Genomic DNA, 113,266 nt, shown 5'->3' on the forward strand with positions numbered 1-113,266 from the left:
AGTATGAAGGCCCCCCGTAGCAGCTGCCGAGCGCAAGCGAGGCTGCGTCAGCGGTGTATCTGACACACCGCAACGCAGCCTCGCTTGCGCTCGGCAGCTGCTACGGGTTTACGCGGTGTTGGTATCTACTGGGAGTGGGGTGAGGGCACTCAGGCCTTCAAGGTCGCCATATCGATGACAAAGCGGTACTTCACATCACCGGCGATCATGCGGGTGTAGGCCTCGTTGATCTGGCGGATGTCGAGCATTTCGATGTCGCAGGTGATGCCATGCTCGGCGCAGAAATCCAGGACTTCCTGGGTTTCGGCAATGCCACCGATCAGCGAACCTGCCAGCACTTTACGTCCCAATACCAGTTTGGCGGCGTTGACCGGTGGGTCCACGGGCTCGATCAGGCCAACCAGGATGTGCACGCCATCAAAGCGTAATACGTCGAGGTAGGGGTTCAGGTCGTGCTGCACCGGGATGGTGTCGAGCAGGAAGTCGAAGCTGCCGGCGGCGGCTTGCATCTGTTCGGCATCGGTGGACACGATCACATGGTCGGCACCCTGGCGGCGGCCTTCTTCAGCCTTGCTCGCCGAGCGGGTGAACAGTGTCACTTCCGCGCCCATGGCCTTGGCGAACTTGATGCCCATGTGGCCCAGGCCACCCATGCCGAGAATCCCGACCTTGTCGCCAGCCTTGACGCCGTAGTGCTTGAGCGGCGAATAGGTGGTGATGCCTGCGCACAGGATCGGCGCGGCGCTGGCCAGGTCGAGCTTGGCCGGGATCTTCACCACGAAGTGCTCGCTGACCACGATGCTGTCGGAGTAACCGCCCATGGTGTTGCTGCCATCGACGCGGTCCGGGGTGGCGTAGGTCATGGTCGGGCCTTCGAGGCAATATTGCTCGAGGTCCGATTTGCACGCTTCGCAGTGGCGGCACGAATCGACCATGCAGCCGACGCCGACGAGGTCGCCGACTTTATGCGCGGTCACGCGGGCGCCGACGGCGGTGACCTTGCCGACGATCTCGTGGCCCGGCATCAGCGGGTACACGGCGATGCCCCATTCGTTGCGCGCCTGGTGGATGTCGGAGTGGCACACGCCGCAGTAGAGAATCTCGATGGCCACGTCATCGGCGCGCGGGCTGCGGCGTTCAAACGACATGGGGGCGAGGGGAGTGGTGGCCGACTGGGCGGCGTAACCGATGGCGGTATACATGGCGAAAACCTCGCAAAAGCAGGGACAGATGAGGCGGGCCATTTTCCGCGTCACCCCCTGATGCGGCCATGGCGATTGCTCCGAGTCTCATGCCTAAAGCTCCGGAGGAGCCGCTAAAAGCAGCAAGCTACAAGTCGCAAGCTATAAACTGCGTGCTCTCTTGCAGCTTGAGGCTTGAAGCTTGCTGATGCTCAGATCTGAAAACTCCCGAGAACTGCTTTTATGCTATTGACCCGCCATGTTGATGCCAACGCCACGCTGGTTGCCCTGATCGAGGGGCTGACGTCCCGCGACGGTTTCTCCCCGACCCATCTGCCGGGTGTGCAAGTACTGCGCGCCAGTTGCGACGTAGCGCGCGGCCCGCAGATCTACGAGCCGAGCCTGATGTTCGTGGCCCAAGGCAGCAAGGTCGCCTACCTGGGCCCGCGTACGCTGGAGTATGGCGCCGGGCACTACTTGATCCAGGCGATGCCGGTGCCGTTCGAGTGCGAGACGTTCGCCATGGCGCCCGGTGCGCCGCTGCTGGGGGTGACCGTGGGCATCGACCGCGTGGTGCTGGGTGAGTTGGTGATGGCCATGGGCATGCAGGCCGGTCCGCCGCCGACCGCGCAAACCCTGGAGTCGATGAGTTCGGTGGTCCTGGATGACGCCATGCGCGGCTGCGTGGAGCGACTGCTGCAGTGCCTGCACGATCCACTGGAAAGCCGGATCATGGGCCCGGCGCGGGTGCGGGAATTATTGTTCACCGCCTTGCGTGGCCCCCAGGCCGATGTGCTGCGCGCCTTGGTGGAACAGCAGGGGCAGTTTTCGCGGATCGCCACGTCGTTGAATCACCTGCATGCCCATTACGCCGAGCCGCTGAATATCGAGACGTTGGCGGGGTACGCGCATATGAGTGCGTCGACGTTTCACGAGCATTTCAAACGCTGCACGCTGTTGTCGCCGGTGCAGTACTTGAAGCGTTTGCGCTTGCTCAAGGCTCAGCAGTTGCTGCTGGTGGAGGGCATGGGCGTGGCGCAGGCGGCGCACAGCGTGGGGTACCAGAGTACGTCGCAGTTCAGTCGCGAGTACAAGCGCTACTTCGAGCGTAACCCTGGCGAAGAGCGGGCTGCCTAGTCATTTCAGGCAAGCCCCCTCCCACAGTTGACCGAGTTTGACTGCATAAAAAAGGCTCCCATTCGGGAGCCTCGCTTGGCTTACATATTCGGGTAAGTCGGCCCACCCGCACCTTCCGGTGTGACCCACGTGATGTTCTGCGAAGGGTCCTTGATGTCACAGGTCTTGCAGTGCACGCAGTTCTGGGCGTTGATCTGGAAGCGCTTCTCGCCGTCTTCCTGGGTGATCACTTCATACACGCCGGCCGGGCAGTAACGCTGTGCCGGTTCATCGTAGAGCGGCAGGTTGGTGCCGATCGGGATGCTTGGGTCTTTCAACTTCAAGTGGCACGGCTGCTCTTCTTCGTGGTTGGTACCGGAGATGAACACCGAGCTCAACTTGTCGAAGCTCAACTTGCCGTCGGGTTTCGGGTAGTCGATCTTCTTGCTGTCCTTGGCCAGCTTCAGGCAGGCGTAGTCCGGCTTGGTATCGTGCAGGGTGAACGGCATCTTGCCGCCGAGGATGTTCTGGTCGAACCAGTTGAAGCCGGCGCCGATGATCGGGCCGAACTTGTGCATCGCCGGGCCGAAGTTGCGGCTGGCGAACAGTTCTTCGTAGAGCCAGCTTGCCTTGAAGCTGTCGACATAGTTGGTCAGCTCATCGCCGCCTTCGGATTCGGCCAGCAGGCGTTCGGCCACGGCATCGGCAGCGAGCATGCCGGACTTCATCGCAGTGTGGCTGCCTTTGATCTTGGCCACGTTCATGGTGCCCAGGTCGCAGCCGATGAGCGCGCCGCCCTTGAACACCATCTTCGGCAACGAGTTGATACCGCCCTTGGCCAGGGCGCGTGCGCCGTAGCTGATGCGCTTGCCGCCTTCCAGGTACTGGGCCAGCACCGGGTGGTGCTTGAGGCGCTGGAACTCGTCGAACGGCGACAGGAAGGTGTTGCTGTAGGACAGGTCGACGATCAGGCCGACGACCACCTGGTTGTTTTCCAGGTGATAGAGGAACGAGCCACCGGTGTTCTCGTTGCTCATGATGTCCAGCGGCCAACCGGCGGTGTGCACCACCAGGCCTGGCTGATGCTTGGCCGGGTCGATTTCCCAGATTTCCTTGAGGCCGATGCCGTAGTGCTGGGCGTCGGCGTCGCTGTCCAGGTTGAAGCGCTGGATCAACTGCTTGCCGATATGCCCACGGCAGCCTTCGGCGAACAACGTGTACTTGCCACGCAGTTCCATGCCCGGGGTGTAGACGCCTTCTTTTGGCTGGCCTTCACGGTCGACGCCGAGGTCGCCGGTGATGATCCCGCGCACCACGCCGTTTTCATCGAACAGCGCTTCCTGGGCGGCGAAGCCTGGGTAGACTTCCACACCCAGGTTCTCGGCCTGCTGGGCCAGCCAGCGGCACAGGTTGCCCAGGGAGATGATGTAGTTGCCTTCGTTGTGCATGGTCTTGGGCACAAAGAAGTCTGGCACCTTGGTGGAGGTGTCGGCGCTGCGCAGCACATAGATGTCATCGCGCACCACGGGGGTGTTGAGCGGGGCGCCGAGTTCCTTCCAGTCCGGGAACAGTTCGTTCAGGGCACGGGGCTCGAACACGGCACCGGAGAGGATGTGTGCGCCCACTTCGGAGCCTTTCTCGACCACGCAGACGCTGATTTCCTTACCGGCTTCGGCGGCCTTCTGCTTCAGTCGGCAGGCGGCAGACAGGCCCGCCGGGCCAGCGCCGACGATGACCACGTCGAATTCCATGTATTCGCGTTCCACAGGCTATCTCCTACTCAAGGCTCAACAGGCTTTTTTTCTAATGGGTGGAGGTTCGGTGTCGTGTCCGTCATCGCCGTGCGCAACGGCAGGGGATGACCCACCTGTCTCTCTAGGTGGCGCATTATATATAGACCACTGTCAGCGTCCAATACAAACGTTTGTTTGAATTGCCCGCAGGCTAGGTAAATCAAAGCAACGCGGCTTATGACTGGCCATTTTGCCGTATTGACCAGAATAGGCGTTCCGGTCAATATACGGTCGGTTTTGCACAGACCGTAGGCAGACTGTAGGTTTCAAGAGCACGTCCAAAAGCACGGCAACGGCAAAACAGGTGACGCGCGTTTAATTGATGGCGCGCAGTTTACACGCCGCGATAAAGAATGACCTCCCAGTCACCACTGACGAACGGTCATCACTTCCCGTGAGCAAGGTCATTCGCCGCCGTTTTTGGAGGTGCCCTTGTGTGCCGATGAGCATCAACCGCCAGGTTCGCCTAGGCGACTTTCTTTTCACCGGAGAGTAACGAGGAATCCATGAAGGTTCTTGTAGCTGTCAAACGCGTTGTCGATTACAACGTGAAAGTTCGCGTCAAGGCGGACAATTCCGGCGTCGACCTTGCTAACGTCAAGATGTCGATGAACCCTTTCTGTGAAATCGCCGTGGAAGAAGCCGTACGCCTGAAAGAGAAAGGCGTGGCGACTGAAATCGTTGTGGTTTCCATCGGCCCGACCACTGCTCAAGAGCAGTTGCGTACCGCCCTGGCACTGGGTGCCGACCGCGCTATCCTGGTCGAGTCCGCTGAAGAGCTGACCTCCCTGGCCGTGGCCAAGTTGCTCAAGGCCGTTGTCGACAAGGAACAGCCTCAGCTGGTGATCCTCGGCAAACAGGCGATCGACAGCGACAACAACCAGACTGGCCAGATGCTGGCTGCACTGACCGGTTACGGCCAGGGCACCTTCGCTTCGAAAGTCGAAGTGAGCGGCGACAACGTTGCCGTGACCCGCGAAATCGACGGCGGCGCGCAGACGGTTTCCCTGAAACTGCCGGCCATCGTCACCACCGACCTGCGTTTGAACGAGCCGCGCTACGCGTCCCTGCCAAACATCATGAAAGCCAAGAAGAAGCCTCTCGAAGTGCTGTCTCCGGATGCTTTGGGCGTTTCCACCGCCTCCACCAACAAGACCGTCAAAGTTGAAGCGCCGGCTGCACGCAGCGCGGGCATCAAGGTCAAGTCGGTGGCTGAACTGGTCGAGAAACTGAAAAACGAAGCGAAGGTAATCTAATCATGACTATCTTGGTAATCGCAGAACACGACAATAAGGTGCTGGCCCCGGCCACCCTGAACACTGTTGCTGCTGCCGCTAAAATCGGTGGCGACATCCACGTACTGGTCGCCGGTCAAGGCGCTGGCGCCGTGGCTGAGGCTGCAGCCAAAGTGGCTGGCGTAAGCAAAGTACTGCTGGCCGACAACGCCGCTTACGCTCACCAACTGCCGGAAAACGTCGCCCCCCTGGTAGCAGAGCTGGGCGCTGGCTACAGCCACATCCTGGCTGCCGCCACTTCCAACGGCAAAAACATCCTGCCGCGCGTTGCCGCGCAGCTGGATGTTGACCAGATCTCCGAGATCATCTCGGTAGAAAGCGCCGACACCTTCAAGCGCCCGATCTATGCCGGTAACGCGATTGCCACCGTGCAATCGACCGCTGCCGTCAAAGTCATCACCGTGCGTGCCACCGGTTTCGACCCGGTTGCCGCTGAAGGTGGTTCGGCTGCCGTTGAAGCCGTTGTTGCTGCCCACGATGCTGGCACGTCCAGCTTTGTTGGCGAAGAGCTGGCCAAGTCGGATCGTCCTGAACTGACCGCTGCCAAGATCGTCGTTTCCGGCGGCCGTGGCATGCAGAACGGTGACAACTTCAAGCACCTGTACGCCCTGGCCGACAAGCTCGGCGCTGCGGTCGGCGCCTCCCGCGCGGCCGTCGACGCAGGCTTCGTACCCAACGACATGCAGGTCGGCCAGACCGGCAAGATCGTTGCGCCACAGCTGTACATCGCTGTCGGTATCTCCGGCGCGATCCAGCACTTGGCCGGTATGAAGGACTCCAAAGTGATCGTCGCGATCAACAAGGACGAAGAAGCACCGATCTTCCAGGTGGCCGATTACGGCCTGGTGGCGGACTTGTTCGAAGCCGTACCCGAGTTGGAGAAGCTGGTCTAATCCAGCCGCTTCACTTATAAAGAGCCCGGTCTAGTGACCGGGCTTTTTTTGGCCCGGGCTTTTTTGAACGCCGGAGAAACCGCCATGGAACTGCGCCCCTGGGCCGTACTGCTGGGACTTACGCTGCTGCCGAGCCTGGCCCAGGCAGCCGGCAAATGTGATCGCCTGGTGATCACCGGCAGCCCGGATGCACCGCCGCTGCTGTGGCGCGACCCCCAAGACCCGACGCACCTGATCGGCGCCACCGCCGATGTCTTGCAACAGGTAGCCAAGGAGCTTGGGTTGAAAATCGACCTGCTCTACGGCGGCAAGCGTTCCCTGGCCCTGGACGAAGTGCGCAGCGGGCGCATGGACATCCTCGCCGATGCACCGCTGAACCTTGGCGAGCTGGAAACCCTCGACTACATCCACCCCGCGCTGGTACAGCTCGATTATCTGGTCTGGACCCGCAAGGATTCGGCGCTGGCCTACTCCACGGCGGCGGACCTGCATGGCCACAAGGGTGCAGTGTCGGAACGTGCGCGCTTGAGCCGCGACTTTGAAACCTTCGCCGGCCAGCAACTGACCCTGCAACGCCTGCCCACGTTGACCCCGGCCTTCCAGAAACTGCTGCTGGGGGAAGTGGACTACGTGCTGGCCGGGCGTTACTCCGGCATGGCCATGGCCCAGACGTTAGGGATGAGCAATGACCTGGTGGCCCGCGACGTGCCCGTCGATCAGCCCGGCCTGTACCTGGCGATTTCCCACAACTCGGCCTGCAATGATCCGTGGCTGCGCGGACAGCTGGCCAAAAAGATGACAGAATTGCCCGGGTCTGGTGTGACGGAAGCCGCGCTGCAGCGCAATCTGGAGCGTTGGAAAGCGCAATTGCAACAACCCGTCGGCACCCCAACAAAGTAGGGATTTTCAGTGACTCTTCGACCTTTTTTCGCGGCCCTCGCCGTTGTCGCTCTGGCGGGATGTGCAGCCGATCCTGCGCCGAATGAACAAATTCGCCTCACCCAGCAAGCCCTGGAACAAGCCAACGCCGTGGGCGCCAGCACCGATGAATCACCCGAACTGAAAATGGCCGAAGACAAATTCGCCCAGGCCAAGGCCGACATGGCCGAGCAATCCTACAAGGACGCGCGCATGCAGGCCGAACAGGCCGAGCTGGATGCGCGCCTGGCCGAAGCCCAGGTGCTGACCCGCAAGAGCCAGGAACAACTGAACGTGCTCAATACCCGCATCACGCGCCTGCGCAAGCAATTGCAGCTGGGAGAAGCCCAATGAACCCGATGATCCGTGGTCTGGGCTGTGCCGTGCTGCTGGGCAGTGCGGCACTGGGCGGTTGTGCCAGCCACCCCAGTGGCGAACAGGCCTTGCAACAGGCGGGCAGCGACTTCCAGAAGGTCAAGGAAGACGCCAACGTGCTGCGTATCGCACCCAAGGACGTGATCCGCGCCGGTGAATCCCTGGCGCGGGCCGACCGCTTGTCCAGCTACTGGGGCAGCGGTGCCGACGTGGTGCATTACGCCTACCTGAGCCAGCGCTACAGTGCCATCGCCCGCGAACACACCGAGCAGACACTTAACGAAGAGCGTGCCGCCAAGCTCGAACTGGAACGCCAGCGCCTGCAATTGGCCCTGCGTGAAAGCAAGCTGATCAGCGTGCAGCAGCAGGGTAAATGGCTCGAAGAACAGATCGCCAGCCTGACCACCACTCAGACCGATCGTGGCCTGGTGATGACCCTGGGCGACGTGCTGTTCGATACCGGTGAAGCGGAGTTGAAAAACTCGGCGAACCGCACCGTATTGAAAATCGTGCAGTTCCTGCAACTGAACCCCAAGCGTGTGGTGCGCATCGAGGGGTACGCTGACAATACGGGTGGTCAGCAGGAAAACGTCAAACTGTCCCGTGATCGCGCGCAATCGGTGGCCGATGTGCTGGTGGACCTGGGAATCGACGAGAAACGCATCCAGGTTGAGGGCTACGGCGACCAGTACCCGGTGGAAGCCAACGCCTCCGAACGTGGCCGCGCGCAGAACCGTCGCGTAGAAATAGTGTTCTCCGACGAGAAAGGCCAACTGGGCGCCGCTCGCTGAAGCCTTGCGCAAATCAAAAGTGTGGGAGGGGGCATGCCCCCGATAGCGGTGGATCAGTCACTATTTTCGGCGACTGACACTCCGTCATCGGGAGCAAGCCCCCTCCCACATTGTTCTGTATACATCTGAGTATTCTCTCCACTCACCTTACAGTTTTTACTGTCACTCCCGCGCGCGCTCGACTATTGTGGCAACTGTCCCCGTACACTTCTAAACTGTGCTGGTATGTTTCACACAAAAATAAAATACCCGTGAAATCGAGTGCTGCGTCATGACCAATCTGTTGCTTTACCAACGTATCGCCCAGCAACTGGCTGAGGACATCCGTCGCGGTGTCTATCAACCTGGCGAGCGCGTGCCCTCGGTGCGCAAGATGAGCTCCCAGCTCAATGTCAGCCACGCTACGGTATTGCAGGCCTACGCCAACCTGGAAGACCAGGGGCTGATCCGGGCACGGCCGCAGTCCGGTTACTACGTGCACCAGACGCCGGCGCTCACCGCTCCGACGCCGGACATCGCGCGGGTCGAGCGCCCGGGGTTGGTCACCCGCAGCAGCATAATCCAGCAAGTATTGGGTGAGTCGCGCCGCGAAGGCGTGTTCCCCTTGGGCGCCGCCGTGCCGAGTGTCGACTACTTGCCGGTCCGGGCGCTGCACCAGCAACTGGCCAAGGTCACGCGCTTCCAGAGCCCACGCGCCTTCAGCTACATGTTCAGCCCCGGTTTCGAGCCGTTGCGCCGCCAGGTGGCGATTCGCATGCGTGACGCCGGCGTGGTGGTGGACCCCTCCGAAGTGGTGATCACCCACGGCTGTGTTGACGCCTTGCAGATGTCGCTGCGGGTGCTGACACGTCCCGGCGACTTGATCGCGGCTGAATCGCCGACCTATTACGGCTTGCTGCAACTGGCCGACCTGTTGGGCCTGAAGGTCATCGAGATCCCCAGCGACCCGTCCACCGGCATGAGCCTGGAAGCCCTGCAACTGGCCGCCAACCAATGGTCGATCAAGGCCCTGGTGTTGACCACGCGCCTGAGCAACCCCTTGGGCGGCACCATGCCCGAGGAACGGCAGAAACAGTTGCTGCGCCTTGCCTCGGATTTTGATATCCAGATTGTCGAAGACGATATTTACGGCGAACTGATGTTCGAACTCGGCCGCACCAAGGCTCTCAAGGCCTATGACCGCCTGGACCGGGTCATCTATTGCTCGAGCTTTTCCAAGACCTTGTCGCCGGGTGTGCGCATCGGCTGGATGATCGCCGGCAAGTACCAGCAGGAAATCCAGCGCCTGCAAATGTTCAGCACCCACTCGGCCTGCAGCGTCACCCAGATGGGCGTGGCAGCGTATCTGGAGAACGGCGGGTACGACCGGCACCTGCGTTACATCCGCCAGGAATACCGCAAGAATCTCAGCGCCTTCCAACTGGCGGTGCAGCAGTATTTCCCGGAAGGCACCCAGATGACTCGTCCGACGGGCGGCTTTATTTTGTGGGTCAGTTTGCCTGGGCGGGTCAATACCCAGGAACTGCACGTGCGCGCCCTGCAACAGGGCATCAGCATTGCGCCGGGCTTGATCTTCAGCAATACCGAGCAGTTCAACCACTGCATTCGCCTTAACTGCGGCACACCTTGGAACCGCGAAGCAGAGCGTGCGCTGATGACCCTGGGGATGCTGGCCAGCCAGCTATGCCAGGAAACCGCAGCCGGCTTTTGAGGCGCCGAAAAGGGGCAGCGCCGATAGCTGGCTGATCACCGCGCTTGTCATGCCGCGCACAACAAGCGAGCATATGGCCCTCTGCCGTTAATGCTGTAGGCAATATGACCTCGATTGTTCGCGCTGCTTTGGTGATTGGCCTGTTAAGCCTGTGTAACGTCGGCACAGCGCTGGCGGCGGCACCCGTGGCTGAAAACAAGCCCGCTGCCAATACCCAGCAGGATGCCCCGGCAAAAAAACCTTCCACCGCCAAGCAAGCCCCCGTCGCGAAGAAGCCAACCGCCACGGCGAAAAAACGTGCGTCGACGGCGAAAAAATCCAAGTCAGCCCAGGAAGTGGCACAGACCAAACTGCCACCGGCACAGTTGGATTTGTCCCTGCCTTCGGACATGGTCAGGCACCTGCAGCCCCTGGGTACCGTGCCCAAGCCCAAGAGCGTGCCGTTGTTGCCGCCGATGTTCGGTGAAAAGCCCACCGACAACAGTGCGTTCCAGATCAACGGCCGTTTGCTCAGCAATGAGATGAAGCTGCAATTGCGCAACGAAGAGCGCCGTGAAGTGGAAGGTGCCGCGTTGGAATTCGAGTTCAAGCAGTAAACTTTTTCCTACAAAGTGACGCAGGCCATCGACCATCTGTCGCAGACTGGTCGGTCACTTTTATTTTGTGCGAAATACCCCTGTTAACCCATTTTAAAACGGCTGTTTAAGGGCGTACCCTAGCCCGGCCGTCCCTATTGAGTCGTCGAGGACCTGCTGGTCATGAATTGCCGTGAAGGCTGTGGCGCCTGCTGCATCGCCCCCTCCATCAGTTCGCCCTTACCCGGTATGCCCAATGGTAAACCGGCGGGCGAACGCTGCCTGCACCTGTCGGTCGAACAGCTGTGCCAACTGTTCGGCCGACCGGAGCGCCCGGCGGTGTGCAGTGATTTCAAGGCGGATATCGATGTCTGCGGCACCGACCAGGCCGATGCGATCCGGTTGATCGGCTGGTGGGAGCAGATGACGGCGGCTTGAGGGGCTTTACTATCGGAACTTCAACAATAAGGAATACGACAATGGGTTCGCTGAAACGAATGGCTGTGCTGTGCGGTTTTACGCTGGTATTTGCTGCCACTGCCCAGGCTGAGGATTGGCAGGTTGCCAAGGATGAAGACGGTATCAAGGTGTCCCTGAGCGAAGTCGCCGGCTCCAAATACAAGGCGTATCGCGGTGTGACCGTGATCAAGGCGCCTGTCGCCAGGATCCAGGCCCTGCAGGAAGATGTGGCCGGTGCCTGCTCGTGGATTCATGAGTGCAAATCCCAGAAGCTGGTGGACAAGAAAGGCGATGAGGCCTGGACCTACACCCAGTTCAAGGCGCCTTTCCCGGTGACCGATCGTGATTCATACATCCATGTCACCACCACCAAGGACGCCGACGGCAGCGTAACCCGCAAGCTGCAGGGCGTGCCGACCTACAAGCCCGAAGAAAAAGGCTACGTGCGTGTCGCTCAGGTCGAGGGCTTCTGGAAACTGGTCCCTAAAGGCGCCAATGAGACCGAAGTCACCTACCAGGTACACACCGAGCCAGGCGGCAGTGTGCCGTCGTGGCTGGCCAACAAGTTCGTGGTGGAAGCGCCGTTCAACACCCTGAAAGCCTTGAAGGAACACGCTGAAAAATAACTGTGCTTGATCCGGTGCTTCCTGACTTGAGTGGAACGTTTGCCGAGCCCTCAAGGTCCAGATAGAGGTAAGCCCACACATGGGTTTTATCGAGGAGGCACCGATGCAAAAGTGGCAGATTACCTTCGTTGATGATCACGGCGTACAGTCCGTGGAGCAGTTCACCTGCGAGCACAAGCCCAGCCTCGAAGATGCGGCACACATGATCCGCAACAAGCTGGTGCCCGTGGCCGCCGAACTGGACCTCAACGACCTTGAGGGCCGCAAGCCCGAGCCAACGGTCAAGATCCTCAAAGACCAGAACAGTATTCAAATCCTCGACATCTCTCCCGCCGCCTGAACATTTCCTGTATGCCATTCAAGCACCTCTGGTGGAGGTGATAGCTTCGCGCTACTCTGCAAGTGAGATCAGCGAATGAATCGCTAAGGTCTGGTCTTGTCAGCTACATGCTTGTTTTCCCGTGGTGATGTTGTTGCCGTGGTACCCGCGCCGTCAGCGCGCGGGCTTTGGGAAGCACGGAAAGTCTATCCATCGGTTTGAGGAGGACGTTTCATGAGCACAGCCTATCAAGAAGACATCAGCACCAACGTTCTGCGCCGCATGAAAGAAGGCGGCTTCGACTTTTCACGGTTCCACCCCATTGAGTTCTACGCCATTTTCCCGGATGAGGAACGGGCGCGCAGGGCTGCGGGTGAATTTCGTGGCGAGTCCCTGAATGCCCAGGTCAGTGCGCGCGACGATGGCGCCTGGTACCTGGAACTGAGCAAGATCATGTTTGCAACCTACGATGGCATAGGAGACTTCGAGCAAGACTTTGAAGCGGTGGTCGAGCCGCTGGGCGGAATCATCGAAGGTTGGGGCGTCAAGCAGGAGGTGCGTGGGTTACCCATGTAGCGCCATTGTATGAGCAACACAGCGTATCGGCTGACCCTGGGGTCGGCCGATTTTGTATGTGCTGTGTGAAAATTTCCGGAACTACCGTTGCCCTTTCCCGCACAAAAAAAAAGCCACCCGAAAAGGGTGGCTGAAAGGGAAGACCGAAGGAGCCGGTCAGTACACGAGCTTCAAGGTACCGAGTGCGGGATGGGTAAGGCTGTAGGACGTGTCCTGTTCAGCGGATGGGGAGAATTATCCGCAGGCTTGCACGGGCAGTGAAATCAACTCTGACTATGCTGTTGATAGCCAAAGCTTGCATTGCCATGAAGCGTGCAGCAGTGCAGTGGGGATTCTGTGCACCAGGACGGTGCGATCAGGTCTTTGCTTATATTCAACCCACTGATTTTTAAGTGTTTATGCCGCTGGCACGGGCCTTGCGATGGTTCTTGCGTCCGGGTGACAAGGAGTACGGCATGATCCGCACTTATTACGACGAAATGTACGATGGGGCAGGGCAGGTTCGCCCTCACTACCGCGAGTTCGCCCGCTGGTTGGCCGACACCCCCGCTGAACTGCTGGCCCAGCGCCGGCGCGAAGCCGACTTGCTGTTTCACCGTGCCGGGATCACCTTCACGCTTTACGGCGACGAGCAGGGCACCGAGCGCCTGATTCCGTTCGACACCATCCCCCGCAGCATTCCCGCCAGCGAATGGCGGATGGTCGAGCGTGGCTGCATCCAGCGGGTCAAGGCGCTGAACATGTTTCTCGCCGACCTCTATCACGAACAACGCATCATCAAGGCCGGGATCATTCCGGCCGAACAGGTGCTGGCTAACGAGCAATACCAATTGGCGATGCAGGGGCTGAACCTGCACCGCGACCTGTATTCCCACATCTCCGGGGTCGACCTCGTACGCGACGGCGACGGCACCTACTACGTGCTGGAAGACAACCTGCGTACACCCAGCGGCGTGAGCTACATGCTCGAAGACCGCAAGATGATGATGCGCCTGTTCCCCGAGCTGTTCGCGGCCCAGCGCATCGCGCCGATCGATCATTACCCCAACCTGCTGCTCGATACCCTGAAAAGCGCCAGCCCCCTGGATAATCCCAGCGTGGTGGTACTGACCCCGGGGCGCTTCAACAGCGCGTTTTTCGAGCATGCATTTTTAGCCCGGGAAATGGGTGTGGAGTTGGTGGAAGGCGCGGACCTGTTCGTGCGCGATGACCGTGTGTTCATGCGCACCACCGACGGCCCCAAAGCCGTGGACGTGATCTACCGTCGCCTCGACGACGCATTCCTCGACCCGCTGGCCTTCAACCCGGACTCCATGCTCGGTGTGCCCGGCCTGCTGGCGGCGTACCGCTCGGGCAATGTGGTGCTGGCCAATGCCATCGGCACCGGGGTGGCGGATGACAAGTCGGTGTACCCCTTCGTCACCGAGATGATCCGTTTTTACCTGGATGAAGAACCGATCCTGCAGAACGTTCCCACCTTCCAGTGCCGTAAGCCCGACGAATTGTCCCACGTGCTGGCCAACCTGCCGGACCTGGTGGTGAAGGAAACCCAGGGCTCCGGCGGCTACGGCATGCTGGTGGGGCCAGCGTCCACGGCCGCGGAAATCGAAGCCTTCCGCGCGCGTATCAAGGCCAAGCCCCACGCCTATATCGCACAGCCAACCCTGTGTTTATCCACCTGCCCGACCTTTGTCGAAAACGGCATTGCGCCGCGCCATATTGATCTGCGCCCGTTCGTGTTGTCCGGCAAGGAAACCCGTGTGGTACCCGGCGGTTTGACCCGTGTCGCGCTGCGTGAAGGGTCGCTGGTGGTCAATTCGTCCCAGGGCGGCGGCACCAAAGACACCTGGGTGGTCGAGGACTGATGCCATGTTGAGTAGAACTGCCTCGGATTTGTACTGGATGTCGCGCTACCTGGAACGCGCGGAAAACCTCGCGCGCATGCTCGATGTCAGCTATTCGCTGTCGCTCATGCCCCAGGATGGGCGCGGTGATGGCCTGCATGAACTGGCCATGCCGCTGTTGATCACCGGCACGCTGGATGATTACCGCGAGCGCCACGGCGAATTGCACGCCGAACGCCTGTTGCATTTCTTCGCACTGGATGCGGCCAACCCGGCCAGCATCTACAGTTGTCTCGGTGCCGCGCGGGCCAGCGCCCATGCTGTGCGTGGGCGAATCACTGCCGACATGTGGGAAAACATCAACGCAACCTGGCTGGAGATTCGCGAAATCTCACAGCAGGGCCTCAGCCGCTACGGCATGAGCCGGTTCTGCGAGTGGGTCAAGGAGCGTTCCCATCTGTTCCGGGGGGCGACCTACGGCACCATTATGCGCAATGACGCCTTTCGTTTTATTCGGCTGGGTACGTTTATCGAGCGCGCCGACAACACCCTGCGGCTGCTGGATGCGCGCTATGAAATGGCCGGCGACCAGGCCGAAGCCGTTACCGATGGCACCGCCCACGCTTACTATCAATGGAGTGCCTTGCTGCGCGCGTTATCGTCGTTCGAGGCCTACACCGAGATCTACCGCGACGCCCCAGGTGCCCGGCAAGTCGCGGAGCTGTTGCTGTTGCGCGCCGATGTACCGCGCTCCCTGCGGGCCTGCAGCGAAGAGATCGACCAGATCCTCGCCAGCCTGCCCGGCATCAACGGCCGTCCGGCCCAGCGCCTGGCTGCCGAGATGGACGCGCGCCTGCGGTTTACCGCGATCGATGAAATCCTCGAGGAAGGCCTGCACGCCTGGCTGACCGACTTTATCCCCTTGGTCCGCCAGTTGGGCGACGCCATCTACAGTTCCTACCTGGAGGCCGCATGAGACTCTCCATCAGCCACGAAACCACCTACCACTACGAAGACCAGGTACGCGCCAGCATCCAGTACCTGCGCCTCACGCCCCACAACAGCGAGCGCCAGCATGTGCTCAGTTGGCAACTGGACCTGCCCCGCCCGGTGCGCGCGCAGATCGACCCGTTCGGCAACATCCTGCACGTGCTGACCCTGGACGAACCCCACGACGCCATCATCATTGGCGCCCGTGGCCAGGTGGATATCGATGAGCTGCGTGAGGCTGAACACGAGAGCCAGTCAGCCTTTCCGTTCCTGCGCTGCACCCGCCTGACCGAGCCCGACGACGCCCTGCGCGCCTTTGCGCAACAGCATTGCCACCAGCGTCGTGATCGCACGGCCCTGATCGACCTGATGCACGCCCTCAACCAGTCGATGGTCTACACGCCCGGCGCCACCGAAGTCGACACCTGCGCCGCCCAGGCCTTCGCAGGGCGGGCGGGGGTATGCCAGGACCATACCCATGCGTTCCTGGCCTGCGCGCGCAGCCTGGGCATTCCTGCGCGGTATGTGTCTGGGTATTTGTACACGGAAGACAGCACTCACCTGGCCAGCCACGCCTGGGCCGAAGCCTGGCTGGATGACGCCTGGTACAGCTTTGACGTGACCAACCAACTGGCCCGGCCGGAGCGGCATTTGAAACTGGCCGTGGGCCTGGACTACCTCGACGCTTGCCCGGTACGCGGCATGCGCCGTGGCGGAGGGCATGAGCAGATGCATGCCAAGGTGTTCGTGGCGCCGACGCCGGTGGTCCTGGTCCAGCAGCAATAACCCGCTCGCCACCGAGATCAGGCTGGGTTCAGGGGTGTTGTTTACGCCCCGCCATATGCTTCAAGTACCCCACCAGCAATTCCAGCTCGCTGTCAGGCAACACGCTGGCGGCGAACGCTGGCATCTTTGCCTGCGGCCAGTGCCTCAGGCTCTGCGGGTCGCGGATATAGCGCTTGAGGAAGTCGCCGCTGAAATATTCCGTAGGGTTGTAGGGAACATTCAGGTCCGGCCCCACCTGTGCGTCGCCGGCGCCATTGAGGCGGTGGCAGGCCAGGCAGTTCTTCTGGAACAGCGCAAAGCCCTGGTTGACCGGATCATTCGCAGCCAGCGTCGGGTCGGGCAGCAGCGCCGGAAAACGTTCGGCCACCGTCTTCAACTGCTTGATCGCGCAGATCTGGAACGGCCACTGCTCCGGGCTGATATGCCCGGCCTGCGGATCGGTCCACACCAGGTAGAACGGCCCGGCACTCGGCTTGCCGTCTGCCAATGGGGGCCATGGGTGGGCCGGGTCTTCCACGGCCAGCCAGGCGCGGGCACCGTTTTTTTGCAGCAACGGTGCAGCCGTCAGTTCGGCGGCGAAGCCATCCAGCGCAACGGCTTGCAGATGATTATCGGGCTGTAGGCCCGGCAGGAGCACTGCCAGCGGTACTGCGCGATAGGTCATGTTGCGCTTGTAGGAAACGTCATCGACGACCTGCACTGTCTGCGCGTCCGGATGCTTGAGCAGGTCGGCGGTCTGCCAGGTCTTGCGGCTGTGATCCAGCTCGACGGTCAATTGCGCCGCCGAAGCGGGCAGGGCGAGCAACAAGGCAAGGAATGCGAAGATCGGTTTCAAGACGGCGGCCCCGTATTAAGTGGCGATAGGGCCCACGATAGCGGAAAAGTGCAGATAAAAAGGCAGCCCCTGCAACAGGATCGCTATGCACGAAGTCCCGGCAGGTGCTGCCAAAAGCGGTAATCCTGAGGTAAGAACAGGCTCAAGAAGAGGTCACCCAATGACCTTGGTCAAGTTGGGCAAGATCAGAATCAATGTGGTGGCGAACAGAATAAGTCCTGCCTGACGTACTTTCGAATGTTTAAACATGGCTGACTGCCTTTTGTTGTTATTCCTGAGCGTCAAATGCGTGCCGTTGAATATGAGTATCGCAATGTGACGTGTCGCTTTTCTTACAGCTGCTCCAGCAAAACCCGGCAGCAACTTCTTACTGATTGAACCTTAGAGCCCTCGTTCTGCGCGGCTTAGACCCATTTCATATCACCTAATCAGCATTTCAGCTTAAAAAGGCATGAGGCATAACGCCATCTTGGCGCCAATGCCTTGGCTAGACAGCTAAAACGATTAATCCAGCAATTACCTTAGGTGCCTACCGTTCGTCCGAGCGTGGCGGTCAAAAGCAATGAGCGCATCCGTCATTGAAACCGTGTCAATCGGGCCTAAGGTAAGGGCATTACTGCGCAATGGTTCGAGGACGTCATGACCCAAGCTTTGATCTTTGATGCGATACGCACGCCCCGCGGCAAAGGCAAGGCCGACGGCGCCCTGCACAGCGTCAAGCCGGTAAACCTGGTGGCCGGCCTGCTCACCGCGCTGGGGCAACGCAACGACCTCGACACCCAACACGTGGATGACATCGTGCTCGGCTGCGTCACCCCGGTGGGCGACCAGGGCGCCGACATCGCCAAGACCGCCGCCCTGGTGGCGGACTGGGCCGTCAGCGTCGCCGGTGTACAGATCAATCGCTTCTGCGCCTCGGGCCTGGAGGCGGTTAACCTCGGCGCGATGAAAGTGCGTTCCGGCTTTGAGGACCTGGTGGTGGTCGGCGGTGTGGAGTCCATGTCCCGCGTGCCCATGGGCAGCGATGGCGGGGCCTGGGTGCTCGACCCGCAGACCAACATGCACAGTCACTTCACGCCCCAGGGCATTGGCGCCGACCTGATTGCCACCCTGGAAGGTTTCACCCGCGAGGATGTCGATACCTTTGCCCTACAGTCCCAGCAGAAAGCCGCCAGGGCGCGTGCAGACGGTTCCTTCAACAAGTCGTTGATCGCGGTGCAGGACCAGAACGGCATCGTGCTGCTGGACCATGATGAATTCATTCGCGCCGATTCCACCCTCGAAGGCCTGGGCAAGCTCAAGCCCAGCTTCGAAATGATGGGGCAGATGGGCTTCGACGCCACCGCGTTGCGGGTCTACAGCCATGTGGAACGCATCCACCATGTCCACACACCAGGCAACAGCTCCGGCATTGTCGACGGTGCCGCATTGATGTTGATCGGCTCCGAAGCGAAGGGCCGCGAGCTGGGCCTGCAACCGCGGGCACGCATCGTTGCCACGGCGGTCACCGGTACCGACCCGACCATCATGCTGACCGGGCCGGCGCCGGCCACGCGCAAGGCCCTGGCAAAGGCAGGTTTGCACGTGGAGGACATCGACCTGTTCGAGGTCAACGAGGCCTTTGCCTCGGTGGTGCTCAAGTTCATCAAGGACATGGGCATCGACGCCGCGCGCGTCAACGTCAACGGCGGCTCCATCGCCATGGGCCACCCGCTGGGCGCCACGGGCTGCGCGATCCTCGGCACCCTGCTCGACGAACTGGAGGTGCGCCAGCAGCGCTACGGCCTGGCCACCCTGTGTGTTGGCGGCGGTATGGGCATCGCCACCGTTATCGAACGCCTCTGAGCCAAGGAAGTTGTCATGACCGATGCCATTCGTTACGAAAAAGGCCAGGACCAGATCGTGGTGCTGACCCTCGACATGCCCGGCCAGAGCGCCAACACCATGAACGCCGCGTACCGTGAGGCAATGGCGGCCACCGTCGCACGCCTGCAGGCGGAAAAGGACGACATTGCCGGCGTGGTTATCACCTCGGCGAAGAAGACCTTTTTCGCCGGCGGCGACCTCAATGAACTGATCAAGGTCGACAAGGCCCACGCCCAGGATTTCTACGACAGCGTCCTGGTGTTGAAGGCGCAACTGCGCAGCCTGGAAACCCTCGGCAGGCCGGTGGTGGCCGCCGTCAATGGCGCAGCCCTCGGCGGCGGTTTGGAGATCTGCCTGGCGTGTCACTACCGCGTCGTGCTGGATGACAAGTCGGTGCAACTCGGTTTGCCGGAGGTCACCCTTGGCCTGCTGCCAGGCGGCGGTGGCGTGGTGAGGATGGTGCGCATGCTGGGGCTGGAAAAGGCCTTGCCGTATTTGCTCGAAGGCAAGAAAGTCCGGCCCCAGCAAGCGCTGCAAGCCGGGTTGGTCGATGAGCTGGCGGCGGATCGCACTGAGCTGCTGGCCAAATCCCGCGCATGGATTCTTGCCAATCCGCAGGCCAGGCAGCCGTGGGACAACAAGGCCTATCAGATTCCCGGTGGTACGCCGTCTCACCCGAAAGTGGCGCAAATGCTCGCCATCGCACCGTCGATTTTGCGCAGCAAAACCCATGGCTGCTTCCCGGCCCCGGAGAAAATTCTCTGCGCCGCCGTGGAAGGCGCGCAGGTGGATTTCGATACCGCGCACGTGATCGAAACCCGCTACTTCACCGAATTGGTCACCGGGCAGGTGGCGAAAAACATGATGGGCACCTTCTGGTTCCAACTCAATGAAATCAACGCCGGCAGCTCGCGGCCTCAGGGCTTTGCACCTTACGTGACGCGTAAGGTCGGGGTGCTCGGCGCCGGGATGATGGGCGCAGGCATCGCCTATGTCAGCGCCTGCGCCGGTATCGATGTGGTGCTCAAGGACATCAACCTGACGGCCGCCGAGAAGGGCAAGGCGCATTCGACGGCGCTGTTGGACAAGAAGGTCAGCCGTGGGCAATTGACCGCTGAGCAGCGCGAAACCACCCTCGCGCGGATTCATCCTACGGCTTCGGATGCTGATCTGGCCGGCTGTGACCTGATCATCGAGGCCGTGTTCGAAGACCGTGAACTCAAGGCCAAGGTCTCGGCTGCCGCACACAATGTGGTCGGCGCCGACGCGGTGATCGCCTCCAACACGTCTACCTTGCCCATCAGCGGCCTGGCCACGGCGGTGCCGGATCAAGGCAAGTTCATCGGCCTGCATTTCTTCAGCCCGGTGGACAAGATGCCCCTGGTGGAAATCATCAAGGGCGCCCGCACTTCGGACGAAACCCTGGCCCGGGGGTTCGATTTCGTCCTGCAAATCAAGAAAACTCCGATCGTGGTCAACGACAGTCGCGGGTTCTTCACCTCGCGGGTGTTCGGCACCTTCACCCATGAAGGCATCGCCATGCTCGGCGAAGGCGTGGCTGCGCCGATGATCGAGACCGAGGCGCGCAAGGCGGGTATGCCGGTGGGGCCGCTGGCGGTGTCCGATGAAGTGTCCCTCAGCCTGATGAGCCATATCCGACAGCAGGCTGCCAAGGATCTGCAGGTTGAAGGTAAAACAGTCCCAAGCCATCCGGCCACGGTGGTAATTGATCTGTTGGTGAACGAGTACAAACGCGCGGGCAAGGCGGCGGGGGGAGGTTTCTACGAGTACCCGGCGGGCGGGCAGAAGCATTTGTGGCCTGAATTGAAAGCGCGCTTTGAGCGAGCCGACCAGCGCATTTCAGCGCAGGATGTGCGCGACCGTTTGCTGTTTATCCAGGCCATCGAGACCGTGCGCTGCGTGGAGGAGGGCGTGTTGATGTCCACCGCGGATGCCAACGTGGGGTCGATCTTCGGGATCGGTTTTGCCGCCTGGAGTGGTGGCGCGTTGCAGTTTATCAACCAGTACGGCCTCAATGACTTCATCGCCCGCGCCCGCTACCTGGCCGAACAGTATGGGGAGCGGTTCTCGCCGCCGGCGTTGTTGCTCGACAAAGCGGCGCAGAACACGACCTTCTGACGGTTTTGGGCATGTACAGGGCTTGCCTTGTCAGGGTATTTCAAGGCAGGCTCTGGGGTGTGCATTATTCCCATCACCGTGTCAGGTATTTTTTATGTCGCTACGCGTCTGTATCCTGGAAACCGATATCCTGCGTCCAGGCTTGATCGATCAATACCAAGGCTACGGGCAGATGTTCAAGCGCCTGTTCTCCAAGCAGCCGATTGCCGCCGAATTCGTTGTGTACAACGTGGTGCAGGGCGAATACCCGTCGGACGACGAAGTGTTCGACGCCTACCTGGTGACCGGCAGCAAGGCCGATTCCTTCGGCACCGACCCCTGGATCCAGACCCTCAAGTCCTACCTGCTCGAACGCTATGAGCGCGGCGACAAGTTGCTGGGCATCTGCTTCGGCCATCAATTGCTCGCGCTGCTGCTGGGCGGCAAGGCCGAGCGCGCCGGCCAGGGCTGGGGCATGGGCATTCACGATTACAAACTGGATACCAAGGCGCCGTGGATGAGCCCTGAAGTGCCAGAGCTGACGCTATTGATCAGCCACCAGGACCAGGTCACCACCTTGCCGGACAATGCCACGGTCATCGCCTCCAGCGAGTTTTGCCCGTTCGCCGCCTATCACATCGGCGACCAGGTGCTGTGCTTCCAGGGGCACCCGGAATTTATCCATGATTATTCCCGCGAGTTGCTGGAGATTCTTCAGACGACCCTGGGTGAAAAAGTCTACACAAACGGCGTCGCCAGCCTGGCGCGCGACCACCACGGCGTGACCGTGGCGGAATGGATGATGCGCTTCGTGGCGCACAAGCCTGAGGCCCGGGTTTAAAGCCAGCCCGAGCGCTTGAAACTGGCCCACAAGCCCGTGCAACCGAACGCAATAAACCCGAGCACTGCAAAATAGCCGTAGTGCCATTGCAGCTCGGGCATGTTCTGGAAGTTCATCCCATAAATCCCCGCCACCGCGGTGGGGAACGCCAGGATTGCCGCCCACGCGGCAAACTTGCGCTGCACCACGCTCTGGCGCGACGCTTCGAGCAATACACCGATCTCGATGGTCTGGCTGGCGATATCGCGCAGGGTGGTGAGGTCTTCCATCTGCCGCGTGACGTGGATCTGCACGTCACGGAAATACGGGCGCATGTTCTTGTCGATAAACGGGAAGCTCAGCTTCTGCAGTTCCTGGCTGATCTCCACCATCGGCGCCACATAGCGCTTGAGTCGCAGCACGTCGCGGCGCAGGCCATGGATCTTCTGGATATCGCGCTCGCTCAGCGAGCTGCACAGCACGTTGTGCTCCAGTTCATCGATCTCGGCGTGGATCGCCTCGCTGACCGGCTGGTAGTTCTCGGTGACAAAATCCAGCAGGGCATAGAGTACGAAATCTTCCCCATGCTCCAGCAATAGCGGCCGCGCCTCACAGCGTTGCCGAACAAAGCCGTAGGACGCCGAATGGCCGTTACGCGCAGTGATGATGTAGCCGTTGCCGGCGAAGATATGGGTCTCGATAAACTCCAGCTTGCCGTTCTCGCGCACCGGTGAATAGGTGACGATAAACAGTGCGTCGCCGAAGGTTTCCAGCTTGGGGCGGCTGTGTTTTTCCAGGGCATCTTCGATGGCCAGTTCATGCAGGTTGAACTGGCGTTGCAGGTTGGCCAGCTCCTGCGCGTTGGGCTCTTCCAGGCCGATCCACACAAAGTGCCCGGGTTTGGCGGCCCAGGCCGCGCCTTCGTCGAGGGTGATATCAGTGACTTTCTTTCCGGCGCTGTACACGGCGGCCGCAACAACTCTACCCATGGTGCTGATCACTTCTTATTAGGAGGACAGGTGTTGGGCAGCTTAGCTTGAATGGCGTTCCATTGTTGCTGTTGCAGGCACGTGCTTTTTGTGGCGAGCACGCCTGTTTGCGTCGGCGCACGAAGCGCCCGTAAACAAGGGGTTCAGGCAGATTGCACGTCGCGATCCATCGCAGCAATGCACTCATCCATCTGCGCCTGACAGGTCTGCATCAACTGCGGGATGTCATCCGAAGTCAGGCCCACAGTGGGAATCGGCGGCAACGAACGTATGAGCACATCACCGCTGTTCCAGCGATTGAGCTTCATATGGGTGACGTAATTGCTGACACACACCGGCACGATGGGCACGCCAGCGGCGATGGCCATATGAAACGCGCCTTTCTTGAACGGCAACAGGCCTTTGCCCAGGTTGCGCGTGCCTTCCGGAAACACCCAGATCGACGTGTCCTGATGCTGCAACGTATGAGTGGTGGTGAGCATCGCGCGACGTGCCTTGTGCGCATTGCCGCGGTCGATCAGCACATTGCCCGCCAGCCAGAACAACTGGCCGAACAGCGGTACCCATTTCAGGCTCTTTTTGGCGATACACACAGTGCGATGGGGCACCACGGTGCCCAGCACAAACAGGTCATAGTTGGACTGGTGGTTGGCGATGATCACACACGTACCAGGCTTGTTGCGCAGGGAGTCGACATCGGTCTTCACCTTCAGCCGCAGGATCCACATGGCCGGCAGCGCATAAAGGCGCGCACACAAGCGGCTGTTGTCCGGGTTGAACGGCCGGCAGGCCCCGAGCAGCACGCCCAGTACACCGGCCACCATAAAGTGCAGGCCCATCAATAACATGCGTAACAGAAAAAGCATCGACACGGCCCATCGGGATAAAAGGTGGCGCAGTGTACGGATGTGCACTGAGTTCGGCAATTACCCGTAAAGAGGTAGGAGATAGGCGATGTTTAAGCACATGTTTCAACATGTGCCGATATAGGCAGGCTAGAGCGGCTAAAGATGTTTCGGATTCATTTGTACGAAAAAGCCCGACGCAAGGTCGGGCTTCGATGTTTCGGCTGTAGGGCTTAACTCAGGATATGCCCCTGATCCTGGATGATTGCCTCATCCAACGCCTCCAGCAGCGCCTTACGCACCTTCAGCTTGGTGTGCTTATGGGCGTTCATATTCAGCTTCTTCAACTGACGTGCCGCTTCCAGCGCCGCCGCCTGCAGCTCTTCAGGTGCCACCACCTTGTCGAGGAAACCGGCCTGCAACGCGCCTTGCGGGTCAAACATCTCGGCATTGATCACCGACCGATGAAACGCCGACTTACGCAGACGGTCCCGCGCCAGCTCGATACCGGCGTGGTGCATGGTCATGCCGATCGCCACCTCATTCAGGCCAACGCTGAACGGGCCTTCCACCCCAATCCGATAATCCGCCGACAACAACAGGAACGCACCCTTGGCCACCGCATGCCCAGGGCACGCCACAATCACCGGGAACGGGTGGGACAACAGGCGACGCGCCAACGTCGAGCCCGACGTCACCAGGCCGATGGCTTCTTTAGGGCCGGCTGTCATTACCTTCAAGTCATAACCACCCGACAGGATCCCCGGCGTGCCGGTGATGATCACCACCGCCCGATCTTTCTCGGCCTGGTCCAGCGCTGTATTAAACGCACTGACCACATCCGGAGAAATGGCATTCACCTTGCCGTTGCTCAGGGTCAGGGTCGCGATACCGTCTTCGAGGTGGTAAGCAATCAACTCACTCATGACGCGGTTCCTTGTAGGATTTGTTATAGAGAGGCTGTTTATAAAGGCGCATGCGCAGACGTTACCCACCACGCCCGCCCCGGTAAAGCGCCGTGACTGACTGCCCAGTCAGACTTTCCCCGCAAGGAGAGCACTGGAAGGCCTGGGGCAGGGCGCAACACCGACCCCAGACACAGGCCGCCCATGCCCAAGAATGGCAGAATCACCACCCCTTGCCGGGCGACTACCGGCATAGCCGTCTAACCGCATGAAAATTCTGAAAAAAACCTTTGCCATCAGAAAGGCTTTCGACTACATTAGCGCGCCTCGACAGACTGAACTGGTTTGACGAGATACGGTGAAGTGTCCGAGTGGCTTAAGGAGCACGCCTGGAAAGTGTGTATACAAGAAATTGTATCGAGAGTTCGAATCTCTCCTTCACCGCCAAATTTGATGTAAACAAAACCCCTGGTTTCGAAAGAACCCAGGGGTTTTGTGATTTCAGGGGTTTGAAAAACTAACCTCCACAGATCTTCGCGGTCTGGAGGTATGGCTAAAAATTTCAGTTTTGATGTTCTAATAGGCCGGTTATGCTAGGGAGAAAATTTCTCTAGCATCTGATTACGTGGCTACCTTACACGCTGAACGAAACTGGAAAATAAAAATCTATCCTGACGATCACGCGCCGCCGCACTTTCACGTGCAGACGCCGGATGGTGAGTCGCTGGTTCAGATAGAAGGGCTTGTCGTGCTCGGTATAGGTGCCGAAACGAAAGCTTTGAAAGCCGCCCTGCTTTGGGCAAAAGCCCATATCGCTGATCTCAAGCGCGTATGGGATGAACAAAACCGGAGGAACTGACTTATGGCCAGCAAGCTTCGCATCTCTGCTGTGCAACCAGTTGCCGGCAAGCATGCCTTAGAGATCGAGTGGCACAACGGTAAGCGGCACACCGTTGATCTCACTGATCATATAAATAATTTCTCGGTCCTCGAGCCTCTCTTGGATTTGGCGTTATTCGGCCAGGCCCAAGTAGGTGAGTGGGGGTTTGATGTGGCATGGGGCAGTGACCTCGAAGTGTCGGCCGTTACGTTGCATCGTCTGGCATTGGAGCAGTCTGGTGAGGTCATGCTGACGCAGGATTTCAGAAAGTGGATGCTCACCAACAATTTGTCTCTTTCTGCGGCGGCGGTAGAACTCGGCTTCTCGCGCAGGACTATCACGGCGTATAGCAGCGGTGCTGCCTTGATTCCCAAGCACGTAGGGTTGGCGTGTAAGGGATGGGAATATGAGCATAAAGGTCACGCAGGTCATCACGCTTGAATGGCCTGTATGTCAAAAGAAGGGCGGCCTATAGCGCCGCCCTAATACATTCAATGCCGATGCCGATGATGCACATCCGGAAAATGCGCATGGCTGTGCCTCAGCGGACTGTGCACATGCCCATGGCTATGGGGTTCCGCCGAATCCCACTCAAACCCGTGCTCATGCTGATGGTGTTCATCATGTACATGCCGATGCCCGTGTTCCGTCGCGTCATGCTGATGTTCATGGGCATGCCGTTCCGTCAGGTGCAGCCAAACCCCCACGGCCATCAGCGCTGAGGCAATCCAGAACGCCAGCGTCACTGACTCACCCAACAACAGCACCGCAATCGCAGCACCCAGGAACGGCGCGGTGGAAAAATAGGCTCCCGTGCGTGCGCTGCCCAGTCCGCGCAACGCCAGCACGAACATCACCAGGCTGATGCCATAGCCCAGAAAACCCACCAGCAAGATAGGTGCAAGCCGCGCCATGCCCGGGATCTGCGCCCCGAGATAAAGCGCCAACCCGCCATTCACCAGCCCCGCAATCAACCCCTTGGCCCCGGCGATAAACAGCGCGTCCGATGCAGACACCTTGCGCGTCAGGTTGTTATCGATCCCCCAGCACAGGCACGCCACGGCAACCGCCAGCGGCCCCGTCCAGTCATGGCTGGTGCCACCGCCGTCGGCCCCCGACAGCACCACGCCGCCCAGCACGATGGCGATCATCCCCAGGACGATGCGACGGTCGGCGTTTTCCCTGAACACGACCCAGGCGATAACGGCGGTCAGCACCGATTCCAGGTTGAGCATCAGGGAGGCGGTGGCGCCAGCGGTGCGGGTCAGGCCGAACATCAACGCGACGGGCCCGAGGATGCCGCCGAATGCGATGGCGCCGAGTAGCCAGGGCCATTCCGAAGGGGTTAGCCCGGAGGGTTTCCAGCCGCGATCACGAATAACGCGCACACCAGCGAGGCCGACGCCACTGCCAAGATAGAGCAGACCGGCGAGCAGCACGGGCGAGAGGCCCAGGCCGAGGTGTTTGGCGAGCGGGGTGCTGGCGCCGAACAGGGCGGCGGCGGCGAGTGCATAGAGGATACTGAGGTTCATGGGCCATCCTCGAAAGGTTGGCCCATGATACGTCGCGGGCTCAGTTGAAAGCCCGAGCGATTTTACTGCGCGGTTTTCAGCTTGATCACATCACCGGAAATCTTGGTGGTGTAACCGCTGAGCACCCAGGCCCAGAACCAGTTTTCCTGCACTTGGGTGTTGATCAGCGCATCGCCGCCTTTTGCCTTGATGGCGGCGTCCTGGGCGCGCACGAAACGGCTGTTCTGGCCGATCGGGATCACGCCGAACAGCATGATGCCGGTGGCGCTGGCTTCGCTGTGACCCAGCACGGTGTATTGGCTGCTGTCGTATTGCGGGGATTTGATGGCGGTGCCGGTGCAACCTGCGAGGGTGAAACCGAGAACGGCTGCTGCAACCACTTTACTGATGTACTTCACTGGGAAACTCCATGGACTAAAGCCCGAGATTCAATTCTCGGGGGCTGCACTTTAATCGCCCCGGCAAGGGATTGAAATCAATCTTCCCCTGTCAGATATGCAACCACGCCAGGCTACCTAACACCACCGCCACACCTGCCGCCGCATAGGACATGCGCTTCAACCATTCCCTTCTCGTCAACAACGTAATCGCCGCCAGCGAAATCGCGATCTGAATCGCGGTCATCGCCTGGGCCCAACGATGGTGCTGGTGCAGGGCCTGCTCGGATTTTTCATCCCATTCCTTTGAGGTCGCCTCTAGTTTCTCCGCTTGCTTGCGTACCTCTTCCTTCTGGCTTTTGTAGCGCTCGATCTCATTCTTGTAATGGGCGGCATCCACACCGGGAATATGGGTCGCGAGTTCCGCCAGGTTCTGCCGGCTGGACTTGGCCTGGTAGTAGTTCCACTGGTTGGCGGCTTCGGTCTTGATGATGGCCGCGTTGTTCTTGTCCATCGCCGCTTCGCTCTCGGTGGAGCCGGCCTGGTAGCTGAGCATGGCGCCAAGCGTGGCCATCAGTGCGGTCATGACGGCGATGCGACTGGCGAAACTGTCGCCGTGGGCGTGGGCGTGTTCGGTGGTGTGTTCGAGGTGTTTTTCGTGGGGGCTGGGGACTTCGAAGGCTTCGGACATGGTGGCGCCGGTGAAGGGACTGAGGGAGTCTGATTCTTCACCAGTGAAGCTGTCTCAAGCCTGTACGTAACGCCGGATCAAGCGCACATACACCGCAATATTGATCGCCAGCACCAATGCGCCCAGGCCCAGCTGGATCTGTGGCGTCAGCCCGGCCGGGTAGATCAACGTGAGGATGTAATGCTCGATAAACCCACCGCCATAACCGTCCTGCCCGGCGAGGTGGCGGAACAGGTTTTCCCAGCGGGTCAGCGGGCAGGGCAGGTGGAACACTTCGACCGCCACGCCCCACGCAGCGGCGGGCAAGTGCAGCCAGATAACCGGGCGCCATTTCAGCGCCAGCAGCCCACCAAACAGTACGAACAGGATGAAGCACAGGTGGAACAGCACGAGGCTGTCTGCGGCTAGACGATAGAGCATGTTTGGTTTCGCTTTTAGGTGACTGAAGGCGCGGACTGTCCCGTTTGAGGCTATAGCTCCAGTTGAACGGCGTTGATGCCAAATGCCTTGGCAATCTTTTCCCGCGTCGTCCGGCGAGGTTTGTTCACCGCCTCTTGCTGGGCAAATGCGGATTGGGAAATGCCCAGGCGTTGGGCGACTTCTTCCTGGGTCAGGTTCAGGTGTTCGCGCCAGGCTCGGATCGGAGTGGCTCCATCTACCAGGCGGCTGACCACCGCGTGGGGAATGAGGTTTGGATCGTTCTGCCGGGCCAGATAGTGTTCATAAGGGATCACCACGAAGGCTGGCTTGCCCTCCGTATTGTGGATGATCTGTATGGCAGTAGGTTCGCTCGTCACGTTTCTTGACCTCTTGAATGCTGACTACCTGGATATTGCCGTCCCAGTCGAAAAGGACTCGGTAATGACCCACCCTTAATCGGTAACCGTGGGGGTGGTTGACCAACGCCTTGACGTTGACTGCCTCGGGCATGCGTTCAAGCGAGAAGACGGCATCGCGTACTTGTTGCTGATGCTACGAATGCAATCGAAGCAATTGCTTGACGGCTTTTCGGGTCCAGTGGATTGAGTTCATCAGAGGTTAATAAGTCTTTTATAAGGTTTGCAAGGGGTATTTTTCAAAGGAGAGCTATCGGTCGAACGCTCTGTTCCTACAAACCCTAGACGGCCGCATCGCAGGCGGGCGGGTAAAACTGTTGCCCGGTATGAATCACTGATCGCACACAGACTGCAGTCCTGTGCCGACTCAATACCTGGCCGCGAAGGTTGCTTGCAGGTAACCCAGGCCGTTATTGTGCTGAATCCATTTAGTCCTTCTTCCAGGGTTTGTAGTGATGAATGCACCGCGTACCGCAGTCGGTCCGATCAAGGCCGTGATTTTCGATATGGACGGGTTATTGCTGGATACGGAAGGCATCTACACCGAAGTCACGCAGATCATCGCTGAACGCTACGGCCGAACCTACGACTGGGGCATCAAGCAGCACATCATCGGGCGCGGCGCCCAGGATTTGGCCGACTATGTGGTCAAGGCGCTGGACCTGCCGATTACCCCGGCTGAATTCCTCGAAATTCGCGAACCGCTGATGAGCGAGCGCTTTCCCAAGGCCTTGGGCATGCCTGGCGCGGAGGCGCTGGTGCGGCACTTGAAGGCGCACAACATACCGATTGCCGTGGGCACCAGTTCGTCGCGCAATTCGTTTGGCCACAAAACCACCTTGCACCGCGAGTGGTTTGGTTTGTTCGACACCATCGTCACCGCTGACGACCCGGAAGTCGGTGCCGCCAAGCCGGCGCCGGACATCTTCCTCACCGCTGCACGCCGCTTGGGCGTTGCCCCGGAGGATTGCCTGGTGTTCGAGGATTCGCCGTTTGGTGTAACGGCTGCGAAGGCCGCCCATATGACCGCGATCGCCGTCCCTGATGAAGCCATGGCCGACAGCAAGTACCAGCATGCCGACCAGATCATCCGCAAGCTTGCGGACTTCGACCTGGCGGCCTATGGCCTGCCCCCCATCTCCTGAATCAACAAGGTCAACAGGTGGGAGGGGGCAAGCCGCTCCCACATTGGGTTATGCGCTGAAGCCACCATCGATAGTCAGGCTGGCACCGGTGATATACCCCGCTTCCGGCCCGGCCAGATATGCCACGAAACTGGCAATCTCTTCCACGTGCCCGTAACGGCCCACCGCCATCAACCCGATCAGGCTCTCGGCAAAATCACTGTTTGCCGGGTTCATATCGGTGTCCACCGGCCCAGGTTGCACGTTGTTGATGGTGATGCCGCGCGGCCCCAGGTCCCGCGCCAAACCCTTGGTCAAACCGACCAGCGCCGCCTTGCTCATTGCGTACGGGCCACCACCGCCAAACGGCATGCGCTCGGCATTGGTGCTGCCGATGTTGATCACCCGGCCACCTTCACCCATATGCCTGGCGGCTTCCTGGGTGGCGATAAACACGCTGCGCACGTTGATCGCCAGGGTCTGGTCGAAGTCTTCCAGCTTGAAGTCTTCCAGCGGTGCAATGGCCAGCACGCCGGCGTTATTCACCAGGATGTCCAGGCGGCCGAAGGTTTCCACGGTGGCGTTGACCGCGTTGCGGATCGCAGTGGCATCGGCGCTGTCGGCGTGGATCGCCAGGGCTTTGCCGCCTTCGCTGATCACGCTGTGCTGCAGGGCTTCAGCCTTGGCGGCCGAGCTGACGTAGGTAAAGGCAACGGCTGCACCCTGTGCTGCCAGGCGCTTGACGATGGCGGCGCCGATGCCGCGGGAACCGCCTTGGATCAAGGCGACTTTGCCGCTGAGGTTGTGTGTGGTCATGTCGATCTCCTGGTCATTCAAGGCGCAATGCCCTGTTGTTGGAGCCGAGTATCGACCTCGCTCGCCGCTGCCGGTAGACCGTGATTGCTATAGTCTGTGTAAACCAAAAGTTTAGAGTGTGGCGTTATGGAAAGCTTTGGCAGTATCGAATGCTTTGTGCGCAGCGCCGAAGGCGGCAGCTTTGCCGAGGCGGCCCGGCACCTGAGCCTGACCCCGGCGGCGGTCGGCAAAAGCGTCGCCAAGCTGGAGGTGCGCCTCGGCGTGCGGCTGTTCCAGCGCAGCACCCGGCGTCTGGCCCTGACCGAAGCCGGCAAGTTGTTCCTGGCCGAAGTCAGCGGCAGCCTCACCACCATCCAGAATGCCGTGGCTAACCTGGCCAGCGCCGAAGGCCGGCCGGTGGGCACGCTCAAGGTCAGCATGGGCACCGTGTTTGGCAATCGCTACGTGGTGCCGTTGCTGGGGGCGTTCATGGCGCGCTTTCCGGATATCAGCCCGGACTGGCATTTCGACAACCGCCAGGTGGACCTGATCGGCCAGGGCTTCGATGCCGCCATCGGCGGCGGTTTTGAGCTGCCCCAAGGCGTGGTGGCGCGCAAGTTGACGCCGGCGCATCGGGTGCTGGTGGCTTCACCGGCTTACCTGGCGCAACGCCCACCGGTGCGCGAGCCCGAAGACTTGTCGCGCTGCAAGGGCATTCTGATCCGCTCGCCGCAAACCGGGCGTATCCGGTCCTGGCAATTGACCAGTGTCGCGCGCGAACACCGCCCGCTGGTGCTCAAGCCCGGCATGACCATGAGCGACTCCGAAGCCGCCTGCTGTGCCAGCGCCCAGGGCCTGGGGATTGCGCTGGTGAGCATGCCCATGGCCGTGCCGTTCCTTGACAGTGGCGCGGTGGTGCGCGTGTTGCCCGGCTGGTGTGTCGACGACGGCAATATTTCCATCTACTACGCGGAGCACAAACTGCTGCCCGGCAAGACCCGGGCGTTTGTGGATTTCATCATCGAGCAGTTTGCCGAGAAGAAGCTGGGCCAGAGGTTCAGCGCAATCTGAAACCAGGTGCCGGTCAGCGGCCGAACCGAGTCGGCCAGCCAATCACCTGCTTCGGCCGTGGCGTCGCGTAAGTGCGGATCTTCGACGTCGACAACCCTAGTCGCACCAGGGATTCGGCAATGGTCACCGCCGCCGTCACCCCATCCACCACCGGCACGCCGGTGCGCTGGCGAATCTGCTCATCCAGCCCGGCCATGCCGCCGCAACCCAGGCAGATCACTTCGGCCTTGTCCTCGCGGATGGCCAGTTCCGCCTGGCGCACGATGGCTTCCATGGCGGCCAGCGGGTCTTCCTCCAGTTCCAGCACCGCCATGCCGCTGGCGCGCACCGAGGCGCAGCGCTGGTACAGGCCGGCGAGTTTCAGGCGGTCTTCGATCAGCGGCACGGTGCGGTCCAGGGTGGTGACCACGGAGTAGGCGTGGCCCAGGAACATTGCGGTGCTGGCCGCCGCTTCGGTGATGTCCACCACCGGCACATTCAGCAACTCCTGCAAGCCTTCCCGGCCGTGCTCGCCGTAGCCGGCCTGGATCACCGCATCGAACGGTTGGTCGTAGGCCATCACCCGGTCCATCACGGCGATGGCGGCCAGGTAGCTTTCAAAGTTGCCCTCCACCGATTCCGCGCCGAAGTAGGGCGTGAGCCCGACAATCTCGGTGCCCGGCGAGGCCACGGACCGCGCCTGTTGAGCGATGGTTTCAGTGATGGATTCGGTGGTGTTGACGTTGACCACGAGGATACGCATGGAAGGTCCTTACTCAGTGACTGACGTTATCGACGGCAATGCTTTCGCCGCTGACATCGGCGTAGAACGGCTGGCGCTTGGCGATCAGCAGGTACAGCAACCCTGCAATACCGGCGCCAAACAACCAGGAAAACGGCGAGACGCTGGCAAATCCCGGCAACAGCGCCAGCAGGATGGCGATCACGGCTGCAGGAATAAACGCCGCCACTGCACGCATATTCACCCCACGGCTGTAGTAATAAACGCCATTCGGGTTTTCGCTATACAGCTGCGGTACGTCCACCTGGCTTTTACGAATCAGCCAGTAATCGACCATGATCACCCCGTACAGCGGCCCCAGCAGCGCGCCCAGGCCGGAGAGGAAATACACGATCACCAGTGGGCTGTTGTAGAGGTTCCACGGCAGGATCAGCACGGCCACGGTGGCGCTGATCAAGCCGGCACGGCGGAAGTTCAGGTATTTGGGTGCCAGGTTGCTCAGCACAAAGGCCGGCGCGACGAAGTTGGCCATGATGTTCACCGCCACGGTCACGATCAGGAACGCCAGGCAGCCCAGCACGAGAAAGAAGGTATTGGGGATGGCTGCAATGATTTCAGTCGGGCTTTCGATCACTCGGCCATTGAGTTGGAATTGCCCGCCGCACAGCAGCACGGTGATGGCGGCAAACACCAGGATATTCACCGGCAGGCCCCAGAAGTTGCCGACGAGGATGGTCTTGCGGCACGGCGAAGAGCGCGCGAAGTCGCAGAAGTTGAGGATCAGCGTGCCATAGATCGCCAGCCACAACGCGCCACCGGCAAAGATATTGCGCCACATCTCGCCGCCGCTCAGCGGTTCGCGGATCGACCAGGCAATGTGGCCGCCGGCCTGGAAGTACATCCAACCGGCCAGCGCCGCCACCGTCAGCAAAATCACCGGCCCGGCGAAGCCTTCATAACGGCGCACCATCTCCATGCCATAGGCCAGGATCACCAGTTGCACGAACCAGATCGCCACAAAACACGCCCAACCCAGGGTGGATAACCCCAGGATCGAGTTGTGGTCATAGTCGGCAAAGCCCGGATGAATCGCCGTCAGCAGTACGCGGAAAACCACCGACGCCAGGTACGTCTGGATACCAAACCAGGCAATCGCTATCACGGCGCGGATCAACGCCGGGATCTGCGCGCCGTGAATGCCGAAACTGATGCGGCTGATCACCGGAAACGGCACGCCGGTCTTCTGGCCCATATACCCCGACAAGTTCATGAAGAAGTACACCAGCGCCGCGCCGATGCCCAGGGACAACAGGATCTGCCAGCCGCCCAGGCCCAGCGCGTAGAGGCCGATGGCGAACGAATAGTTGGCGATGTTGTGCACGTCATTGGTCCAGAGCGCGAAGATGCTGTAGCGCCCCCAGCGTCGGCCTTCGACCTTGGTGGGCGCCAGGTCCTTGTTGTGCAGGCGCGGGCTGAGCACCAGGGGGCCGGGGCTTGCGGCGTCCGGGTTCAGGGCGGAGGAGGGCAGATCCAGTGCGATGTTATTCGAAAGGCTTGTACGCATTCCGGCAGGCTCCAGCACATCTGCTGAGGCGCTGCAGATGGCAAAGTGTATGTAGGTTTTGTATTTATTGTATACAAAGCGTATTTCACCTTAAGCCACATGTGTGCCAGCTTTGGATCTATGAAAGTCCTGGGTAATTTCGTTTTTATAGGTGAGTTAAATAACTGGCTGAATTTGAAGAAATATAAATTGACCGATTGAACAGCTATTTATTTTTGCGTTGTCAGCTTGTGATTCGCCAGGCCAACCGAGGGGAGGGGAGAGGTGTTACGTTATGGTGCGGTTGAAGAGAAATTGCACACATAAATGACACCGATGGTTACATCTATGTGTACATCTCTAACACTCAACCCAAAACAAAATGGGGGAGGGGGCTTGCCCTAATACCAGTCAGTTAAGCGTACATCGCCTCCTGTAGGAGCGAGCTTGCTCGCGAAAAACGTCAACGATAACGCGTGCTTCCTGAATGAACGCGGCGCCTGTGAGTTTTTCGCGAGCAAGCTCGCTCCTACAAAAAGCCTCAACTGACTAGCATCAGGGCAAGCTCCCTCCCACATTTTTTACAGCATCAACTTCAAGCCTTGCTGATGATATTCCCGGCATGCAGCCCGCATTCCTTCTGCGTGGCTTCTTCCCACCACCAGCGTCCTTCGCGCTCGTGCTGGTTCGGCAGCACAGGACGGGTGCACGGCTCACAGCCGATGCTGATAAAGCCGCGCTCATGCAGGCTGTTGTACGGCAGCTCCAGCATGCGGATGTAACCCCAGATCTCCTCGCTGGTCATCTGCGCCAGCGGGTTGAACTTGTACAGGGTACGTTCCGGGGTGGAGAAGGCGGTGTCGATTTCCAGCGCCGCCACCTGGCTGCGGGTGCCGGGGCTCTGGTCGCGGCGTTGGCCGGTGGCCCAGGCGCTGACGCCGGAAAGCTTGCGGCGCAGTGGCTCGATCTTGCGCACGCCGCAGCATTCGCCATGGCCGTCCTTGTAGAAGCTGAACAGGCCTTTCTCCTTGACGAAGGGTTCCAGCTTGCTCTGGTCCGGAGAGATCAGTTCGATGTCGATCTTGTAGAAGTCGCGCACCTGCTCGATAAACCGGTAGGTCTCCGGGTGCAGGCGACCGGTGTCGAGGCTGAACACCTTGACGTTCTTGTTCAGCTTCCAGGCCATGTCCACCAGCACCACATCCTCGGCGCCGCTGAAGGAAATCCACAGGTCATCACCGAACTGGCTGAACGCCAGCTTGAGAATGTCCTGGGCAGACTTGTTGGCATAAGTCGTGGCGAGTTCAACGACGTCGAAGGCTTGGTTCATCAGGACGGTTCCTACAGGTCAATGGCGCTGAGCGCTCTATAGGGGAGCGATGGTATCAAAATCCGCCCTGCGTTGCGGCGGCGGGCTTGAATCGCTAGAGTTCGGCAGTCCTTTTGCTCGCTCAACTAACAACATCTAATGGGAGTGTCTTGTGGAAATTGCCTGTCTCGACCTGGAAGGGGTGCTGGTGCCGGAAATCTGGATCGCCTTCGCCGAAAAAACCGGTATTGAATCCCTGCGGGCCACCACCCGTGACATTCCCGACTACGACGTGCTGATGAAGCAGCGCCTGCGCATCCTCGACGAACACGGGCTCAAGCTCGCCGACATCCAGGAAGTGATCGCCACCCTCAAGCCGCTGGACGGTGCCATCGAGTTCGTCAACTGGCTGCGCGAGCGCTTCCAGGTGGTGATCCTGTCCGACACCTTCTACGAATTCTCCCAGCCGCTGATGCGCCAGCTGGGTTTCCCGACCTTGTTGTGCCACCGTCTCATCACCGACGAAAACGACCGCGTGGTCAGCTACCAACTGCGCCAGAAAGACCCCAAGCGCCAGTCGGTATTGGCGTTCAAGACCCTCTACTACCGCGTGATCGCTGCGGGCGACTCCTACAACGACACCACCATGTTGGGCGAGGCCGACCGCGGGATTCTGTTCCATGCGCCGGACAATGTGATCCGCGAATTCCCGCAATTCCCGGCGGTGCATACGTTTGAAGATTTGAAGAAAGAGTTCATCAGGGCGTCGAATCGGCCGTTGAGCCTGTAATTTCTTTCGGTTCGGCTGATGGCCCTATCGGGGGCTTGCTCCCGATGGGGAAAGTAGCGCCACTACCCATGTTTCTGTCAGCTCCCTGCAAGCAACCGCTCATAAGGAATACTCAAGCCTTCATGCAGCCGCTTGATCATCGACAGGCTCAGCTTGCGCTTGTGGTTCAGCACTTCGGATACACGTCCGCTGGTGCCGATAAATGGCTCCAGGTCGCGGGCAGTCATGCCCAGTTGCTCCATGCGAAATTTAATGGCTTCCACCGGATCAGAAGGTGGTATTGGGTAATGTTCGGCTTCGTACTTCTCAATGAGTACTGCAAGAATTTCCAGCTCATCGCCTTCAGTCGAGCCGATGTCCGCTCCCCAGAGCTGCTGTACCCGCGCGAGTGCAGCAGTGAGGTCTTCCTGGGAGTGTATGGGTTTGATGTTCATTACACGGTCTCCGCGTTGATCTGGTCGTACTGCGCATGAGTCCCTACGAACCGTATGAACCCAAGCTGTCGCTGGTAATCGATCGCCATGATCACTCGATATTTGTTGCCGCCCACGTTGAATACAACCCTGCCACCTTTGAGAATGCTCGCGGTCCTGAGCGCTGCCTTGAGTGCTTGTGGCGTCGGGTAAATGGCCTTTTCCATATGCCGATACAGTTCAATAAGCGGTGCCTTTGCATCGATATAGGCGGGTTGGTTTTCCCAGAATATTCGTAAGGTCGATAGAGCGATTATCCGCATCGCTGCAACCTCCCAATTTGGGAGATGATAGGCGCGGTTGAGAGGGGGCGCAATCTCGGAAATATTTCCTGACGGGTAGGCAGTCGCTTCATGTGATCCTTCACAGACGGCGGGCGGACGGTTGAAGCCGGACGCTATCTTCCGACGTTCAACTACGTCTACTGTGGGTCTGATTCAGGTTTTTTCTACTGCTCGGCGCTACGTCTGAGAGCCAGGAAGGCACTGCGCGCTACAGGTTTTCCAGCGTTTGTAACAACACCCGTACCTTCGTCAGCGACTCCTGGTACTCCGCCTCCCACTGCGAATCCGCGACAATCCCGCCGCCGCCCCAGCAGCACACCTGGCCATCCTTGACCAGCAAACTGCGAATGGCGATGGAGCTGTCCATCTCGCCGCGCACATCCAGGTACACCAACGAACCGCAGTACAGCCCGCGTCGGGTCGGCTCGAGTTCGTCGATGATCTGCATCGCGCGGATTTTCGGGGCACCGGTGATCGAACCGCCGGGGAAGCTGCCGGCGATCAGGTCGAGGGCGTCTTTGTCGTCGGCCAATGTGCCGGTCACGCTACTGACCAGGTGATGCACGTTGGGGTAGCTTTCCAGGCTGAACAGTTCCGGCACGTTTACCGAGCCAGTGCGGCAGGTGCGGCCGAGGTCGTTGCGCAGCAGGTCGACGATCATCAGGTTCTCGGCGCGGTCCTTGGGGCTGGCCAGCAGTTCGGCGGCATTCGCCGCGTCTTCTTCCGGCGTAAGGCCGCGGGGGCGGGTGCCTTTGATCGGGCGGGTCTCGACGTGGCGCTCGCTGATGCGCACGAAACGCTCCGGCGACAGGCTCAGCACCGCGCCGTCGTCCGGCAGGCTCTGGAACCCGGAAAATGGCGTCGGGCAGGCTTCGCGCAACGCGCAGTAGGCGGCCCAGGGATCGCCCAGGCACGGCGCGCGGAAACGCTGGGCGAAGTTGACCTGGTAGCAGTCGCCCGCCTGGATGTAATCCTGGATCCGCACGATGGCTTGGCGGTAGGCCTCGGCGCTGAGGTCGGGGGCCATCGGGCCCTGGAGTTTGAACGTCGCAGAGGTGTCGACAGCCCCCTGGCTGAACAACGCGATCAGCCGTTGCCGTTCGCTGTCTGCCAGCGAGGGATGAAACACCAGCTGGCTGGCCTGCGCCTGGTGGTCACTGATCAGCGCCCAGGCGTACAGCCCGAAGCGCGCGTCCGGCAGGTGCAGGTCATCCACTGCCAGGTGCGGCATGAGCTCCAGGTGCCGACCGAAGTCGTAGCTCAGGTAGCCGATCAAGCCACCGGCGAACGGCAACTGCAAACCGGCAGGAATTGCGGCTTCACCCAATCGCGTCAGGTTTTCCCGTAAGCGATGCAGGAAAGCAGCGCCGCTTTCGTCAGGCGCTACCGTCAAGGTTGCTTCGGGCCAGGCGCTGAGCAAATCGTAACGCCCACGCTCGGCCGCCGGGCGGCCGCTGTCGAGCAGGACCGCGCCGGGAGCGTGGCGAATCGCCGCAAAATACTCGGCGGGGTTGGCCCGGTAGGGCAATGGGTGTACGGAGCAGGTCGACATGCGGGGTTGGATCAGCCAATGGCGCGGGGGGAGAGGGATTGTAGTCCCCCGTAGGATTTGCTCCTAGGGGGGATGTCGGGGATAGGCAGTTCGAAGACCGGATCAGCCTTCCACGGGCGGAATATGCCCGAACATCTCCTGCACGAACTTCACCCGCTCTTCCGGGGTTTCCGTCACGCCGGCGGCTTTCAGTTCTTCCAGTCGAGCCTCCACCGCATGGGTGCGCAAGGTCAGGCCGCAGTCGTTGGCGATCTGGATATTGAGCCCCGGCCGCGCATTCAGCTCCAGGATCAGCGGGCCCTTTTCCTGGTCGAGCACCATGTCCACGCCGATATACCCCAGCCCGCAGAGCTCGTAGCAGCCGGCCGCGAGCTTCATGAACCCGTCCCAGTTGGGCAGTTGCACGCCATCCACCGCGTTGGTGGTGTCGGGGTGTTTGGTGATGATGTTGTTCAGCCAGGTGCCGCGCAGGGTCAGGCCGGTGGCGAGGTCGACGCCCACGCCAATCGCGCCCTGGTGCAGGTTGGCCTTGCCGCCCGACTGGCGGGTGGGCAAGCGCAGCATCGCCATCACCGGGTAGCCCATCAGCACGATGATGCGAATATCCGGCACGCCTTCGTAGCTGATGCTCTTGAAGATCTGATCGGGCACCACGCGGTATTCGATCAGCGCACGGTCGCGGTGGCCACCCAGGGAGTACAGGCCGGTGAGGATGCTGGAAATCTGGTGCTCGATCTCTTCATGGCTGATGATCTTGCCGGACACCGTGCGATAGCGCCCCTCAAAACGGTCCGCCACCACCAGGATGCCGTCGCCGCCGGCGCCCTGGGCCGGTTTGATCACGAAATCGCTGCGCCCGCCAATGATCTCGTCGAGCTTGTCGATTTCCTTCTCGGTGGAGATCACCCCGTACATTTCCGGCACATGGATGCCGGCGGCGATGGCCCGTTCCTTGGTGATGATCTTGTCATCCACGATCGGATACAGGCTGCGCTTGTTGTACTTGAGCACGTAGTCGGCATTGCGCCGGTTGATGCCCATGATCCCCCGCGCTTCCAGGGCTTTCCAGGTCTTCCAGAAGCCGAACATTACGAATCAGCCTTGAGGAAAGCCTTGAACCGTACCAGCTCGGTCAGGCGGTAGCCGCGATAGCGACCCATCGCCAGCATGAAACCCACCAGGATCAGCAGGATCGCCGGGAAGGTGAATACGAAGTAGATCAGCTCCGGCACGCTCATGATGATGTGCGCCAGGGACGCGGCGAACAGCGTACCAATCGCGACTTTCATGGCATGGCTGGCGCCGCGCTCTTCCCAGGTGATCGACAAGCGTTCGATGGTCATGGTCAGGATCACCATCGGGAACAGCGCCACGGACAGCCCGCGCTCCAGCCCCAGCTTGTGGCTGAACAGGCTGATGGCGGCGATCAGCACCACCACGAAGGTCAGCACCACCGACAACCTCGGCAGCATCTGCAGCTTCAGGTGTTCCAGGTACGACCTGAGGGACAGGCCGAGTGCCGTGATAATCGTGAACAGCACAATCCCGAAGCCCAGCTGCGTCTCTCGGAACGCCAGGGCAATCAGCACCGGGGTAAAGGTGCCCAGGGTCTGCAGGCCGATCAGGTTGCGCAGGATCAGGATCACCAGCACCCCAATCGGGATCATCACCATGATCATGAAGGTCTGCTGGGTTTGCAGCGGCAGGCCGTACAGCGAGTATTCGAGGAAGTTGGCGTCGGTGTTCTCGTCGGTCAGCTTGGCCAGGCGAATCGCGTTCATTTCGCTGTTATTGAGGCTGAAGGTGACCATGGCTTTCTTGCCGCCATCGACGGTGATCAGGTTTTCATCGCCGGTCCACCACAGCAGGCGGTCGGCGGGCAGGCCCTGTTCGCCGGTTTCCGGGTTGAAGTACAGCCAGTCGTTGCCATTGAAGCTGCGCAGCCACAGTTCCGGGGTTTGCGGCTGGTCGGCCACCAGGCGGATGGTGTGGACCTTTTCCACCGGCACGTGGGCGATGGACAGCAGCAGCTCGACGATCTTGGCCTTGTGCGGCGTCGACGGGTCGCCGGCCAGCAACAGCTTCACGTTGTCGTCGTTGAGGTTGTTGGTGCGCTTGATGGCTTCGGTGATGAAGGTCTCGACGTCGGCCGAATGCTGGCGGATCGGCGCCAGCAGGGCTTCGGCGGCGATTTTTTCCGGGCCTTCCACGGCAATGCTGTCGCGGAAGGTCGGGCCCTTGATCTTGGTTTTTTCGCCGCTGTAGCGCTTGGTCAGCACCAGGCGGTAATACAGGGTCTGGTTGCCCTTGGCGCGGCGTGCCGACCAGGTGACCTTACGGTTGCCGTCGATGCGGTTGACGCTCACCCCGTAGTTATTCGAGATAAAGCTCTCATTAAGGCTGACGAAGTCGCGGCTCAAGGGCGGCACGAACATCTGGATCTTCACCGGGTCCTTGGGGTTGGCGACGAACTCGACCTTGGCGTCGATGTTCCACAGGTCGTCGGTGGCGTCCTCGGTGACGGGAATGCCCAGCACGAAGATCTGGTAGGCGGTGACCGAAATACCCAACACCACCAGGATGGCGATCAGGATTCTCAGGTGCAGGGTTAGAGCGCGCATTCGGTTTACTCGGCGGTATGAGCGTCGGCGGCGCAGGCGGGTTTGCCTGCTGCGTATTTAAGACTGGGGTCGACCAGCGCATCAAAGCGTTTGAGCGCTTCGGAGCCGATCAGCAGCGGGTATTGGAAAGCGCTGCGGTCAGTCAAGTTCACTTCGATGCTGCGTAAAGCGGTGCCCATGCAGATATCCAGGGCAATCACAGGACGGGCGGTGTAGTTCTTGTCCTCATCGGGGTCGTAGTCGCCGGCGCGCCGCTTGATCTTGCTGACGCGGGCCAGGGGGCGTTCGATGGGATGGGAATGGGCGGTGTCGATGGCCAGGTAGAAGCGCACCCAGGATTCGCCGTTGCGCTTGAAACGCTTGATGTCACGGGCGCTGAGGGAGGCGGTCTTGGCGCCGGTGTCGAGCTTGGCGGCTACTTCCAGGTCGATGCCGGCCAATTGCGCGTATTCATTGAGGCCATACACGGTCTTCTCGGCGGCAGCGCCAAGGCTCGGCATGGACAATAGGCAAAACAACAGGGGGAAGGGCTTGAGTCTCATAGATCCTGAGGCGGTGCAGTGCGATGTTCAATTCAAGGCGACTGGCATTGCTGCGCAAGCTCCCTTCGTGCGCCGTTTCATCAAGTGATGTCAGGCAAATGCGGCGGGCATTCTAACATGATGCTTTTCTGGCGCCAGCGCTGGCAGCCGGCCATGCCCTGAGCGAGTGCAGCCCGGATTATTAGACGATTGTCGACAATATCGATTTATTCTTTGACTGGTAGCGGTTTATTGGCTAGTTTTTGCCACATTGCTTTCCAAGGTGTCGACAATATGCTGGGTCAATCAGAAGCTCCGATAATGGCGTCGGACGAATCCCAAACGATGTCCGAGAACGTCTTCCGACGCATCCAGGCCGCCATCGTCAAGGGTGAGATCGCTCCCGGCAGCAAGATTTCCGAGCCGGAACTGGCCCGCACCTACGGCATCAGCCGTGGCCCGCTGCGCGAGGCGATCCACCGCCTCGAAGGCCAGCGCCTGCTGGTGCGCGTGCCCCATGTGGGCGCCCGGGTCGTGTCCTTGAGCCACGCCGAGCTGGTTGAACTGTATGAAATCCGCGAGTCCCTGGAAGGCATGGCCTGTCGCCTGGCCGCCGAGCGCATGACCGACGCGGAAATCGAAGAATTGCGCCAGGTGTTGCACACCCACGAGCGCGACGCCGCGTTCCAGGCGGGTGTCGGCTACTACCAGCAGGAAGGCGACTTCGATTTTCATTACCGGATCATTCAAGGTGCGGGTAACCGCACCCTCACCCAAATGCTCTGCGGCGAGCTGTACCAACTGGTGCGCATGTACCGCATCCAGTTCTCCGCCACCCCCAATCGTCCACGCCAGGCCTTTGCCGAGCATCACCGCATTCTTGATGCGATTGCCGATCGCGACGGTGAACTGGCCGAGTTGTTGATGCGCCGGCATATCGGTGCTTCCAAACGCAATATTGCCCGTCATTTCCCAGGCGGCGCCCCTGATAGAGGTGAGTCATGAGTTCGAACAACAAAAGCACCCCCGGCCAGCGTTTCCGTGACGCAGTCGCCAGCGAGCACCCCTTGCAGGTGGTCGGTGCGATCAACGCCAACCATGCGCTGCTGGCCAAGCGCGCCGGCTTCAAGGCGATCTACCTGTCGGGTGGCGGCGTGGCGGCCGGTTCCCTCGGCGTGCCGGACCTGGGCATCACCGGCCTGGATGACGTACTCACCGACGTGCGCCGTATCACCGACGTCTGTGACCTGCCGCTGCTGGTGGACGTGGACACCGGCTTCGGCTCCTCGGCGTTCAACGTCGCGCGCACGGTCAAATCAATGATCAAGTTCGGCGCCGCCGCCATCCATATCGAAGACCAGGTCGGCGCCAAGCGCTGCGGCCATCGTCCTAACAAAGAGATCGTGTCCCAGCAGGAAATGGTCGACCGCATCAAGGCCGCCGTGGACGCGCGCACCGATGATAGCTTCGTGATCATGGCGCGCACCGACGCGTTGGCCGTGGAAGGCCTGGAGTCTGCCCTGGAGCGTGCCGCCGCCTGCATCGAGGCCGGCGCCGACATGGTGTTCCCGGAAGCCATCACTGAACTGGAAATGTACAAACTGTTCGCCGCCCGTGTGAAGGCGCCGATCCTGGCCAACATCACCGAGTTCGGCGCGACGCCGCTGTACACCACCGAACAGTTGAAATCTGCCGATGTTTCCATCGTGCTGTACCCGCTGTCGGCCTTCCGCGCCATGAACAAGGCAGCCGAGAACGTCTACACCGCGATCCGTTGCGACGGCACTCAACAGAACGTGATCGACACCATGCAAACCCGCATGGAGCTTTACGATCGCATCGACTACCACACCTTCGAGCAGAAGCTTGACGCGCTGTTCGCCGCGAAAAAGTGACGAACACGCCTCCCTGAATAACGACAAAATTGGAGAAAAACCATGGCTGAAGCAAAAGTACTGAGTGGTGCCGGCCTGCGTGGCCAGGTCGCCGGGCAGACCGCACTGTCCACCGTGGGCCAGGCTGGTGCCGGCTTGACATACCGTGGCTACGACGTGCGCGAACTGGCTGCCGATGCACAGTTTGAAGAGGTCGCTTATCTGCTGCTGTACGGCGAACTGCCGACCCAGGCCGAACTGGCCGCCTACAGCGCCAGGCTGAGCACGCTGCGTGACCTGCCGCAAGCGCTGAAAGAAGTGCTCGAACGCATCCCCGCCGACGCCCACCCGATGGACGTGATGCGCACCGGTTGCTCCTTCCTCGGTAACATCGAGCCGGAAAAAGACTTCAGCGTGCAACGCGACGTGACCGACCGCCTGCTTGCCGCGTTCCCGGCGATCATGTGCTACTGGTACCGCTTCAGCCATGACGGCAAGCGCATCGACTGCGTGACCGACGAGCCGAGTATCGGCGGCCACTTCCTGCACCTGCTGCATGGCAAGAAGCCGAGCGAGCTGCATGAGAAGGTCATGAATGTGTCGTTGATCCTCTACGCCGAGCACGAGTTCAACGCCTCGACCTTCACCGCGCGGGTGTGTGCCTCGACCCTGTCCGACCTGTACTCCTGCATCACCGCCGCCATCGGCTCCCTGCGCGGCCCGCTGCACGGCGGCGCCAACGAAGCGGCGATGGAAATGATCGAGCGTTTCGGTTCGGCAGAGGAAGCCGTCGAAGGCACCCTCGGCATGCTGGCTCGCAAGGACAAGATCATGGGCTTCGGCCACGCGATCTACAAAGACAACGACCCGCGTAATGAAGTGATCAAGGGCTGGTCGAAAAAGCTCGCCGACGAAGTGGGCGACACCGTGCTGTTCCCGGTCTCCGAAGCCATCGACAAGACCATGTGGGAGCAGAAGAAACTGTTCCCCAACGCCGATTTCTACCATGCCTCGGCGTACCACTTCATGGGCATCCCGACCAAGCTGTTCACGCCGATCTTCGTCTGCTCGCGGCTTACCGGCTGGGCCGCGCATGTGTTCGAACAGCGCGCCAACAATCGCATCATCCGTCCAAGCGCCGAGTACATCGGCGTTGAACAGCGCAAGTTCGTGCCAATCGAACGTCGCTGAATGGGAACACCGACGATCCCGAAGTGGAAACCGGACCAAGTGTGGGAGGGGGCTTGCCCCCGATGGCGGTTTATCAGTTGCCATAGGTGTTGAATGACACACCGCTATCGGGGGCAAGCCCCCTCCCACATTTGAATCGCATTTCAATTCCGGATCGGCCCAGGTCTTCCTTTTGCAATCACCGTGACCGAGTCCTGACGATGAACACTGAATTTCGCAAACCGCTCCCCGGCAGCCGCCTGGATTACTTCGACGCCCGCGCGGCCGTCGATGCAATCAGCCCCGGCGCCTATGCCACGTTGCCCTACACCTCTCGTGTGCTTGCCGAGAACCTGGTGCGCCGCTGCGACCCGGCCACCCTCAACGCATCTCTGAGCCAGTTGATCGAACGCAAACGCGACCTCGACTTCCCCTGGTTCCCGGCCCGCGTGGTGTGCCACGACATTCTTGGCCAGACCGCGCTGGTCGACCTCGCCGGCCTGCGTGATGCCATCGCCCTGCAAGGCGGCGACCCGGCCCAGGTCAACCCGGTGGTCCCCACCCAGTTGATCGTCGATCACTCCCTGGCTGTCGAAGCCGGTGGTTTCGACCCGGACGCGTTCGAGAAAAACCGCGCCATCGAAGACCGTCGCAACGAAGACCGCTTCCACTTTATCGAGTGGACCAAAAAGGCCTTCAAGAATGTCGACGTGATCCCGCCGGGCAACGGCATCATGCACCAGATCAACCTGGAGAAAATGTCCCCGGTGATCCAGGTACGTGAGGGTGTGGCCTTCCCGGATACCTGCGTCGGCACCGACAGCCATACCCCCCACGTCGATGCCTTGGGCGTGATCGCCATTGGTGTCGGCGGCCTTGAAGCCGAAAGCGTCATGCTTGGCCGCGCCTCGTGGATGCGCCTGCCGGAAAGCGTCGGTGTCGAATTGACCGGCCAGTTGCTGCCGGGCATCACCGCCACTGATATGGTGCTGGCCCTGACCGAGTTCCTGCGCCAACAGAAAGTGGTCGGCGCCTGGCTGGAATTCTTCGGTGAGGGCGCGTCCAAACTGACCCTCGGCGACCGCGCGACCATCTCCAACATGGCCCCGGAATACGGCGCCACGGCGGCCATGTTTTATATCGACCAGCAGACCATCGCCTACCTGAAACTCACCGGCCGCGAAGACGAGCAAGTCGCCCTGGTCGAGCAATACGCCCGCCACACCGGCCTGTGGGCAGACGATCTCAAAGGCGCGCAATACGAGCGTGGCCTCACCTTCGACCTGTCCAGCGTGGTGCGCAACATGGCTGGCCCGAGCAACCCGCACGCCCGCGTCGCCACCCGCGACCTGGCCGCCAAGGGCATCTCCGGCCAGTGGGATGAAGTGCCGGGGCAAATGCCCGACGGCGCGGTGATCATCGCCGCCATCACCAGTTGCACCAACACCAGTAACCCGCGCAACGTGATCGCCGCCGGGCTGCTGGCGCGCAACGCCAACAGGCTTGGGCTGACGCGCAAACCTTGGGTCAAGTCGTCCCTGGCGCCGGGTTCGAAAACCGTGGCCATGTATCTGGAAGACGCCGGCCTGGGCCATGAGCTGGAAAAGCTCGGCTTTGGCGTGGTGGCGTTTGCCTGCACCACCTGTAACGGTATGTCCGGCGCGCTCGACCCGGCGATCCAGCAAGAGATCATCGACCGCGACCTGTACGCCACCGCCGTGCTCTCGGGCAACCGCAACTTCGACGGGCGTATCCACCCGTACGCCAAGCAGGCGTTCCTGGCTTCGCCGCCGCTGGTGGTGGCCTATGCGATTGCCGGCACCATCCGTTTCGACATCGAGAAGGACGTGCTCGGCCTGGACGCCGACGGCAAGGAAATCCGCCTGCAGGACATCTGGCCGAGCGACGAAGAGATCGACGCGGTGGTCAAGGCCTCGGTCAAGCCGGAGCAGTTTCGCGCGGTGTATATCCCGATGTTCGCGATCCACGAAGACACCGGCCCGAAAGTCGCGCCGCTGTACGACTGGCGCCCGCAGAGCACCTATATCCGCCGCCCACCGTACTGGGAAGGCGCGCTGGCCGGTGCGCGGCCGCTCAAGGGCATGCGCCCGCTGGCGGTGCTGCCGGACAACATCACCACCGATCACCTGTCGCCGTCCAACGCGATCATGCTCGACAGCGCCGCCGGCGAATACCTGGCGAAAATGGGCCTGCCGGAAGTCGACTTCAACTCCTACGCCACCCACCGTGGCGACCACCTGACCGCCCAGCGCGCGACGTTCGCCAACCCGAAGCTGTTCAACGAAATGGTGCGGGAGAACGGCAAGGTCAAGCAGGGCTCCCTGGCGCGGATCGAGCCGGAAGGCCAGGTCACGCGGATGTGGGAAGCCATCGAAACCTACATGGAGCGCAAGCAGCCGCTGATCATCATTGCCGGCGCCGACTACGGCCAGGGCTCGTCCCGCGACTGGGCCGCCAAGGGCGTGCGCCTGGCGGGTGTGGAAGCGATTGCCGCCGAGGGTTTCGAGCGCATCCACCGCACCAACCTGGTGGGCATGGGCGTGCTGCCCCTGGAGTTCCTGCCGGGCACCGACCGTCACACCTTGCAGATTGATGGCAGCGAAACCTACGACGTGATCGGCCAACGCACCCCGCGTGCGCAGTTGACGCTGGTGATCAATCGCAAGGATGGCGAACGTGTCGAGGTGCCGGTGACGTGCCGCCTGGACACCGCCGAAGAAGTGTCGATCTACGAGGCGGGCGGCGTGTTGCAACGTTTTGCCCAGGATTTCCTGGAATCGGCGACCACCGCCTGAAGAGGATGACCATGGCACACGCAGCGCAAATCAAGATCCCCGCCACCTATATGCGTGGCGGCACCAGCAAGGGCGTATTTTTCCGCCTCCAGGACCTGCCCGAGTCGGCGCAGGTGCCGGGAGCGGCGCGGGATGCCTTGCTGCTACGGGTGATCGGCAGCCCCGATCCCTACGACAAGCAAATCGACGGCATGGGCGGCGCCACATCGAGCACCAGCAAAACCGTGATCCTCGCCAAAAGCACCCGCGCCGATCATGACGTCGACTATCTGTTTGGCCAGGTCTCCATCGACAAGCCCTTTGTCGACTGGAGTGGCAACTGCGGCAACCTGTCGGCGGCGGTGGGTTCGTTCGCCATCAGCGCCGGGCTGGTCGATGCGGCCCGCGTGCCCCATAGCGGCGTGGCCGTGGTGCGGGTGTGGCAGGCCAATATCGGCAAGACCATCATCGCCCACGTGCCGATCACCGACGGGGCGGTGCAGGAAACCGGCGACTTCGAGCTGGACGGCGTGACCTTCCCGGCGGCCGAAGTGCAGCTGGAATTCATGGACCCGGCGGCGGAAGAAGAGGGCGGCGGCGGCTCGATGTTCCCCACCGGCAACCTGGTCGACGACCTGGAAGTGCCCGGCGTCGGCACCTTCAAGGCCACGCTGATCAACGCCGGCATCCCGACGATTTTCATCAACGCCGAAGACCTCGGCTACACCGGCACCGAGCTGCAAGGCGCGATCAACAGCGACCCCAAGGCCCTGGCGATGTTCGAGACCGTACGGGCCTATGGCGCGTTGCGCATGGGGCTGATCAAGCACCTCGACGAAGCGGCCCAGCGCCAGCACACGCCGAAGGTGGCGTTTGTGGCCAAGCCTGCCGACTACGTAGCGTCCAGTGGCAAGGCGATCAAGGCCGGCGATGTGGATTTGCTGGTGCGCGCCCTCTCCATGGGCAAGCTGCACCACGCGATGATGGGCACGGCGGCGGTGGCGATCGGCACGGCGGCGGCGATTTCGGGGACCTTGGTCAACCTCGCAGCGGGCGGTATTGAACGTAATGCCGTGCGCTTCGGGCATCCCTCCGGCACCTTGCGCGTGGGGGCTGAAGCCACCCAGTTGAACGGTGAATGGGTGGTGAAGAAAGCCATCATGAGCCGCAGTGCACGGGTGTTGATGGAAGGTTTCGTCCGCGTACCCGGCGACGCCTTCTAAAACCCTGCACAGATCCAATGTGGGAGGAGGCTTTTTGTAGGAGCGAGCTTGCTCGCGAAAAACTCACAGGCGCCGCGTTCATTCAGGAAGCACGCGTTATCGTTGACGTTTTTCGTGAGCAAGCTCGCTCCTACAGGAGGCGATGTGAACTGGCATTAGGGTAAGCCCCTCCCACAGAGGATTTCTATTCCTAAAGGCAGGCATCCAAGATCTGCTTCCAGTAACCGTTAGCCCGAGGATTGACCCCACCCATTTTTGGAGATCTGCCATGAGCACCAACGTCGACCAGAACAACCGCCCCGACTACGACCAGGTTTTGCAGGACATCGCCGACTATGTCCTCAACTACCGGATCGAGTCCCAGGCCGCCTTGGACACCGCCCGCAACTGCCTGATGGACACCCTCGGTTGCGGCCTGCTGGCCCTGCGTTTTCCCGAGTGCACCAAGCACCTGGGGCCGATGGTTGAAGGCACGGTGGTACCGTTTGGCGCGCGGGTGCCGGGCACCTCGTTTCGCCTGGACCCGGTCAAGGCGGCCTGGGACATTGGCTGCATCGTGCGCTGGCTCGACTACAACGACACTTGGCTCGCCGCCGAGTGGGGGCATCCCTCGGATAACCTCGGCGGCATCCTTGCCGTGGCGGATCACCTGTCGCAACAGCGCGTGGCCAATGGCGACGCACCGCTGACCGTGCGCGCGGTGCTGGATGCGATGATCATGGCCCACGAAATCCAGGGTGTGATTGCCCTGGAAAACTCGTTCAACCGTGTCGGCCTCGACCATGTGCTGTTGGTGAAAGTCGCCTCCACGGCGGTCACCGCCCAGCTGATGGGCGCCAACCGCGAACAGCTGCTGTCGGCACTGTCTCACGCCTTCGTCGATGGCCAGGCCTTGCGCACTTACCGGCATGCGCCGAATGCCGGCTCGCGCAAATCCTGGGCGGCGGGGGATGCGTCGAGTCGCGGCGTACGCCTGGCGGACATCGCCCTGCGCGGCGAAATGGGCATCCCCGGTGTGCTGAGCGCGCCGCAATGGGGCTTCTACGACGTGCTGTTCAGCCACACCAACAAAGACCTGGCGCTCAAGCCCGAGGACAAGCGTGCGTTCAGCCTGTCCCAGCCGTATGGCACCTACGTGATGGAAAACGTGCTGTTCAAGATCAGCTTCCCCGCCGAGTTCCACGCGCAGACCGCCTGTGAAGCCGCGGTGACCTTGCATCCGTTGGTCAAGGATCGCCTGCACGACGTCGAGCGCATCGTGATCACCACCCATGAGTCGGCGATTCGCATCATCTCCAAGGTCGGGCCACTGGCCAACGCCGCCGACCGCGACCATTGCCTGCAATACATGACCGCCGTGCCCCTGGCATTCGGCAATCTGGTGGCCGAGCACTACGAGGATGCATTCCACGCCGCTCACCCGATCATTGATCAGTTGCGCGACAAGATGGTCATCGTCGAAGACCCACGCTACAGCCGTGAATACCTGGAAGCCGACAAGCGTTCCATCGCCAATGCCGTGCAGGTGTTCTTCAAGGATGGCTCCAGCACCGAGCAAGTGGCGGTGGAATACCCGATCGGCCATCGCCGTCGTCGAGTGGAGGGCATTGCGTTGCTGGAAGACAAGTTCAAGGCCAACCTGGCCACGCGCTTTACCGCCCAGCGCAGTGCCGAGATCTTTGCGTTGTGCACGGACCAGGCGAAGCTCGAGGCCACGCCGGTCAACCGCTTCGTGGACCTGTTCGTCATCTAGCAGGCGCCGCAAAGCAAAAATGTGGGAGAGGCAAGCCCCCTCCCACAGTTGTTGCGTTCACTCAAACCGCAGGATCACTCGGCGGTTGTGCTTGCTCTTCTTCTCGATCTTCTCGCAGAACACCCGGCCGATTTCCTCGGTGTTGAGCACATGGGTACCGCCGCACGGCTGGATATCGATCCCGCCGATTTCAATCACCCGTACCGAGCCCTGGATCACCGGCGGCGCAACCGCCTGGGTGCGGGTGATCTGCAGCAGGGTGGCGTACTCCGAAGCCGGCATCGACAGGGTCTTCACCTCGTGGGCCTGTTCGATCAGCGCATTGAGGTCACGGGTGATGCTGTCCTTGTCGAGGGTCATTTCCGGCAGGTCGAAATCCAGGCGGCCTTTGTCGGCACTGATGCTGCAACCGGTCACCGGTGCGTCGATGAGCGAGCACAGCAGGTGCAGGCAGGTGTGCATTTTCATGTGCTGGTAGCGCCGCTCCCAATCCAGGCCGGCGTCCACCAGCACGCCGGCGATCAACTGCTCCGGGCAGTGTTCCACCTGGTGCCAGATGATCGAACGCAGCACCGGGTCGCGCACCGTGCCGGTCACGTCGACCCGGGTACCGTCCGCCAGGGTCAGGTGGCCGGTATCGCCGGGTTGGCCGCCGCCGGTGGGGTAGAACAGGGTGTGCTCCAGGGCGATGCCGTGTTCGCTGACGGCAATCACCCGGGCGCTGAATGCGTTCTGGTAGGGCGCGCTGTCAAACAGCGCCAGGGTTTCCATGGTGTGCACGGACATGTTCAACCTCCGACGATCAGTGGGCTGGCTTGCAGCAGGTGGCGCACCATCGCGCTCAAGCCAGGGGGGGAGAGCAGGGTGATTTCGAATTCCGGCCCGCAGACTTTCAGGTTCAGCGGCAGGCGCGGCAGGTAGTTGCCGGATTCGAGGCGGTGCAGCCTGAATTGCAGGTGGTGACGTTCCTTCACCGTTGGTTCCAGCATCAGGCCTTGCAACGGATGAAAGTCGGCGTCCAGCACCGTGACCTTGTGGCTGGCATTGACCTCGCCGACCACGTGCAGGCGCTCATCCAGGGCGAAGGCCCCGAGGTAGTTGCTGTGGTCCGATTCATCGTTTTTTTGCAGTTGGATCTGGTTCACCACCTTCACCTTGGTGCCGGCGGGTACGTCCTGGGTGATCACACAGGAGGGGCTGATAAACACGTTGTCGCCGATCAGCACATAGCCCAGCACCCGGGCCCCGGAGCCGACCTCGACGTTGTTGCCCAGGCGCGGATGGCGCTTGCCATCGGGATTGTTGGCGATGCCGCGGGCACCCAGGGTTACGCCGCAGAGGATGTAGCAGTCGTTGCCGATCTCGCAGGTCTCGCCGATTACCGTGCCGTAGCCGTGGTCGAGCACAAAGCGCCGGCCGATACGCGCCGCCGGGTGGATTTCGGCCCCGGACAGGACCTTGCCCTGGTTGCTCAGCTTGAGGGCGATGCGTGAAAACACGCCGTTGGTCTGGTCGGGGAAATTCCACACCAGGTGCGCAAGCCGGTAATAGAGCACCGCCTTGAACGACGCGTAGGACTCCAGGATCAGTTCGCCGCGCCCACGGGATGCCGGGTCGCGATAGGCATAGGCGATCAGGTCTTCGGCCACCGCCTGGGCGGCATTCTGGATCAGTGGCGCGAGGTGCGGCTCCAGCTGTTTCATCTGCATGGGGGTGAGGGTTTTGATGAGCTGGGTGAGCAACTCATCGTGCAACTGTTGCATGTCGATAAAGCCGCCCATGGAGGCACCCCCGCATTCTGGCTGGTTGGAAGACCCGTTATTCGAAACTGGGCAGGTAGCTGTCGGCATTGTCGTAGACCATGGTCAACACCACCGTTTCGGGCGGCAATTCGGGGGCGAGCCTGGCAATGGCCACCATGTTGGCGGCGGAGGACAGGCCCAGGCTGATGGCATCGGTGCGCATGATGCGTTTGATCATGTCGATGCAGTCCTGGCGCGAGACCTTGAGCATGCCGTCGATCACATCCAGGTTGAGGATGCTCGGGATCAGGCCGATCGACAGGCCCTGGATATGATGCGGCGCGTGCTGGTTCTTCAGCAGGTCGCATTCTTCGGGCTCCACGCCCATCACGCGCAGGGCTGGCCAGGCGGCCTTGAGGGTTTCGCCGATACCGGTGATATGGCCGCCGGTGCCGATGCCGCTGACAAAATAATCCACGCGGCGATCACCGAAGGCGCGGAGGATTTCCGGCGCTGTGGTGTCACGGTGGGTTTGCGGGTTGGCGCCGTTGCGTTGCTGGTTGAGCATCACGTAGCTGGGGTTTTCCAGCTGCAACTCCATGCATTTTTCACCGTGGGAATTGTTGCCGAGGCGGCTGTCGGAGAGCACCACCTTGGCGCCGTACAGGCGCAGCAGCTTCTGTTTTTCGGGGCTGTAGTTGTCCGGGATCACCAGCACCACCTTGTAGCCCAGCACGTTGCCGGCCATCACCAGGCCGATACCGGTATTGCCACCGCTGGGTTCGATGATGGTTTGCCCGGAGTCACGGATCAGCACGCCGCGCCGCTCGGCGTCGAGGATCATGCCCAGGGCGATGCGCGCCTTGTGGCTGCCCCCCGGGTTGAGGGATTCGAGCTTGGCGTAGACCTCGATGCCGAGGTCTTCGGAAAACTGCGCCAGGCGGACGATCGGCGTATGGCCGATGGCGTCGAGGATAGAGTTATGCAACATCGGTCAGCCCCCGGGTCAGTACAACGGCATGTCGGGTTCGACGTCGCGAACCCAGTGTTTCATGCCGCCTTGCAGGACTTTGGTGTTGGCGAAACCCGCCGCCAACAGGGTGCTGGCCGCTTGCTCGGCGCGGGTGCCGGCGTAGCAGATCAGGTAATGGGTGTTGTCGCGGCTGAGACGCCCGAGCTGGCCATCCAGCTCGGCCAGGGGGATATGCACCACCCCCGGTAATTTGCACACCTCCAGTTCGCTGGCGTCGCGCACATCCAGCAGGACGTCGGCGCTGCTGGGGTGTTCGAGTACCTGCTTGAGTACGCGCGGCTTGATGTAGCGCTCTTCGGCCAGGGACGGTTGGCTGGGCACGGCGTCCGCACAGACGGCTGGCGCCAGGGTTTCGCTGGGGCGCAGGTCGGAGCAGCACGGGCAGTCGGCACGGCGCTTGAAACGGATTTCGCTGAACTTCATCGCCAGTGCATCGAAGCGCATCAGGCGGCCGGACAGGGGCTCGCCAATGCCGATCAACAGTTTGATCGCCTCGGTGGCCTGGATCATCCCGACTACCCCGGGAAGCACGCCGATCACCCCTCCGGCGCTGCAATTGGGTGCCAGTTCCGCGGGCGGTGCGCTGGGGAACAGGCAGCGGTAGCACGGCCCGCCTTGGTAGTTGAGCACGCTGATCTGCCCGTCGAAGCGGTAGATGGCGCCGTACACCAGGGGTTTGCCCAGTTGCACGCAGGCGTCGTTGACCAGGTAGCGGGTGTCGAAATTGTCGGTGCCGTCGATGACCAGGTCATAGGCGCCCACCAGTTCCAGGGCGTTGTCGGCGTTCAGGGCGGTGTCGTGGGCGTTGATCTGGATATGGCGGTTGAGGTCCTGCAAGCGCTGCTTGGCCGAGTCGACCTTGGGCATGCCCAGGGTGCTGTTGCCGTGGACGACCTGGCGTTGCAGGTTGCTGCTTTCCACCACGTCGAAATCCACCAGCCCCAGGGTACCGACGCCGGCCGCTGCCAGGTACAGGCTGATGGGCGAGCCCAGGCCGCCGGTGCCGATAATCAGGACCTTGGCTTTCTTGAGGTTCAACTGGCCTTCGCGGCCGACGCCGGGCAGGGTGATATGGCGCACATAACGTTGCACTTCCTCGTTGCTGAGGCTGTCGACGTCCATACCGCCGGAGGTGGCGAGCAGCACTTCGATGCGGGCTTTTTCCGGCAGCCGGTCATCGGCGCCAATCAGCTCTTCCTCGGCGGTGAACAGGAAGTGTTCCTTGAGCTGGTTGTTCTTTTCGTGAAACAGATGGGCGCGCAACTGCGGGTGGCTGCTGCAGAGGTTTTCAATGACTTCGCGCAATGTCGATCCGGCGCCCTCGAGGGTCGATTCCGGCAGCTTGGCCACACGAACCAGAATGTCGGGGAAAGAGACAGCGTTCATGGACAACTCCGTGTGCAGGTCGTTGAAGGGGTTAAGGGTGAAATGCTCGCCATCCCAGGCAAACAGTTTTGAACCCAGGGCCTGGCCCTGGCGAACGTCGACCACCAGGTAACTGACGGGGTAGATCGGCTCGCCCATGAACAGGGCCTTGTCCTGGTCTTCATCGCTGAAATAGGCGCCGACATCCGGGTGGGAGTGGTAGATCACCACCACCGGGTTGTCGCTGCGAAACGCCTTGTTCATCAGCAGGGTGTCGGCCACCGAGAAGGTGTAGCCATTGGCCGCGCTGCGCGGGTACATCTCGGGGTTTTTGCGGTGCAGTTCGTTCTGGATGTTGCTGCCCAGGTACACGCTGCCGTCGGCGAAGACAAAGCCGCAGCATTCCTCGGGGTAGCTGCGGCTGGCGTGGGCGTAGATCTGTTCCAGGGCTTTTGGGCGGAGGACGTCCATGTTTCTCTCGCGTTGATGGCGGGTCAATTTTTCTTGGCCAGGAGTTTTTCAATGGGCAACTTGGTGATCGCAAAGCCGGCCAGCAGGATGGCCGAATACAGCATCAGGTCGCGGGAAATCGCCACGCCTTCGTACCAGGCGCCGATGATCACCGCGAACACCGGGAAGATGATGAACACGAACGACAGGATGATCGGGCTCAAGCGCTTGAGCAGCATGAAATACACGATGAACCCACCCACCGAGGCCACCAGCCCCAGGTAGAACAGCGCGCTCCAGGAGCGCAGGGTGATGGCTTCGAAGGTCGGCGTCTCAAACCATAACCCCGCCACGAACAGCATCAGCCCGGCAATGCCGATGGGCAGCGTGTTGTAGGTGATCACGCTGATGGCGCTGCCTTTTTGCTTGGTGATGACGTAGCACAAGGCGTGCATGATCGCGGCCGCCAGGATCGCCAGTACCCCCAGGAACTCGGCGTGGTCCAGGTGCAGGCCCTGGCTCCTGATGATCATGTAGAGGCTGCCGAAGCCGATACCGATGCCGACCACCTGGGAAAAGTAGATGCGCTCGCGCAGGAACAACGCGGAGAAAATCAGGATGAATACCGGCATGCAACTGAACAGCAGGGCGGTAAGACCGGATGACACATGCATCTCGCCGTAGTTGAGCAGGTAGTACGGCACGCTGAAGTAGGACAGGGTCACGAATACGAAAAACCAGCGACTCTCGCGGGGAAACAGGATGGGCTCGCGGCGCACCTTGGCAAAACACAGGAACAGCGGGAAGGCGATCAGGAAGCGCAGACCGGCGGACGTCAGCGGCGGCACACTCTCCACGGCGATCTTGATCCCCAGCCACGTGGTGCCCCAGCTCAGGCACACGATCAGGAACATCACGCTGGTCACCAGCCCGGCCAGCCACTGCTTTTGCGTTTTGGTTTTGGCGTTGTTTTCGAGAACGGCGGACATTGGCATCGTTTATTGCTTCCCTGAGCCTGAATTGAACTCTATATTGAACTTGTAATGAGTTATGAAATTCGGCGATTGAACCCGTAAAAGCACACTATTAGGGCGAAAGATGGCTGTCAAAACAAATATTGACATGGTGTCAATTATGCGTGAGGGGTTGTCCAACGGGCAGGGCGTGAAGTACAAGCGCCTGTCCGATGTCATGGAACGGGGCATCCTCGAAGGCTTGATTGAGCCGGGACGAAAACTGCCGCCTCATCGGGTGCTTTCCGACAATCTGGGGGTGACCATCGGCACCATCAGCCGGGCCTACGGTGAGCTGGAGCGTCTGGGTTTGGTGGTAGCGCGAGTGGGTGACGGCACTTTCGTCCGCAAGCGTGGGATGGAGCGCCAGCGTGATGAAGGCTTTCGTAACTTCAGCGAGGAGCCGCGCCAGTACTTCGACATGAGCCGCAACATGCATATCCCGGGTCAGGAAACCACCTTCCTGGCACAGAGCTTCCAAACCCTGTCGACCAACGCCAAGTTCCTCCAGGACATCAGCGCCTACACCCCGGATGCCGGCCTGCCGCGTTATCGCGACGCGGGCGCGCAGTGGCTGGTGCAGCGTGATTTTCATCCGATCCCCGAGCAGGTGATCTGCGTCAACGGCGGCCAGCATGGACTGCTGTGCGCGATGATGGCCCTGCTGCGCGCCGGCGATACGGTGGTCACCGAACAATTGACTTATCCGGGGCTGATCACCGCCGCACGCATGCTGGGTATCCGCCTGATCGGCCTGGAGATGGACGAAGAAGGCGTGCTGCCGAGCGCGCTGGATGAAGTCTGTCGTAATCACCGGGTTTCAGCGCTGTATTGCACGCCGACCATCCAGAACCCGACCACGGCGGTGTTATCCGTGGCGCGCCGCGAAGCCTTGGTGAAGGTGTGCCGGGAACATAATCTGCTGATTCTTGAGGACGAAGCCCACGGCGTATTGGTTGAAGACCGTCCACCGCCCCTCAGCCATTTCGCCCCCGAACGTACGATTTTGATCAGCAGCCTGAGCAAGGCCGTGTCTGCCGGGCTGCGTGTGGGCTATGTGCATGCGCCCCCGGCGCTGGTCAGCCGTATCTCGGCGGCCTTGCGCTCCACCTGCTGGATGGCCACGCCGGTGACCCTGGAACTGGCGACGCAGTGGATCGAAAACGGCACGGCGGAATACCTGCTGCGCCAACAGATCAACGAGATCAGCCGCCGCAAGACCCTGGTGCAGGACTTGTTGGCCGGCCTGGCGTACCGCACCCACCTGAACAGCCCGCACTTCTGGATCGAAGTGCCGGAGCCCTGGCGCGCGTCGGAAATCGAGGCGGAGCTCAAGCAGAATAATTACCTGATCGCCACCGCCGAGGCGTTTGCCGTAGGGCAGACGGCGGTGCCGCAGTTCATTCGGGCGAGTATCTGCAATACGTCGGGAGATGATCAGTTGTTGCGGGCGGGGTTTGATGCGTTGGCGACGGCGTTGGGGCAAGGGGGAGGGCGGTTTCACCTATAGCGAGTGGACGTCGATGCTGTGAGCAGGCTCGTTGTGAGCGGGCTTGTCGAATCGTCGCACCGCCCGCGCTGGGCTGCGAAGCAGCCCCAATCAAGATAAATGCGGTGTGTCAGCCAGTTCTCGGTGACTGGTTTAGGGCTGCTGCGCAGCCCAGCGCGGGGCAAGCCCGCTCGCCACAGTAAAACAGTGTCTCAAGGCATTATTTGAAGCGCCGCTCCACACCTTTTTCCACCAGAATCTTCGCCGAAATCTCTTCCACCGAAAAATGCGTGGAATTGATGTGCGCAATATTCTCGCGACGGAACAGATTTTCTACTTCGCGCACTTCGAACTCGCACTGGGCATAACTGGAGTAGCGGCTGTTGGGCTTGCGCTCGTTGCGGATGGCGGTGAGACGGTCCGGGTCGATGGTCAGGCCGAACAGCTTGTGCGAATGGGCGCGCAGCGCGGCGGGCAGCGTCAGGTGCTCCATGTCGTCTTCGGTCAGCGGGTAGTTGGCCGCACGGATGCCGAACTGCATGGCCATGTACAGGCAGGTGGGCGTTTTGCCGCAGCGCGACACGCCGACCAGGATCAGGTCGGCCTTGTCGTAGTAGTGGGTGCGGGCGCCGTCGTCGTTGTCGAGGGCGAAGTTCACCGCCTCGATACGCTCCATATAATTGGAGTTATGCCCAATGGAATGGGACTTTCCGACCGAATAGGAGGAGTGTTCGCTCAATTCCTGCTCCAGCGGCGCCAGGAACGTCGAGAAAATGTCGATCATGAAACCATTCGACGTTGCGAGAATCTCACGGATGTCTTGATTGACGATGGTGTCGAAAATGATCGGCCGAAAGCCGTCTTTTTCAGCCGCTAGATTGATTTGTTGTACCATGGCCCGCGCTTTATCCACGCTGTCGATATAGGGCCGCGTGAATTTGGCGAAGGTATTGTTTTCGAACTGCGCGAGCAGGCTCTGACCCAGGGTTTCGGCGGTAATGCCGGTGCCGTCGGAGATAAAGAAAGCAGATCGTTTCATTTGAGCCCTGGGCCTTAAGCTGATGACGAATCTTGGATATGATAGGCGCGATTTTGCCGTCCCATAGTGGGCCGCATTCTCACTTATTTTCCAGGTCCAGGCCACAAACGCAGGTAATCGCTCCTACGAGCAGCCGGCGTCCTGAGCTTTTCCAACACAGTTAGTGGAGAGATCACCTTGGTAGAGTACGTAGTTTCCCTCGATAAGCTCGGCGTCCATGATGTAGAGCACGTAGGGGGCAAGAACGCATCCCTCGGCGAGATGATCAGTAATCTTGCAGGCGCAGGTGTGTCGGTGCCGGGTGGTTTCGCCACCACGGCCCAGGCCTACCGCGATTTCCTCGAACTGAGCGGCCTCAACGCTCAGATCCACGCCGCGCTGGATGCCCTGGACGTCGATGACGTCAACGCCCTGGCCAAAACCGGCGCCCAGATCCGCCAATGGATCATGGAAGCCGAGTTCCCCGAGAAGCTCAACGAAGAAATCCGCACCGCCTTCGCCACCCTGTCGGCCGGCAACCCGGACATGGCCGTCGCCGTGCGCTCCTCGGCCACTGCCGAAGACCTGCCTGACGCCTCCTTCGCCGGCCAGCAAGAGACTTTCCTTAACATCCGCGGCGTGGAAAACGTGATCCGCGCCGCCAAGGAAGTGTTTGCCTCGCTGTTCAACGACCGCGCCATTTCCTACCGTGTGCACCAGGGTTTCGACCACAAGCTGGTGGCCCTGTCTGCCGGTGTGCAGCGCATGGTGCGTTCGGAAACCGGCACCGCCGGCGTGATGTTCACCCTCGACACCGAGTCGGGCTTCCGTGACGTGGTGTTTATCACCGGCGCCTACGGCCTGGGCGAAACCGTTGTACAAGGCGCGGTCAACCCCGACGAATTCTACGTGCACAAGCACACCCTTGAAGCCGGCCGTCCGGCCATCCTGCGCCGCAACCTGGGCAGCAAGGCCATCAAGATGATCTACGGCGACGAGGCCAAGGCCGGTCGTTCGGTGAAAACCGTGGACGTCGACAAGGCCGAGCGCGCGCGCTTCTGCCTGAGCGACGCGGAAGTCAGCGAGTTGGCCAAGCAAGCGATGATCATCGAAAAGCACTACAAGTGCCCGATGGACATCGAATGGGCCAAGGACGGTGACGACGGCAAGCTGTACATCGTGCAGGCCCGCCCGGAAACCGTGAAGAGCCGTACCTCGGCCAACGTCATGGAACGCTACCTGCTGAAAGAAACCGGCACCGTGCTGGTGGAAGGCCGTGCCATCGGCCAGCGCATCGGCGCCGGCAAGGTGCGGATCATCAAGGATGTGTCCGAGATGGACAAAGTCCAGCCTGGCGACGTACTGGTTTCCGACATGACCGACCCGGACTGGGAACCGGTGATGAAGCGTGCCAGCGCTATCGTGACCAACCGTGGCGGGCGTACCTGCCATGCGGCGATCATCGCCCGTGAGCTGGGGATTCCTGCGGTGGTCGGTTGCGGCAACGCCACCCAACTGCTCAAGGACGGCCAGGGCGTGACCGTGTCCTGTGCCGAAGGCGACACCGGCTTCATCTTTGAAGGCGAGCTGGGCTTCGACATCAAGCAAAACTCCATCGACGCCATGCCCGACCTGCCGTTCAAGATCATGATGAACGTCGGCAACCCGGACCGTGCCTTCGACTTCGCGCAGTTGCCGAATGCCGGTGTGGGCCTGGCCCGCCTGGAGTTCATCATCAACCGCATGATCGGCGTGCACCCCAAGGCCCTGTTGAACTACGACGGCCTGCCGCTGGACATCAAGGAAAGCGTGGACAAGCGCATCGCCGGCTACGACGACCCGGTGGGCTTCTACGTCGAGAAGCTGGTGGAAGGCATCAGCACCCTGGCGGCGGCGTTCTACCCGAAAAAGGTCATCGTGCGCCTGTCGGACTTCAAGTCCAACGAATACGCCAACCTGATCGGCGGCAAGCTCTACGAGCCCGAAGAAGAAAACCCGATGCTGGGCTTCCGTGGCGCCTCGCGCTACATCAGCGAAGCGTTCCGTGACTGCTTCGAGCTTGAATGCCGCGCCCTCAAGCGTGTGCGCAACGAGATGGGCCTGACCAACGTCGAGATCATGGTGCCGTTCGTGCGCACCCTGGGCGAAGCGAGCCAGGTCGTCGACCTGCTGGCCGAAAATGGCCTGTCCCGCGGCGAAAACGGCCTGCGCGTGATCATGATGTGCGAACTGCCGTCCAACGCCATCCTCGCCGAAGAGTTCCTGGAGTTCTTCGACGGTTTCTCCATCGGTTCCAACGACCTGACCCAGCTCACCCTGGGCCTGGACCGCGATTCCGGGATCATCGCCCACCTTTTCGACGAGCGTAACCCTGCGGTCAAGAAGCTGCTGGCCAATGCCATCCAGGCGTGCAACAAGGCCGGCAAGTACATCGGTATCTGCGGCCAGGGCCCTTCCGATCACCCGGACCTGGCCAAATGGCTGATGGAGCAGGGTATCGAAAGCGTCTCGCTGAACCCTGACTCCGTGCTGGAAACCTGGTTCTTCCTGGCGGAAGGCCAAGCGTCCGCCTGAGGTCGCCATGTCAAAAGTGCCGGTCCCCCGTCAGGGTGACCGGCATTCTTATCTGTACAGGGCGGAATCCTTGCGGACGTCGCCCTTTTTTGTGCAAGAGCATTATGCAAAGCAGCAGCAACCTGTTTCCTGTCGCCCTGATCAGCGCTGAGCGTCGTGGCGACCTGAGTGAAGACGTGTATCGCCTCAAGCCCGGTAACAGCCCCGACGGTACCGTCGAGCTGGCGGTGACCCGTTTGGGCCTGGCCGATGTCCCGGAAAACCGGGGCATCCCGGTTATTTTGTTGCACGGCAGTTTTTCCAACCGGCGTTTCTGGTATTCGCCCAAGGGGATCGGCCTGGGCGCCTACCTGGCCCGCCAGGGGTTCGATGTGTGGATCCCGGAAATGCGCGGTCATGGGCTGTCCCGGCGCAACCAGGACTACGCCAGCAACCGCGTCGCCGACTACGCGCGTTACGATCTGCCGGCCATTGGTGCCTTTGTGCGTGAGCAAAGTGCGCAGATTCCCCATTGGATGGGGCATTCTCTCGGCGCTACAACCCTGGCGGCGGCCCTGGGTGGGCAGTACCTTGGCGCGCCGGCAGTGGCCTCGGTGGCACTGTTTGGCTGTCAGGTCAGTCGCAGCCACTGGCCCTTGAAACTTCCTCCAGTGGAGTGGACCGGCCGTCTGCTGTTGAAGCGCTTCGGCGCAGTGTCCGGCTCGCGGCTCAAGCGGGGCCCGGAGGACGAACCGGCCGGCGTGCTGATCGAAGCCATGCGCTGGAATGGCCTGTTCGGTCGCTTTGGCGAGGGTAAGCGCGATTGGTGGAAAGGCCTGGCGGACGTCGATGTGCCGCTGCTGGCCGTCAGCGCGGCGGGCGACCGGCAGGATCCGGACTGGGCGTGCCGTAAGCTGTTCGAGCAGATCGGCTCCGAGCACCGTCAGTACCTGTGCCTGGGGCGCCAGCAAGGGTTTAGCGGTGATTTCGGACATGTGGAAATGCTCGTCAGCAAGGCCGCCCAGGCCGAGGTCTGGCCGCTGGTTGAGCAATGGTTGAACGACCCGCTGACACCTTTATTGGCTGCCAAGCCCGAGGCATTGGTCGTAGTTTGACCCAGGGCTCTGCCAAGGGCGTTTCGCTCGTGTGTGGTTGCGGCTAATATATGACGCGTTAAACGCTTCTGGTCATATTCAGTCGCGCAGTGGTTATTGCGTTGCGATGAAGCGAATGGGATGTTGCGCACCGGCTCCGGCTGGTGCTTCTTTCGAAAGACACTTCTTTGGCGGAAAGGAATTTTTCAATGAACCATTACGTGACCCCCGACCTGTGCGACGCCTACCCGGACCTGGTGCAGGTAGTCGAGCCGATGTTCAGCAACTTCGGTGGCCGAGATTCCTTCGGCGGCGAGATTGTCACCATCAAATGTTTCGAAGATAACTCCCTCGTCAAGGAGCAGGCCGACCAGCCGGGCGCCGGCAAGGTGCTGGTGGTCGACGGTGGTGGTTCCCTGCGCCGCGCGCTGCTGGGCGACATGATCGCCGAGAAAGCCGCGAAGAACGGTTGGGAAGGGTTGGTGATCTATGGCTGCATCCGTGACGTCGATGTGATCGCCCAGACCGACCTTGGGGTACAGGCGCTGGCCAGTCATCCGATGAAAACCGATAAGCGCGGCATCGGCGACCTGAACGTCGTGGTGACATTTGCGGGTGTGACGTTCCGCCCGGGTGAGTACATCTACGCCGACAATAATGGCGTGATCGTCTCGCCAAGCCCGCTGCAGATGCCTGAATAAACCGCAATAACCGACAGGGGTGAGGATGTTCGAGGAAGAAAACGCGCAGTGGGGGCTGGTGCATGCCCTGGTGCTGGACGGTAAAGGCGGTGCGCGTTCGATTGCCCGGACTGAGCTCGACGACTTGCAACTGCAGCCCCAGGAAAGCCTGTGGCTGCACTGGGATCGCAGCCATCCCCAGACCCAGACCTGGCTGCGCAAATCCAGTGGCTTGAGCGAATTCGCCTGTGACCTGCTGCTGGAGGAGAACACCCGCCCACGCCTGTTGCCGCTGCCGGATGCCGAGTTGCTGCTGTTCCTGCGCGGGGTCAACCTCAACCCGGGGGCCGAGCCGGAAGACATGGTCTCGGTACGTATCTTCGCTGCCGCCAGCCGCGTGATCTCCCTGCGTCTGCGCCCGTTGCGCGCCACCGATGAACTGCTGGTGCAGTTGGCGGATGGCAAGGGGCCGAAAACCGCTTCGGAGCTCATCCTTTATATGGCGCAGTACCTGACCAACAAGGTCCAGGATCTGGTCACGGATTTGTCGGAAATCGTCGATGCGGAGGAAGAAAAACTCGATACCGACGAACGGTATACACCTGAACATGGCAGTGTTTTGCAGATCCGTCGCCGAGCGGCCGGGCTCAAGCGTTTCCTGTCGCCGCAGCGGGATATTTTTGCCCAGCTCACGCGGATAAAATTGCCGTGGTTCTGTGACGACGATGCCGACTACTGGAACGAATTGAACAACAGCCTGACCCGCTACCTGGAAGAGCTCGAATTGACCCGGGAGCGCGTGGGGCTTGTGCTTGAGGCCGAAGACCGGCGCTTGAGCGTGCGCATGAACCGCACCATGTACCGCTTCGGGATCATCACGGGAATCTTCCTGCCGATGAGTTTCCTGACCGGTTTGCTGGGTATAAATGTGGGGGGGATACCGTTCTCCGCCAGTCCCTACGGATTCGTGATTGCATGCCTGTTGATGGTCTCGGTGGCACTCGGACAATGGTGGCTGTTTCGACGATTGCGCTGGGTTTGAGCTGAATATGACCTGAACGTAGGAAGGGGCCTATGTGACCCCAGGAATTTTACCCTCGTCTTTTAAAACACTTGCGAGAGGTCTTTATGCACGATCCGTTCGAACAGTCTTTGCGTGACATGCTCAATGCCTCGCCGTCCAACCGTGACGACGATGCCTGCCTGGGCCGCGTATTGAAAACCGCTAACCGCCAGGTGGGCGCGGGTGACCTGTTCGGTCTGCTCGGCCGCTGGATGCCGGCGTTGATGATGGCCCTGAACAACGGTTCGGCCCACGTGTCGCCGGTTTCCCGTCGTAAACCTCTTGCTCGCACTGCTGATAAGGCTGATTGAATATGGAACTTGATCTCTGGACCCAGAGCCTGGTCACCGCGATGACCGCATTGTGGACCAAGGTGGCGAATTTCATCCCCAACCTGTTTGGTGCCCTGGTCCTGGTGTTGCTGGGCTTTGTCGTGGCCAAGCTGCTCGACACCCTGCTGTCCAAATTGCTCGCGAAACTGGGTCTTGACCGCCTGATGGCCGGCACTGGCCTTACCAAGCTGCTGGGCCGCGCCGGGTTGCAGGTGCCGATCTCCACGTTGATCGGCAAGATCGTCTATTGGTTTGTTTTGCTGATTTTTCTGGTTTCTGCGGCGCAATCCCTTGGACTTGAGCGAGTTTCAGCTACGCTCGACATGCTGGCGCTGTATTTGCCGAAGGTTTTCGGCGGCGCGCTGGTGCTTCTCGTAGGCGTTTTGCTTGCTCAACTGGCCAATGGGCTGGTGCGCGGCGCCGCTGAAGGTGTGGGGTTGGATTATGCCGCTGGCCTGGGGCGTATCGCCCAGGGGTTGGTGATCATCATCAGTATTTCGGTCGCGATCAGCCAGTTGGAGGTCAAGACTGACCTGCTCAACCACGTGATCGTCATCGTTTTGATTACCGTTGGTCTGGCCGTTGCGCTGGCCATGGGCTTGGGAAGCCGGGAAATTGCCGGCCAGATTCTCGCGGGAATCTATGTGCGTGAGTTGTATCAGGTTGGGCAACAGGTGCGTGTGGGCGAGGTCGAAGGGCAAATCGAGGAGATCGGCACAGTCAAGACGACGGTGCTGACCGATGACGGCGACCTGGTGTCGCTGTCCAATCGGATTCTCCTCGAGCAGCAGGTCAGTAGCCGCTAACCCGGTAAACCCTGCTAATGTACGCCGCCGCAAGCCCGGCTGACCGGGCTGTAGCGGACATTGACCTGACTGTCGGCACGACTTGTTTTGAATAAAGCCCAAACGCTGTCCACGCGCTATGACCCCCGTGAGCTCTCTGATGAGGAGTTGGTCGCGCGCGCACACACGGAGCTGTTTCACGTAACTCGCGCGTATGAAGAATTGATGCGCAGATATCAACGCACTCTGTTCAACGTTTGTTCAAGGTATTTAGGGAACGATAGAGATGCGGATGATGTCTGTCAGGAAGTGATGCTCAAGGTGCTGTACGGCCTGAAGAACTTCGAGGGCAAATCGAAGTTCAAGACGTGGCTGTACAGCATCACCTACAACGAGTGCATCACGCAGTATCGGAAGGAACGGCGAAAGCGTCGCTTGATGGACGCCTTGAGTCTGGACCCCCTTGAGGAGGCGTCTGAAGAAAAGGCGCCGGCACCCGAGGAGAAGGGCGGACTTGATCGCTGGCTGGTGTATGTGAACCCGATTGACCGGGAAATTCTGGTGCTACGATTTGTCGCAGAGCTGGAGTTCCAGGAAATCGCTGACATCATGCACATGGGTTTGAGTGCTACAAAAATGCGTTACAAGCGTGCTCTAGATAAATTACGTGAGAAATTTGCGGGCGAGACTGAAACTTAGTGCGTGGCAAATATCTCTTACGTGTAGGCAAGTTCTGTTAGACTTGTCGCCGAGTTGTCCCCCGGTTTGTGGGACTGCTTTACAATCACCAGATGGGGATTTAACGGATGAAACTGAAAAACACCTTGGGCTTGGCCATTGGTTCTCTTATTGCCGCTACTTCTTTCGGCGTTCTGGCACAAGGCCAAGGCGCAGTTGAAGGCGAGCTGTTCTACAAGAAGCAGTACAACGATAGCGTCAAGCACATCGAAGACGGCTTCAATCCTGGCGCTCGCATCGGTTACTTCCTGACCGACGACCTGTCCTTGAACCTGTCCTACGACAAGACCAACCACACCCGTTCGAACGACGGTACTGGTAACCAGAAGATCAAAGGCGATACCGGCAGCCTGGTTGCCCAGTATCACTTCGGTCAAGCTGGCGTAGACAGCCTGCGTCCATACGTAGAAGGCGGCTTCGGTCACCAGAGCCGTACCAACGTCCAGGCTGACGGCCACAGCGGTCGCGACCAAACTACCTTCGCTACCGTTGGTACTGGTGTGAAGTACTACTTCACCAACAACCTGTACGCTCGTGCCGGTGTTGAAGCTGACTACGGTCTGGACAACGGCAAGTGGGACTACTCCGCACTGGTTGGCCTGGGCGTGAACTTCGGCGGTAACGCTGGCGCAGCTGCTCCAGCTCCTACCCCAGCACCAGCTCCAGAGCCAACTCCAGAGCCAGAAGCTCCAGTTGCCCAGGTTGTTCGTGTTGAGCTGGACGTTAAGTTCGACTTCGACAAGGCCGTTGTTAAGCCTAACAGCTATGGCGACGTGAAAAACCTGGCCGACTTCATGGCTCAGTACCCAGCTACCAACGTAGAAGTTGCTGGTCACACTGACTCCGTAGGTCCAGACGCCTACAACCAGAAGCTGTCCCAGCGTCGTGCTGACGCTGTTAAGCAAGTCCTGGTTAAAGACGGCGTGGCTCCTAGCCGTGTAACTGCTGTAGGTTATGGCGAATCCCGCCCAGTTGCTGACAACGCAACTGAAGCTGGTCGTGCTGTTAACCGTCGCGTAGAAGCGTCGGTTGAAGCTACCGCTCAGTAATTACTGAGATGTAGAAGAAACCCGGCCTCGGCCGGGTTTTTTTTGCTTGGAATTTGCCTCAGGCGCTGACTGCGGCAGCGACATAAGCCGTCTGCTCGGCGGCCGCAACATGGCCGATCACCAGAATCGCCGGGCTCTTCAAGGCAAATGCCTGTGCGTCTTCGTGCATCCGCGACAGCTCACTGCGGCATTCGCGCTGTTGGGGCAATGAGGCGTTTTCGATCATTGCCACCGGCATATCTGCCGCCATCCCGCCTTCGAGCAATTGCTGGCGAATCTCCTCCAGCTTGGCCACTCCCATATACACCACCAATGTCGTCCCGCCCTCGGCCAATGCGCGCCAATTAAGGCTGCTGTCGTCCTGGGTATGGGCCGTGACCAGGGTCACACCGCGGCTGACGCCACGCAACGTCAGTGGAATCGCGCAATTCGTTGCCCCCGCCAGCCCGGCGGTGATCCCGTTGACCAACTCTACCTCGACGCCGCGTTCGCGCAGCCACACGGCTTCTTCGCCACCGCGGCCGAAAATGCACGGGTCACCCCCTTTCAGCCGCACTACGCACTTGCCTTGGCGGGCGTAACGCAGCATCAGGCGGTGGATAAAGTCCTGCGGGGTCGAGCGGCAGCCGCCGCGTTTGCCGACCGTGATCACCCGTGCCTCCGCGCAGTGCTCCAGCACTGCGGGGTTGACCAGGTCATCGATCAGTACCACATCGGCTTCGTGCAGGGCCCGTACAGCCTTGAGGGTCAACAGCTCCGGATCGCCAGGGCCCGCGCCCACCAGCCAGACTTTTGCGTTCATGGGTTTTTCCTCGTCTAGAGCTGACGTCAGTTGTGAAAGAGTGAATACAGAAGAATCAGGTTGATCAGCATCGAGACCAGGCCCAAGGTGCGCCAGACCTTCAATGGTTCGCGCTCCAGCAGGGGCCTGGGGCGGATGCTCAGCTCCTGGCGGTCGGCCTGTTCCAGCACCAGCAGCCATTCCTCGGCGGTTTCATAGCGATGCGCCGGTTGTGCAGCCACGGCGCGCTCCAGGCTCAGGGGGAGCCAATCGGGGAGATCCGGGCGATAGCGGCTGGCGCTGACAGCCTGGGCAAATCGAGGCCGTTGGAAGGCTTCGATTTCCCCGTAGGGGTAATGCCCGGTCAACAGGTAATACAAGGTGACGCCTACGCTGTACAAATCCTGCTGGGCTGTCGGACGGTCGCCATTGAACGCTTCGGGCGCGATAAAGCTCGGGGTGCCGGGCAGTACGTGGGCCCGGTCCTCGGAAAGACCGGGGCAGTAGGCCAGACCGAAATCCAGCACGCGCAATTCACCGTCATCCCCCAGCAGCAGGTTTTCCGGCTTGATGTCGCGGTGAAGGATCTGCCGTCGGTGCAGCATGCCGACTGCGCGCAGCAAACGCTCGGCGACGGACTGCCATTGCGCCAGGGGCAATGGGCCCTGGTGCTGGAACAGCTCGGCCAGGGTTTGCCCCGGATATTCCCGCATGACGTAGTACAAATGCTGGCGCCCGCTGGCGGCGTGCACCTCAGGAAAGGCACGCCCGGCTACCCGTCGCAAAAACCACTCTTCCGACAGTAATGCCTGGCCGGCGTCGCTGTCGTCGTCGCGGCTCAGTGGCAAGGTTTTCAGCAGCCAGGGTTGCTGTTGGGCATCGCGCACCCGGTACAGCAACGACTGCCTGCTTTGCGCCAGCACGCTGTCCACCTGCCAGCCTTCAAAGCGTTGCCCGGATTTCAGTAGCGGTGGCAAGGGCCATTGCTGCAATTGCACCAGGGCGTCGCCGAGGGTGGCGGCGCCAAGCGTGTCGATGCGCACCAGCAAGGCGCTGGCATTGTCCTGGCTGCCCGCCAGGTGTGCGGCATTGACCAGCGTGGTGACCGCCAGGTCCAGGTCGGTTTGTTCGCGCAGGATCGCGCTGATGCTGTGATCGCCCAGGGTGGCCCAGACGCCGTCGCTGAGCAGCAGGAAGCACTCACCTTCGCGCAATTGACCGTCGAGAAAATCCAGCACCAGGTGCTGATCCAGGCCGAGGGCACGCTTGAGTACGTGCTGCATGCCCGGTTGTTCCCACACATGGTCTTCGCTGATGCGCTGCAACTCACCGTCCAGCCAGCGATACGCCCTGCAATCACCGACATGGGCCAGGGTGAAACGCTGGCCGCGAAAGACCAGGGCACTGAGGGTGGTCAGCAACGGCAGGCCGCCGCCATTGGCCTGCAACCAGCGGTTTTGCGCCAGCAGCAAGCGCTCCAATGCCTGTGCCACACCCCAGGTTTGCGGCGTGGCGTAGTAATCCAGGGCCAGGGCCTGCAAAGTCGAGCGTGCGGCCAGTCCGCCGTCGGCGCACTGGCTCACACCGTCGGCCATGGCGCACAGGTAACCTTTGCTCGCCGCCAGTTCCGCTGCGGGGGTGACGACCCGCAGCGCATCCTGGTTTTCCGCCCGTGGGCCGATGGCGCTGGCGTGGGCGACGCTCAGTTGCAGGCTCATCAGACGCGCGCAGCGGTCACTGCGGCCGAACCCCAGGTGGTTCTCCAGCGACGCTTGACGCCATGCAGGCCGAACCAGGCCAGTACGCCCAGGCTGGCGAACAGCCACAAGGCCAGTTGATAGCTGTCGGTGCTCTGCTTGATCGCGCCCATGCCCGCGGCCAGGGCGAAACCGCCGATGCCGCCGGCCATGCCGATCAAGCCGGTCATCACACCAATCTCACGCCGGAAACGCTGTGGCACCAACTGGAACACCGCGCCATTGCCCGCACCCAGGCCGAGCATGGTGCAGACGAAGAGCGCCAGTGCCGCATAGGAGCTGGGCAGGTTGAAACCCACCGCCGCAATGCAGATCGCCGCGACGCTGTACATGCCGAGCAGGGTGCGGATTCCGCCGAAACGGTCGGCCAGGGCGCCGCCCAGTGGGCGCATCAGGCTGCCACCGAACACGCAGGCGGCGGTGTAGTAGCCGGCAGTCATGGGGCTCAGGCCGTATTGGTCGTTGAAATAGCCGGGCAGGGCGCTGGCCAGACCGATAAAACCGCCGAAGGTTACGCTGTAGAAAAACATGAACCACCAGCTGTCGCGGTCGCCCAGGGCCTTGAAGTAATCGGCCATGGACTTGGCTTTCGGCCGCTCGGGTGCATTGCGTGCCAGCCAGGCGAAGACGATCAGCGTCAGGATCAGTGGAATCAGCGCAAAGCCGAACACATTGCTCCAGCCAAACGCCGCCGCCAGCACCGGGGCCAGCAACGCCGCGAACACCGTGCCCGAGTTGCCGGCACCGGCAATGCCCATGGCCTTGCCCTGGTGTTCGGCCGGGTACCACTGGGACGCCAGCGGCAACGCCACCGCAAAGGATGCGCCGGCCATGCCGAGGAACAGCCCCAGCAGCAAGGCTTGTTCGTAGCTGTGAATCCCCAGTTTCCAGGCGCCGAACAAGGCGACGATCACAATCACCTGGCCAATCAGCCCGGCGGTCTTGGGCGACAGCTTGTCCGCCAGCATGCCCATCAGGAAGCGCAGCACCGCGCCGGCCAGGATCGGCGTCGCCACCATCAGGCCGCGTTGTTGGGTGGTCAGGTGCAGGTCGGCGGCAATCTGCACCGCCAGGGGGCCCAACAAATACCAGACCATGAAGCTCAGGTCGAAATACAGGAACGCGGCAAACAGGGTCGGGGTGTGCCCGGATTTCCAGAAGCTTGATTTCATCACGCACCTCAACGGTTGGGAGTCTTGTAAGAAGGCCTGGTGATGGAGCCGCCGGCTGAGGCCGCCCCACCGGCCCCGTGCTACCGGGGCCAAAACAAAAAAACGCCGCCACCGGGTTCGCAAGGGCAAACCGGGTGTGCGACGTCTTTGTCGTGAAGGGGCAACCGCCGTTGGTTACCTGTGGTGATTACTTGGCAAGTCCTGTGCCAACCTGTTGTTTCGGGTGTTCAGCCGAGCAGTTCACTCATGGCGATGATCTGCTCCGCCACCTGGATCAGTTTTTGCTGGCGGCTCATGGCCTGGCGGCGCATCAGGGTGTAGGCCTCTTCCTCATTGCAGGCCTTCATTTTCATCAGCATGCCCTTGGCCAACTCGATGCGCTTGCGCTCGGCCAACTGTTGGTCACGGGCCTGGAGCTGGGCGCGCAAGGCCTGGTCGCTCTCGAAGCGAGCCATGGCCACGTCGAGGATCGGTTGCAGGCGCTGCGCCTGAATGCCTTCGACGATGTAGGCGCTGACCCCGGACTTGATGGCCTGGCGCATCACGTCGGGGTCGTGCTCGTCGGTAAACATTACGATGGGCCGGGGCTGGTCGCGGCTGACCAGTACCACTTGCTCCATCACATCGCGGCCCGGTGACTCGGTATCGATCAGGATGACGTCCGGGCGCACCGTTTCGACGCGCGCAGGCAGGTCGATGGTCAGGCCGGATTCATCGATCACTTCAAAGCCAGCCTCGATCAGCGCTGTCCTCAGGCGGCCGACTTTGCGTGGCGTGTCGTTGATCAACAGGATTCGCAGCATGGACATCCTCCTGTCAGCGCAAGGCTTGGCGGCTGGTAGGGTCCGCCATGGCATGCAGGCGGAAGCTGCGCGCGTAGCCGGCGGGATCCGAGCCGTCCCAGATCTTGCCGTCGATCAGTTGACTGCTGCGCATGTCCTGGCCGTTGTCGCCGAGGCCCAGTGCCTCGGCGGCCTGACGATACAGCGCCAGCTGTTGCACTTGGCGCGCAACGCCGAGGTAATCAGGGTCTTCGCGCAACAGGCCCCAGCGTCGAAACTGGGTCATGAACCACATGCCATCGGAGAGGTAGGGCAGGTTGACCTCGCCATCGGCAAAAAAACGCAGGGCGTGGGGGTCCTGCCATTGGTTGCCCAGGCCGTCGTCATAGGCGCCCAGCAAACGCGGCTCGATGCAGTCGAGCGGGGCATCGAGGTACTCGCGGCCACTGAGCAATTGTGCGGTGGAGCGGCGGTTTTCGGTGTTTTGCTCGATAAAGCGGCTGGCCTCGAGGATCGCCATCACCAGCACGCGGGCGGTGTTGGGGTACTGGTCGACAAACGCCTGGGTGCAGCCGAGCACCTTTTCCGGATGGTTCGGCCAGATCGCCTGGGTGGTCGCCAGGGTAAAGCCCTGGTGTTGCTTGACTGCACTGGCGCACCAGGGCTCGCCGACGCAAAAGCCATCGATACGCCCGGCCTGCAGGTGCGCGAGCATTTGCGGGGGCGGTACCACGACGCTGTCCACATCCTGTAGCGGATGAATGCCTTGGCTCGCCAGCCAGTAGTACAACCACATGGCGTGAGTGCCTGTGGGAAAGGTCTGGGCGAAAGTCAGTTTTGTTCGGCTTTGGTGCACGTGGCGGTCCAGCGCCTCAGGAGTGACCACGCCCTGCTGTTGCAGGCTGCGGGACAGGTTGATGCTTTGGCCGTTCTGGTTCAGCCCCATCAAGACTGCCATGTCGGTAGGTGCGACGCCGCCGATGCCCAGGTGCACGGCATAGACCAGCCCGTACAGGCTGTGGGCGGCGTCCAGTTCGCCGCTGACCAGTTTGTCCCGCAGGTTGGCCCATGAAGATTGGCGCTTGAGGTTGAGGGTCAAGCCATAAGGCTGGGCGAAACCTTGGGTCGCTGCCACCACCAGGGATGCGCAATCGCTCAAGGCCATGAAGCCCAGGTCAAGGCTGCTCTTTTCCGGCGCATCACTGCCGTTGACCCAGGCCAGCGGGTCGTTCGTCGGGCTGTTGCCAACCGAATCGTTCATCAACACCTACCTTTTCTTTCACAAAAAAGCGTCGTTCCCTCAGATGGCGATGCAAGGCCATTGCGGGTAACGACGCCTTTGTCCGTAAGCCCGCTCCGCCGTTGGTGCGCGCCTTGATACGGAGTCCGTAGCAAGGCACATGCCACGGGCCGATGGGCGCCGCCAGCCGTCAACTTTTCATCAAGATTGAAACTCGGCTGCCTCTCAGTATGGCCGCTTCTTACTGCCAGGCCGCCCAGGAAATCCCAGGTGTACGCTCACTTTTCCGTAACAACTCCCTGTCTCTGGCTGCTGCTTGCCGCGCTGATGCTGGGAAGTGCCGGTGCCCGGGGCGAAACCTACCAGGCGCAGGACGAGAGCCTGCATACCGTCTTTACCGCCTTGTCCGTGCCCATGGGCCTGCCCATCGTCGTGAGCGGTGAAGTGGCGCGCATACGCATCAGCGAGGTCATTGACCTCGCTATGCCGCTGCACGCCCTGGAGACGCTTGCGTTGCAGTACGGCTTGATCTGGTACAGCGATGGCCAGGCGCTCTACCTCTACAACGCCAGCGAAGCAAAACGTTCGGCAGTGGTGCTGCGGCATATATCTGTCGAGCGGTTTCGTGGCCTCATGCGCCGTTCGGGTCTTGATGAGACGCGCTACCCCCTGCGCGTGAGCGGGGCACGCACATTCGATGTATCCGGGCCACCTCATTATGTCGACCACGTTTTGCGCCTGGCCCAATTGATGGATCGCGAGCGTGCTGAATTACAAGTAGGTAACCAGGCGTTTGCTGTCGTTCAGGTACTCAACACCCACGTGGCAGACCGCGGCTATGCCATGGGTGACGAAAAGGTCACGGTGCCGGGAATCGCGTCGACGATCGAAACCCTGTTGGGTTCTGAACAGAAGGGACCGCTGGCCGACAAGAACCTGGTGGTGATCGCATACCCGGATACCAATAGCCTGCTGATCAAGGGTAAACCTGCGCAGTTGGGGTTCATCGAGCGCCTGGTGGCGGAGTTGGACGCGCCCAAGCGGTCTATCGAAGTCTCGCTATGGATGGTGGACGTGGACCGTGACGAACTGAAAAAGCTGGGCTTTGACTGGGACAAGGATGGGAAGGCCCAGGCCACGCGCATTCTGGAGCCGATGGACGATAACCGCGTGATGGCGCAAATCGCCACGCTGGAGCGCCGGCGGCGAGCAAGGGTGATGACGTTGCCGGTGATTCTCACCCAGGAGAATGTGCCGGCCATGTTCCAGGATAACCACACCTTCTACCTGCCTGCTCCCGGAGCCGACCATGCTGATTGGAAGCCCGTGCAATACGGCTCCCAGGTCAGCGTACTGCCGCGTTTTGCCGAAGCGAACCAGATCGAGATGCTGCTCCATGTCGAGGATGGTCGACAATTGAGCGAGGCGGGGCGGCGCGGCAAACCGACCGCGGTCGGACGGGTGAGTGCCAGCAGTGTGGTGAGGGTCGCGCAGGGCAAGCGCCTGTGGCTGGGAGCGTTCAGCCGTGAGGCGCATGAGCCGGGACGCAGCACCGCTCCAGCCGGCCCGGCCAAGGTTCGCCTGTTTGTCATTCAGGCCCGGGCCGCAGGTAGCGAGTTGAAGGCGTTGGCCACAGGCGTGGGCGCACCACCGTTGAGTGCGGCGCAATACGAGCGCGTGCAACGTGCGTTTGTACGCCCGGGTCGCGATAGCTCTCCGTGAATAAGGTGTTGACCCATGCATTTGGAAATTCTTCTACAGGAACAACTGATCAGCCGCAGGCGCCTGGCAGCCTTTGCTGCTGGAAAGGTGCTGCCATTGTCGCCGGGCATCATCCACTGCGTGGAAGTTCGGGTTAATGGCCGGTTGCTCGCATTGGGCGAGTTGGTGCAACTGGAGGATCGGTTGGGTGTTGAGTTGCACGAGGTCTATAAATGGGGGAGCGCCTGACGTATGTGGGTGAAGTGTCTTACAGGGTGTTGCTAAAAAGCGTCGGCTGTATGGGGTTTTTCCTAGCGTGGGCTGCAAGGTGGTTTTTTATAGTCGTGATGTGGGCACAAGAGCCAGTACTGGAAAATAAGGACTTCAATGTCAGTAGTCGGATGTCGAGGTAGATATGGCCGTCGTGAATGATGAGTTGACGACGTCTCTGCTCTTTTCCCAGTGGACGCTGCATGGCGATGGTCGCCTGACCGGCGACGGCAGCGACGTCCAGTTGCCACCCAAGGAGCTGCATGTTTTGCGGCTGTTGTTGGTCTCTGGCGGTGTACTGATGACCAAGGATCGTTTGCTCGAGTTGGCCTGGCCCCAGGGGGAGGTCGCCGAGGAGTCGCTGACCCGTTGCATTTATTCGCTGCGCAAGCATCTTGGCGCTGACAAAGGCTTTATCAAGACCATTTATGGTCGCGGGTATCGCTTTACATGCCCGGTGAAGGCTGAGCGAGCAGGGCCCGGGCCTATGGATACCCTGCCGCATGTGTGTTCGGCCTGTGGACAAGTCAGTCATGGCTGAGTTCTGGCGCCGGCTGCTGTGGCTTGGCCTGGTGACGAGCGGCAATCAGGCACTGGCCTATTGCTGGGAGGAAACCGCCCATCGCTACGATATCGAGCCGGAGTTGCTACAGGCTATCGCCGCCGTGGAGTCGGATTTTCGCCCGGATGCGATGAACTACGCCAACGGTAACGGCACACGGGATATCGGCCTGATGCAGATCAACAGTATCCATTTGCCTCGCCTGCTCAAGCTGGGTATCACCGAGGAAAGGTTGTTGAGTGAGCCTTGCCTGTCGGTGGAAGTCGGGGCGTCCATACTGGCCGAGTTTATCCAGCGCTTTGGCTACAACTGGACGGCGGTGGGGTCCTACAATGTCGGGCCCGGCTCCGGCCCTGAGCGCGACGCGTTGCGCATGCGCTATGCGGAAAAAATCTGGGCACGTTATGAGGCCCTGGTACAGCAACGCTACTGACGTTTGGGCGGCGCGCCTCGCGTGCACCCCGCCACCCCGCTATAATCGCCGCCACCTTTCGCCGCCATCCGAGTCTAGCCCGCCCATGTATACCCTGGCCCGCCAGCTGTTGTTCAAACTCTCCCCGGAAACCTCCCACGATCTGTCCTTGGACCTGATCGGTGCCGGTGGCCGCCTGGGGCTCAATGGCCTGGTATGCAAGGCGCCGGCGAAAACGCCGGTGTCGGTGATGGGGCTCGACTTCCCCAACCCGGTCGGACTGGCTGCCGGCCTGGACAAGAACGGTGCGGCCATCGATGGCTTCGCGCAGTTGGGTTTCGGTTTTGTGGAGATCGGCACCGTGACGCCGAGACCGCAACCGGGCAACCCCAAGCCGCGTATCTTCCGCCTGCCGGAAGCCGAGGCGATCATCAATCGCATGGGGTTCAACAACCTGGGCGTCGATCATCTGCTGTCGCGCGTCGAGGCCGCAAAGTACAAGGGCATCCTCGGCATCAATATCGGCAAGAACTTCGACACGCCGGTCGAGCGCGCAGTGGATGACTACCTGATCTGCCTGGACAAGGTCTACGCCCACGCCAGCTATGTCACCGTCAACGTCAGCTCGCCCAACACCCCGGGCCTGCGCAGCCTGCAGTTCGGCGATTCGCTCAAGCAACTGCTCGAAGCCCTGCGCCAACGCCAGGAAGACCTGGCCGTGCGCCATGGCAAGCGTGTGCCGCTGGCAATCAAGATCGCCCCGGACATGAGTGACGAAGAAACCGTGCTGGTGGCCCAGGCCCTGGTGGATGCGGGCATGGATGCGGTCATCGCGACCAACACCACCCTCAGCCGTATCGGCGTCGAAGGGTTGGCCCATGGCGATGAAGCGGGCGGCCTGTCGGGGGCGCCAGTGCGTGACAAGAGCACTCATATCGTCAAGGTGCTGGCCGCTGAGCTGGCCGGGCGTTTGCCGATCATCGCGGTGGGCGGCATCACCGAAGGCAAGCATGCAGCCGAGAAGATCGCTGCGGGTGCCAGCCTGGTGCAGTTGTACTCGGGTTTTATTTACAAAGGCCCGGCGCTGATCCGCCAGTCAGTGGATGCAATTGCGGCATTGCGCGTGTAGGAGCGAGGGGGACGCCTAGTTCTTGCTCGCGAAGAACGTCAACGATAGCGCTGCGCATCTGGCTTAACGCGGCGCCCTCAGGTTCTTCGCGAGCAAGCTCGCTCCTACGGTAGTCCTCATTATTCTCAGGCCAATAAAAAGGGCTCCTTAAGAGGAGCCCCTGGGCCGAAGCCCGCCGCCTGGATAGGGCGTGCGTGGTTAAGTCGCTACATATTCGAGGTGGTGTCGGAATTAAATGCCCTTGATTAGCCGACGGCGTGAAGTTCGTTGAGTCTGTGGATTCCCGCAGTGCCAGTCATACCGTCCCAGTTGTCGCCGCGTCCTTCTCGCCAGCCGTTGATCCAGGCTTGGCGTACCGACGGTAGAGTAAATGGGCAAAGCTCACGGGATTTGCCATGAACGCCATATTGATATCCGCGTAAAAATGCTCTTTCCAACGGATCACGCTTAAGTCTTCTCATAGGGTGTTTCCCTCACTTGTTGACTGTCTTGATATCCTTTGGCCTCGTCTGAGGCCGGGCAGAGTTTTTCTGCCGTTGGTGGGCTCGCTGCCGGCGTGGCGAGCCTAGGTGTCGGCGTCGTTACGGCGCCAACCTGTGTTGAGTTCTAACCAATAGGTCACATGGATTCAATGATCGTTTTGTCATAAGCACGTAACGATAACGATGCTATAGCCATAAGCTGGGATGGCTTTTCGCCCCATTTGTTGGGCAAAGCCAGCTATGATGCACCCTGCAAAGAGGATGGGTTTAATCCTTTAGTGAGAATGTCCTTCTGTTGCTGTCGGTTATTATTCGACGAAGGGTCGGAATATTTCTTTTTGTTGCGTCAAATTCTCTCTCTGCCCCGTCAATAAAGGCTCCAAGGCCCGTCAGACGGGGTGGAACGGCACATTCGTGCCACGCGAGCACTCTTCAAGAAAAGTGCTTGATTGAAAACCGAGCCGGCGATGCGTCGCCCGTTCACTTATTGCTGAAAAGCCTGGAATGCCCCATGTCGGACCGTTTTGAACTCTTCCTCACCTGCCCCAAGGGCCTCGAAGGCCTGCTGATCGAGGAAGCCGTCGGGCTTGGCCTTGAGGACGCCCGCGAGCACACCTCGGCCGTGCGCGGCATGGCCGACATGGAAACCGCTTATCGCCTGTGCCTCTGGTCGCGCCTGGCCAACCGTGTGTTGCTGGTGCTCAAGCGCTTCCCGATGAAGGACGCCGAAGACCTCTACCACGGTGTGCTGGATATTGAATGGGCCGATCACATGGTTTCTGACGGTACCCTGGCGGTGGAATTCAGTGGTCACGGCTCAGGCATCGACAACACCCACTTCGGCGCGCTGAAGGTCAAGGATGCGATCGTCGACAAGCTGCGCACTCCGACCGGCGAACGCCCGTCCATCGACAAGATCAACCCGGACCTGCGCATCCACCTGCGCCTGGACCGTGGCGAAGCGATCCTGTCTCTTGACCTGTCCGGCCACAGCCTGCACCAGCGCGGCTACCGCCTGCAGCAGGGCGCCGCGCCGTTGAAGGAAAACCTCGCGGCGGCGATCCTGATTCGTGCCGGCTGGCCGCGCATTGCTGCCGAAGGCGGCGCGCTGACTGACCCGATGTGCGGCGTGGGCACCTTCCTGGTGGAAGGCGCGATGATCGCCGCCGACATGGCACCTAACCTGAATCGCGAATTGTGGGGCTTCACCACCTGGCTCGGCCACGTCCCGGCGCTGTGGAAAAAACTCCACGCCGAGGCCACTGAACGCGCGGCCATCGGCATGAACAAGCCGCCGTTGTGGGTGCGGGGCTACGAAGCCGACCCGCGCCTGATCCAGCCCGCCCGCAACAACATCGAGCGCGCCGGCCTGAGCCACTGGATCAAGGTGTACCAGGGCGAAGTCGGCACCTTCGAGCCGCGCCCGGACCAGAACCAGAAAGGCCTGGTGATCTGCAACCCGCCCTACGGCGAGCGTTTGGGTGACGAAGCCAGCCTGTTGTACCTCTACCAGAACCTCGGCGAGCGCCTGCGCCAGGCCTGCATGGGCTGGGAAGCGGCGGTGTTCACCGGCGCGCCGGACCTGGGCAAACGCATGGGGATCCGCAGCCACAAGCAGTATTCGTTCTGGAACGGCGCATTGCCGTGCAAGTTGCTGCTGATCAAGGTCAACCCGGATCAGTTCGTCACCGGCGAGCGCCGTACCCCGGAACAGCGCCAGGCCGAACGTGAGCAGGCGGTTTACGACCAGGCCCCGGCCGAGCCGCAGGAGCGCCAGTACAACAAGAACGGCAACCCGATCAAGCCCGCCCCGGCCCCCGTGGTCGAGCAGGCGCGCCTGAGCGAAGGTGGGCAGATGTTTGCCAACCGCCTGCAAAAGAACCTCAAGCTGCTGGGCAAGTGGGCCAAGCGTGAAGGGGTGGATTGCTACCGCGTATACGACGCCGATATGCCTGAATACTCCATGGCCATCGACCTGTACCACGATTGGGTCCACGTGCAGGAATACGCCGCCCCCAAATCCATTGATCCGGAAAAAGCCTCGGCCCGCATGTTCGACGCCCTGGCGGCCATTCCCCAGGCGCTGAACATCGACAAGAGCCGCGTGGTGGTCAAGCGTCGCGAGCGCCAGAGCGGTACCAAGCAATACGAGCGCCAGAGTGCCCAGGGCAAGTTCACCGAGGTCAGCGAAGGCGGCGTGAAGCTGCTGGTCAACCTCACCGACTATCTGGACACCGGTCTGTTCCTCGACCACCGTCCGATGCGCATGCGTATCCAGAAGGAAGCGGCCGGCAAGCGTTTCCTCAACCTGTATTGCTACACCGCCACCGCCAGTGTGCACGCAGCCAAGGGCGGCGCGCGCAGCACCACCAGTGTCGACCTGTCCAAGACCTACCTGGACTGGGCACGTCGCAACTTCTCGCTCAACGGTTTTTCCGACAAGAACCGCCTGGAGCAGGGCGATGTGATGGCCTGGCTGGAGGCCAGCCGCGATGAGTTCGACATGATCTTCATCGACCCGCCGACCTTCTCCAACTCCAAGCGCATGGAAGGCATCTTCGACGTGCAGCGCGACCACGTGCAGTTGCTTGACCTGGCCATGGCGCGCCTGGCACCGGGTGGCGTGCTGTACTTCTCGAACAACTTCCGCAAGTTCCAGTTGGAGGACAATCTCAGCGAACGCTATGCGGTCGAGGAAATCAGCGACAAGACCATCGATCCGGATTTTGCGCGTAATGCGAAGATCCACCGGGCGTGGAAAATCACTGCTCGCTGATCGCCGCCACGAAAAAGCCGCAAGCCTGGACTATTCCGGGCTTGCGGCTTTTTTACGCTGGTCAAACCCTGGGCCGATGGCTATAACTTAAGGCCTAGCCAAAGTGACACCCCCCGCACGCTGGCGTTGTGAGTGTTGCCTATGCCGTTGCAAGCCGTTCGCCCGAAAATCCTAGGCTTTATCAGTGAACAGGCGTCGGCTTGGCTGGTGGCGTTGGTGGTGTTATTGGCAGGTTTTGCGCTGACGGCCATCGTCGCCTGGGCGGCCTCCGACCTCTATCAGCAACAGGTTCGCCAGCGCTTTCAGTTGCTGGTCAACGAGCGTTACAGCCGCTTGCAGGAACGTTTCGAGGATCAGGAACAACGCCTGAACAGCCTGCGGCGGTTCTTCGTCAACTCCGATGTTGTGTCCCGCGAGGAGTTCGACGGGTTTGCCCTGCCGTTACTGTTGCGCGCCCGGGCCTACGCCTGGGCACCCCGTGTGTTTCGCGGACAGCGCAGCCAATTTGAACAAGAGGTGTCCCGCCTGCGTGGGGTACCCTTTGTTATCCGTGAACTTAATAGCGCCGGCGAACTGGCCCCGGCGCCCGAGCGTGATGAATACGTTCCGGTGCTCTACAGCCAGACTCAAAGCCTGCTGGGGTCGCCCCTGGGTTTTGATCTGTTGGCCCAGCCCCTGCGGCGCTCGACCCTTGAGCGGGCGCAAAAGAGCGGCAAGCTGGCGGTGTCCCAACCGATGCAGTTGGTGGGTGTCGAGCCGGCTTATGCCACTGGTGTATTACTGGTCGCGCCGGTGAGTCACCTGCCCACGTCCGAGCCGTCCCCAAATGAGCCATACGGTTACGTAATGGCGGTGATCAGCATGCGCCAGTTGGTCGCCGAGGGCTTGCCAAAAGCGGAGCGGGACAACCTGGTGATGCAGATCGTCGACACCTCCGACTTGCAAAAGCGCGTGCTCTTCGAGTCCGGCAATGCCGTGGCCAACAGTGACCTTGCTGGCGCGCGTCGCCTGACCCTGGGCGATCATGTGTACGCCCTGAGCCTGCGCCCGAGCAAGGTGTTCGAGCAGGCCAACTATTCCTCGCTGTCCACGATCCTGACCATGGGTAGCCTACTCAGCCTGCTGCTCAGCGCCTTGCTCTATGTGCTGGTGAGCCAGCGCCAGCGTGCGTTGAAACTGGTGGAGCAACGCACTGTGCAGTTGCGCTTGCGTGAGCAGGAGCTACGTGGTGCCCATGGCCAGTTGCGCAGCGTACTCAACGCCGCTACCCAAGTGGCGATCATTGCCACTGACCTGCGCGGTGTGATCAACACTTTCAACGCCGGTGCCGAGCAGATGCTGGGGTACGAGGCCGACCAGGTGGTGGGCAAGCTGACCCTGGAAAGCCTGCACTTGGCGTTGGAGCTGGAGGCACGTTCCGCGAGCCTGAGCGTGACCTTGGGCAAGCGTATCCCGGCGAGCCAGGCGATGCTGGTGGAAAGCCCCGACAACCTGCACGAAGCCCGGGAGTGGACCTTGGTCCGCCAGGATGGCAGTCAGTTGATTGTGAACATGTTGGCCACCGTATTGCTGGATGACCATGGTCTGTGGATCGGTCACCTCGCGATTTACCTGGACGTCACCGAGCAGAAACGCGCTTATGAGGCCCTGGCGGCGCGGGACCGCCTGCTCAAGAAACTCAGTGCCCACGTACCCGGGGGGATCTTCCAATTCACCCTGGAACCCCAGGATAACTGGCGCTTTATCTACGCCAGCGACGGCATGCGCGATATCTATGAAATCGAGGTCAGCGCGTTGCAGCGGGACGCGACGAAGGTCTTCGAGCGAATCCACCCGCTGGACGCGGAACGGGTGCGGGCCTCGATTCGCCTGTCGGCATTGCAGTTGAGCCACTGGCGCGAAGAGTACCGGGTGCAGTTGCCGCAACGGGGGTTGCGCTGGATTCGCGGCGAGGCCACCCCGGAAGAGTTACCGGGGGGCGGTACGCTGTGGCATGGCTATGTGTCGGACATTTCGGACTTGAAGCGGGTTGAAGAGGAGCTGCGCGCGCTGTCCATCACAGATTCCCTGACCGGGATTCACAACCGTCGCTATTTCCAGGATCGCCTCAGGACCGAGATGGCGAGACTCAACCGGACCAGTGGGGCGCTGTCGGTGATCATGCTCGATATCGATCATTTCAAGCGTATCAACGACCAGCACGGGCATGCGGTTGGCGACGGGGTGTTGCAGGAGTTATGCAGGCGCATCAGTCAGCGTCTGCGCCGCACCGACGTGTTCTGCCGCCTGGGGGGCGAGGAATTCATGGTGCTGTGCCCCAATACCGATGGCGAGCAGGCTTATGGCCTGGCCATGGAGTTGTGGCAATCCCTGCGTAACCTGCCGATGGAGCCTGTGGGCATCGTCACCGCCAGCTTTGGTGTGGCCAGCTGGCGGGTGGATGAAGGCATTGATGGCCTGTTGTTGCGTGCCGACTCGGCGGTGTACGTGGCCAAGCAGGCGGGCAGGGACCGGGTAGAGGCCGAGAAGGCGCGGGCCTGATGCTCGCTCCTATAGGACGGGAGCCGCCGCCGCCAGTTTTGGCTGGCGGTACAGATCCAGCAGCACCTGGTCCAGCACCGACGACGCGCCCCACGGCTTCGGATCGTTGAGGATCGCCACCACCGCCCAGGTGTTGCCGTTGTTGTCGCGGCTGAACCCGGCAATGGCGCGCACGGTATTCAAGGTACCGGTCTTGACGTGGGCTTCGCCGCGCATGGCGGTGGTCTTCAGGCGTTTGCGCATGGTGCCGTCGGTGCCGGCGATCGGCATCGAGCTGATGTATTCCGCAGCGTAGGGGCTTTTCCAGGCGGCTTGCAGCATGGCGGCCATTTCGCGGGCGCTGACCCGTTCGGCACGGGACAGGCCCGAACCGTTCTCCATCACCAGGTGTGGCGCGGTGATGCCTTTCTTCGCCAGCCACTGGCGCACCACACGTTGCGCGGCCTTGGCATCGTCGCCGTCGGCATCGTTGCGGAACTGCGCGCCCAGGCTCAGGAACAATTGCTGGGCCATGGTGTTGTTACTGTATTTATTGATGTCGCGGATGATTTCCGCCAGGTCCGGCGAAAAGGCGCGGGCCAGTACCTTGGCATCCTTGGGCACCGGTGCCTGGATATCGCGGCCCTGGATGCTGCCGCCCAGTTCCTGCCAGATCGCCCGTACCGCGCCAGCGGTGTAGGTGGCGTGGTCCAGCAACGACAGATAAGTCTGCGAGCTGCAGCCATCGGCCAATTGGCCGCTGACGGTGACCGTCATACTGCCATCGGCGCCTGTGACCGGGTTGTAGCGTACGTCGCCGGTGCACTGCTTGGCGTTGGAGGCCTTGACCTGGTTGTCGATGCGGATGCTGGCAATCGGCGGCTCGACCGAGACGAGCACGCGCCCCGAATCGTTACGGGTCACAAAGCGCAGGGCCTTGAGGTTGACCAGCAGGGCGTCGGGCTTGACCAGGAACGGTTTGTTCTCGTCGTTGCCGTCATCATTGAATTCCGGCAACTGCGGTTGGTTGAAGAAACTGCGGTCCAGCACCAGGTCACCGGTGACTTGCTGCACGCCATTGGCCCGCAGGTCGCGCATCAGCAGCCAGAGTTTTTCCATGTTCAGCTTGGGGTCGCCGCCGCCCTTGAGGTACAGGTTGCCGTGCAACACGCCACCGCTGAGGGTGCCGTCGGTGTAGAACTCGGTTTTCCACTGGTGGTTGGGGCCGAGCATTTCCAGGGCCGCATAGGTGGTGACCAGTTTCATGGTGGAAGCCGGGTTTACCGAGACGTCGGCGTTGAATACCGTGGGGGTGCCGGGGCCGTTCAGCGGGATCATCACCAGGGACAGCGCAGTGTTTTGCAGCTTGGCTTTGGCGAGTGCCTGCTGGACGTTCGGGGGCAGGGTGTTATTGATCGGGGCTGCGGAGGTGGAAAAGGCCAGTGGCAGGAGAAAACTGGCGAGTAGCAATGGACGCAAAGATTTGATCATAAGAAGTAAAACCCTACTGCTGAGGAGGGTGAAAAAGGCGAGGGGTAGATAGGAAAATTCCCTCAATGGTCATGAAAGTGTCGGCATTATGCCCCAAGGTGAAGGCACTTGTAGCTGAACGATAGCTGGTAATTGGCGTTTTTTTAACAGCAAACGGCCGCCTGTCCCAGAGAGTCGGGCAATCGTCGTCTTAAACTGCTAAAGTGCCGCCCGTTATTACTTATGAGGATTGTTCCAATGGCGACTAACCGTTCCCAGCGTCTGCGCAAAAAACTGTGCGTTGATGAATTTCAAGAGCTGGGTTTCGAACTGAACCTGGACTTCAAAGAAGGCCTGAGTGAAGAAGCTATCGACGCTTTCCTCGAAGCATTCATCAAAGAAGCCATGGAAGCCAACGGCCTGGGCTATGTCGGCGGCGATGACTACGGTCTGGTTTGCCTGCAGAAGCGTGGCTCGGTCTCCGAAGAGCAGCGCGCTGCCGTCGAAGCCTGGCTGAAAACCCGTTCCGAGCTGACCAAGGCTGAAGTCAGCCCGCTGCTGGACGTGTGGTATCCGGAAAAGCCGATCAACGCGGCTAAGTGATACTGAAAAAAACGGCGACCTGAGGGTCGCCGTTTTTTTATGCCTTGCGCCAGTTCAGAATCAGCAGCGTCAACACCCCCGCCACAATCCCCCAGAACGCCGAGCCGATGGAAAACAACGTCAAGCCTGACGCGGTGACCATAAAGGTGATCAGCGCCGCTTCCCGTTCCTTCGGCTCATTCATGGCGATACTCAAGCCATTGATGATCGAGCCAAACAAGGCCAAGGCCGCAATCGACAGCACCAGTTCCTTGGGCAAGGCTGCGAACAGTGCCGCCAGTGTTGCGCCGAACACCCCGGCTATCCCGTAGAACACCCCGCACCATACGGCGGCGGTGTAGCGTTTATTACGGTCTTCATGGGCGTGGGGGCCGGTGCAGATCGCTGCGCTGATCGCCGCCAGGTTGATGCCGTGGGAGCCAAAGGGCGCCAGCACCAGCGAGGCCAGGCCGGTGGCGGTGATCAGCGGCGAGGCCGGCACGTTATAGCCATCGGCCCGCAGTACGGCGACGCCGGGCATGTTCTGCGAGGTCATCGCCACCACGAACAACGGAATCCCGATGCTGATGGTTGCCGCCAACGAGAAGTGCGGTGTCGTCCATACCGGCGTCGCCACTTCCAGGTGGAAACCGCTGAAGTCCAGCAAGCCCATCAGCCCCGACAGCAGGGTACCGATCATCAGGGCGGCCAGTACCGCGTAGCGTGGCGACAGACGCTTGATGATCAGGTAGGTGAAAAACATCCCCAGTACCAGGCCGGTGCGATGCTGCGCGGCGACGAAAATTTCGCTGCCGATCTTGAACAGGATCCCCGCCAGCAACGCGGCCGCCAACGATGCCGGGATGCGCTTGACCAGTTTTTCAAAGCTGCCGGTGAGCCCGCAGAGCGTCACCAGCACCGCGCAGGTGATGTAGGCGCCGATGGCCTCGCCGTAACTCACACCGCCCAGGCTGGTGATCAACAGCGCCGCGCCGGGGGTGGACCAGGCAATGGTGATCGGCGTGCGATAGCGCAGGGACAGGCCGATGCTGCAGACCGCCATGCCGATGGAAATCGCCCAGATCCACGAAGAAATCTGCGCCGTGGTCAAGCCGGCCGCCTGGCCGGCCTGGAACATCAGCACCAGGGAGCTGGTATAGCCGGTCATCATGGCGATAAAGCCGGCGACGACGGCGGAGGCAGAAGTGTCGGCCAGCGGGCGCAAGGGCGCTTGGGTGGCGTCGGTCATGGAGAGGTGTTCCTTTTACCTGGGTGTTTGCCGGTGACGGCGCAGATTCAAGCCTAAACTCAAACGTAACGACTCATTGCAATACAGACGGCACCGCAAACAGCCGTACAGTGTGTTGGCTCAGTGGGTTGTGTACAATGTGCGCTGTTTTTAGGTGATACTTGCCAGAGACCCCGTGTTGCCGTATTACCTTAAAGTTGCCGTATTACCGTTAATTCGCCGCCGTTCTCCCTACCCGAGTGCCCATGAACGAACAGTTGCAACCTCTCAAGAAACAACCGCGAGCCGGCAAGGTCGGTCGCAGCGGAACCCAGGACGATATCGTCTACGCGCATATCTTCGAGGCGATCCTCGAGCAGCGCCTGGCACCCGGTACCAAATTGAGCGAAGAGGCACTGGGCGAAATCTTCGGCGTCAGCCGCACCATTATTCGCCGCGCGCTGTCGCGGCTGGCCCATGAAGGCGTGGTGTTGCTGCGGCCCAATCGTGGCGCGGTGGTGGCGAGCCCAAGCGTGGAAGAAGCACGCCAGGTGTTCCTGGCCCGGCGCCTGGTAGAGCGAGCGATCACCGAGCTGGCGGTGCAGCACGCCACCGCCGAGCAACTGGCCGAACTGCGCCAGATGGTCAACGACGAGCGCGACAGCTTCTCCCGCGGCGATCGCGGGGCGGGCATCCGCCTCTCCGGCGAGTTCCACCTCAAGCTGGCCGAGGCCGCGAAAAACGCGCCGCTGATCAGCTTCCAGCGCAGCCTGGTGTCCCAGACCTCGTTGATCATCGCCCAGTACGAAAGCGGCAACCGCTCGCACTGCTCCTACGATGAGCACACGCAACTGATCGACGCTATCGAAGCGAGGGACGCGGCGCTGGCGGTGAATTTGATGATGCATCACATGGATCACATCGACAGCAAGCTCAACCTCGACGAGGAAAGTGCGTCGGATGATTTGCATGCGGTGTTCTCGCATCTGTTGCAGACCAAGAAGCCGGGGCGTTCTTCGGTCAAGCTGTAAACCCGATTAAAAAATGTGGGAGGGGGCTTGCTCCCGATGGCAGAGTGTCAGTCACTGAATTAAGTGCCTGATCCACCGCTATCGGGAGCAAGCCCCCTCCCACATTTGTTTTGTGTCGTGGCGCAGATCAGCGTTGGTGCACGAGTTTGCCGGCCGCATACGTCTGCAACACCGTCCGATCATCCCCCAGGGTCATCAACACGAACAACGTCTCGGCAATGTTATTGGCTTGCTTCAAGCGATAGCTCAGCAGCGGCGTGGCGTTGTAGTCCAGCACCAGGAAGTCGGCATCGGTGCCCGGCTGCAGCGTGCCGATCTTGTCTTCCAGGCGCAGCGCCCGCGCACCACCCAGGGTAGCCAGGTACAGTGACTTGAAGGGGCTCAACCGCGCGCCCTGCAGTTGCATGACCTTGTAGGCTTCGTTCAAGGTTTGCAGCAGCGAGAAACTGGTGCCGCCACCCACATCGGTGCCCAGGCCGACATTCAGCTTGTGTTTCTCGGCCATCGGCAGGTTGAACAGGCCGCTGCCGAGGAAGAGGTTCGAGGTCGGACAGAACGCCACCGCCGACCCCGTCTCCGCCAACCGTGCGCACTCGTCATCACACAGGTGCACGCCGTGGGCAAACACCGAGCGCTCGCCCAGCAGCTGGTAGTGGTCGTACACATCCAGATAGCCGCTGCGCTCCGGAAACAGCGCCTTCACCCACTCGACTTCCTGCTTGTTCTCACTGATGTGCGTCTGCATGTACAGGTCCGGGTACTCGCCCAGCAGTTGCCCGGCGAGCGCCAATTGTTCCGGCGTGCTGGTCGGCGCAAAACGCGGGGTGACCGCGTAGTGCAGGCGGCCCTTGCCGTGCCAGCGTTCGATCAGCGCCTTGCTTTGCTGGTAGCCGGATTCGGCGGTGTCGGTAAGGTAGTCCGGAGCGTTGCGGTCCATCATCACCTTGCCGGCGATCATGCGCAGATCGAGTTTTTCCGCCGCCTCAAAGAATGCGTTCACCGACTGCGGATGCACACTGCCGAACACCAGTGCGGTGGTGGTGCCGTTGCGCAGCAGTTCCTTGATAAAAATGCCTGCGACTTCTTCGGCGTGGGCCTTGTCGGCGAACTGGCTTTCGCACGGGAAGGTGTAGGTGTTGAGCCAGTCCAGCAACTGCTCGCCATACGCGCCGACCATGCCGGTTTGCGGCAGGTGGATATGGGTGTCGATCAGGCCGGGGATGATCAGCGCATCCTGGTAATGGGTGATGTCGATGTCGGCAGGCAAGCTCGGCAGCAGGTCGTCGGCATGGCCCACGGCGCTGATCCGGCCGTTTTCGATCACCAGCAGGCCGTCTTCGAAATACTTGTAGGAGGCTTCGATCCCAACTTCAGCGGGGTCGGCGATGCTGTGCAGGAGAGCTGCACGGTAGGCTTTGCGAGTCAAAGGCATGGTCGTCTCAATTGATAGCTTGGCTTCGGCGCGAGGCCGGCAGCAATTTGGCAATGGGTTCGGCGCTCGCGGTGTGCTGGCCGAAACTGGCGTTATAGGTGGCGATGATTTCGCCGGCGATGGAGATGGCGATCTCCACCGGCAACTTGCCCTTCACCTCGCTGAGGCCCATGGGGCAACGCATGCGTTGCATCTGCGCGGCGTCGAAGCCGCGATCGCGCAGGCGGTGTTCGAACTTGACGCGTTTGGTCTTCGAGCCGATCAGGCCGAAGTAGGCAAAGTCATTGCGTTTGAGCAGGGCGGCGGTGAGTTCCAGGTCCAGCGCGTGATTGTGGGTCATGACGATGCAGTAACTGCCCACCGGCAGGTCGGCAATTTCGTCCACCGGCTCTTCGCTGACGATTTTACGCACGCCCTGGGGGATATGTTCCGGAAACTCCTGCTCGCGGGAATCGATCCAGCGTACCCGGCACGGCAGGCTCGCCAGCAACGGCACCAGCGCGCGGCCGACATGGCCGGCGCCGAACACCGCGATCTGCGCCTGTACCTGGCCCATGGGTTCGAACAGCAGCACGGTGATGCCACCGCAGCACTGGCCCAGGCTGGCGCCGAGGCTGAAGCGCTCCAGATGGGTGTTCTGCTGGCCACGCACAAGCATGTCGCGGGCGATCTGCATGGCCTTGTATTCCAGGTGCCCGCCGCCGATGGTGTCGAAGGTTTGCGCGGCACTGATCACCATCTTCGAACCGGCATTGCGCGGCGTGGAGCCGAGCTCTTCGATGATGGTCACCAGTACGCAGGGTTCACTCTGGTTTTGCAGGTCGGCGAGGGCGCTGATCCAGTTGTTCATGTTTACCTCAACATTACTGTTGTCAGTTCGGGCAGCGCCTCGGTCTAGAGCGAAGCCATTTCAGTTTCAGTCTCGACAGCTGTCGCCGTCTGCAACTTGCGCATCTGCTCACACCCCCACAACACCCGCTCCGGTGTCGCCGGCGCATCGATCTTCGGCTGATGGCGATAATCAGCCAGGCTCGCCACCGCATCCTTGATCGCGCACCACGAGGCAATCCCGAGCATGAACGGTGGCTCGCCCACGGCCTTGGAATGGAACACCGTGTCTTCCGGGTTCTTGCGGTTTTCCACCAGCTTCACACGCAAATCCAAAGGCATGTCGGCCACCGCCGGGATCTTGTAGCTGGCCGGGCCGCAGGTCTCTAGCTTGCCCTTGTTGTTCCACACCAGCTCTTCCATGGTCAGCCAGCCCATGCCCTGGATAAAGCCTCCTTCTACCTGGCCGATGTCGATGGCCGGGTTCAGTGAGGCGCCCACATCGTGGAGGATGTCGGTGCGCAGCATCTTGTATTCGCCGGTCAGGGTGTCGACGATCACTTCGCAGCACGCCGCGCCGAAGGCGAAGTAGTAGAACGGGCGACCGCGGGCCTGGCTGCGGTCGTAGAAGATTTTCGGGGTCTTGTAGAAGCCGGTGCTCGACAGCGACACCTGGGCGAAATACGCCTGCTGGATCAACGCTTCAAAGCTCAGGATTTGCTCGCGCACGCGCACATGGCCGTTATGGAACTCCACATCCGCTTCGCTCACGTCGTACTTGCGCGCGGCGAATTCCACCAGGCGTTGCTTGATGGTTTCGGCGGCGTTCTGGGCGGCCTTGCCGTTCAGGTCCGCACCGCTGGAGGCAGCAGTCGGCGAGGTGTTGGGCACTTTGTCGGTGTTGGTGGCGGTGATCTGCACGCGGTCGATGTCCACCTGGAACACTTCGGCCACCACTTGCGCGACTTTGGTGTTCAAGCCCTGGCCCATCTCGGTGCCGCCGTGGTTCAGGTGGATGCTGCCGTCGGTGTAGATATGGATCAGCGCGCCCGCCTGGTTCAGGAAGCTCGCCGTGAACGAGATCCCGAATTTCACCGGCGTCAGCGCCAGGCCTTTTTTCAGGATCGGGCTGTGGGCGTTGTACAGGCGGACCGCTTCGCGGCGCTCGGCGTATTGGCTGCTGGCTTCAAGTTCGGCGGTCATCTCTTCGAGCATGTTGTGCTCGACGGTCTGGTAGTAGTGGGTGACGTTGCGCTCGGTCTTGCCGTAGTAATTGGCCTTGCGCACCGCCAACGGGTCCAGCCCCAGATGGCGCGCGATGGCGTCCATCACTTCCTCGATGGCGACCATGCCTTGCGGGCCACCGAAGCCGCGATAGGCGGTGTTGGACGCGGTGTTGGTCTTGCAGCGATGGCCGTTCACCGTGGCATCGCCCAGGTAATACGCGTTGTCGGCGTGGAACATGGCGCGGTCGACGATCGAGTTGGACAGGTCCGGCGAGCAGCCGCAGTTACCGGCCAGCTCCAGGTTGATCCCGTGCAGGCGACCGCTGTCGTCGAAGCCCACGTCGTATTCGATATAGAAGGGGTGGCGCTTGCCGGTCATCAGCATGTCTTCGACGCGCGGCAGGCGCATCTTGGTCGGCTGGCCGGTGAGGCGCGCCACCACCGCGCACAGGCACGCCGGGCTGGCGGCCTGGGTTTCCTTGCCGCCGAAACCGCCGCCCATGCGGCGCATATCGACGACGATCTTGTTCATCGACACATCCAGCACTTCGGCCACCAGCTTCTGCACTTCGGTGGGGTTCTGCGTGGAGCAATAGACGATCATGCCGCCGTCTTCGGTGGGCATTACCGAGGAAATCTGGGTTTCCAGGTAGAAGTGTTCCTGGCCGCCGATATGCAGGGTGCCCTGGAGGCGGTGCTTGGCGGTCGCCAGCGCGCCGGTCGAATCACCCCGTTGGTGGGTGTGGCTGTCGAGCACGAAGTGCTTGTTGCGAAAGGCCTCGACCACATCCAGCACGGACTCCAGGTCTTCATATTCGATCACGGCCGCCATCGCGGCCTTGCGTGCGGTGTCCAGGTCGCGGGCGGCCACGGCCAAAACCACCTGGCCGACGAACTGCACCGTGTCTATGGCCAGCAAGGGGTCGCCGGGCAGCAGCGGGCCGATGTCTTTCAGGCCCGGCACGTCTTCGTGGGTGATGACGATACGCACACCGTCGAAGGCGTAGCAGGGCGTGGTGTCGATGCGGATGATCCGGGCGTGGGCGCGGTCGGACATGCGTGCATACAGGTGCAGTTGGTTGGGGAATTCCAGGCGGTCATCGATGTACTGCGCTTCACCGGACACGTGCTTGGCGGCGCTGTCATGCTTGACGCTGCGGCCGACCCCGGAGGTCAGGTCCTGGGCAAACAGCGCGGCCAGTTCGGCCTGGGTTTTTTCCACGGCGTGATGGTTAGACATAAGCGGTCACCCGAGTCTCGATGTGCGGCGTTTGCAGTTCGATGAAGTATTTGCGCAGCAGGTTCCGGGCGCTGAGCAGGCGGTATTCCTTGCTGGCGCGGAAGTCCGACAGCGGGGTGAAATCCTCGGCCAGGGCAGCGCAGGCTTTCTCGACGGTGGCGGCGTTCCAGGTGGCACCGACTAACACGGCTTCGCAGTTTTTCGCGCGTTTTGGCGTGGCGGCCATGCCGCCGAACGCGACGCGGGCATCACTGATCACACCGTTGTCGATCTTCAGGTTGAATGCAGCGCAGACGGCGGAAATATCATCGTCCAGGCGCTTGGAAACCTTGTAGGCACGGAACAGCGCGTGGCCCTTGGGTACGATGATTTTCTCGATGAACTCGCTGTCCTGGCGCGCCGTCACACGGTAGTCGATGAAGTAGTCTTCCAGGGCCAACGTACGGCGCGTGTTGCCTTTGCACAGCACGATCTGCGCGCCGAGAGCGATCAACAGCGGCGGCGAATCGCCAATGGGCGAAGCGTTGCCGATATTGCCGCCCAGGGTGCCCTGGTTACGAATTTGCAGGGAAGCGAAGCGGTGCAGCAGGTCGCCGAAATCCGGGTATTCGTGGTGCAGCACGGTGTAGCAGTCGGAGAGGGCAGTGGCGGCGCCGATTTCCAGGCGGTCGTCGAAGTCCTCGATGCGCTTCATCTCTTCAATATTGCCGACATAGATCATCACCGGCAGGGTGCGGTGGAACTGGGTGACTTCCAGCGCCAGGTCGGTGCCGCCGGCCAGCAGGCGGGCTTGCGGGTAGGCGTCGTAGAGGTCGGCCAGGTCGGCAACGGTGAGGGGCACCAGGCAGCGTTTGTCGCCGCTGTTGAGTTCACCGGTTTGGGTCGGCGCGATGGCTTTGAGGCGGGCGATGGTCTCGGCCTGGCGGCTGTCGAACTGGTCCGCCGGTTTGTTGCAGCAGGCCTGTTCGGCGGCGGCCAGGATCGGCCGATAGCCGGTGCAGCGGCACAGGTTGCCGGCCAGGGCTTCGTGGGCCTTCTGGCTGTCGGGGGCGTCGCTGTTCTTTTGCAGGGCGAACAACGACATCACAAACCCGGGGGTGCAAAAGCCGCATTGCGAACCGTGGCACTCCACCATGGCCTGTTGCACGCTGTGCAGTTGGCCCTGGTGCTTGAGGTCTTCGACGCTGATCAGTTGCTTGCCGTGCAGCGACGATACAAATGTCAGGCAGGAATTGAGGCTGCGATAACGGATCTGCTCAACGCCCTGAGGGTCGGTGTGCAACTCGCCGACCACCACCGTGCACGCACCGCAGTCGCCGCTGGCGCAGCCTTCCTTGGTACCGGGTTTGCCCACATGCTCGCGCAGATAGTTGAGCACGGTCAGGTTGGGGTCCAGGGCGTGCTCGCTACGGAGTTCCTGGTTAAGTAAAAACTGGATCACGGAAGGCCTCGCAGACTCATTATTGTTGTTAACCGCTTTGCGCCGAATCTAGTCATGTCTGACTTTTCGGTCAATGATTTTCTGACTGGAAGGTCAGGAAATTGCGGTCGCAACACTTTCAATTATGGTTCAGTCTTCTGAAACCGGCGTTTTTGGGGGCGTGTGGGTGTTCAGCTTTGCTTATTTCATGCCAAATTCGCCACGGTGGGCGTAGCGCCATCAGCGGGCCAATGCGCTACACTGCCGCGCTTGTACCGATAGACGATTTTGAAGGGAAAACATGACGTTCAAGGCGCCGGACAGTCTCGCCGAGCAAATCGCTCACCACCTCGCCGAACGTATCATTCGCGGCGATCTCAAGCCTGGGGAGCGGATCCAGGAACAGAAAGTCACGCTGGCGCTGAATGTCAGCCGTGGCTCCGTGCGTGAAGCTTTACTGATCCTCGAACGCCGCCACCTGATCGCGATCCTGCCGCGCCGTGGCGCCCACGTGACCGAGCTCACGGCGCACAAGGTGCAGAGCCTGTGCACGCTGATGAGCGAGTTGTATATCCTGCTTGGCAATGCGGTCGCCCAGGGCTGGCAGACCCAGGCCGACATGGCGCCGTTCGTCCAGATCCAGCAGCGCCTGGTGAGCAATTTCGAGCGCCAGGACATCCGTGCCTTTGTCGAAGAATGCTTCAATGTGATGCGCGCCGCGTACCCCTTTGCCAACAACCCGTATTTGCAGGAAACCGTCGAAAACCTGCAGCCGGCGATGAACCGTGCCTATTACCTGGCCCTGGATCAGCGCAAGGCGTCCATGAGCGAGTACCTGGCGCTGTTCGAGCAACTGCTCGCCGCCGTACTCGCCCGTGACCTGGAGCAGATCCGCCAGGTGCTGTCGGCCTACTGCCAGCGCAGTAGCTCGCTGGTCATCGCTGCGTTGGCGGACGCCTAAACGTGCGGCTCAAGTGCATCAAACTGGCGGGGTTCAAATCCTTCGTCGACCCGACCACGGTGAACTTCCCCAGTAACATGGCGGCAGTGGTCGGGCCCAATGGCTGCGGCAAGTCGAACATCATCGACGCCGTACGCTGGGTGATGGGCGAGAGCTCGGCAAAAAACCTGCGTGGCGAGTCGATGACCGACGTCATCTTCAACGGCTCCACCAGCCGCAAGCCGGTGAGCCAGGCCAGCATCGAACTGGTGTTCGACAACTCCGACGGCACCCTGGTCGGCGAATACGCGGCCTATGCGGAAATCTCCATCCGCCGCAAGGTCACGCGCGACAGCCAGAACAGTTACTTCCTCAACGGCACCAAGTGCCGACGCCGGGACATTACCGACATCTTCCTCGGTACCGGCCTGGGCCCGCGCAGCTATTCGATCATCGAACAGGGCATGATCTCCAAGCTGATCGAAGCCAAGCCCGAAGACCTGCGCAACTTTATCGAGGAGGCGGCCGGCATCTCCAAGTACAAGGAGCGCCGCCGCGAGACTGAAAACCGTATCCGCCGCACCCATGAAAACCTCGCCCGCCTCACCGACCTGCGCGAAGAGCTGGAGCGCCAGTTGGAGCGCCTGCACCGCCAGGCCCAGGCGGCCGAGAAGTATCAGGAATACAAGGGCGAAGAGCGCCAGCTCAAGGCGCAACTGTCGGCCCTGCGCTGGCAGGCGTTGAACGATCAGGTGGGCCAGCGCGAAGCGATCATCGGCACCCAGGAAATCAGCTTTGAAGCGCTGGTGGCCGAACAGCGCAATGCCGACGCCGCCATCGAGCGCCTGCGCGACGGGCACCATGACCTGTCCGAGCGCTTCAATCTGGTGCAGGGCCGTTTCTATTCGGTGGGCGGTGATATTGCCCGGGTCGAGCAAAGCATCCAGCACGGCCAGCAGCGCCTGCGTCAGTTGCAGGATGATCTGAAGGAAGCCGAACGCGCGCGCCTGGAGACCGAATCGCACCTGGGCCACGACCGCACCTTGCTGCTGACGTTGGGCGAAGAGCTGGACATGCTCACCCCCGAGCAGGAAATCACCAACGCCGCCGCCGAAGAGGCCGCCGCTGCGCTGGAAGAATCCGAAACCACCATGCACGGCTGGCAGGAGCAGTGGGACGCCTTCAACCTGCAATCCGCCGAACCGCGGCGCCAGGCCGAGGTGCAGCAGTCGCGCATCCAGCAACTGGAAACCAGCATGGAGCGCCTGGCCGAGCGCCAGCGTCGCCTGCAGGAAGAGCGCGTGCTGCTTGCCGCTGACCCGGAAGACGCGGCGATCATGGAGCTCAGCGAGCAACTGGCCGAAAGCGAAATGACGCTGGAGGAGCTGGAAGCCAGCGAAGAACAACAAGTGGAGCGCCTGGAGCAATTGCGTCAGCAACTGCAACAGGCGACCCAGGCCCAGCAGCAGGCCCAGGGCGATTTGCAGCGGCTCAATGGCCGGCTGGCGTCCCTTGAAGCCTTGCAGCAAGCGGCGTTGGACCCAGGCACCGGCACCGCCGAATGGCTGCGTGATCAGCACCTGGCCGAGCGTCCGCGCTTGGCCGAAGGCTTGAAAGTTGAAGCCGGTTGGGAGCTGGCCGTAGAGACCGTTTTAGGCGCCGACCTGCAAGCCGTGCTGGTGGATGATTTCGGCGGCTTCGACCTGGCCGGTTTTGCCCAGGGTGATCTGCGTCTGCTCAGCCCCGCCGCTGATGGCACGCGAGTGCCGGGAAGCCTGCTGGATAAGGTCGAGGCGGCGATTGACCTGTCGCCGTGGCTGGGCCAGGTCAGGCCGGTGGATTCCCTGGAGCAGGCCCTGGCCCGGCGTGGTCAACTGGCTGGCGGCGAAAGCCTGATCAGCCGCGACGGTTACTGGGTCGGCCGCCACTTCCTGCGGGTGCGCCGTGCCAGTGAAGCGGAAAGCGGCGTTCTGGCCCGTGGCCAGGAAATCGTCAACTTGATCGCCGAGCGTGAAGAGCGCGAAGCTACCTTGGAAAGCCTCGAAACCGAACTGCAAACCCTGCGCGCCACCCAGCGCCAGCAAGAGACCGGCCGCGAACACCTGCGCCGCCTGTTGCAGGACGAAGCGCGCCAGCAAGGCGAATTGAAAGCCCAGCTTTCCGCGAGCAAAGCCAAGGCCGAGCAACTGACCCTGCGCCGTACCCGTCTCGATGAGGAAGTGGCCGAGATGGGCGAGCAGCGCGCCCTGGAACACGAGCAGATCGGCGAAGCGCGCCTGCAATTGCAGGAAGCCCTCGACAGCATGGCCCTGGACACCGAGCAGCGCGAATTGCTGCTGGCCCAGCGTGACAGCCTGCGCGAGCGCCTTGATCGTGTGCGCCAGGAAGCCCGCCAGCACAAGGACCACGCCCATCAGTTGGCCGTGCGCCTGGGTTCGCTCAAGGCCCAGCACAATTCCACAGCCCAGGCCCTTGAGCGCCTGGAGATGCAGTCCGAACGCCTGACCGAAAAACGCGAGCAACTGAGCCTCAACCTGGAGGAGGGCGAAGCGCCGCTGGAAGAGCTGCGCCTCAAGCTTGAAGAGTTGCTCGACAAGCGCATGACCGTCGACGAAGAACTCAAGACCGCACAGATCGCCCTGGAAGACGCCGACCGCGAATTGCGCGACGCAGAAAAACGCCGGACCCAGGCCGAGCAGCAATCCCAGCTGATTCGCGGCCAGCTCGAGCAACAGCGCATGGAATGGCAAGCCCTGACCGTGCGCCGCAAGGCCCTGCAAGACCAATTGCTCGAAGACGGCTACGACTTGCACGGTGTGCTCAATACCTTGACCGCCCAGGCCAGCGAGAAAGAAGCCGAGGAAGAACTTGAACGGATTGCCGCACGTATCCAGCGACTGGGCGCGATCAACCTCGCGGCCATCGATGAATACCAGCAGCAGTCCGAGCGCAAACGTTATCTGGATGCCCAGGACGCCGACCTGGTGGAAGCCCTGGACACCCTGGAAAACGTAATCCGCAAGATCGACAAGGAAACCCGTAATCGCTTCAAAGATACCTTTGATCAGATTAATGGCGGTTTACAGGCGTTATTCCCGAAAGTTTTCGGTGGTGGCAGCGCTTACTTGGAACTGACGGGCGAAGATCTACTCGATACAGGGGTAACGATCATGGCGCGGCCTCCGGGCAAGAAGAACAGCACCATCCATTTGTTGTCCGGCGGCGAAAAAGCCCTGACCGCATTGGCCCTGGTGTTTGCCATCTTCAAGTTGAACCCGGCGCCGTTCTGCATGCTCGATGAAGTTGATGCACCATTGGATGACGCTAACGTTGGACGCTATGCGCGACTGGTCAAGGAGATGTCCCAGACGGTGCAGTTCATCTATATCACCCACAACAAGATCGCCATGGAAATGGCTGATCAGTTGATGGGGGTGACAATGCATGAACCGGGTTGTTCACGTTTGGTCGCGGTGGATGTCGAAGAAGCGATGGCGATGGTGGAATCCTGAGCTGCGCCATGAGAGAAAGTTTTCCGCGCGATGTCAGGTGATTTACCGGCCGAGTGAAAGTGGCAAATGGACATATTTGTTCAAGGCATTTTGACAGACGGTGTAAAGTTATCTTTGGTCGTGCTAGTTTAATGTCAATTTTTCGTATGCGTGGGCAAAACGTCAGTCAGAACATAGAGTTGGCGCCACGTTTTAAAGCGGTTTGCACGGTGCTAAACCCCTTATTTTTCAGCATTTTTTATTAGAGGCACGGGATTACATGGAAATCGGTCTGCGCGAGTGGCTGATCGTCATCGGCATCATTGTCATTGCCGGTATTCTTTTTGATGGCTGGCGCCGCATGCGCGGTGGCAAGGGCAAGCTCAAATTCCGTCTGGACCGCAACCTGTCCAACTTGCCCGACGACGACGGCAGCGCCGAGCTGCTGGGGCCGCCCCGTGTGCTGGATACCCACAAAGAACCGCAATTGGACGAGCATGATTTGCCGTCGATGAGCGCGCCGCTGCGTGAAGCCCGCGAGCCGTCCTCCAAGCGTGGCAAACGCGCCAGTGCAGCCGCTGCCGAACCGCATCAGGGTGACCTGAACCTCGATGTCGATGAAGGCCCGAGCTTCAGCAGCCGTGATGACGATTTCCCGGATGAAAACGCCGGCAAGAATGCGCCGCGCCAATCGGTCAACGATCAGCCTGCCGCTGAAGAAGTGCTGGTGATCAGCGTGATCTGCCGCGACGCCGCCGGCTTCAAGGGCCCGGCCCTGTTGCAGAACATCCTCGAAAGCGGCCTGCGCTTTGGCGAAATGGATATTTTCCACCGCCACGAAAGCATGGCCGGCAACGGCGAAGTGCTGTTCTCCATGGCCAACGCGGTCAAGCCAGGCACTTTCGACCTGGACGACATCGACCTGTTCAGCACCCCTGCGGTGAGCTTCTTCCTCGGTCTGCCGGGCCCGCGTCACCCGAAACAAGCGTTCGACGTGATGGTGGCCGCTGCCCGCAAGCTGTCCCAGGAACTCAACGGCGAGCTCAAGGATGACCAACGCAGCGTCCTGACCGCCCAGACCATCGAACACTACCGTCAGCGCATCGTCGAGTTCGAGCGTCGCGCCCTGACACAGAAACGCTGAGGATTGGTTTCCAGCGTTGTCATTAGAATAAGCGCACCAACATTTGAGCAGCTTCGGCTGCTCTTTTGCTTTATGAGAGAACACCCATGACCGCCGCCCACACCCGCATCCTCGAACTGCGCGCTGAACTGGATCAGCACAACTACCGTTACCACGTGCTCGATGAGCCGAGCATTCCGGACGCCGAGTACGACCGGCTGTTCCACGAGCTCAAGGCCCTGGAGGCCGAGCATCCGGACCTGGTGACGCGGGATTCGCCGACGCAGCGGGTCGGCAGTGCGGCGTTGTCAGCCTTTACCCAGGTACGCCATGAGATCCCGATGCTCAGCCTGGGCAACGCGTTTGATGAAACCACCATGCTCGAGTTCGATCGCCGGGTCACCGAGGGTCTTGACCTGCCGGTGGGCGACCTGTTTGGCGGTGGCGCAGCGGTGGAATACAGTTGCGAGCCGAAGCTGGATGGCCTCGCGGTCAGCCTGCTTTATCAGGATGGCGAGTTGGTACGCGGCGCCACCCGAGGTGACGGCACCACTGGCGAGGACATCAGCGTCAACGTGCGTACCGTGCGCAATATCCCCTTGAAACTGCATGGCAGCGGCTGGCCGGCGACCCTGGAAGTGCGCGGCGAAGTGTTCATGTCCAAGGCCGGTTTCGAGCGGCTCAACGCCTCGCAACTGGAACTCGGCGGCAAGACCTTCGCCAACCCGCGTAATGCGGCGGCGGGCAGCTTGCGTCAGCTGGATTCGAAGATCACCGCCAGTCGTCCGCTGGAGTTCTGCTGCTACGGCATCGGCCAGGTGACCGGGGATATCAGCGACACCCATATCGGTAACTTGAAGCAACTGCAGAAGTGGGGCATGCCCATCAGCCATGAGCTGAAACTGGCCAAGGGCATCCAGGAGTGCTTGGACTATTACCGCGATATCGGCGAGCGACGTAACAGCCTGCCCTATGAAATCGACGGCGTGGTGTTCAAGGTCAACAGCATCGCCTCCCAGCGTGAACTGGGCTTTCGCGCCCGCGAACCGCGCTGGGCCATCGCGCACAAATTCCCGGCCATGGAAGAACTCACCGAGTTGCTCGACGTGGAGTTCCAGGTCGGCCGCACCGGCGCCGTGACGCCGGTGGCGCGCTTGAAACCGGTCAAGGTCGCGGGCGTCACCGTGTCCAACGCCACCCTGCACAACATGGATGAAGTCGCGCGCCTGGGCTTGATGATCGGCGATACCGTGATCATCCGCCGTGCCGGGGATGTGATCCCGCAGGTCGTCTCCGTGGTCACCGAGCGCCGCCCGGAACACGCCCGTGCGGTGCAGATTCCCGAAAGCTGCCCGGTGTGCGGTTCCCATGTGGAGCGCACGCAACTGGTCAAGCGCAGCAAGGGCAAGGAAACCGTCAGCGAAGGCGCGGTGTACCGCTGCGTCGGGCGCCTGGCCTGTGGTGCCCAGCTCAAGCAGGCGATTATCCATTTCGTCTCGCGCCGGGCCATGGACATCGACGGGCTCGGTGACAAAACCATCGAGCAACTGGTGGATGAAAAACTCATCGGTTCGCCGGCCGACCTCTACAAACTCAAGTACGAGCAGATCATCGACCTGGAAGGCTTTGCCGATATCTCCAGCAAGAAACTGATCACTGCCATCGAAAACAGCAAGACCCCGACCCTGGCGCGCTTTATCTACGCACTGGGCATTCCCGACGTGGGCGAAGAGACGGCCAAGGTGCTGGCGCGCTCCCTGGCGTCCCTTGAGCGTGTGCAGAAGGCCTTGCCGGAAGTGTTGACGTACCTGCCGGATGTGGGCCTGGAAGTGGCCCATGAGATCCACAGCTTCTTCGAAGACAGCCACAACCAGGAAGTGATCGGCGCGTTGCTGTCGCCTGATGAATGCGGCCTGCAATTGCAGGATCAGGGTGAGCTGAGCGCCGAGTTCGCCGCCAGTACCACCTTGGGCGGCTTCCTCGACAAGCTGCACGTACCCTCCGTCGGCCCCGGCGCCGCGCAGAAACTTGCGGACAAGTTCGGCAGCCTGGAAGGTGTGATCAAGGCGGACTGGCTCGACATGCGCCAGGCGCTGCCGGAGAAGCAGGCCAAGGCTGTGCGCGACTTCTTTGATAACCCGGACAACGCCAGCCGCGCCGTGGCGATTGAGCAGCAGCTCAAGGACTTCGGCATGCACTGGCAGAGCGAGAAGAAGGTGGTCGAAGGCCTGCCCGAGGCAGGGCATACCTGGGTGCTCACCGGCTCCCTGGAACTGATGAGCCGCGACGTGGCCAAGGAAAAGCTCGAAAGCCTCGGCGCCAAGGTGGCCGGCTCCGTGTCGGCCAAGACCCATTGCGTCGTGGCCGGGCCGGGTGCCGGCTCCAAGTTGGCCAAGGCCAGCGAGCTGGGGTTGAAGGTGCTGGACGAAGAGGCCTTTGTCGCATTCCTTGCCAAACACAACATTTCGGTCTGACACGGCGCCGATGGTGAGCGGGCTTGTCGAATCGTCGCACCGCCCGCGCCGGGCTGCGAAGCCGCCCTTGAAGAAAGTGGAACGATCCTGAGTCCCAAATGATCTAGTCTCAGTCACCCAGGGAGAGATCGCCATGTTCCGCTACTTCGAGCAACTCAGCTCGCGCATCGCCGCACCGTTCATGGCCGAAACCTCGCGTAACAGCAAGGTGTGGCAGTGCCGGTGCGGGCAAGCGCTGTTCTTTCGCAACAGCCAATGCCTGGCTTGCCAGGCGCTGCTGGGTTATCAGCCGCAGCAAAGCCGCTTGTCCTCCCTGCAGCCGGGGCCTGTGGAAGGCACTTGGCTACAGGACGACAACCTCGATGCCGGCGCCTTCCGCCGCTGTGCCAATCTCGACACCGCGGCGGCCTGCAACTGGCTGATTCCCGCCCACAGCACCGCACCGTTGTGTGTGGCGTGCAGCCTCAACCGCACCATCCCCGACCTGTCGATCCCGGAGAACCCCGAGCGCTGGCGCAAGGTGGAGACCGCCAAGCGTCGGCTGGTGGCACAGGTGATCAGCCTGGGCCTGCAAGTGGTGCCCAAGAGCGTCGACGAGGACAGCGGCCTGGCTTTCGACTTCGTCGGCATCGACCTGGAAGGCAACGCGCCCATGACCGGGCATGCCAACGGCCTGATCACCCTCGACATCAAGGAAGCCGACGACGCCCACCGCGAAAAAATCCGCGTGCAGATGCGCGAACCCTATCGCACCTTGCTGGGCCATTTTCGCCATGAGGTCGGCCACTATTACTGGGATCGCCTGATCGCCAACAGCCACTGGCTGGAGCCTTTTCGCAGCCTGTTCGGCGACGAACGCGCCAGTTATGCCGACGCGCTCGATCAGCACTACCAGAACGGCCCACGCCCCGACTGGCAGCAGACCTGCGTCAGTGCCTACGCCACCATGCACCCCTGGGAAGACTGGGCCGAAACCTGGGCCCACTACCTGCACATGATGGACGCTGTCGACACCGCCCTGGGCTTTGGCATGAGCGCCCGTGAGATGGACCTGGATTACCAGCCATTCCCCCTCACCACCCTCTATGACCCCGAACATCCCGGCGGCGTGGCATTCCTGTCCTTCGTCAACGCCTGGATCGAACTGGCCGGCATGCTCAATGAGCTGTCCCGCGCCATGGGCCAGCCGGACTTCTACCCGTTCGTGCTGCCACCGGCGGTGATTGCCAAGCTGCACTTCATCCACCTGGTGATCCAGGAAGAGGGTGGCCGGGCGGACGAGGTGTTGCAGGCACAATGATGAACCCCTGTGGGAGGGGATGCTGACGGCGGTGGCAAGTGCTTGAACCCCTTCATATTTTTAATCCGTCGCCAACGGTTGTAACTTCCGATGAGATCGGTACAATGGCCCCGCTTGCCGAGAGGCCAGCGTCGTTATGGTGACCCCATCGGTCCCCCCGCAACGATTACCCGTGAACCTGGTCAGAGCCGGAAGGCAGCAGCCACAGCGGGAACATTGTGTGCCGGGGTGTGGCTGGTGGGGTTGCCTCCATAACGCTCTTCCTTGCAGTCCTCCTTCGATTCAAATTCAAATGACCTGTTTTCAGTCAACTGCCGATGTTTTATTGCGCGGTCGATGATGGTTGTTTCACAACTTTCCAACACCCCTCTGGACAACCCCAAACCGCCTTGTTAGTTTCCGCCGGCCACTTGTTACAGAGTATGACGAGGGCGCCGACTTGATATTGAAGTGCTATCACTTCTTTAACTAACAAGGATGTCTGTGATGAAAAGCCTGCAAGGGTTACCCCGTCTTATCAGTGCCTCGGTAGGTGCGCCGGGTAAAGCCCGCAACTTACCCGCCGATGTGCAGTGCATCCAGTATTTATTCAATCTGATCATTCCCAAGATGGGTTTCCCGCTGGCCGAAAACGGCAAGTGCGATGGCCAGTTGGTACAGTGCATCAGCCAATACCAGTTTCGCCACCTCAAGTATGCCCATCCCGATGGCGTGGTCGACCCCACCGGTCGCACGTTCAATAGCCTGATCGAAGAAGCGGTGAAGGTACCGGTGAAGGCCTTCCCGACGATGCGCATCCCGAGTTTTCTCAATGCATTCGGCAACAATCAGGGCGATGCGGTGCAGGCCACGGTCAATGTGTACCTGGACCGCATGCGCGCGATGATCGAGGCCGAGCGGCGTAACCGGCAATTGATGCTCCAGGCCACGTGCGACGGGGGCATGACCCTCAGCGAAACGGACTTCCAGAACGCCGCCACGCAGTTGGGTAGTGGTATTTCGGTGAATATCATCAAGGCCTTCGCCACTGTGGAATCAGGTGGGCGGTCGGGGTTCGGTCCGGCCAAGTTGCCGGTGATCGCGTTTGAAGGGCACCTGTTTCGCAAGTACACCAAGCACATTTACGACCAGGCGCACCCGCTGCTGTCCTACCCCTACAAGAAAAAGGCCGGGCCGCAGTGGCAGGCCAATAACAAGGACCAGGCCAAGGCTTGGGAAACCATGGCCACCGCGTTTGCGCTGGATCAGGAAGCTGCACTCATGTCGGCTTCGTGGGGCATGTTCCAGATCATGGGTTTTAACTTCGCCTCGTGCGGTTACAAGACGGTGTTTGAGTTTTCGGCAGCATTAAAGGTGAATGCCGGCAACCAACTAAAAGCGTTCCTCGGTTTTTGCAGCAAGAGCCCGGCATTGATGAAGGCCATGAAAGCCAAGGATTTTACCGGCATGGCACGTAACTATAACGGCGAGGACTACGGCAACTACGACGTCCTTATGCAAAAAGCCTACGAAAAACTTGAAGGGAAAAAATAGGATGATCCGTTTTCTAGCGATAGGTGTGTTGTCGTTGTGCGCCGTGGGCCCTGCCTTGGCCGGTCCGGCCGCGTTGCATTCGGGCAAGTACGAAGGGCTGATGCTGGCGGTGACGCCGGAGCATCAGGTCGAAGGGTTCTATTCGGAAGCCATGGGCGAGGGCGTCACCCGCCGTTGCGCGTTTTACCTGCAAGGCAAGCCTGAGGCGCTCACCACGTGGCTTGACGAGGCGCACCCCGGCAGCCTGGCGCCTTCGTCCGATGGCGTGACCCTCACGGTGGAAGAGGGCCGCCAGCACCCCGGCTGCCTGAATGTGCTGATGCCGGAGATTGCCACCGGCCTGGACCTGACCCAGACCGCCAGCAAACAATGGATCGGCCTGGTGACGGTATCCGCCGACAAGGCTTACCTGCTGAAAACCCCAGGCGCCAAGGCCGCCAAACGTCCGTATATCGTCAAGCGAGATGTGGTCGGTGTGCTGGCCTTCAAGGACGGTTGGGCCCAGGTCGAGTTCATCAATGCCGACGACCGTTCGTTCAGCGGCTGGATCAGTCAGGATCAATACACTCGTCTAGCGGCGCCTCACTAAGACATCCCCAAAACGCCGCAGTGTGCCAGGCATACTGCGGCGTTTTTGCGGCCGGGGTTCAGGCCTTGTTGCGGTTGAACAACTTGCGAATCACTGCGAACAGCGCCACCACGCCGATCACCAGGAACTTCTTCGCGGCCAGCAGGAAGATACCGATCTTGGCGAACAGTCCGGCCTTGGCGGCAATCCCGCCGGCAACCAACGCGGCGAGGCCGTAAGTGGCGAGCTTGTCGGTTTTCGGGTTGAAGTCGGTATAGAGGTTGCCGTCGGTGAAGTTGGTAAAGGCCAGCACCTTGGGCAATTCCTGCTGGATGGTGGGCAGGTCGGCCATGGCGGCGACGGCGTTGAGTTCGAGTACGCCTTCACGGCCGAGCACGCGGATGCTGTAGTTGAGGGTGTTCTGGTCGGCGTCGTCGGCCTTCAGTTCGCGGGCCCAGTACATCTTGTGGGTGGTGTCGTCGTAGCGCGGCGGCTCGGCCCAGCCCAGCAGGTGCAGGCCGGCGTAGCCTTGTTTCTGGCGTTCCTTGTTCTCGGCTTCGTCTTCTTCCTGCATTTGCTTGAGCAGGTCGGCGTAGTCGATTTTCGCGGCATCTTCGTCGGAGATGTGCCCGTCGGCCTTGTAGCTGACGATCACGCCCCAGCCGCGTTCCGACAGCGGGCTGACGGCTTTGGGCACGATCATGCCCAGGGTCTTGAAGCCCGGCGGGTTGCCCCAGCCATCGGTCAGCAAGCGCTCGGTATCGGCAGGGTCGAGGTAGTAGAACTCGTCGTTGAGCTTGAGGGTGGCAATGCCGCTGGGCAGGGTGACCGTGCCGGTCTTTTGCTTGAGTGACGCCAGAAAGTGCTCGGCTGTTTCGGCGGGGGCACTGGCTTCAACGGGGGCAGGCGAGGCAGCAGCAACGGCAGGTGCGGCAGGCAGGCTCAGAGCCGCCGCCGCCAACAACAGGCGGAAGTAATTCATGGTAGTCCCTTACATTTTGAATTAATTTCGCTGGAGGATAACCGAAACAACATGTTGCGAGTTAGCCAAAAGTCTCCCGCAACAGCTCGGCAAACGCATCCCGGGCCAGATGCCGCTGGGTGTCCTTGTGCCAGAACAACAGGTTATCCACGGCCGCCAGCTCTTCAAATCGATAGGACGCCAGCTGGTTGGCCTGCTCATAGCGGGCCAGGATGCCCTCTGGCGCCAACGCTACGCCAATCCCCGCGCTGACGCAGCCGATGATCGTGCCCCAGCTGGCATAACTGGCGATGATCGGCTTGAAGTCATGGGGCTTGACCCAGTTTTCCAGGGCGGCGCGATACGGGCAACCGGGTGGCCATACCAGCAGGGTGCGGCCGGCGAGGTCCTCGGCGCCACTGATGGGGGCGCTGGACGCGCTGGCGATCAGCACCAGGCGCTCGCTGTAGACCACGCTGTGTTCGAGCTTGGTGCGTTTGTTGCCGGCGGCCACCAGCGCCACATCCAGGCGGTGGTGTTGCAGGTCGTCGAGCAACGTGCCCCAGGCGCCGGTCACCAGTTCCAGGCTGACATCGGGGTAGCGCCGGTGATACTCCGCCAGCAGGGGCGGCAAACGCCCGCTGGCGCTGGACTCCACCGCGCCGATACGCAAGGTGCCACGGGGAATGGCATTGGCGTCCACGGCGCGTTTGGACTCATCCACCAGCGCCAGGATGCGCTCGCAGTAATCCAGGAAAATCTCACCGGCGGCACTGATGGCCAGTCCACGCCCGGCCCGGATGAATAGCGGTGTGCCCAACTCGCCTTCCAGCTGCTTGATGCGCGTGGTGATGTTGGACGGCACGCAATGCAGCAGCACGGCCGCCTGGGCCACGCTGCCGGTTTGTGCCACGGCTCGCACCATTTTCAATTGGGCCAGTTCCATTGCTCAGTTCCAGTGATTGCAGAAGTCAGAAACGGTTAATTGTCGTGCGCCTTGCCCGGGCCAAGACTGACGGCCCTCCTTCCCGGTTTCTGGACGCCGTCGATGAATACCCCTTCACCTGTAAAGCTTACGCTAGTCATCGCCAGCGTCATCCTGTGTTGGGCCTATTCGCCGATTGGCGTGCACATCGGGCTGCACAGCTACAGTCCCGGCCAATTGGCGTTGTTAAGGTTTTTGATTGCCTCGCTGTTCATGGGCGGTGTGGCACTGGTGATGGGCATCGGCCGGCCGCGCCTGCGGGATGTTCCGTGGTTGCTGGTGCTGGGGTTCTTCGGCGTGTTCCTGCATCACACCAGCCTCAACTATGGGCAGCAATGGGTAACGGCAGCGGCGTCCAGCGTCCTGGCGCAGTCGGCGCCGTTGTTCAGTGTGCTGATCGCGTTTTTGTGCCTGAAGGAGCGAGTCAGTGCCTGGCGCTGGGGCTGCGTCTTGCTGGGGCTGCTCGGCGTGCTGGTGGTGATCTGGGGGGATCAGGGGCTGGGTGAGATCGACCCGCGTGGCTTGTTGATCCTGCTGGCGGCGGTGTCGTGGAGCGTGTACTTCGCCCTGCAGAAACACTATGCCCACCGCTACAGTCCGCTGACCATGGCGTGCTACATGGTGTGGGCGGGCACCCTGATGCTGTGTGTGAACCTGCCGGGCCTGCCGGCTGCAGTGGTGCAGGCGCCGTTGGCGGAGAACGTGGCGGTGCTGGTGCTCGGCATTTTCCCCAGCGCCTTGGCGTATCTGGCCTGGGGGTATGTGTTGAAGCATGTGGAGGTCAGTCGCGCGTCGGTGGCGATGTACCTGATCCCGCCGGTGGCAATGGTGATGGCCGCGACGTTGCTGGGCGAACACATTGCCGTGCAGGTGATGCTGGGCGCTGTGATCGTGCTGGCCAGCGTGGCGGCCATCAGCCTGGAGGGGCGCTGGCGGTCAGTCGTTCAGGCAAAACGCGCGCAAGCGGTGGCCGTCGAGGTCCTGGGCGACGAAGGTGTAGCCGAAGTCCATGGGTGTCGGTGACTGGACAATGATGGCGCCCTGTTCTGCCCATTGGTCGTGCAACGCGTCCACGGCGGCCGTGTCGGGCAGCGAGAAGCCCACTTCACCGCCACCGCCTGTGAACCGGGCTGCCGGCTCGACAGTATGACGCGACCACAGCCCGAGCTTTACGCCGTTGTCCAGAATGAACAGGGCAAAAGTCGGGTTCAATTCGACCGGCGGCTTGCCCAGCAGGCGGCTATAGAAATTGGCACTGGTGGCCGGGCTGTCGACGTACAGCAGGAAGTAATGGGCGAGGGTGTTCATGTGGGCTCCTTGAGAACAGGCGTGGTGTGGCGCCGAGTCTATAAGGAGTGCCTGTCAGTTTTTGTCAGGAGCGTGCAGGGGGACCGGGTCTTCGCCAGTGTATAGCTTGATGATGTCGTCGATTTCGCCGGACATTTTCATCCGCAGCAAGGTGCGCAGGATCTTTTGGGCCGGTACGTCGGGATCGTTGCGCACGATGCAGCCGAGGTTTTGCTCCTCAATCAGCGCAACTTTGTGCAAGCGCTGGCTGATCGGCATTTTCTGGTTGAAACGGTCGACGATCCATTCATTGCTCACCGCGTAGTTGAATCGCCCCGCCACCAGCTTGTGCAGCACCTGTTCTTCGCTGCGGGCGTCGTCGCGGGTGAGTTGGCCGCTGGCAAACAGTGGGTCGAGGGCGCCATAGCGATAGTTGAGCACCGTGCCGATCGGCTGGGGTGTCAGCTTGAGCACCTGCACCGGCTGGTTGCGCACACTGACCAGCACATTGCGCTGCACCATTAAAGGCAAGCTCCAGATGTAGTCGCCGGACAGGTTGTCGACCCACGCGTGGGTGACATAACAGCGCACATCAATATCCCCGTGGCCCATGGCTGTGGCGATACGGGCGCGGGCCAGCACGTGGAATTCCGCCGGCTGGCCGACCTGGGTGGCCAGGCTCAACATCAAATCATACAAAATCCCCTGTGTAGGCCGGCCGTTCTCGACCTGCACCATGGGCATCGCCCAACTGTCGGAAACCGAGAAACGCAGCGGTGCAGGCGCCGCCAGGCAAGCCGTGGTCATCATCCATAAAGCGCCCAGGACTACGCGCATACACTCTCCGGGTTCAGGCCTTTTCGGGGCCAGTCAGCAGAGCTTAGTCAGATTAGGCGAGCGTGCCGGATGCAATTTCCCCCTTGCTCCGCTAGCATTACCCGCTTCCGCTTCCCAGTTGCGACGGTTTTCGATGAGTTATCAGGTTCTTGCACGTAAATGGCGTCCGCGCTCGTTCCGCGAAATGGTCGGCCAGACCCATGTGCTCAAGGCTCTGATCAATGCCTTGGACAGCCAGCGGCTGCACCACGCCTACCTGTTCACCGGTACCCGGGGAGTGGGCAAGACCACCATTGCGCGCATCATCGCCAAATGCCTGAACTGTGAAACCGGTATCACCTCGACGCCCTGCGGCACCTGCTCGGTGTGCCGCGAGATCGACGAAGGGCGTTTCGTCGACCTGATCGAGATCGACGCCGCGAGCCGCACCAAGGTCGAAGACACCCGCGAGCTGCTCGACAATGTGCAGTACGCGCCCAGCCGTGGCCGCTTCAAGGTCTACCTGATCGACGAAGTGCACATGCTTTCCAGCCATTCCTTCAACGCCTTGTTGAAAACCCTGGAAGAGCCGCCGCCCTACGTCAAATTCATCCTGGCCACCACCGACCCGCAGAAACTGCCTGCAACGATCTTGTCGCGGTGCCTGCAGTTCTCCCTGAAGAACATGACCCCCGAGCGCGTGGTGGAGCATTTGACCCACGTGCTGGGCGTCGAGAACGTACCGTTCGAAGACGACGCACTGTGGCTGCTGGGCCGCGCCGCCGATGGCTCGATGCGCGATGCCATGAGCCTCACCGACCAGGCCATTGCCTTTGGTGAAGGCAAGGTCATGGCTGCCGATGTGCGCGCCATGCTCGGCACCCTGGACCACGGCCAGGTGTTCGACGTGCTGCATGCGCTGATCGAGGGCGATGCCAAGGCGTTGCTCGAAGCCGTGCGCCACCTGTCGGAGCAAGGCCCGGACTGGAACGGCGTGCTCTCGGAAATCCTCAATGTGCTGCACCGCGTCGCCATCGCCCAGGCGTTGCCGGAAGGTGTCGACAACGGCCATGGCGACCGTGACCGCGTGTTGGCCCTGGCCCAGGCGTTGCCGGCCGAAGACGTGCAGTTCTACTACCAGATGGGCCTGATCGGTCGTCGCGACTTGCCTTTGGCGCCCGACCCACGCGGAGGCTTCGAGATGGTCCTGCTGCGGATGCTGGCCTTCCGGCCGGCGGATTCGGCGGACGCACCGAGACAGCCGCTAAAGCCAGTGGGGATCAGCCAGGCCACAGTTGATTCCGCCAAACCAGTGGCTGGCGCGGCGGTGGTCGCGCCAGTGGTTGCTGCCCCTGTTGCACCGGCGCCTGAGCCGGCAGCGGTGGTGGCGGCAGCGGTGGTTGAGCCGGAACCGGTTGTCGAGCCCGAGCCTGTCGTCGACCTGCCCTGGAATGACCCGGTAGACGCTGAGGTCGAGGTTGAACAGCAGCCCTATGTCGAGCCCGTCCTGGAAACCGTCGGTGAGCAGCCTGAGCTGACGCCGATGCCTGCGCCGACGCCGGACAGCGTGGTACCGGCCGCCCCCGAGTGGGTGACGGCCCCGGTTCCCGAGCCGACTGTGGCCCAGGTCGAAGCCGCAACCCCGGGCATCGACCTCGACGACGAACCGCCGCTGGACGAAGATTACATCGAGCCGGACATGGATTCGGCCTACAGCTACCTGGACGACCTGGCCAGCGAGCACACCGCCGAGCCTGCCCCGGAACCCGAGGTGGAGCCCGCTGCGGCACCAGCCACCGGCCTGGCCCTGCAATGGCTGGAGCTGTTCCCGAAACTGCCGATTTCCGGCATGACCGGCAGCATCGCCGCCAACTGCACCCTGATCGCCATCGATGGCGACCACTGGCTGTTGCACCTGGACCCGGCCCACAGTGCGCTGTTCAACGCGACCCAGCAGCGGCGCCTCAACGACGCCCTGAACCAGTACCATGGGCGCACGCTGACCATCGCTATCGAGTTGATCAAGCCCGAGCAGGAAACCCCGGCCCAGGCTGCCACCCGCCGGCGTATCAACCGCCAGCGGGAGGCTGAGGACTCGATCCACGGCGATCCGCTCATCCAGCAAATGATGCAGCAGTTCGGGGCGGTCGTTCGCCAAGATACAATTGAACCTGTCGAAGCCCCGGTGCCCCAGGCGTCCTGACACCGGGCTATTCATTGATCCACGTACTTTTGAGGTGATTCCCATGATGAAAGGTGGCATGGCCGGCCTGATGAAGCAGGCGCAGCAGATGCAGGAAAAGATGGCCAAGATGCAGGAAGAGCTGGCCAACGCCGAAGTCACCGGTAAAGCCGGTGGCGATATGGTCAGTGTGGTGATGACCGGTCGTCACGACATCAAGCGCGTGAGCATCGACCCAAGCGTATTGCCAGGCGTGGGCGAAGATGACCTGGAAATGCTCGAGGCGCTGTTCGCCGCGGCCGTCAACGATGCCGTGCGCAAGATCGAAGCCAACAGCCAGGACAAAATGTCCGGCGTGACCGCCGGCATGCAACTGCCACCGGGCATGAAGCTGCCGTTCTGATCGCCAGGCTTTAGCTAGACTCCAATGCCAGGCCTCGTGCCTGGCATTTTTGTTTGTGCCAATCCAATCGAACCCTGGCGCGGCACCCATGGTCTGCACCCTATACCGATAGATTCGATCAAGGAGCCCTTCATGCCTCACGAACCGACTTTGAACCAGCGCATTGTCCTGGTCTCACGCCCTCAAGGCGCACCCACGCCGGAAAACTTCCGCCTGGAACGGGTGACCTTGCCGGAATTGGCAGACGGCCAGGTCCTGCTGAAGACGCTCTACCTCTCCCTCGACCCTTATATGCGCGGGCGCATGAGCGACGCACCGTCCTACGCCGCGCCGGTGGAAATCGACGAGGTGATGACCGGCGGGGCTGTCAGCCGTGTCGAGCAATCGCGTAATCCGAAATTCGAGGTGGGTGATCTGGTCGTCGGCGCCACCGGTTGGCAGAGCCACAGCATTTCCGACGGCCGCAACCTGATCCCGGTGCCCAATGGCCTGGCCAGCCCGTCCATGGCCCTGGGGGTACTGGGCATGCCGGGCATGACCGCCTACATGGGCCTGATGGACATCGGCCAGCCGAAAGCCGGAGAAACCCTGGTGGTGGCGGCTGCCTCCGGCGCGGTGGGTTCGGTGGTCGGCCAGGTGGCCAAGCTCAAGGGCCTGCGTGTGGTCGGGATTGCGGGCGGTGCCGAGAAGTGCCGCTACGTGGTGGACGAATTGGGTTTTGATGCCTGCATCGACCACAAAAGCGCAACGTTTGCCGACGACTTGGCCCAGGCCTGCTTCAAGGGCGTGGACATTTATTTCGAAAACGTCGGTGGCAAGGTGTTCGACGCCGTGCTGCCGTTGCTCAACCCCAAGGCGCGCATCCCCCTGTGCGGGCTGATCGCCGGCTATAACGCCCATGAAGCGCCCAGCGGGCCTGACCGCTTGCCGGCGCTGCAACGCACGTTGTTGACCAAGCGTGTACGGATCCAGGGCTTTATCGTGTTTGACGACTACGGTGACCGCCAGCCGGAGTTCCTCAGCGCCATGGCGCCGTGGGTACGCGACGGCAAGATCAAGTTCCGCGAAGACGTGGTCGAGGGCCTGGAGCAGGCGCCCGAAGCCTTTATCGGTTTGCTGGAAGGGCGCAACTTCGGCAAGTTGGTGGTACGGGTCGCGCAGGATTGAGCATTTGACGCTAATCCGAGGCGCGGGTATAAACCGCGTCTCGTTGTTTTGTCGGACCACTCGCCCATGAGCTTCAGCCCCCTGATTCGCCAACTGATCGACGCCCTGCGCACGTTGCCGGGTGTCGGCCAGAAAACCGCCCAACGCATGGCGCTGCAACTGCTGGAGCGTGATCGCAGCGGCGGTACCCGGCTGGCCCAGGCCTTGAGCCAGGCCATGACCGGGGTGGGTCACTGCCGCCAGTGTCGGACCCTCACCGAAGAAGAACTCTGCCCGCAATGCGCCGACCCGCGCCGCGACGACACGCTGCTGTGCGTGGTGGAAGGGCCGATGGATGTGTACGCGGTGGAGCAGACTGGTTATCGCGGGCGCTACTTCGTGCTCAAGGGCCACCTCTCGCCGCTCGATGGGCTGGGGCCGGAGGCCATCGGCATTCCGCAGTTGGTGGCGCGTATCGAGGAGCAGGGCACCTTTACCGAGGTGATCCTGGCCACCAACCCGACCGTGGAAGGTGAAGCCACTGCGCATTACATCGCCCAACTGCTGAGCAACAAAGGCCTGGTCACTTCGCGAATCGCCCATGGCGTGCCGCTGGGGGGCGAGTTAGAGTTGGTGGACGGCGGCACGTTGGCGCATTCGTTCGCCGGTCGTAAACCGATCGCGCTCTAACGATCAGCGCAGGATCAAATGTGGGAGGGGCAGTGCGGCGAATCCACTTGCCCCTGATAGCGTCAGTCCGCGCAACCGTTACCGCTCGGTGAGGGCAAAGCGGGTCAGGCAAAACGTCGGGATGCCCATGTCTTCCAGGCGTTGCGAGCCGCCGAGTTCCGGCAGGTCAATGATCGCCGCCGCTTCAAAGATCTTCGCCCCCATGCGTCTCACCAGGTTGGCCGCCGCGATCAAGGTACCGCCCGTGGCGATCAGGTCATCGAACATCAGCACCGAATCACCTTCGCACAGGCTGTCGGCATGCACTTCGAGGAAGGCCTCGCCGTATTCGGTCTGGTAACCCTCGGACAGCACGTCAGCC

At 61.1% G+C, this 113,266-nt stretch carries 103 protein-coding genes, 1 tRNA gene, 1 other RNA gene and 1 pseudogene (1 of these 106 cut by a window edge); 61 read left to right on the forward strand and 45 right to left on the reverse strand.

Annotated elements, in window-relative coordinates; genetic code table 11:
• Positions 1-149 precede the first annotated feature (149 nt).
• Complete coding sequence (locus Q8X51_RS00005; protein ID WP_065924818.1) at positions 150-1,202, reverse strand: NAD(P)-dependent alcohol dehydrogenase; 1,053 nt, start codon at positions 1,200-1,202, stop codon at positions 150-152.
• 222 nt (positions 1,203-1,424) lie between these two features.
• On the opposite strand from Q8X51_RS00005, the gene Q8X51_RS00010 reads away from it, so the two are divergent.
• The gene (locus tag Q8X51_RS00010; protein WP_027603629.1) at positions 1,425-2,318 is read left to right on the forward strand and encodes an AraC family transcriptional regulator; all 894 of its coding nucleotides are present in this window, start codon (positions 1,425-1,427) and stop codon (positions 2,316-2,318) included.
• Positions 2,319-2,398: 80 nt separating this feature from the next.
• Here the strand turns inward: Q8X51_RS00010 and Q8X51_RS00015 are convergent, their stop codons facing one another.
• Positions 2,399-4,063: an electron transfer flavoprotein-ubiquinone oxidoreductase gene (locus Q8X51_RS00015; protein ID WP_027603630.1), complete on the reverse strand. Its 1,665-nt coding sequence runs from the start codon at positions 4,061-4,063 to the stop codon at positions 2,399-2,401.
• A gap of 533 nt (positions 4,064-4,596) precedes the next feature.
• Here Q8X51_RS00015 and Q8X51_RS00020 point away from each other — a divergent pair.
• The 14 genes from Q8X51_RS00020 to Q8X51_RS00085 all read left to right on the forward strand — a co-directional run bounded on the left by Q8X51_RS00020 (position 4,597) and on the right by Q8X51_RS00085 (position 16,248).
• Positions 4,597-5,346 carry an electron transfer flavoprotein subunit beta/FixA family protein gene (locus tag Q8X51_RS00020; RefSeq protein WP_407693376.1) on the forward strand — a complete coding sequence of 250 codons (750 nt, stop codon included), beginning with the start codon at positions 4,597-4,599 and terminating at the stop codon, positions 5,344-5,346.
• A gap of 2 nt (positions 5,347-5,348) precedes the next feature.
• Positions 5,349-6,278, forward strand: a complete 930-nt coding sequence (locus Q8X51_RS00025) for an electron transfer flavoprotein subunit alpha/FixB family protein (RefSeq protein ID WP_065946916.1) — start codon at positions 5,349-5,351, stop codon at positions 6,276-6,278.
• A gap of 84 nt (positions 6,279-6,362) precedes the next feature.
• A complete protein-coding gene (locus tag Q8X51_RS00030) occupies positions 6,363-7,178 on the forward strand; it encodes a substrate-binding periplasmic protein (RefSeq protein ID WP_315871582.1) in 816 nt (271 codons plus the stop codon).
• Positions 7,179-7,187: 9 nt separating this feature from the next.
• Complete coding sequence (locus tag Q8X51_RS00035; protein ID WP_074847477.1) at positions 7,188-7,550, forward strand: DUF4398 domain-containing protein; 363 nt, start codon at positions 7,188-7,190, stop codon at positions 7,548-7,550.
• Entirely contained in the window at positions 7,547-8,362 is an 816-nt protein-coding gene (locus Q8X51_RS00040; RefSeq protein WP_065946914.1) for an OmpA family protein, read from the forward strand. Before Q8X51_RS00035 ends, Q8X51_RS00040 begins: the two co-directional genes overlap by 4 nt.
• Positions 8,363-8,633: 271 nt before the next feature.
• Positions 8,634-10,073 carry an aminotransferase-like domain-containing protein gene (locus Q8X51_RS00045; RefSeq protein ID WP_017527404.1) on the forward strand — a complete coding sequence of 480 codons (1,440 nt, stop codon included), beginning with the start codon at positions 8,634-8,636 and terminating at the stop codon, positions 10,071-10,073.
• Between the two features lie 104 nt (positions 10,074-10,177).
• Entirely contained in the window at positions 10,178-10,669 is a 492-nt protein-coding gene (locus Q8X51_RS00050; RefSeq protein ID WP_065946913.1) for a translation initiation factor 2, read from the forward strand.
• Between the two features lie 162 nt (positions 10,670-10,831).
• Positions 10,832-11,086, forward strand: coding sequence for a YkgJ family cysteine cluster protein (locus tag Q8X51_RS00055; RefSeq protein WP_065940713.1), 255 nt, complete (start codon positions 10,832-10,834; stop codon positions 11,084-11,086).
• A gap of 41 nt (positions 11,087-11,127) precedes the next feature.
• The gene (locus tag Q8X51_RS00060; protein ID WP_027603637.1) at positions 11,128-11,733 is read left to right on the forward strand and encodes an START domain-containing protein; all 606 of its coding nucleotides are present in this window, start codon (positions 11,128-11,130) and stop codon (positions 11,731-11,733) included.
• A gap of 103 nt (positions 11,734-11,836) precedes the next feature.
• Positions 11,837-12,073 carry a hypothetical protein gene (locus Q8X51_RS00065; protein WP_027603638.1) on the forward strand — a complete coding sequence of 79 codons (237 nt, stop codon included), beginning with the start codon at positions 11,837-11,839 and terminating at the stop codon, positions 12,071-12,073.
• Positions 12,074-12,286: 213 nt separating this feature from the next.
• On the forward strand, positions 12,287-12,628 hold the full coding sequence (locus Q8X51_RS00070) for a ribonuclease E inhibitor RraB (protein WP_015885395.1): 342 nt from the start codon (positions 12,287-12,289) through the stop codon (positions 12,626-12,628).
• A 455-nt stretch (positions 12,629-13,083) separates the two neighbouring features.
• On the forward strand, positions 13,084-14,493 hold the full coding sequence (locus Q8X51_RS00075) for a circularly permuted type 2 ATP-grasp protein (protein ID WP_027603639.1): 1,410 nt from the start codon (positions 13,084-13,086) through the stop codon (positions 14,491-14,493).
• A gap of 4 nt (positions 14,494-14,497) precedes the next feature.
• A complete protein-coding gene (locus Q8X51_RS00080; RefSeq protein ID WP_027603640.1) occupies positions 14,498-15,448 on the forward strand; it encodes an alpha-E domain-containing protein in 951 nt (316 codons plus the stop codon).
• The gene (locus tag Q8X51_RS00085; protein WP_407693377.1) at positions 15,445-16,248 is read left to right on the forward strand and encodes a transglutaminase family protein; all 804 of its coding nucleotides are present in this window, start codon (positions 15,445-15,447) and stop codon (positions 16,246-16,248) included. The genes Q8X51_RS00080 and Q8X51_RS00085 overlap by 4 nt, the downstream gene beginning before the upstream one ends.
• A 28-nt stretch (positions 16,249-16,276) precedes the next feature.
• Here Q8X51_RS00085 and Q8X51_RS00090 read toward each other — a convergent pair whose 3' ends face one another.
• The gene (locus tag Q8X51_RS00090; RefSeq protein ID WP_065924812.1) at positions 16,277-17,083 is read right to left on the reverse strand and encodes a c-type cytochrome; all 807 of its coding nucleotides are present in this window, start codon (positions 17,081-17,083) and stop codon (positions 16,277-16,279) included.
• 639 nt (positions 17,084-17,722) lie between these two features.
• Between Q8X51_RS00090 and Q8X51_RS00095 the strand changes: the two genes are divergently transcribed.
• The 3 genes from Q8X51_RS00095 (at position 17,723) to Q8X51_RS00105 (ending at position 21,908) form a co-directional block, all read left to right on the forward strand.
• Positions 17,723-18,928, forward strand: coding sequence for an acetyl-CoA C-acetyltransferase (locus tag Q8X51_RS00095; protein WP_407693378.1), 1,206 nt, complete (start codon positions 17,723-17,725; stop codon positions 18,926-18,928).
• Positions 18,929-18,943: 15 nt separating this feature from the next.
• Positions 18,944-21,088, forward strand: a complete 2,145-nt coding sequence (locus tag Q8X51_RS00100) for a 3-hydroxyacyl-CoA dehydrogenase NAD-binding domain-containing protein (protein WP_407693379.1) — start codon at positions 18,944-18,946, stop codon at positions 21,086-21,088.
• Between the two features lie 94 nt (positions 21,089-21,182).
• Entirely contained in the window at positions 21,183-21,908 is a 726-nt protein-coding gene (locus Q8X51_RS00105) for an amidotransferase (RefSeq protein ID WP_407693380.1), read from the forward strand.
• Here the strand turns inward: Q8X51_RS00105 and Q8X51_RS00110 are convergent.
• From Q8X51_RS00110 to Q8X51_RS00120, 3 genes are all read right to left on the reverse strand, one after another.
• Positions 21,905-22,876 (reverse strand): magnesium and cobalt transport protein CorA, encoded by a 972-nt coding sequence (locus Q8X51_RS00110; RefSeq protein WP_027603646.1) that lies wholly within the window; start codon positions 22,874-22,876, stop codon positions 21,905-21,907. The two genes, Q8X51_RS00105 and Q8X51_RS00110, sit on opposite strands and share 4 nt — an antisense overlap.
• A gap of 143 nt (positions 22,877-23,019) precedes the next feature.
• A complete protein-coding gene (locus Q8X51_RS00115; protein ID WP_323146255.1) occupies positions 23,020-23,742 on the reverse strand; it encodes a lysophospholipid acyltransferase family protein in 723 nt (240 codons plus the stop codon).
• A gap of 212 nt (positions 23,743-23,954) precedes the next feature.
• Entirely contained in the window at positions 23,955-24,647 is a 693-nt protein-coding gene (locus Q8X51_RS00120; protein WP_407693381.1) for a crotonase/enoyl-CoA hydratase family protein, read from the reverse strand.
• A gap of 336 nt (positions 24,648-24,983) precedes the next feature.
• On the opposite strand from Q8X51_RS00120, the gene Q8X51_RS00125 reads away from it, so the two are divergent.
• The 3 genes from Q8X51_RS00125 to Q8X51_RS00135 all read left to right on the forward strand — a co-directional run bounded on the left by Q8X51_RS00125 (position 24,984) and on the right by Q8X51_RS00135 (position 25,947).
• Positions 24,984-25,073: transfer RNA gene (locus Q8X51_RS00125), tRNA-Ser, on the forward strand.
• A 178-nt stretch (positions 25,074-25,251) separates the two neighbouring features.
• Positions 25,252-25,485, forward strand: a complete 234-nt coding sequence (locus Q8X51_RS00130) for a DUF4160 domain-containing protein (RefSeq protein ID WP_074847473.1) — start codon at positions 25,252-25,254, stop codon at positions 25,483-25,485.
• Positions 25,486-25,488: 3 nt separating this feature from the next.
• Positions 25,489-25,947 carry a DUF2442 domain-containing protein gene (locus Q8X51_RS00135; RefSeq protein ID WP_074847472.1) on the forward strand — a complete coding sequence of 153 codons (459 nt, stop codon included), beginning with the start codon at positions 25,489-25,491 and terminating at the stop codon, positions 25,945-25,947.
• A gap of 50 nt (positions 25,948-25,997) precedes the next feature.
• Here Q8X51_RS00135 and Q8X51_RS00140 read toward each other — a convergent pair whose 3' ends face one another.
• The 6 genes and pseudogenes from Q8X51_RS00140 to Q8X51_RS00165 all read right to left on the reverse strand — a co-directional run.
• Positions 25,998-27,038, reverse strand: a complete 1,041-nt coding sequence (locus Q8X51_RS00140) for a DMT family transporter (RefSeq protein WP_407693382.1) — start codon at positions 27,036-27,038, stop codon at positions 25,998-26,000.
• Between the two features lie 62 nt (positions 27,039-27,100).
• Positions 27,101-27,436 (reverse strand): hypothetical protein, encoded by a 336-nt coding sequence (locus tag Q8X51_RS00145; RefSeq protein ID WP_032887540.1) that lies wholly within the window; start codon positions 27,434-27,436, stop codon positions 27,101-27,103.
• A 91-nt stretch (positions 27,437-27,527) separates the two neighbouring features.
• Positions 27,528-28,106: a DUF4337 domain-containing protein gene (locus Q8X51_RS00150; RefSeq protein ID WP_407693383.1), complete on the reverse strand. Its 579-nt coding sequence runs from the start codon at positions 28,104-28,106 to the stop codon at positions 27,528-27,530.
• Between the two features lie 54 nt (positions 28,107-28,160).
• A complete protein-coding gene (locus tag Q8X51_RS00155; protein ID WP_065924798.1) occupies positions 28,161-28,526 on the reverse strand; it encodes a DUF2784 domain-containing protein in 366 nt (121 codons plus the stop codon).
• A gap of 50 nt (positions 28,527-28,576) precedes the next feature.
• Positions 28,577-28,903, reverse strand: a complete 327-nt coding sequence (locus Q8X51_RS00160) for a helix-turn-helix domain-containing protein (RefSeq protein ID WP_065946900.1) — start codon at positions 28,901-28,903, stop codon at positions 28,577-28,579.
• A pseudogene (locus Q8X51_RS00165) lies at positions 28,887-29,138 on the reverse strand (type II toxin-antitoxin system RelE family toxin); the annotation flags it as partial. The gene Q8X51_RS00160 and the pseudogene Q8X51_RS00165, both read right to left, overlap by 17 nt.
• A gap of 259 nt (positions 29,139-29,397) precedes the next feature.
• Here Q8X51_RS00165 and Q8X51_RS00170 point away from each other — a divergent pair.
• Entirely contained in the window at positions 29,398-30,087 is a 690-nt protein-coding gene (locus Q8X51_RS00170; protein WP_053132697.1) for an HAD-IA family hydrolase, read from the forward strand.
• Positions 30,088-30,135: 48 nt separating this feature from the next.
• On the opposite strand, the gene Q8X51_RS00175 is transcribed toward Q8X51_RS00170, so the two are convergent.
• Positions 30,136-30,882, reverse strand: coding sequence for a 3-oxoacyl-ACP reductase family protein (locus tag Q8X51_RS00175; protein ID WP_407693384.1), 747 nt, complete (start codon positions 30,880-30,882; stop codon positions 30,136-30,138).
• A 126-nt stretch (positions 30,883-31,008) separates the two neighbouring features.
• On the opposite strand from Q8X51_RS00175, the gene Q8X51_RS00180 reads away from it, so the two are divergent.
• Positions 31,009-31,932 carry a LysR family transcriptional regulator gene (locus tag Q8X51_RS00180; protein WP_407693385.1) on the forward strand — a complete coding sequence of 308 codons (924 nt, stop codon included), beginning with the start codon at positions 31,009-31,011 and terminating at the stop codon, positions 31,930-31,932.
• Between the two features lie 13 nt (positions 31,933-31,945).
• Here the strand turns inward: Q8X51_RS00180 and Q8X51_RS00185 are convergent, their stop codons facing one another.
• The 3 genes from Q8X51_RS00185 to Q8X51_RS00195 form a co-directional block, all read right to left on the reverse strand.
• Positions 31,946-32,674, reverse strand: a complete 729-nt coding sequence (locus Q8X51_RS00185) for an aspartate/glutamate racemase family protein (protein WP_027603659.1) — start codon at positions 32,672-32,674, stop codon at positions 31,946-31,948.
• A 13-nt stretch (positions 32,675-32,687) separates the two neighbouring features.
• Positions 32,688-34,217 carry an NCS1 family nucleobase:cation symporter-1 gene (locus tag Q8X51_RS00190; protein WP_323146261.1) on the reverse strand — a complete coding sequence of 510 codons (1,530 nt, stop codon included), beginning with the start codon at positions 34,215-34,217 and terminating at the stop codon, positions 32,688-32,690.
• A 574-nt stretch (positions 34,218-34,791) separates the two neighbouring features.
• Positions 34,792-35,526 (reverse strand): phosphoadenylyl-sulfate reductase, encoded by a 735-nt coding sequence (locus Q8X51_RS00195; protein ID WP_027603661.1) that lies wholly within the window; start codon positions 35,524-35,526, stop codon positions 34,792-34,794.
• 151 nt (positions 35,527-35,677) lie between these two features.
• Between Q8X51_RS00195 and thrH the strand changes: the two genes are divergently transcribed.
• Positions 35,678-36,295, forward strand: coding sequence for a bifunctional phosphoserine phosphatase/homoserine phosphotransferase ThrH (gene thrH / locus Q8X51_RS00200; protein ID WP_065924794.1), 618 nt, complete (start codon positions 35,678-35,680; stop codon positions 36,293-36,295).
• Between the two features lie 77 nt (positions 36,296-36,372).
• Here the strand turns inward: thrH and Q8X51_RS00205 are convergent, their stop codons facing one another.
• The 6 genes from Q8X51_RS00205 to rloA all read right to left on the reverse strand — a co-directional run bounded on the left by Q8X51_RS00205 (position 36,373) and on the right by rloA (position 41,767).
• Positions 36,373-36,729 (reverse strand): helix-turn-helix domain-containing protein, encoded by a 357-nt coding sequence (locus Q8X51_RS00205; RefSeq protein ID WP_065946898.1) that lies wholly within the window; start codon positions 36,727-36,729, stop codon positions 36,373-36,375.
• Positions 36,729-37,031, reverse strand: coding sequence for a type II toxin-antitoxin system HigB family toxin (locus tag Q8X51_RS00210; RefSeq protein WP_065924792.1), 303 nt, complete (start codon positions 37,029-37,031; stop codon positions 36,729-36,731). The genes Q8X51_RS00205 and Q8X51_RS00210 overlap by 1 nt, the downstream gene beginning before the upstream one ends.
• Before the next feature lie 229 nt (positions 37,032-37,260).
• Positions 37,261-38,604: an aminodeoxychorismate synthase component I gene (pabB, locus tag Q8X51_RS00215; RefSeq protein ID WP_407693386.1), complete on the reverse strand. Its 1,344-nt coding sequence runs from the start codon at positions 38,602-38,604 to the stop codon at positions 37,261-37,263.
• Positions 38,605-38,706: 102 nt separating this feature from the next.
• The gene (locus Q8X51_RS00220) at positions 38,707-39,693 is read right to left on the reverse strand and encodes an alpha-L-glutamate ligase-like protein (RefSeq protein ID WP_027603666.1); all 987 of its coding nucleotides are present in this window, start codon (positions 39,691-39,693) and stop codon (positions 38,707-38,709) included.
• A complete protein-coding gene (gene rloB, locus Q8X51_RS00225; RefSeq protein WP_027603667.1) occupies positions 39,693-41,225 on the reverse strand; it encodes an osmotic stress tolerance membrane protein RloB in 1,533 nt (510 codons plus the stop codon). Before rloB ends, Q8X51_RS00220 begins: the two co-directional genes overlap by 1 nt.
• 5 nt (positions 41,226-41,230) lie before the next feature.
• Positions 41,231-41,767, reverse strand: coding sequence for a retropepsin-like aspartic peptidase RloA (gene rloA / locus Q8X51_RS00230; protein WP_065924789.1), 537 nt, complete (start codon positions 41,765-41,767; stop codon positions 41,231-41,233).
• A 273-nt stretch (positions 41,768-42,040) separates the two neighbouring features.
• On the opposite strand from rloA, the gene Q8X51_RS00235 reads away from it, so the two are divergent.
• The 6 genes from Q8X51_RS00235 (at position 42,041) to prpD (ending at position 50,561) form a co-directional block, all read left to right on the forward strand.
• On the forward strand, positions 42,041-42,751 hold the full coding sequence (locus Q8X51_RS00235; RefSeq protein WP_027603669.1) for a GntR family transcriptional regulator: 711 nt from the start codon (positions 42,041-42,043) through the stop codon (positions 42,749-42,751).
• Positions 42,748-43,641: a methylisocitrate lyase gene (gene prpB, locus Q8X51_RS00240; RefSeq protein ID WP_407693387.1), complete on the forward strand. Its 894-nt coding sequence runs from the start codon at positions 42,748-42,750 to the stop codon at positions 43,639-43,641. Before Q8X51_RS00235 ends, prpB begins: the two co-directional genes overlap by 4 nt.
• A gap of 42 nt (positions 43,642-43,683) precedes the next feature.
• A complete protein-coding gene (gene prpC / locus Q8X51_RS00245) occupies positions 43,684-44,811 on the forward strand; it encodes a bifunctional 2-methylcitrate synthase/citrate synthase (RefSeq protein ID WP_065924788.1) in 1,128 nt (375 codons plus the stop codon).
• A 200-nt stretch (positions 44,812-45,011) separates the two neighbouring features.
• Positions 45,012-47,606, forward strand: a complete 2,595-nt coding sequence (gene acnD, locus Q8X51_RS00250) for a Fe/S-dependent 2-methylisocitrate dehydratase AcnD (RefSeq protein WP_407693388.1) — start codon at positions 45,012-45,014, stop codon at positions 47,604-47,606.
• Positions 47,607-47,617: 11 nt separating this feature from the next.
• Positions 47,618-48,808 carry a 2-methylaconitate cis-trans isomerase PrpF gene (gene prpF / locus Q8X51_RS00255; RefSeq protein ID WP_315871589.1) on the forward strand — a complete coding sequence of 397 codons (1,191 nt, stop codon included), beginning with the start codon at positions 47,618-47,620 and terminating at the stop codon, positions 48,806-48,808.
• Between the two features lie 268 nt (positions 48,809-49,076).
• On the forward strand, positions 49,077-50,561 hold the full coding sequence (prpD, locus tag Q8X51_RS00260) for a 2-methylcitrate dehydratase (RefSeq protein WP_065924786.1): 1,485 nt from the start codon (positions 49,077-49,079) through the stop codon (positions 50,559-50,561).
• Positions 50,562-50,618: 57 nt separating this feature from the next.
• Here prpD and Q8X51_RS00265 read toward each other — a convergent pair whose 3' ends face one another.
• From Q8X51_RS00265 to Q8X51_RS00285, 5 genes are read right to left on the reverse strand one after another with little or no spacing between them, the layout of a single operon-like run.
• On the reverse strand, positions 50,619-51,347 hold the full coding sequence (locus Q8X51_RS00265) for an alanyl-tRNA editing protein (RefSeq protein ID WP_027603675.1): 729 nt from the start codon (positions 51,345-51,347) through the stop codon (positions 50,619-50,621).
• Positions 51,348-51,349: 2 nt separating this feature from the next.
• A complete protein-coding gene (locus Q8X51_RS00270; RefSeq protein ID WP_407693389.1) occupies positions 51,350-52,342 on the reverse strand; it encodes a serine O-acetyltransferase in 993 nt (330 codons plus the stop codon).
• A 37-nt stretch (positions 52,343-52,379) separates the two neighbouring features.
• Positions 52,380-53,294 (reverse strand): PLP-dependent cysteine synthase family protein, encoded by a 915-nt coding sequence (locus Q8X51_RS00275; RefSeq protein ID WP_323146266.1) that lies wholly within the window; start codon positions 53,292-53,294, stop codon positions 52,380-52,382.
• Positions 53,295-53,309: 15 nt separating this feature from the next.
• The gene (moeB, locus tag Q8X51_RS00280; protein WP_407693390.1) at positions 53,310-55,172 is read right to left on the reverse strand and encodes a molybdopterin-synthase adenylyltransferase MoeB; all 1,863 of its coding nucleotides are present in this window, start codon (positions 55,170-55,172) and stop codon (positions 53,310-53,312) included.
• Positions 55,173-55,195: 23 nt separating this feature from the next.
• Positions 55,196-56,089 carry a DMT family transporter gene (locus Q8X51_RS00285; protein ID WP_161985727.1) on the reverse strand — a complete coding sequence of 298 codons (894 nt, stop codon included), beginning with the start codon at positions 56,087-56,089 and terminating at the stop codon, positions 55,196-55,198.
• 160 nt (positions 56,090-56,249) lie between these two features.
• On the opposite strand from Q8X51_RS00285, the gene Q8X51_RS00290 reads away from it, so the two are divergent.
• Complete coding sequence (locus Q8X51_RS00290) at positions 56,250-57,674, forward strand: aminotransferase-like domain-containing protein (protein WP_027603680.1); 1,425 nt, start codon at positions 56,250-56,252, stop codon at positions 57,672-57,674.
• Between the two features lie 199 nt (positions 57,675-57,873).
• On the opposite strand, the gene ppsR is transcribed toward Q8X51_RS00290, so the two are convergent.
• Complete coding sequence (gene ppsR / locus Q8X51_RS00295; protein ID WP_027603681.1) at positions 57,874-58,692, reverse strand: posphoenolpyruvate synthetase regulatory kinase/phosphorylase PpsR; 819 nt, start codon at positions 58,690-58,692, stop codon at positions 57,874-57,876.
• 177 nt (positions 58,693-58,869) lie between these two features.
• On the opposite strand from ppsR, the gene ppsA reads away from it, so the two are divergent.
• From ppsA to Q8X51_RS00335, 8 genes are all read left to right on the forward strand, one after another.
• Positions 58,870-61,245: a phosphoenolpyruvate synthase gene (gene ppsA / locus Q8X51_RS00300; RefSeq protein ID WP_065924780.1), complete on the forward strand. Its 2,376-nt coding sequence runs from the start codon at positions 58,870-58,872 to the stop codon at positions 61,243-61,245.
• Positions 61,246-61,349: 104 nt separating this feature from the next.
• Positions 61,350-62,339 carry an alpha/beta fold hydrolase gene (locus Q8X51_RS00305; protein ID WP_065924779.1) on the forward strand — a complete coding sequence of 330 codons (990 nt, stop codon included), beginning with the start codon at positions 61,350-61,352 and terminating at the stop codon, positions 62,337-62,339.
• Positions 62,340-62,527: 188 nt separating this feature from the next.
• Positions 62,528-63,019, forward strand: coding sequence for a ribonuclease E activity regulator RraA (gene rraA, locus Q8X51_RS00310; protein ID WP_027603684.1), 492 nt, complete (start codon positions 62,528-62,530; stop codon positions 63,017-63,019).
• Between the two features lie 25 nt (positions 63,020-63,044).
• A complete protein-coding gene (locus tag Q8X51_RS00315; protein WP_027603685.1) occupies positions 63,045-64,040 on the forward strand; it encodes a zinc transporter ZntB in 996 nt (331 codons plus the stop codon).
• An 86-nt stretch (positions 64,041-64,126) separates the two neighbouring features.
• On the forward strand, positions 64,127-64,372 hold the full coding sequence (locus Q8X51_RS00320; RefSeq protein ID WP_015885347.1) for a hypothetical protein: 246 nt from the start codon (positions 64,127-64,129) through the stop codon (positions 64,370-64,372).
• A 2-nt stretch (positions 64,373-64,374) separates the two neighbouring features.
• A complete protein-coding gene (locus tag Q8X51_RS00325) occupies positions 64,375-65,199 on the forward strand; it encodes a mechanosensitive ion channel family protein (protein ID WP_003175519.1) in 825 nt (274 codons plus the stop codon).
• Positions 65,200-65,286: 87 nt separating this feature from the next.
• Positions 65,287-65,877, forward strand: coding sequence for an RNA polymerase sigma factor SigX (gene sigX / locus Q8X51_RS00330; protein ID WP_003175518.1), 591 nt, complete (start codon positions 65,287-65,289; stop codon positions 65,875-65,877).
• Between the two features lie 107 nt (positions 65,878-65,984).
• Positions 65,985-66,965, forward strand: coding sequence for an OmpA family protein (locus tag Q8X51_RS00335; RefSeq protein ID WP_065873888.1), 981 nt, complete (start codon positions 65,985-65,987; stop codon positions 66,963-66,965).
• Between the two features lie 58 nt (positions 66,966-67,023).
• Here the strand turns inward: Q8X51_RS00335 and cobA are convergent, their stop codons facing one another.
• The 5 genes from cobA to Q8X51_RS00360 form a co-directional block, all read right to left on the reverse strand.
• The gene (gene cobA / locus Q8X51_RS00340; RefSeq protein ID WP_065924776.1) at positions 67,024-67,767 is read right to left on the reverse strand and encodes a uroporphyrinogen-III C-methyltransferase; all 744 of its coding nucleotides are present in this window, start codon (positions 67,765-67,767) and stop codon (positions 67,024-67,026) included.
• Positions 67,768-67,793: 26 nt separating this feature from the next.
• Positions 67,794-69,464 (reverse strand): bifunctional protein-serine/threonine kinase/phosphatase, encoded by a 1,671-nt coding sequence (locus Q8X51_RS00345; protein WP_065924775.1) that lies wholly within the window; start codon positions 69,462-69,464, stop codon positions 67,794-67,796.
• Positions 69,464-70,675, reverse strand: coding sequence for a nitrate/nitrite transporter (locus tag Q8X51_RS00350; RefSeq protein WP_407693391.1), 1,212 nt, complete (start codon positions 70,673-70,675; stop codon positions 69,464-69,466). The genes Q8X51_RS00345 and Q8X51_RS00350 overlap by 1 nt, the downstream gene beginning before the upstream one ends.
• Before the next feature lie 227 nt (positions 70,676-70,902).
• Positions 70,903-71,478, reverse strand: coding sequence for an ANTAR domain-containing response regulator (locus tag Q8X51_RS00355; RefSeq protein ID WP_027603690.1), 576 nt, complete (start codon positions 71,476-71,478; stop codon positions 70,903-70,905).
• Between the two features lie 13 nt (positions 71,479-71,491).
• Positions 71,492-72,718, reverse strand: coding sequence for a CmpA/NrtA family ABC transporter substrate-binding protein (locus Q8X51_RS00360; protein WP_065924774.1), 1,227 nt, complete (start codon positions 72,716-72,718; stop codon positions 71,492-71,494).
• 306 nt (positions 72,719-73,024) lie between these two features.
• On the opposite strand from Q8X51_RS00360, the gene sctC reads away from it, so the two are divergent.
• From sctC to Q8X51_RS00385, 5 genes are all read left to right on the forward strand, one after another.
• Positions 73,025-74,419, forward strand: coding sequence for a type III secretion system outer membrane ring subunit SctC (gene sctC, locus Q8X51_RS00365; RefSeq protein ID WP_407693507.1), 1,395 nt, complete (start codon positions 73,025-73,027; stop codon positions 74,417-74,419).
• A gap of 15 nt (positions 74,420-74,434) precedes the next feature.
• On the forward strand, positions 74,435-74,647 hold the full coding sequence (locus tag Q8X51_RS00370) for a FliM/FliN family flagellar motor switch protein (RefSeq protein ID WP_027603693.1): 213 nt from the start codon (positions 74,435-74,437) through the stop codon (positions 74,645-74,647).
• A 166-nt stretch (positions 74,648-74,813) separates the two neighbouring features.
• Complete coding sequence (locus Q8X51_RS00375) at positions 74,814-75,209, forward strand: winged helix-turn-helix domain-containing protein (RefSeq protein WP_065924771.1); 396 nt, start codon at positions 74,814-74,816, stop codon at positions 75,207-75,209.
• Positions 75,202-75,663: a transglycosylase SLT domain-containing protein gene (locus Q8X51_RS00380; RefSeq protein ID WP_027603696.1), complete on the forward strand. Its 462-nt coding sequence runs from the start codon at positions 75,202-75,204 to the stop codon at positions 75,661-75,663. The genes Q8X51_RS00375 and Q8X51_RS00380 overlap by 8 nt, the downstream gene beginning before the upstream one ends.
• Positions 75,664-75,748: 85 nt before the next feature.
• A complete protein-coding gene (locus Q8X51_RS00385) occupies positions 75,749-76,771 on the forward strand; it encodes a quinone-dependent dihydroorotate dehydrogenase (RefSeq protein ID WP_407693392.1) in 1,023 nt (340 codons plus the stop codon).
• Positions 76,772-77,016: 245 nt separating this feature from the next.
• Here Q8X51_RS00385 and rmf read toward each other — a convergent pair whose 3' ends face one another.
• A complete protein-coding gene (gene rmf, locus Q8X51_RS00390) occupies positions 77,017-77,232 on the reverse strand; it encodes a ribosome modulation factor (protein ID WP_002553055.1) in 216 nt (71 codons plus the stop codon).
• A 532-nt stretch (positions 77,233-77,764) separates the two neighbouring features.
• Between rmf and rlmKL the strand changes: the two genes are divergently transcribed.
• Positions 77,765-80,029, forward strand: coding sequence for a bifunctional 23S rRNA (guanine(2069)-N(7))-methyltransferase RlmK/23S rRNA (guanine(2445)-N(2))-methyltransferase RlmL (rlmKL, locus tag Q8X51_RS00395; protein WP_065924769.1), 2,265 nt, complete (start codon positions 77,765-77,767; stop codon positions 80,027-80,029).
• Between the two features lie 141 nt (positions 80,030-80,170).
• The gene (locus Q8X51_RS00400; protein WP_407693393.1) at positions 80,171-82,570 is read left to right on the forward strand and encodes a sensor domain-containing diguanylate cyclase; all 2,400 of its coding nucleotides are present in this window, start codon (positions 80,171-80,173) and stop codon (positions 82,568-82,570) included.
• A 9-nt stretch (positions 82,571-82,579) separates the two neighbouring features.
• Here Q8X51_RS00400 and dacB read toward each other — a convergent pair whose 3' ends face one another.
• The gene (gene dacB, locus Q8X51_RS00405; protein ID WP_065924767.1) at positions 82,580-84,040 is read right to left on the reverse strand and encodes a D-alanyl-D-alanine carboxypeptidase/D-alanyl-D-alanine endopeptidase; all 1,461 of its coding nucleotides are present in this window, start codon (positions 84,038-84,040) and stop codon (positions 82,580-82,582) included.
• A gap of 237 nt (positions 84,041-84,277) precedes the next feature.
• Between dacB and Q8X51_RS00410 the strand changes: the two genes are divergently transcribed.
• The gene (locus Q8X51_RS00410) at positions 84,278-84,622 is read left to right on the forward strand and encodes a YggL family protein (protein ID WP_010208515.1); all 345 of its coding nucleotides are present in this window, start codon (positions 84,278-84,280) and stop codon (positions 84,620-84,622) included.
• 37 nt (positions 84,623-84,659) lie between these two features.
• On the opposite strand, the gene Q8X51_RS00415 is transcribed toward Q8X51_RS00410, so the two are convergent.
• The gene (locus Q8X51_RS00415) at positions 84,660-85,850 is read right to left on the reverse strand and encodes a benzoate/H(+) symporter BenE family transporter (protein ID WP_065924766.1); all 1,191 of its coding nucleotides are present in this window, start codon (positions 85,848-85,850) and stop codon (positions 84,660-84,662) included.
• Between the two features lie 245 nt (positions 85,851-86,095).
• Between Q8X51_RS00415 and Q8X51_RS00420 the strand changes: the two genes are divergently transcribed.
• Positions 86,096-86,860 (forward strand): GntR family transcriptional regulator, encoded by a 765-nt coding sequence (locus tag Q8X51_RS00420; protein WP_065924765.1) that lies wholly within the window; start codon positions 86,096-86,098, stop codon positions 86,858-86,860.
• 127 nt (positions 86,861-86,987) lie between these two features.
• Here the strand turns inward: Q8X51_RS00420 and guaD are convergent, their stop codons facing one another.
• Genes guaD through xdhA form a run of 4 tightly spaced genes read right to left on the reverse strand, consistent with a single transcriptional unit; the run spans position 86,988 to position 93,027 of the window.
• The gene (guaD, locus tag Q8X51_RS00425; protein ID WP_407693394.1) at positions 86,988-88,292 is read right to left on the reverse strand and encodes a guanine deaminase; all 1,305 of its coding nucleotides are present in this window, start codon (positions 88,290-88,292) and stop codon (positions 86,988-86,990) included.
• Between the two features lie 7 nt (positions 88,293-88,299).
• Positions 88,300-89,142, reverse strand: a complete 843-nt coding sequence (gene xdhC, locus Q8X51_RS00430; protein WP_065946886.1) for a xanthine dehydrogenase accessory protein XdhC — start codon at positions 89,140-89,142, stop codon at positions 88,300-88,302.
• 44 nt (positions 89,143-89,186) lie between these two features.
• Complete coding sequence (gene xdhB, locus Q8X51_RS00435; protein WP_407693395.1) at positions 89,187-91,586, reverse strand: xanthine dehydrogenase molybdopterin binding subunit; 2,400 nt, start codon at positions 91,584-91,586, stop codon at positions 89,187-89,189.
• Positions 91,579-93,027 carry a xanthine dehydrogenase small subunit gene (xdhA, locus tag Q8X51_RS00440; RefSeq protein ID WP_065924761.1) on the reverse strand — a complete coding sequence of 483 codons (1,449 nt, stop codon included), beginning with the start codon at positions 93,025-93,027 and terminating at the stop codon, positions 91,579-91,581. Before xdhA ends, xdhB begins: the two co-directional genes overlap by 8 nt.
• 280 nt (positions 93,028-93,307) lie before the next feature.
• On the opposite strand from xdhA, the gene Q8X51_RS00445 reads away from it, so the two are divergent.
• From Q8X51_RS00445 to Q8X51_RS00480, 8 genes are all read left to right on the forward strand, one after another.
• Positions 93,308-93,967: a GntR family transcriptional regulator gene (locus tag Q8X51_RS00445; RefSeq protein ID WP_027603706.1), complete on the forward strand. Its 660-nt coding sequence runs from the start codon at positions 93,308-93,310 to the stop codon at positions 93,965-93,967.
• 2 nt (positions 93,968-93,969) lie between these two features.
• Positions 93,970-97,458 carry a chromosome segregation protein SMC gene (smc, locus tag Q8X51_RS00450; RefSeq protein WP_065924760.1) on the forward strand — a complete coding sequence of 1,163 codons (3,489 nt, stop codon included), beginning with the start codon at positions 93,970-93,972 and terminating at the stop codon, positions 97,456-97,458.
• Positions 97,459-97,717: 259 nt separating this feature from the next.
• Positions 97,718-98,581 carry a cell division protein ZipA gene (gene zipA, locus Q8X51_RS00455; protein ID WP_065924759.1) on the forward strand — a complete coding sequence of 288 codons (864 nt, stop codon included), beginning with the start codon at positions 97,718-97,720 and terminating at the stop codon, positions 98,579-98,581.
• Positions 98,582-98,667: 86 nt separating this feature from the next.
• A complete protein-coding gene (ligA, locus tag Q8X51_RS00460; protein ID WP_407693396.1) occupies positions 98,668-101,034 on the forward strand; it encodes an NAD-dependent DNA ligase LigA in 2,367 nt (788 codons plus the stop codon).
• 133 nt (positions 101,035-101,167) lie between these two features.
• A complete protein-coding gene (locus Q8X51_RS00465; RefSeq protein ID WP_407693397.1) occupies positions 101,168-102,334 on the forward strand; it encodes a zinc-binding metallopeptidase family protein in 1,167 nt (388 codons plus the stop codon).
• Between the two features lie 146 nt (positions 102,335-102,480).
• An RNA gene (ffs, locus tag Q8X51_RS00470) (signal recognition particle sRNA small type) lies at positions 102,481-102,577 on the forward strand.
• A 243-nt stretch (positions 102,578-102,820) separates the two neighbouring features.
• Complete coding sequence (locus Q8X51_RS00475) at positions 102,821-103,867, forward strand: N-acetylmuramidase family protein (protein WP_065924756.1); 1,047 nt, start codon at positions 102,821-102,823, stop codon at positions 103,865-103,867.
• 1 nt (position 103,868) lies between these two features.
• A complete protein-coding gene (locus Q8X51_RS00480) occupies positions 103,869-104,456 on the forward strand; it encodes a hypothetical protein (RefSeq protein WP_407693398.1) in 588 nt (195 codons plus the stop codon).
• A 58-nt stretch (positions 104,457-104,514) separates the two neighbouring features.
• Here the strand turns inward: Q8X51_RS00480 and Q8X51_RS00485 are convergent, their stop codons facing one another.
• Positions 104,515-105,417 (reverse strand): DUF2167 domain-containing protein, encoded by a 903-nt coding sequence (locus Q8X51_RS00485; protein WP_407693399.1) that lies wholly within the window; start codon positions 105,415-105,417, stop codon positions 104,515-104,517.
• 61 nt (positions 105,418-105,478) lie between these two features.
• Positions 105,479-106,342, reverse strand: a complete 864-nt coding sequence (locus Q8X51_RS00490; protein ID WP_407693400.1) for a LysR family transcriptional regulator — start codon at positions 106,340-106,342, stop codon at positions 105,479-105,481.
• A gap of 102 nt (positions 106,343-106,444) precedes the next feature.
• On the opposite strand from Q8X51_RS00490, the gene Q8X51_RS00495 reads away from it, so the two are divergent.
• Positions 106,445-107,404, forward strand: coding sequence for a DMT family transporter (locus Q8X51_RS00495; RefSeq protein WP_407693401.1), 960 nt, complete (start codon positions 106,445-106,447; stop codon positions 107,402-107,404).
• On the opposite strand, the gene Q8X51_RS00500 is transcribed toward Q8X51_RS00495, so the two are convergent.
• Both Q8X51_RS00500 and Q8X51_RS00505 read right to left on the reverse strand, forming a co-directional pair.
• The gene (locus Q8X51_RS00500; protein ID WP_065924751.1) at positions 107,318-107,689 is read right to left on the reverse strand and encodes a VOC family protein; all 372 of its coding nucleotides are present in this window, start codon (positions 107,687-107,689) and stop codon (positions 107,318-107,320) included. The genes Q8X51_RS00495 and Q8X51_RS00500 overlap by 87 nt on opposite strands.
• 54 nt (positions 107,690-107,743) lie before the next feature.
• Entirely contained in the window at positions 107,744-108,505 is a 762-nt protein-coding gene (locus Q8X51_RS00505; RefSeq protein WP_065924750.1) for a substrate-binding periplasmic protein, read from the reverse strand.
• Positions 108,506-108,638: 133 nt separating this feature from the next.
• On the opposite strand from Q8X51_RS00505, the gene dnaX reads away from it, so the two are divergent.
• The 4 genes from dnaX (at position 108,639) to recR (ending at position 112,905) form a co-directional block, all read left to right on the forward strand.
• Complete coding sequence (gene dnaX / locus Q8X51_RS00510; protein ID WP_065924749.1) at positions 108,639-110,687, forward strand: DNA polymerase III subunit gamma/tau; 2,049 nt, start codon at positions 108,639-108,641, stop codon at positions 110,685-110,687.
• A gap of 43 nt (positions 110,688-110,730) precedes the next feature.
• Positions 110,731-111,069, forward strand: a complete 339-nt coding sequence (locus Q8X51_RS00515; protein WP_003193199.1) for a YbaB/EbfC family nucleoid-associated protein — start codon at positions 110,731-110,733, stop codon at positions 111,067-111,069.
• Positions 111,070-111,201: 132 nt separating this feature from the next.
• The gene (locus Q8X51_RS00520) at positions 111,202-112,236 is read left to right on the forward strand and encodes an NADP-dependent oxidoreductase (RefSeq protein WP_065924748.1); all 1,035 of its coding nucleotides are present in this window, start codon (positions 111,202-111,204) and stop codon (positions 112,234-112,236) included.
• 66 nt (positions 112,237-112,302) lie between these two features.
• Positions 112,303-112,905: a recombination mediator RecR gene (gene recR, locus Q8X51_RS00525; protein WP_027603720.1), complete on the forward strand. Its 603-nt coding sequence runs from the start codon at positions 112,303-112,305 to the stop codon at positions 112,903-112,905.
• A gap of 78 nt (positions 112,906-112,983) precedes the next feature.
• Here recR and Q8X51_RS00530 read toward each other — a convergent pair whose 3' ends face one another.
• A protein-coding gene (locus Q8X51_RS00530; protein ID WP_027603721.1) for an adenine phosphoribosyltransferase crosses the window boundary here: on the reverse strand, positions 112,984-113,266 show its 3' portion. The gene runs 266 nt beyond the window's last position; the window shows 283 of its 549 coding nt (coding positions 267-549); the start codon falls outside the window, past its right edge — the gene reads right to left on this strand; it ends in the stop codon at positions 112,984-112,986.

Origin of the sequence: Pseudomonas sp. Yb2C2 (assembly GCF_052112325.1) — a bacterium.
Taxonomy (GTDB): domain Bacteria; phylum Pseudomonadota; class Gammaproteobacteria; order Pseudomonadales; family Pseudomonadaceae; genus Aquipseudomonas; species Aquipseudomonas marginalis.

Coding starts and splice junctions, on each gene's coding strand:
- Q8X51_RS00325 (WP_003175519.1), top strand. CDS start 64,375: ATGGAACTTGATCTCTGGACCCAGAGCCTGGTCACCGCGATGACCGCA.
- Q8X51_RS00005 (WP_065924818.1), bottom strand. CDS start 1,202: ATGTATACCGCCATCGGTTACGCCGCCCAGTCGGCCACCACTCCCCTC.
- Q8X51_RS00080 (WP_027603640.1), top strand. CDS start 14,498: ATGTTGAGTAGAACTGCCTCGGATTTGTACTGGATGTCGCGCTACCTG.
- dnaX (WP_065924749.1), top strand. CDS start 108,639: ATGAGTTATCAGGTTCTTGCACGTAAATGGCGTCCGCGCTCGTTCCGC.
- Q8X51_RS00020 (WP_407693376.1), top strand. CDS start 4,597: ATGAAGGTTCTTGTAGCTGTCAAACGCGTTGTCGATTACAACGTGAAA.
- Q8X51_RS00205 (WP_065946898.1), bottom strand. CDS start 36,729: ATGAACATCAAACCCATACACTCCCAGGAAGACCTCACTGCTGCACTC.
- Q8X51_RS00485 (WP_407693399.1), bottom strand. CDS start 105,417: ATGAATTACTTCCGCCTGTTGTTGGCGGCGGCGGCTCTGAGCCTGCCT.
- Q8X51_RS00480 (WP_407693398.1), top strand. CDS start 103,869: ATGATCCGTTTTCTAGCGATAGGTGTGTTGTCGTTGTGCGCCGTGGGC.
- rraA (WP_027603684.1), top strand. CDS start 62,528: ATGAACCATTACGTGACCCCCGACCTGTGCGACGCCTACCCGGACCTG.
- Q8X51_RS00270 (WP_407693389.1), bottom strand. CDS start 52,342: ATGGGCGGCTTTATCGACATGCAACAGTTGCACGATGAGTTGCTCACC.
- Q8X51_RS00315 (WP_027603685.1), top strand. CDS start 63,045: ATGTTCGAGGAAGAAAACGCGCAGTGGGGGCTGGTGCATGCCCTGGTG.
- Q8X51_RS00055 (WP_065940713.1), top strand. CDS start 10,832: ATGAATTGCCGTGAAGGCTGTGGCGCCTGCTGCATCGCCCCCTCCATC.
- sctC (WP_407693507.1), top strand. CDS start 73,025: ATGCTGGGAAGTGCCGGTGCCCGGGGCGAAACCTACCAGGCGCAGGAC.
- zipA (WP_065924759.1), top strand. CDS start 97,718: ATGGAAATCGGTCTGCGCGAGTGGCTGATCGTCATCGGCATCATTGTC.
- Q8X51_RS00380 (WP_027603696.1), top strand. CDS start 75,202: ATGGCTGAGTTCTGGCGCCGGCTGCTGTGGCTTGGCCTGGTGACGAGC.
- Q8X51_RS00075 (WP_027603639.1), top strand. CDS start 13,084: ATGATCCGCACTTATTACGACGAAATGTACGATGGGGCAGGGCAGGTT.
- cobA (WP_065924776.1), bottom strand. CDS start 67,767: ATGAACGCAAAAGTCTGGCTGGTGGGCGCGGGCCCTGGCGATCCGGAG.
- dacB (WP_065924767.1), bottom strand. CDS start 84,040: ATGATCAAATCTTTGCGTCCATTGCTACTCGCCAGTTTTCTCCTGCCA.
- Q8X51_RS00385 (WP_407693392.1), top strand. CDS start 75,749: ATGTATACCCTGGCCCGCCAGCTGTTGTTCAAACTCTCCCCGGAAACC.
- rmf (WP_002553055.1), bottom strand. CDS start 77,232: ATGAGAAGACTTAAGCGTGATCCGTTGGAAAGAGCATTTTTACGCGGA.
- Q8X51_RS00410 (WP_010208515.1), top strand. CDS start 84,278: ATGGCGACTAACCGTTCCCAGCGTCTGCGCAAAAAACTGTGCGTTGAT.
- Q8X51_RS00375 (WP_065924771.1), top strand. CDS start 74,814: ATGGCCGTCGTGAATGATGAGTTGACGACGTCTCTGCTCTTTTCCCAG.
- Q8X51_RS00505 (WP_065924750.1), bottom strand. CDS start 108,505: ATGCGCGTAGTCCTGGGCGCTTTATGGATGATGACCACGGCTTGCCTG.
- Q8X51_RS00490 (WP_407693400.1), bottom strand. CDS start 106,342: ATGGAACTGGCCCAATTGAAAATGGTGCGAGCCGTGGCACAAACCGGC.
- xdhB (WP_407693395.1), bottom strand. CDS start 91,586: ATGTCTAACCATCACGCCGTGGAAAAAACCCAGGCCGAACTGGCCGCG.
- Q8X51_RS00495 (WP_407693401.1), top strand. CDS start 106,445: ATGAATACCCCTTCACCTGTAAAGCTTACGCTAGTCATCGCCAGCGTC.
- ppsR (WP_027603681.1), bottom strand. CDS start 58,692: ATGAAACGATCTGCTTTCTTTATCTCCGACGGCACCGGCATTACCGCC.
- Q8X51_RS00420 (WP_065924765.1), top strand. CDS start 86,096: ATGAACGAACAGTTGCAACCTCTCAAGAAACAACCGCGAGCCGGCAAG.
- Q8X51_RS00350 (WP_407693391.1), bottom strand. CDS start 70,675: ATGAAATCAAGCTTCTGGAAATCCGGGCACACCCCGACCCTGTTTGCC.
- Q8X51_RS00465 (WP_407693397.1), top strand. CDS start 101,168: ATGTTCCGCTACTTCGAGCAACTCAGCTCGCGCATCGCCGCACCGTTC.
- Q8X51_RS00290 (WP_027603680.1), top strand. CDS start 56,250: ATGGCTGTCAAAACAAATATTGACATGGTGTCAATTATGCGTGAGGGG.
- prpC (WP_065924788.1), top strand. CDS start 43,684: ATGGCTGAAGCAAAAGTACTGAGTGGTGCCGGCCTGCGTGGCCAGGTC.
- Q8X51_RS00345 (WP_065924775.1), bottom strand. CDS start 69,464: ATGAGCCTGCAACTGAGCGTCGCCCACGCCAGCGCCATCGGCCCACGG.
- Q8X51_RS00040 (WP_065946914.1), top strand. CDS start 7,547: ATGAACCCGATGATCCGTGGTCTGGGCTGTGCCGTGCTGCTGGGCAGT.
- Q8X51_RS00265 (WP_027603675.1), bottom strand. CDS start 51,347: ATGTCCGTGCACACCATGGAAACCCTGGCGCTGTTTGACAGCGCGCCC.
- Q8X51_RS00520 (WP_065924748.1), top strand. CDS start 111,202: ATGCCTCACGAACCGACTTTGAACCAGCGCATTGTCCTGGTCTCACGC.
- Q8X51_RS00100 (WP_407693379.1), top strand. CDS start 18,944: ATGACCGATGCCATTCGTTACGAAAAAGGCCAGGACCAGATCGTGGTG.
- pabB (WP_407693386.1), bottom strand. CDS start 38,604: ATGTCGACCTGCTCCGTACACCCATTGCCCTACCGGGCCAACCCCGCC.
- rlmKL (WP_065924769.1), top strand. CDS start 77,765: ATGTCGGACCGTTTTGAACTCTTCCTCACCTGCCCCAAGGGCCTCGAA.
- Q8X51_RS00110 (WP_027603646.1), bottom strand. CDS start 22,876: ATGGGTAGAGTTGTTGCGGCCGCCGTGTACAGCGCCGGAAAGAAAGTC.
- Q8X51_RS00150 (WP_407693383.1), bottom strand. CDS start 28,106: ATGTCCGAAGCCTTCGAAGTCCCCAGCCCCCACGAAAAACACCTCGAA.
- Q8X51_RS00355 (WP_027603690.1), bottom strand. CDS start 71,478: ATGCTGCGAATCCTGTTGATCAACGACACGCCACGCAAAGTCGGCCGC.
- xdhC (WP_065946886.1), bottom strand. CDS start 89,142: ATGAACAACTGGATCAGCGCCCTCGCCGACCTGCAAAACCAGAGTGAA.
- Q8X51_RS00060 (WP_027603637.1), top strand. CDS start 11,128: ATGGGTTCGCTGAAACGAATGGCTGTGCTGTGCGGTTTTACGCTGGTA.
- Q8X51_RS00305 (WP_065924779.1), top strand. CDS start 61,350: ATGCAAAGCAGCAGCAACCTGTTTCCTGTCGCCCTGATCAGCGCTGAG.
- Q8X51_RS00500 (WP_065924751.1), bottom strand. CDS start 107,689: ATGAACACCCTCGCCCATTACTTCCTGCTGTACGTCGACAGCCCGGCC.
- Q8X51_RS00400 (WP_407693393.1), top strand. CDS start 80,171: ATGCCGTTGCAAGCCGTTCGCCCGAAAATCCTAGGCTTTATCAGTGAA.
- ligA (WP_407693396.1), top strand. CDS start 98,668: ATGACCGCCGCCCACACCCGCATCCTCGAACTGCGCGCTGAACTGGAT.
- Q8X51_RS00095 (WP_407693378.1), top strand. CDS start 17,723: ATGACCCAAGCTTTGATCTTTGATGCGATACGCACGCCCCGCGGCAAA.
- Q8X51_RS00180 (WP_407693385.1), top strand. CDS start 31,009: ATGGAAAGCTTTGGCAGTATCGAATGCTTTGTGCGCAGCGCCGAAGGC.
- Q8X51_RS00445 (WP_027603706.1), top strand. CDS start 93,308: ATGACGTTCAAGGCGCCGGACAGTCTCGCCGAGCAAATCGCTCACCAC.
- prpD (WP_065924786.1), top strand. CDS start 49,077: ATGAGCACCAACGTCGACCAGAACAACCGCCCCGACTACGACCAGGTT.
- Q8X51_RS00235 (WP_027603669.1), top strand. CDS start 42,041: ATGCTGGGTCAATCAGAAGCTCCGATAATGGCGTCGGACGAATCCCAA.
- Q8X51_RS00010 (WP_027603629.1), top strand. CDS start 1,425: ATGCTATTGACCCGCCATGTTGATGCCAACGCCACGCTGGTTGCCCTG.
- prpB (WP_407693387.1), top strand. CDS start 42,748: ATGAGTTCGAACAACAAAAGCACCCCCGGCCAGCGTTTCCGTGACGCA.
- Q8X51_RS00140 (WP_407693382.1), bottom strand. CDS start 27,038: ATGAACCTCAGTATCCTCTATGCACTCGCCGCCGCCGCCCTGTTCGGC.
- recR (WP_027603720.1), top strand. CDS start 112,303: ATGAGCTTCAGCCCCCTGATTCGCCAACTGATCGACGCCCTGCGCACG.
- Q8X51_RS00155 (WP_065924798.1), bottom strand. CDS start 28,526: ATGCTCTATCGTCTAGCCGCAGACAGCCTCGTGCTGTTCCACCTGTGC.
- Q8X51_RS00050 (WP_065946913.1), top strand. CDS start 10,178: ATGACCTCGATTGTTCGCGCTGCTTTGGTGATTGGCCTGTTAAGCCTG.
- moeB (WP_407693390.1), bottom strand. CDS start 55,172: ATGGACGTCCTCCGCCCAAAAGCCCTGGAACAGATCTACGCCCACGCC.
- Q8X51_RS00220 (WP_027603666.1), bottom strand. CDS start 39,693: ATGTTCGGCTTCTGGAAGACCTGGAAAGCCCTGGAAGCGCGGGGGATC.
- Q8X51_RS00335 (WP_065873888.1), top strand. CDS start 65,985: ATGAAACTGAAAAACACCTTGGGCTTGGCCATTGGTTCTCTTATTGCC.
- Q8X51_RS00190 (WP_323146261.1), bottom strand. CDS start 34,217: ATGCGTACAAGCCTTTCGAATAACATCGCACTGGATCTGCCCTCCTCC.
- Q8X51_RS00025 (WP_065946916.1), top strand. CDS start 5,349: ATGACTATCTTGGTAATCGCAGAACACGACAATAAGGTGCTGGCCCCG.
- Q8X51_RS00030 (WP_315871582.1), top strand. CDS start 6,363: ATGGAACTGCGCCCCTGGGCCGTACTGCTGGGACTTACGCTGCTGCCG.
- Q8X51_RS00105 (WP_407693380.1), top strand. CDS start 21,183: ATGTCGCTACGCGTCTGTATCCTGGAAACCGATATCCTGCGTCCAGGC.
- guaD (WP_407693394.1), bottom strand. CDS start 88,292: ATGCCTTTGACTCGCAAAGCCTACCGTGCAGCTCTCCTGCACAGCATC.
- Q8X51_RS00115 (WP_323146255.1), bottom strand. CDS start 23,742: ATGCTTTTTCTGTTACGCATGTTATTGATGGGCCTGCACTTTATGGTG.
- Q8X51_RS00360 (WP_065924774.1), bottom strand. CDS start 72,718: ATGAACGATTCGGTTGGCAACAGCCCGACGAACGACCCGCTGGCCTGG.
- Q8X51_RS00085 (WP_407693377.1), top strand. CDS start 15,445: ATGAGACTCTCCATCAGCCACGAAACCACCTACCACTACGAAGACCAG.
- Q8X51_RS00195 (WP_027603661.1), bottom strand. CDS start 35,526: ATGAACCAAGCCTTCGACGTCGTTGAACTCGCCACGACTTATGCCAAC.
- Q8X51_RS00175 (WP_407693384.1), bottom strand. CDS start 30,882: ATGACCACACACAACCTCAGCGGCAAAGTCGCCTTGATCCAAGGCGGT.
- Q8X51_RS00210 (WP_065924792.1), bottom strand. CDS start 37,031: ATGCGGATAATCGCTCTATCGACCTTACGAATATTCTGGGAAAACCAA.
- Q8X51_RS00045 (WP_017527404.1), top strand. CDS start 8,634: ATGACCAATCTGTTGCTTTACCAACGTATCGCCCAGCAACTGGCTGAG.
- Q8X51_RS00185 (WP_027603659.1), bottom strand. CDS start 32,674: ATGCGTATCCTCGTGGTCAACGTCAACACCACCGAATCCATCACTGAA.
- Q8X51_RS00135 (WP_074847472.1), top strand. CDS start 25,489: ATGGCCAGCAAGCTTCGCATCTCTGCTGTGCAACCAGTTGCCGGCAAG.
- Q8X51_RS00370 (WP_027603693.1), top strand. CDS start 74,435: ATGCATTTGGAAATTCTTCTACAGGAACAACTGATCAGCCGCAGGCGC.
- Q8X51_RS00120 (WP_407693381.1), bottom strand. CDS start 24,647: ATGAGTGAGTTGATTGCTTACCACCTCGAAGACGGTATCGCGACCCTG.
- acnD (WP_407693388.1), top strand. CDS start 45,012: ATGAACACTGAATTTCGCAAACCGCTCCCCGGCAGCCGCCTGGATTAC.
- rloB (WP_027603667.1), bottom strand. CDS start 41,225: ATGCGCGCTCTAACCCTGCACCTGAGAATCCTGATCGCCATCCTGGTG.
- Q8X51_RS00320 (WP_015885347.1), top strand. CDS start 64,127: ATGCACGATCCGTTCGAACAGTCTTTGCGTGACATGCTCAATGCCTCG.
- prpF (WP_315871589.1), top strand. CDS start 47,618: ATGGCACACGCAGCGCAAATCAAGATCCCCGCCACCTATATGCGTGGC.
- Q8X51_RS00275 (WP_323146266.1), bottom strand. CDS start 53,294: ATGTTGCATAACTCTATCCTCGACGCCATCGGCCATACGCCGATCGTC.
- Q8X51_RS00415 (WP_065924766.1), bottom strand. CDS start 85,850: ATGACCGACGCCACCCAAGCGCCCTTGCGCCCGCTGGCCGACACTTCT.
- Q8X51_RS00070 (WP_015885395.1), top strand. CDS start 12,287: ATGAGCACAGCCTATCAAGAAGACATCAGCACCAACGTTCTGCGCCGC.
- Q8X51_RS00170 (WP_053132697.1), top strand. CDS start 29,398: ATGAATGCACCGCGTACCGCAGTCGGTCCGATCAAGGCCGTGATTTTC.
- Q8X51_RS00065 (WP_027603638.1), top strand. CDS start 11,837: ATGCAAAAGTGGCAGATTACCTTCGTTGATGATCACGGCGTACAGTCC.
- Q8X51_RS00515 (WP_003193199.1), top strand. CDS start 110,731: ATGATGAAAGGTGGCATGGCCGGCCTGATGAAGCAGGCGCAGCAGATG.
- rloA (WP_065924789.1), bottom strand. CDS start 41,767: ATGAGACTCAAGCCCTTCCCCCTGTTGTTTTGCCTATTGTCCATGCCG.
- Q8X51_RS00475 (WP_065924756.1), top strand. CDS start 102,821: ATGAAAAGCCTGCAAGGGTTACCCCGTCTTATCAGTGCCTCGGTAGGT.